Origin of the sequence: Rothia sp. HMSC08A08, assembly GCF_001808385.1 — a bacterium.
Lineage (GTDB): Bacteria > Actinomycetota > Actinomycetes > Actinomycetales > Micrococcaceae > Rothia > Rothia dentocariosa.
Map to the genome: position 1 here is coordinate 1 of NZ_KV793078.1, position 115,343 is coordinate 115,343.

Sequence of the window (115,343 nt, forward strand, 5' to 3'; positions counted from 1 at the left end):
GAAGCCCCGGCAGGTATACCTGCCGGGGCTTCTTACATGTCCTACTGTAGTAATTATGGAGATTGTCGGTGCATAAGATGACGGAGGAGTAAGTCATGACGAGTGTCTGATATAGAGACAAGTAGATAATATTTTCCCTAGGATGACGGAAAAGAGGCCAAAACTTTCGGGGTTCAGGCATAGTAGTGATAAGGCGAAAACCTAGCATATCCAACCACTGAAGGGATCGCCATGGCACAGACTCTAACCTATACATATCTAAAACCTTCTTTACTGCATGAACAAGACGGCAGTCTTGGACTTGCTTTAGCAACTAGCGGTGGTAGCACACCGGAAGGCGCGGCGGCACACCCTTACTTCTTCTCAGGATTCATGGAGCACCCTGATGTAATCGCGGCGTCGCTATTGGTGGTTGCGCGCGTGGCCCGCACCCGCTACTACACCCCACCCGGCATGGTCGCCGCCATTTTGCGGGCTGCCGACCCGGTAGTGACCAGCACCAGCGAGGGACTCCGGTTTGAATCCTTTAGCGCCTGCTGCGGTGTCTACGCCCGACTTGACGTAGACTCCTCCACCCTAGATGCCACCCACAGTGCTGTGGGCGTGACAAATGTGGACGTGAATCCGCCGCTTCGCACTGCTTTAGCTTCTCTCCGGGCTGGCGAGCCCCTCCACCTGGATGTGGGTGATGAAGGGCTGCTGACCACCACCCTAGACGGTGAAGTGATGGAAGATAAAGTACCCCTGCCAGTACGCTGGCTCAAAGGGTTCGCCGAAACACAGATGCTCTCATCCCTGATGAAGCCCACTCATTCTCTGGATGCGGCAGCAGCCCGCACGTTCATCCAGGGGTTGCCGCGCCGATCCGCCACGAAAAGCGTCATGTGGGCAACCCGCGCGGTGCGTTCACTGAGGCTGGCTACCCGAGCCACCGTTGGGTCGGTGTGTGTGGCTGGGCCAGAGCGGCTGCGGGTGCTTGAGCCGCTCATCCGATTCATGACCCGCCTAGAAGCATACAGCGAACCGGTCACCTCAGGTAACACCCCAGTGTCAAGCGTGTGGGTGGCCCACTTGCCAGGCGCGCGCCTGAGTATTGGGCTGAGCCCCGAAAAATCACGCGGATTCTCAGGAGAAGGTTCTGTGTTGCAGGCGCTCTCCGATCCGTCAGTTGCTGAAAATGCGGATATGCTCAGTGTGCTTCTCTCCTTTGAGCCGCGTATTGAGGTGCCCGTCATGTCTACACGCAGCGGGCTGAACGAGACTCAAGTACGCGACGCCCTCGCATTACTGGCATCCTCCGGACAGGTCGGTTTTGATGTGCAGGCAGGGGAGTACTTCCACCGGCCGCTGCCCGTGCAGGCGGATGCCCTGCAGGCTATGCATCCGCGGCTGGTGAGTGCCCAGAAACTTATTGACTCCGGTGCGGTGTGGGATGACGGAGACGGCACCTATCGAGTACAGTCGCGGGACACGTTCTACACGGTAACCCCCGCCGAGAAAATCGAAGAATACCGGTGTACCTGCCCGTGGTGGGTGAAATACCGGGGCACCCGAGGCCCCTGTAAACATGTACTGGCGGTAAGCATTAAACGTCGCGGCGGACTGAATTAGCCTGATACCGGGTTGCATCCGTAAAGAAGCATATTTTCCGTACACACCCAAATATACAAACAGGTAATGATGGACGAGAAGAACTATTCGCAGCACACGAGCCTTGGAGAGCGTCGAGCCCGCCTGCGGGAGCTCATGAAACGTGACGACGCAACCGTTGAGGATTATCACGCGGTGATTAGCGGGGCGGCAGAGGAAGAACGCGCGTCGTTGGCAAGGACGCTATCGCCCACGAAACTTGCGAAAGCCCGAGGGGAGAAAGCAGCTTTGGCCGCATATGCAGTAGGGGCTTTAACCTCTTCGGCTCCGCGTGCGGTAAGGATCATAAGTGAACTTTTTCATCCTCTTCGAGATAAGAATTTTAATATTATTCCTGAGCCGCCTATGCCTGCTACTGAGCAGCTCTGGGAATTCTTAACTCAAGGGGTAATAGAACGATCCGATGAGTGGGTTCTGCATTTTGTTGAAGAATGTTCAGACGATTGGTCCATACGTTCCTGGACACACCTCAATAAACTTATACGTGAACATTCGCTGACGAGCTTATCGCCAGGGTATCTTTGCATGATGATGAATGCCGTCCCACACGTGAGAGAAAAGTCTGCGGAAGAGTATCAGAATATAGAGCAGTTCTTCCGTCACGATCCTGTGCTGCTGGAACGAGAATTTTGGGATGCTTTCACAGCTGAAGGGGTACTCGCACAGTCTAGGTGGGATCCCACCTTGCAGCCGGAATATCGAAGTTCGTCGTCATTTTCGGCTCTTGCTCAGGTCATGTGCGAAACTTTTCCAGATATTCGTCCCAGGTTCTTGGATGAAACGCTCAAAGGGCTCCTGCGCGACTACTCGGCCCACCACGTGCGGCATTTTTATCGGTCCCACGCTGCTCTGCAGCCAACACCTCAAGAAATTAAGGAGCGTTTTGCGCTCTACCTTTCGGTGCTGGGGACGGCGTATAGCCCAGCTATTGCCATGGCGCAAGATCTGCTGGAGCAGGCAGTTTACGAGCTTTCCGACGCGCAAGCACGTGAGCTCATTGAGGTTTCAGCAACAGTGCTGACGCGCACCGAAAAGAAAATTCTGCATGCTCAGATACGGCTTCTTTCTCTACTGCTTAAAGTCCACCCCGAATGTACTGGACAAGTAAGCCAGACAGTACAGGATGCTTTCAAGTCTATGCCCCTGGATCTTCAAGACAAGGCCCAGAAGCTCATCAACGATTCGGTGCAGGAGCCACCCATACCTCAGAACGCAGCGGGGAGCATCACGGTACCGGATATCACCCCGAAGGATCGTGAACCGCAGGGGTGCTTGACGCCTCGACCGCCTATCACTACGGATCGGGAACTAATGGAATGCCTGGCAGCAACCTTCCAAGGAGGCGATGGCACCGATATTCCGCGCATCCTGGAGTACTTGGAACATGCCGAGAGTCTGGAAATAAACGATGCAGAGCAGAAGCTTCTCTGGGAAGCTCGTGAACTTCTCATAGAAGAATCATTCGGTATTTATACCCTCTCCAGTCCCAATATCCCGTACCTTGCCATTGCGGCACTCATCAAAAGTGGACAGATACAACATGCTGATATTGCTAGGATACCGATCATCCCAACCTGGTATAAAGAACGTCTCTACCTAAGCGATGAGCACGGAGACCCGGTGATAGTAGATGAACAGACGGCTAAGAAGTATCACCCTCGTCCCTTTAATGTAAAAGCTACAGGGACAGAACTTCATCTCAATGAGCGCGGACCTCACATGCTGCTGATGGAGCAGTTGTTCGCCCTGATTTTTGCGGATCAAGACGCAGAAACCAACATAGTGGCCGCGCCTTTTGCGCCCCAGCGAGTAGCCCTTGAACGCACTACGGGTACAGTCCTCACCCAGTATTGGGAATCGCTATATCTTGCTCGGGAGTACAGCTTCCCTCTGCAATTCCCGCTGTGGGTTGGAACAGATACACCCGATGCTGCCGCGCTCTCCGTTGAAGCTGCTGCGTTTAACACCAACAGCACGCAAATCGAGTACGTGCACCGTATGGTGGAATCAAAATACTATCCTGCGTACCGCACGGTCATGGGGTGGTACGGCTGGCTGATGCAGAACAACCCAGATATTTTCAGCGCACAGACCATGCCTATTCTTGTGGCAGCTATCCATGCCCATAATGCTTATGGCGCCGATATCATCATGCGCATCCTAGGTGATATGCACCGAGCACTGGGTGCCGCCTCCTACAGCGCACTCGGGCTTGGGGCCAGCGCTAAAACTACCGAAGTGCGCGCCAATGCTGCGGAGGCGCTCGCCTCCCTGGTGGATCGGGGCATGGTCGATACTACTTTATTCGCCAAAGAACTGTATTGGTTGTTGAACCAGCACCACGTGATGGCTCAACGAATTGAGCAGACATTTAGGGATGCTGCGTTGATTAGCCCCTTGGCGGGCTGGCGGATTATGCAGGTACTAGAAGGCATACTGCCTGCCGTGGGCGAGGTGAACAGAGGCGGTACGCTGGTGCAGCTTTTAGCGCAATTAGCGGGGGAGTACGGTGTCAGTATCGAGATTCCTGAGGTTTTGCGGCCCAAAATGAAAGGATCGACCGTGCTGGCGAAAAGTCTGCGTGCGCTTGAAAAGCTGCAGCCTCATCCGACCGAGCTTGCGGAGCAGGCCCGAGACCAAGCCCAAGAACTGCTGGACCAACACCGCTGCGCACAACCCTAAACGCAGAAACTGAGAGCCCGTTATGACACCAAAAATACCGCAACCTAGTCTTACGGAACGTCGCGCCCGCCTGCGGGAGTTGCTGAAACGTGACGATGCCACCTTCTGGCAATACCATGAAGTTCTCACCGGTGCCACCGAGGATGAGCGCAAGAGCCTTGCACGCACACTTTCCATTAAAAAGCTCATAGACCGCTACAGCCGTGAAGGAACGACCGAGCAGCGGCTTGTGTGCGTCTACACGGCGGCCGCACTGGGTGGAACCTTCAAACATGTGGGTGTTGAGCTCTTAAACCTCATCGGCCGGGGATTACCCGGTGAGGCGAACTGGAAGTTTTCAACCGCTGAATCGGAACAATACCTTAGCCAACGCACAGAAGCCATGATGCTTGGACTCAGCGAACGTGATAACACCTGGATAACCGGGTTCGTTAACGAGCGTGGCTATGGCAGGTTTGGTTACGACTTGCCCACGCTCTGGGTGCAGATACATCAGCTTCTTCACGAACGCGGACTTACCAATACCACGCGCTCCTACCTCTGGGGGTTCGTGACGGCCGTTCCTGACATGTACATTGGCTCATCCGAGAACCGGGAAGAGGTTATCTCTTTCTTCAAGAACAACCCTCAGACGCTAGAACACGAAATGTGGGCGTGTTTCACAGATGAAGGGCTTCTGCGGAAAGAGTGGTCAGGGCGTGAAAACGCGGACACGCTCGCTCTCTTCCACATGCTGCAGGAGAATTTTGACGGATTCCGTGACCGCCTGCTTACTGAATGTCTGAAGGCGATGCTCCGCGACTTTTCTGCCAAGAACACCAGTATCTTTCACCACATCTATCGGGGGATGAACCCCACCCCAGACGAGAACCTTGGTAACACCAATCTGCTCACCTCAGTGCTCACTACCGTTCCCTCAACCTCCGTGGGATTGGCTCAAGAAATGTTGATGTCATGCGTCGAAAAGCTGACCGAACCCCAGATTCATGACTTACTTAATGTCTCTCGCACCGTGATGCTTCGCACCGAGAAGAAAATACTCCGGGCGCAGATCGCACTCCTTGGCGCTATTGCTAGAACGCACCCCGAGTATACTCAAGATGTGGACGGCTTGATGAGGGAAACCGCAGATTCTCTCCCGCCTGACCTGCAGCCTGCAGCACAAACACTCCTGTCTCCTGCTGAAGCCGCGACGGATAAAACTAACGCACCGTCTCACTCAGAGCAAATAATGGGCGGTGTCATGATTCCTGAGAACCGGCCGCAGCTTCTAGAACAGCACGTTTCAACCCCACAGGTGCATATTTATACGAGTGATGCTGAGTTTATGGATGATCTTGTTCCCTGCCTCCAAGGCACAGGTGACGGTTCGCAGCTCCCGCAGCTCATTGACTATTTAGCGCATAATCCTCGCATTACTCTTGATGCAGCCCAGCAGGACTTTCTGGCCGAACGATGCGTGAATTCCGGTATTCGCTCGGGTACTCATGCGTTAGGCAACTATCTGATGTACCGGGCGATTGCCCCACACCGAAAACTTTTTAAAAAGCCGCCGCAAGGTTTTACCGGGTACCGGAATGAATTCCATACCAACCCCCAAACTGGCGAAACCATCCAGCCCTACCAGGTTGAACACACTGGATCTCTGGGACGTCAAAAACCCCGTATAGAGAAAACGACCACAAATTATCGTGGACCGGCGGGGCTCTGCCAAGAGCAGATTGGCTGTTTAGAACATCCAGAAAACCTTGTATTTGAGCCTATACCTCACGCAGAAGAGAGCACTTGGACACGCCACGTTGAGCCTCTCACGTACCGCCCGCGTCCTCACAATATGTACGACCAAGCCTATGCTGAGGCTCCCAACGGCAGCCTGATGATGTGGCTTATTGAAGACCACGAGCTGCCGACCGCACAGATGTCTTTCGCACAGGCGGCTCTGAACACGGCAGGCATTCCGGAAGAGTTTATGCACCGTGCTGTTCAGGCAATCGACGATTTTCACCGCACCCTCATGCAGTGGTACGCGTGGCTTCTGCGGAATAACCCCAATACATTGGCGGCGCAGAGCATGCCGTTCGTCACTACAACAGGGTTCCAGAAACACATCAAGGGGCTTGACGCCGTACTGGATACCATCACCCACACACATCAGGTTCTGCAAGAACCCGTCTATTCCGTGTTGGGCTGGTTAACTGGTGCAGCAGCTGAGCACAGGGCTCTCACCGCCGAATCTATTGCCGCTCTTGCGGGTCACGGAATGCTCGATGCTTCTTTACTTGCGGATGAACTGGCCTACCTGCTCCGAGAGGGATGGGTTAAACCGGCCCGGGCAGCCAGCTGTTTACAGGACGCTGCCTCTGTTAGCCCGTTGGCGGGGTGGCGTATTGTGCAGGTGCTAGAGAACATGTTGCCAGCTGTAAGCGATATTAATCGTGGTGGTTCCTTCGTGCAGCTCTTGGTGCAATTAGCGGGGGAGTACGGCGTGAGTGTCGAGGTTCCCGAGGTTTTGCGGCCAAAAATGAAAGGTTCAACCGTGCTAGCCAAAAGCCTGCGGGCGCTTGAAAAGCTGCGACCGCATCCGACCGAGCTCACTGAAAAGCTGCGACCGCATCCGACCGAGCTCGCTGAAAAGGCGCGGCAAGAATCAAGTAACCTCAATACTTTCAATAGGGTGAATGAGACTAGGGACGCGAAATAAAAGTGGGAGTTATAATTCTAAGATTGTAACCCCCACTAGAAAAATTTGTGGGTCCTAAGCTAGCGATTCTTCCGTCGCAAAAATCAGGGTCTGTTTCTGCCCACGAGCCCCGATTGCTGGAGTTTCTAGGAGCATATCGGCAGTAATGTCCTCAGCAGGAACTTGTGCACCCTTGAGAAGACGGGTTGTCGCATCCTGTTTATCACCGCCGGTAATCAAAAAGAAAATATGGCGCGAATTATTGATAACCGGTAGCGTGACAGATACACGTTCGCTAGGTGGCTTAGGGGAATCCTTGACCATTACCGTCACAGCTTTAGCGCCGTCCACAGGATCCTCTGGTAAACCCGTGCCCAGAAGGACTTGCTGCCGATTGGGAAACAGCGAAGCGATGTGACCATCAGGCCCCATCCCTAGGAGCGTAACATCAAAAATGGGGACAGGCCATATATCCGAGCCGCCGCCGCATCCACAACCACCGCATCCGCAGCTGCCTCCAGATTGCTGAGAAGCAGATTCCCCGTGCCCTCCCGCTAATGGAAGCTCGGATGCCCCCTCAGGCATCTCAACACGCACGGGTTCAGCAGAACCCGCAAAATTGCGCATTTCGTAGGCATAGTGCTCGGCAGCAGCTTCAACATCAATCATGACATCGGAAGGACCCATACGATGCGCGTTTTCAACCGGAAAACCAAGATCTACTAAATCTGTGAGAAGCGCCTCGATTGCTTGTCCATCGTTCCGATCCGGATCACGCTCGGGAACAAAGCGTTCATCCGAGAACCAGAAATGAACGCGCGACCAGTCAATATCCTTAACACGTGGAGACTGAGCCCATGCACGAAGAGTAGCAATGCCCATCGTGCCACCTGTAAGAGAGACATGAGCCACGGTACGTTCGGTGAGTACATGCTCAATAACATCTAAGATACGCGTAGTGGCATCAGAGGCAAGCGCCTCCCGAGAAGGATGCGCTATTAAAGTTGGAGTACTCTCACCAATATTGTTGGTCTTAGGCATCAAAAACCTCGGGAAATTCAGAAGTATTAAGGAAAGGTTCAGCATCGCACTGAGCAGGATGCATTTCCAGAGTAGGGAATGCCGACTTTAAAACTTCCCCATACATAGTGTCAGGGTCAAGTCGGCGTAACTCCTCAGAAATACAATCCGCTAGAGTACGAACTGGTAGTGGAATCTGCTGATCAGGTGTATACGGAGTCTCAATAATAGCGATGTTTTTGCCAGGACGGAACATTATCGTTTGTCCATCTTCACGCTCAATAGCTACACGGTAAAGACCCCGTTCTGCTGCGCCGATAGTTGCAAGATGAACCTCAGCCTCGAGTTTCCAGCCAAGCCAAGCGCCAAGGAGCACAACCGAAGGAGACTTCTCAGACCCCCAAACCACTACACGCTTAACAGGGGAGTCAGGCATCTGCTCCAAAAGAGCTGCCAGTTGGGTACGCCACAGCGTCAAACGTGTCCAGGCAAGATCGCTATCTCCAGCCTGATAAACCTTAGAAAGATGCGTAAGAACAGCCATCGGATCATATGCGCGTGCCGAATCTGTGATACGGCGCTGTGCAATCCTACCAATTGAATCCTCACCCGGATTCTCAGGGACGGAATGCGGCCACCACACAACAATAGGAGAATCCGGCAAAAGCAGGCCAGAAATCAACGATTCTGTCGGCGTTGATGCACTACCCCAGCCGCGCAGAATAATAAGCTCAGAAGCGCCGGCCTCTCCACCCACATGAATCTCGGCATCCAGTTGATCGGGCGCACCACTATTATGCGCAATATGCACAATGATCCGGCTCGGATGCTCGTGCGAAGCCCGGATAGCCGCATTAATAGCCTCGCGAGAATGTCCTTTTTCTGCTAGTACCACCAAGGTAAGTACACGGCTGCTGCTAAGACTGCCGTTTGAAGCCAGAAGATCAGAAAGTTCCTTTGAAATAGCAGAAACATTCGTGTGTTGCAGATGCGAAATCACGGGCGCCTCCAGGCACGGTTATCACGCTCAAGCATCTTCTGAGCCGAACGTGGACCCCATGAACCGGATTCATAGGGCTCGGGTTTAATCTTGTTCTCTTCCCAATATTTCTCAAATGGATCCAAGATCTTCCACGAAAGTTCAACCTCCTCGTGGCGAGGGAACAGCGGCGGTTCACCTAAGAGCACATCCAGAATCAAACGTTCATATGCCTCAGGAGATGCTTCGGTGAAGGCGTGTCCATACCCAAAATCCATATTGACGTCGCGGATCTCCATCTGAGTACCGGGAACTTTAGCTGCAAGACGGATCGTCATACCTTCATCAGGCTGCACACGGATCACGATAGCATTCTGTCCTGCAGGAACCTCACTCTCCTTACCAAAGAGACGGTCAGAAGATTTCTTGAAGAGAAGCGCAATCTCAGTTACTCGGCGACCCAGCCGTTTACCCGCACGCAGATAGAACGGAGTTCCTGCCCAGCGGCGGTTGTCAATATTGACTTTAAGAGCCGCAAAAGTTTCTGTGCGTGAGTCCGCAGGAATATCTTTCTCATCAAAGAAACCATTTACATGTTCACCGCCTTGATAACCGGGAGCATACTGGCCGAGCGCGAAAGAATTTTCCAGATCATCAATACGTACCGCTTCCAGTACCTTAGCCTTTTCAGCGCGAAGATGCTTAGAATCAAGGCTAAGGGGTTCCTCCATGGCGGTTAGAGCCAACAGCTGAAGCAGATGGTTTTGAATCACATCGCGTGCAGCGCCCACACCATCATAATAGCCAGCACGAGAACCAATGCCGATATCCTCAGCCATCGTAATCTGCACGTGGTCCACATAATTTGCGTTCCAAACCGGTTCAAACATCTGGTTTGAGAAACGCATCGCTAGAATATTCTGAACGGTCTCTTTACCCAGATAATGGTCAATACGGAACACTGAATCCGGGGGGAATACACGTTCCACAATTCCATTAAGTTCACGCGCTGACTCTAAGTTGTGACCAAACGGCTTCTCAATAACGACACGACGCCACCCGTTCCTGGGATTATTGTTCGCGTTATCGCGTGAGGCTAAACCGTGCTCGGCAAGCTTCGACAGCACCTGTTCGAAAGCCTTCGGCGGAATAGAGAGGTAGAACGCATGGTTCCCTTGGGCGCCAAGTTCATCGAGCTCAGCAAGAGTATTTTTGAGACGTTCAAATGCGGCATCATCATCAAAATTACCGCGAACAAACCGCATACCCTTCTGAAATTGGTTCCAGACATCTTCACGGAATGGGGTACGCGCATTTTCTTCCACAGACTTACGCACATAGTTACGAAAATCATCGTTATCCCACTCGCGGCGCCCATACCCAACAAGACCAAAACTTGGGGGCAACAAACCACGATTCATTAGGTCATAGACCGCAGGGAGCAGTTTCTTGCGGGCAAGATCGCCCGTGACGCCGAAGAACACAAGTGCGGAAGGACCCGCAATACGAGTGAGACGTCGATCGCGCGAATCTCGTAGCGGATTCGACTCATGACCGGTATGCAAGATAGATTCCTTTGATTGCTGATAATGTGCATATTCACCCTGCGATACTTTATGTACCTCTGGGGCACGTATCCCTGCATCTTACCGTTTCAATGGCAAACGAGAGATATCTGACAGCGAGCGCCGGAGCTAATTTTGTGCTATTTATAGCGACAGCGCTCGCCTTATGAACTTTAGAGAACGGGTATAACGAAAAGTTATTCACTAGTCACTAACGTGACTCACTAAGTGCTTTCCGTACGGTCTCCAGAAGCTCTTCCCACGAAACGTCAAACTTTGCAAGACCCTCGGTTTCGAGCTTATCCACAACCTCTACATATGAGATACCCAGACGCTCGATATCGTCCAGAATCTTGTTGGAGTTCGTATACTCACCAGTAACAGTATCTCCCGTAATTTCACCATGGTCAGCAACAGCATTCAGAGTTGCTTCAGGCATGGTATTGACAGTGTGTTTAGCGACCAGACCGCTAACGTAGAGAGTATCTGGAAGCGCCGGATCTTTGACTCCAGTAGATGCCCAGAGCGGGCGCTGAACGTTGGCACCATGAGACGCCAAACGTGCCCAGCGTTCAGAAGAAAACATCTCTTCAAAAACTTCATATGCCAGACGAGCATTTGCCAGACCGGCCTTACCCTTAAGCGCTAAGGCCTCTTCAGTACCGATTTCATTCAGACGGGTATCTACCTCGCTATCTACGCGGGATACGAAGAATGATGCGACCGAATGGATCTTAGAGAGATCCTTACCATTTTTGAGGGCTTCTTCAAGGCCGAGCATGTAAGCGTTAATGACTTCACGATAACGTGTTAGTGAGAAAATGAGAGTCACATTAACGCTGATTCCTGCTGCAAGAGTCATAGCAATAGGCTCCAGACCTTCGACGGTTGCGGGAATCTTGATCATGACATTCTCACGGCCTACACGCTCGTAGAGTTCTCGTGCCATTTTCTGGGTTCCCTCGGCATCGCGGGCAAGGCGGGGATCCACCTCAATAGAAACCCTGCCATCATAGCCCTTGGAAGCAGAATATATGGGCTCGAAGACGACACAAGCGGCGCGTACATCGTCAGTAGTCGTTGCGAAGACAGCTTCTTCAACGTCTGCACCGGATTCGGCAAGCTGACGCATCTGCTCAGCGTAAGCAGCACCTTTTGAAAGCGCACCGGCAAAGATAGTGGGGTTGGTAGTGACACCCACGACGTTCTTAGCGCTGATGAGCTCTGCAAGACTGCCACTGGTAAGACGGTCGCGGGAAAGATCATCAAGCCAAATGGAGACACCAGCGTCAGAGAGCTTTCGAGTTGAAACACTCATGAAATAAAACCTTCAATCTAAATTAGTTAATATGGACGGGTGAGCATTAATGAGCTATGCAAGATGCAACGCATCAGGACTCACCGAAAAACTTTAACTTGCCGACTGACTATTTGACCGCAGCGATAGATTCTTCAGCAGCAGTCACTACGGCTTCAGGGGTAATACCAAACTCACGGTACAAAGTCTTAGCATCAGCAGAAGCCCCAAAGTGCTCAATTGAGACAGCACGTCCTGCAGAACCGAGCAAATCATACCAGCTCACGCCCAAACCGGCTTCAACTGAGACGCGTGCTGCAACCGAGGAAGGCAGAACTGATTCTTGGTATTCGTTTGACTGCTCGTTGAACCATTCGCGGGAAGGCATTGAAACAACTCGAGCTGCAATGCCTTTTTCTGAGAGCTTGTGGCGAGCTTCGAGGGCAATTTCAACTTCGGACCCAGTTGCGATCAGGATGACATCTGGAGTTCCCTCGGTGTCAGCCATAACATAACCTCCGCAGGCAGTACCTTCTGCGGAAGCAAATTTTTCGACTTCAGTATCTGAATGAATATCCTCACGAGCCCAAACCGGTAGGTTCTGGCGAGAAAGTACTAGACCGGCAGGGCGGTCTTTCTTCTCAAGAATGGTGCGCCAAGCAACTGCAGTTTCGTTCGCATCCGCAGGGCGTACAACGTCGAATCCAGGAATTGCGCGCATTGAGCTGAGATGCTCGATCGGCTGGTGGGTAGGCCCGTCTTCGCCGACACCAATGGAGTCGTGAGTCCAGATATACAGCGCTGGTACACCCATGAGAGCTGAAAGTCGGACTGCAGGACGCTGGTAATCCGAGAATACGAAGAACGTCCCAGAGAAAGCACGGGTTGGCGAAGATAGCACGATACCGTTCACAATTGCTGCCGCCCCCTGCTCGCGAATACCGAAATGCAACACACGACCGTAGGGGCTACCTGTCCAATCCTCCGTACTGTGCGAAACCGGGTTGAATGATTCAGCGTTGTTGATAGTGGTGAGGTTAGAACCTGCTAGATCGGCAGATCCACCCCAAAGCTCAGGGAAAGTATCAGCAATAGCATTAATGACTTTGCCGGATGCTGCGCGGGTTGCTAGTGAAGTACCCGGCTCAAAGACAGGGAAAGCAGCCTTATAATCAACTGGCATTTCGCCTGACACCAGGCGGTTGTACAGCTTTGCCCGCTCGGGGTTAGCCTGAGCCCATGCCTCAAATTTTTCATTCCAGACCTTATGCGCAGCAGCCCCGCGTTCACGAAGTTCACGAGTATGCGCCAGAACCTCATCCTCAATGAAGAAGCTCTTTTCGGGGTCAAATCCTAGAACTTTCTTGGTTTCAACGATTTCTTCGGCCCCCAGCTTTGAGCCGTGAACGGACCCAGTATTTTGCTTGTTGGGTGCTGGGTAACCAATGATAGTACGCACCTCAATGAATGAAGGCTTATCCGTGACCGTTTTCGCGCGCTCAATAGCGTTGTAGAGTTCCTGCACATCTTCAACGTAGTTTCCGGTCTTGATCCAGTCCACGCGCTGAACATCCCAGCCGTAGGCCCGGTAACGAGCTGGCACGTCTTCGGTGAATGCAACGTCAGTGTCTTCTTCAATAGAAATATGGTTGCGATCCCAGAGTACGATGAGATTACCCAATTCTTGGTGCCCAGCAAGCGCACTGGCTTCTGCCGTTACGCCTTCCTGAACATCGCCTTCGGAGGCGATACAGTACACATAATGGTCAAAGGGAGAAGCACCAACCGGGGATTCGGGGTCGAAAAGACCACGCATATAACGTTGAGCATATGCAAAACCAACGGCAGAAGCGAGCCCCTGACCCAATGGACCAGTCGTAATTTCTACGCCCTTGGTGTGCTTATATTCGGGATGTCCAGGAGTGAGCGCATCCCATGTGCGAAGAGATTCTAGATCCTCCATCTCAAGACCATACCCACCCATAAATAATTGGGTGTAGAGAGTTAGCGATGTGTGACCGGGGGAGAGGATGAAACGATCGCGACCTTCCCAACGGTCATCGTTGGGGTCTTGGTTCATGACCTTTTGGAAGAGCAGATAGGCAACAGGAGCAAGGCTCATGGCGGTGCCGGGGTGACCTGACCCTACTTTCTCAACCGCATCGGCTGCCAATAAGCGAGCAGTATCAACCGCACGCTGGTCTACCTCAGTCCATTCGAACTTTTTGTTAGGGTTAGTCACGTATTGTCCCTTCGCTTGGTGGTACGTCATGCATGAAGTACACAAACAATAGTAGTCTGTGAACGCTGACTGCAGCAGATATAACTCAAAAGATAGGGTGCGTATTCCATGAGCACTCTCAACGAGTAATCATGTACATAGCATCTATAAATCTATCGTGAAATTCTACCTTCTTAAGGATAGTTCACCATCCTAGCGTTTATAGTATGTTCGCATGGTATTTAGACGACTTATGCCTCACGCTGAACTTACATACATAGGATGCTGTAGCCTAAGCTCCACGTAGATAAGTTTCAAAATAGACCACCCGTATCTTGAGATAGCTGCTTTACTCGCCTCAAGATACGGATGCTCTTAGAAAATAAAAGATTCTAATATAGGCTGCCCAACAAAAGGATCGATTGCCAATGCAATGAAAAGAATCGTTAGGTATGTGATGGACCCGAAAAATACCACCATAGCGGTACGGCTTGTCGCTACCTGCTGGAGAGCTAAATAATGGAGCTTGTGGCAGTGGTAGAGGAACCATGCACCAGCGATAGCCGCGCTAACGCCGTACACCCAGCCCGCGCCTCCAATAGGGATCAGTAGAAGCGAACAGATAACCATAGCCCAGCCGTAGAGTACGACCTGTACAGACACTGTTTGAGCGGGAGCGATAGCACCCAGCATAGGAACACCGGCTGCTTTATAATCCTCCGCGTATTTCATAGAGAGTGGCCAATAGTGCGGAGGAGTCCAGAGGAAAATTACTGTAAAGAGAATTAAAGCTGGCCATTCAATGGTATTGCGAACAGCTGCCCATGCAATTAGAACAGGCATACACCCGGCAATCCCACCCCACACAATATTCTGAGTAGTGCGCTTCTTTAAATACATGGAGTAGAAGACTACATAGAGCAAAATAGCGGCAAGCCCTAAAAGCCCAGAGAGGGGATTTACCATAGTCCACAGATATACGACGGAGATAACAGCAAGTGCCCATGCGAAGACGAGTGCTTCTCGGTCTGTTAGCTCTCCGGTAACTAGGGGGCGTTTTTCGGTTCGCTTCATTTTTCGGTCAATATCACGATCGATATAACAGTTGAAAGCGCAGGAAGCGCCAGCCGCCATGGCTCCGCCAAGAAGCGTATTTATGACTAACCAGAAACTGGGCATGCCGTGTGCCGCAAACATCATTGTAGGGGCGGTTGTTACTAGAAGAAGCTCAATAATTTGGGGCTTTGTCAGGTGAATATACGCTTTTATTTTGCGCCCCAAGGTCATGTCCCTTGTTGCCCGCGGAGTAGGTACAGTCACCTCTGACGCCGCATGCGTGGAGGACGGAACCTCCTGAATTGTGTAACCCTTCATGATGGGCTCCTTGACGTGTGTGCGTGTGCCTAATCTGCGCGTATCAATCTGTGGGGTAGGAGGTACTCACAGATAGGCATACCTTCGGCTCAAAGACGTGCAGGCGCAGGAATGCTCCTTAATAGTGTACGCCTAACCTTAAATAGCTACCAAGGCATGCCAGCAATAAACCCATATATGACATTGTGCGCTTACCGTGGGAATAACTCAGCTCTAAGAAATTGCTAGCCGCTGTTGAGCTAGGGCACGGGCCTTCTGAGAAGATAGGGTCAGCTGCCTTTCGATCAGCGATAGTGATGCCCAGGTAAACATACCCGACCCCAGCATATGCGCCTCAACGAGTAGAGGGGGAAGCCCGGTGTTGTATTGAATATAGCCAATCGCGCCCTGATAGACCATGATTGCTGCCAGTACAAGTAAAGATGATAAGAAAGCACGTGGCATGGCGTACTTCCGTACTAAAACAAACATGATAACCAGCAGAAAAAGAAACGCCCACACTGCCCATGCATGAGCACGGGATACTGCGATAGCGTCGAACTCGTGGCGATGCGTGCGTGGATCACCCGCATGCGGGCCTGTGCCGGTGACTACGGTACCCATAAAAAGTAAGAACGAAACTAACGCCAAATCTATCCAACCAAGTAGGCGGATAACACCACTTTTTTGTGGAGGAAATTCCTTAGTAATATCTTCGCGCTCAGAGATACCTGCCCTAAAATAGCGACGCACACGGTTTACCAAGATTGCTGCTAATCCAATCATGATGGCAGAGGCGAGGTAATGGGCTGTTACCATCCAGGGATTGAGCCGCTGCCATACAGTAACGCCGCCAATAACGGCCTGTAGCGGAATACCCCACAGGAGGAGTAAAGTCAGATTGAAAAGATCGCTATACTTTGATTCGTGTGCTCGTAATCCCGTAAAAAGCTTTGGAAAGATTGCTTTGACGTGGTGCACATCAGGCAGCGCAATTCGGAGAATCGCTAAGAACGCAAGGATAGTGATTACCATGAGCACAAAAGTGAGCATACGGTTACCGAATTCAACGAGCCCATGGATACCGTCGGCAGGGGTAGTTGTCCACTGTTCTGCAGTACACCGAGGCCAGGTATCGCATCCAAGGCCTGATCCCGTAAGGCGCACAACGGCGCCAGTTACGATGAGTAAGAGATTGCTCAGAGCCGTACCCACCGCTGTGTACAAAACCCAGGGGGTGTATTGGATGGGAGATAGTTTATTTTTGAGGGTAACTAGCATAAGAAAAGCCTTTTAAACCGTGTATGCGTTAGGAATGATCGTTGATGGTGCTGGTTGATTCCAGAACTCGTCCCGAAATCCTGAACTTAAGAGCGCTAATCGGACCATTTAAATTTACGTGAAGCAATAAAACCAATCACTAGTGTCCAGACAAGTAGCACAGCATGGGGAAGGGGTAAAAATATATCCTGTAGATAATCACCGCGAATCGCTTCACCTAAAGCGCCTGAAGGCAGGCACAGAATGATAATGCGGTACAGCTCAGGGAAATTATCTATTGGAATAAGGATCCCACCAGCGCTGGCCAGAACAACCCAGGCGATATTCACGATAGCTAAAGTTGCCTCAGCCCTCACCGTCCCAGCAACGAGTAAGCCTAGGGCTGTAAATGCGGCAGCCCCAAGCAATAAAGTACTAAAAGAGCGATACATCGCAAAAATATCCGGACGCCATCCAAGACCGAACCCAACGATAGTGACCATAATAAACTGTATGGCGATAACGGTGATAACTGCCAGCACCTTGCCGATAATAAGCCCGTTGCGTCCTAGAGGGGTGGTAGACAGAAAACGAAGAACACCGTACCGGCGGTCAAAACCAGTGGCAATCCCTTGACCAGAAAGTGCAGTTGAGACAACACAGAGAGCCAGTACCCCCGGCACTGCAACATTGACGCGGGTCGTATTCAACGCATCAGCGTAAGAATCCAGAAAGCTTGTATAGCGAAGTCCAAAAAGCGCCATCACGGGGAAGGCAATATTGAGCATCAGCTGTTCACCATTTTTAAGCATGGCAAGGGTCTCATATTTACCTTGAGCTAGAATACGCTGAAAACTAGAAGCAGCGCGCGGATACGGATACTCGTTACCTTCTGTCATCTGCTGACTATCGGGGGCAGTGGGCAGCTCTGCATTTGTGGGGTTCATCGAATATCACGTCCCGAAATATCCAAGAATACGTCTTCCAAAGTCTTCGGTTCCATCGTGAGAGAGTTAGGCATAAGGTAGTGATGTGCTAGGGCTGTCGTGAAAGCGGAAAGATGTTCGGGTGTAAGGGGACCACGGAGCTCATATTCGCCTAAGCCGCCTAGTGAGTATGGCGTATGCTCTATAAGCTCTACATCCGTACGAAGATGTACAGGCAATAAGTCGTCACGCGTAGGTGAAGGTGCTTCTAACGTGAAATGAAGCCGTACAACCCCGTCTCCTGTTACAAGTTCTGGGACTGTACCTTCACGCGCCGTTTGACCATTATCAATAATATAGACATAATCCGCGAGCTTTTGCGCATCATCAATGAGATGGGTTGTTAAGATAATGGCGACTCCAGCCTCACGCTGCTCACGAATAATGTCAAAGACGACATTGCGAGACTGCGGATCAAGTCCTGCTGATGGTTCGTCTAAAAAGAGTACCGAAGGACGCCCAAGAAGGGCTGCTGCTAATGAGACACGTTGTTTTTGTCCCCCAGAAAGACGCCGAATATTGGTGCCGTTAAAAGCATCTATTCCTAAACGATCTACAAGTTCACCGACAGGATAAGGATTGGCGTACATCTGAGCAACATGTTCAAGAAGTGGTACGGGACGTACGGCATTAGGAAGCCCCCCATCCTGAAGCATGATACCGACGGAGGCCCGCATCTCTGGGGATGCCAGAAGAGGGTCTTCTGAAAGAAGCTGAATAGTGCCGGACGTAGGTTCAGTAAGCCCCTGGGCACATGCAAGAGTTGTAGTCTTACCTGCACCGTTAGCACCCAAGAGTACAACAACCTCGCCGGGATAGACTTGAAGACTTATGTCAGCAACTGCGCGATGCATACCCTGAGCGGTAAGACGTTCAGGGTGTTTCTCGCGGAAAGAACGAGAGGGCTTAAACTCTTTGACGAGATGAGAAATCTTGAGTGCAGGATCGCTGCTAGTACCGCGAGCTGCTGAAATGTCTAATGCGGTAGCTGCTTGGTGTTGATAAGCTTCAGTTTCTGCCACCTCTCTATCTTAAGCCCTCAGAGAGTAATCTCTATGTTTCCCTCTAGCGATAGCATCTTTATGACGCGAGTTAGATCACGTCAAAGTGAGGATATGAACCGCTTAGCACTCTCATGGAAATGCCCGAAGAGCAAAAATACCTAGAGGCCTAAAGGCGGTATTATCTTTCACCGGTTCTTATGGCTTACCGCAGCTAAGCAAGAGACTAAACGGTGTGGTGTGTGCAAGTAGGAAGACCTTACTAGCCAAGATTGAAGTAATTAGGACATACTTTAGTTGTGTATTCCGTGAACAAGACATCTCATCGAGGGCTTCAACAGCAGCCTTCCTCGCATAAGAAGTCAAGCTCTGGCGCACGTAAAGCGGAAGTTGAAGAACGCACCCGTGACCGGGTTCTTCGTGGTGTCCTGAACCATGGTCCCGTGTCTGCGGCAAGCTTGGGAGAGCTTTTAAGCTTGACCCCCGCCGCTGTGCGTCGGCACCTTGATGCGCTTGAACAAGCAAACATGATTGAAGTTGCTTCTCTCAAACAATATGGGGCAGGTGCGGGGCGCCCAGCTCGACGGTACGTCATCGCACCTCAAGGTCACGAACGTCTAGGAAATGACTATTTGATGATTGCGCGCAACGCTCTTGAAATGTTGCGTGACACCGTTGGGGAGAGCGCACTTGAAACTTTCGCATCCACACGGGCTGCCGAAATGGAGGCACGATACCGCCCTGTTGTGGAAGCGGCAGGGGAGGATGTTGCGGCGCGAGCCCAGGCTCTCGCTGAAGCCATGAGTCGTGATGGGTTTGTGACAACAGCGCAGATTACAGAACCACCTGCCGGTCGGCTCGCGCCGGGGAAATTGCTAGCTAGCATACAGCTCTGCCAAGGGCATTGCCCAATACGCGATCTGGCTGAAGATTTTCAGGTTTTCTGCGAACAAGAGACTGGGATTATTTCTGATCTTCTGGGCGTTGACGTACGTAGGCTATCAACGATGGCTGGAGGGGCTCACGTATGCACAACTCACGTTCCGCTCAATCACTTAACAGAACGTGTGAATTCTGAAAAACCGGAAACATCAGAAAGCATGCGGGGTAATTCGGCACGGTAGAAATTACCCCAACCTAGAGTGTGTTATTCCAAAGACTACCGAGCCCGCATCTGCGGAGCCGGATAAATTTCAATCCATCTAAGAAAGGCCGTAATGACTGAGCAAGTTGAGCAGAGTGCCAACGACACTGTCATTTCAGAGATTCTGGAGTTGAACCCTGAACTCGAGGGCATTGGCAATTACGAGTATGGTTGGGCAGACTCTGACGAGGCGGGCCAGTCCGCTAAGCGTGGTCTGGACGAAGCCGTAGTGCGTGACATCTCTGCGAAGAAGAATGAACCCCAGTGGATGCTGGATATGCGTCTGAAGGCATTGAAGTTTTTCGAGCGTAAGCCGATGCCAACCTGGGGTGCAGATCTTTCTGACATCGATTTCGATAACATCAAATACTTCGTGCGTTCTACCGAAGGTCAGGCTGAGTCTTGGGAAGAGCTTCCTGAAGATATCCGCGTGACATATGAACGTTTGGGTATTCCGGAAGCGGAACGTAACTCATTGGTCGCTGGTGTTGCCGCTCAGTATGAGTCTGAGGTTGTGTACCACCAGATCCGTGAAGACTTGGAGTCTCAAGGCGTTATCTTTGTTGATACCGATACCGGTTTGCGCGATTATCCTGAAATATTTAAGGAATACTTCGCCTCTATTATCCCTATCGGCGATAACAAGTTCTCCGCTCTTAATACTGCGGTGTGGTCTGGCGGATCATTTGTGTATGTTCCGCCGGGGGTACATGTTGAGATCCCCCTGCAGGCATATTTCCGCATTAATACTGAGAACATGGGGCAGTTTGAGCGTACCTTGATCATCGCAGATGAAGGGTCATATGTTCACTATATTGAGGGCTGCACCGCGCCTGTATACCGCTCTGATTCGCTGCACTCAGCAGTTGTCGAGATCGTTCTTAAGAAGAACGCCCGTGTTCGCTACACTACCATTCAGAACTGGTCGAACAACGTGTACAACCTGGTGACTAAACGAGCAGTCGCGCATGAGGGTGCCACTATGGAATGGGTTGATGGTAACATCGGCTCTAAGGTTACTCAGAAGTATCCTGCAGTATATATGGTCGGTGAACACGCCAAGGGCGAGACTCTGTCAATCGCGTTTGCTGGTGAAGGGCAGCATCAGGATACTGGTTCCAAGATGGTGCATATTGCCCCGAATACTTCTTCAACGATTGTTTCGAAGTCCGTGGCTCGTAACGGCGGACGTAGCGCATACCGCGGTCTAGTGCAGGTACGTGAAGGTGCGAAGCACTCGAAATCATCCGTGGTGTGTGATGCTCTCTTGGTTGATACTGTATCGCGTTCAGATACCTACCCCTATGTCGACGTTCGTGAAGATGACGTTACGATGGGGCATGAAGCTACGGTTTCACGCGTTTCTGAAGAACAGCTCTTTTACCTCATGCAGCGTGGGCTGGCCGAGGATGAAGCAATGGCTATGATTGTGCGAGGCTTCGTTGAACCGATTGCTCGTGAGCTGCCCATGGAATACGCACTTGAACTTAACCGCCTCATCGAACTTCAGATGGAAGGATCTGTGGGCTAATGTCGACTAACGAAGAGACCCTGGGATATCACAGCCCAATTATTCCCGGTATGGATCAGGAAGGCGAGAAGCTCGCCTCTGAGCATGTCCATGATGATACTATTTTGCGCGCTACCGAGGAACACCATCAAGGCTCAAACCCTAATAACGTGCAGAAGGTTCTTGACGCTTCCCGCGCAGAACGGAAAACCTCATATAACGTTGAAGACTTTGAGCCACTTACTGGACGCGAGGAAGATTGGCGTTTTACCCCGCTGAAACGTTTGGGCGGTCTTCACCTTGACACTCTGCAGGCACAAGCCCCAGCTCCGAAGATCCAAGCACCTTCTGAAGTTATCCTTGAAGAAGTATCCCGTGAAGATGAGCGCATTGGTACAGCAGGTGTTCCTGAAGACCGTGTAGCTGCAAATGCATGGACTCATTTTAAGACAGCTACTGTGGTGACTATTCCCGCCGAAACCGAGCTTACTGAGCATATCGAAATAGATATTGACGGACAGCATTGTGATGCTGCTACTCAACATATACTGATTGAGGCTAAACCATTCTCAAAAGCGGTTGTTGTAATTCGGCATACCGGATCGGCTGTTCTGGCGCAGAACATAGAATTCCTGATACAAGATTCTGCACAGTTGAGCGTTATTACCCTTCAACAATGGAATGACGATGCGATTCATGCCTCAGCGCAGTATGCCAAGCTAGGACGCGATGCTCGTTTCAAACATGTGTGCGTTTCATTGGGCGGTGATATGGTGCGTGTTACCCCTTCAACGAAATTCACGGAACCGGGCGCTGAGACAGAGATGTACGGTCTTTATTTTGTGGATGCTGGCCAGCACATCGAGTCACGTTTGTTTGTGGATCATTCTGTGCCCAACTGCAAGTCGCGAGTGACTTATAAAGGCGCATTGCAGGGCAAAGCAGCGCACTCCGTATGGGTTGGTGACGTCCTCATTGGTAAAGATGCGGAAGGTACGGACACCTATGAGCTGAACCGTAATCTCCTCTTGGAGATTGGTCCGCGCGCTGATTCCGTACCGAACTTGGAGATCGAGACTGGACGTATTGAAGGTGCCGGTCACGCATCAACAACCGGTCAGCTAGATGATGAGCATCTATGGTACCTGCGGGCTCGTGGTATTCCGGAAGCTGAAGCACGTCGTCTAGTGGTCCGCGGATTCTTAAACGAGATTATCCAGCAGATTCGCGTACCAGAGCTTGAAACAGAACTTACTGATGCCCTTGAAGCAGAGCTTGCTCTCAGCAACAACTAAGCCTTATTAGGAGAAACAATGTCTACCCTTGAAATCAAGGATTTGCACGTCTCGGTCATTCTTGATGATGAAAAAACTAAGCCTATTCTCAAAGGCGTGAACTTAACCATTAACTCGGGCGAAATCCACGCTATTATGGGTCCAAATGGTTCCGGTAAATCTACTCTTGCCTCAACTATTGCCGGTCACCCCAAATACCAGATTGATTCCGGGCAGATACTGCTTGATGGTGACGATATTACCGAGATGAGTGTGGATGAGCGTGCTCGTGCTGGGCTGTTCCTTGCCATGCAGTACCCAGTCGAGATCCCCGGTGTCACGATGTCTAACTTCCTGCGTGCTGCTAAAACTGCTGTGGACGGTAAGGCACCTAACTTACGAACCTGGACCAAAGACGTTAAAGAAGCTATGAACCATCTGGACATTGATCCTGCGTTCGTTGCTCGTAACGTCAATGAAGGTTTCTCCGGCGGTGAGAAGAAACGTCATGAGATTCTGCAGCTGGAGCTTTTGAAGCCTAAGTTCGGTATTCTTGATGAAACTGACTCCGGCCTTGACGTTGATGCTCTTAAAGTCGTGTCTTCCGGCGTGAACCGTGCTCACGAGGAAAATAATATGGGTGTTATGCTGATTACGCACTATACCCGTATCCTGCGTTATATTAAGCCCGAGTTTGTGCATGTTTTTGTAGACGGCAAAATGGTCGATCAGGGCGGTCCTGAACTTGCAGATCGTCTAGAAGAAGAAGGTTATGTAGCATACACTGGGAAGAAATAATCTTATTCAGTACGAACTACTTGTAAGAGGTGCATCATGACTGAGACAGTGCAAGCTCGTCCCTCGCAAGAGGAAATTGAGGAAGTCCTCAAGGAAGTCATTGACCCTGAACTTGGGGTAAATATCGTTGATTTGGGTCTGCTTTATGGCATGCGCTGGGATGATAATGGAGTCCTGATCCTAGATCTAACGCTTACCACAGCTGCATGTCCGCTACAGGACGTTATTGAGGAACAGGTGGAAGCAAATCTCGATAGTGTCGTTACCGAATGGCGCGTGAACTGGGTATGGATGCCCCCGTGGGGGCCCGAACGCATTACTGAGGATGGTCGCGATATGATGCGCGCTCTCGGCTTCAACATTTAGCGTTGCCATACGTTTGTTTTGCTGTAAGGGGTGGGTACCTGGAACATTCCAGGTACCCACCCCTTGATTTATAATTCCACCTGATATTTGTAATACTACTCGTTCATATGTTTTCGGTTACACCTAAGAATCTGAGTGATTTACTGTATTTCTTCGCCAGACGTTTGCGAGTATCTTCGTCAAGGTGGGAAACACGTTCCGGGTCAGTGTTATCGGCAATGTCAGCACGTTTGACCCACAGTGCAATTTCATTAGCGCGAACTCTCGCCATAGATGACTCCAGAGGTTCATACGGACGTTTGGTGAGCGCATCAACGGCATCAATAATGCGGGCTGAAAAGTACCGAGCAAGGTAAGGGAGAGTGACTTCTGTATCCTCTACGGTATCGTGCAATAACGCCACGATCTGTGCTTCTGTGCGAAGCTCTTCAGGGGCAATTTCGCGCACTTTAAAAGCAACCCGTCGTGGATGAGATATATAAGGCCAACCGTTTTTATCGACCTGCCCAAGGTGAGCGTTGTCAGCGATACTATCTGCGAGACGAATCATTTCTTTGAAATATGAATTCATCGTTGTCTCCTTCATCAACGTGATACTTCTAATGTACTCTGTACGTCATTGTGCTGCGTTACTGCTTGTCATACATCAAGATTCTTTGCTTCTAGCTGGTGAGAGTTATCAAACCTCAAAAGACCGGTCTCCAACCCATATATAACTTCCTACTACTGTGCGCCCTACCCCTTGAGCATTGCGCAAGGACGGAACATTGTCGACATGGATTGTTCCCCATAGCATATCTTGAGGATTTACTTGAGGTAATTTGAGGAGGTTTTTAATACCGTGACGTAGAACTGCATTCCCTAGCCCTTGTCTGCGAAAAGGTACATCTAGACATAGCTCTTCGACGCTAAACCCTCTAAGTCCTTGTTCGCCTCTGCGATCTAGAGTCAAAAATCCTGCCGAGGAGTTATCCACTGTAATATGCCAGCCTGTTCCTTGACGTATAGCATCTTCAAATGATTCTTCTCCCTGAGGAGTGGCCCACTCAAAAAGATGGGGGTTCTTAACTGCAATAGATTCATATATGCGCTGCGTTTCGTAACTGGCAGCAGAAGCATCAGCAGGAGAAAGCGGGATGAGCTCTACTCGATCATAATTCTTCGGCCACAAGCGTTTGTCTAACTCACCTAGAGTCCCGGCGACAATGTGCATGTCAATAGTTGTTGCACGAGCACCAGGGACTGAACCAAGGCCACGTACAAGCTGATCTACCTTACCTGGCACAAAGAAACGTGTGCATATAGGACGGAAGCTTTCATAGTGGCGAAGCAAAGATTGGCTTAGAGCTGCGATATAGACTGTAGTACAAGGAATATTCGTAGCTATTACATCTATAAAAGGTCGATTCAGATCTTGCCCACGGTATCGAATTCCTGTAAGCGTTTGGTATGTGGCATGTGAATCTGTTATCGAAAAGAATCTATTGGCCCAGTCTTGTGTGTCTTGCGTAGGCATGTAGTTGAACTGGTTCTGTAGAAGAGGACTTATATGATCTCGATACCCCGCACCAAACTCTAGGGAGGTACGTTCCGTAAAATCTGCTGCGAAGTATTCTGCGCACTGCTGTGAAAGTTCCTCAGCCGAGTAGTACATATGGAAATTCTGAGGGACCCAAGAACGAGGGAGAAAGTCGTGGGCTTGTTCTGCGGGAAGATTTCCTAGTATAAACATAGAGATACCCTAACATATGTGATGTGAAGCATGCTTATATTCAATTTATGAAACTTATTCTGTTTTAAAAGAGATAAAAATCATAGTATATGAATGTCAAATAACAGGTAGTTTTGAAATACTTTGAGGGTATATCATGTGAATTGCTTAAGATGCTTTAGACTCGCCCCAAATCTAGCGTAGAAATCTGTTGTATAAGGCAGAAACTAACCGAAAACTCAGGTAAACTGATGGGAATCAAGCATCGGAGACACCATGGCGGAACTCTACAAGAAGTTCACCTCTTTATATCATTATCCGCACCTGCGGATAGCCCCTGGCGCTCCCAGCAGTTACATTCACCATTTGTATCTTAACCGTTTGGCGGATGGGCGGACCTATGGGTTCACCCCGGTTCTGGTCGTACTTGACGATCTTCTTCTGTCTACTATCCAGAACAATATATCGGCGCGCACGAAAAACCCGCCAGTGAATATTAGCGCTGAGTACGTTAAATCCTATGCTCAAGATATATTGACAGAACACCAAAAACGCCTTGATAAGGATTCATTAGAAATTCTTGTGCGTAAAATATTAGCTCGAGCTGACTCGACTTTATTCGAGAACTATTATGAAGGATTTTTAACGTCGCAGGTAACGGTTCCTCGCGGCATTGCACCTGCTCTACGTGCGCCTGCCCCTCTGACATTCGTATCAAGCCTGATGAATGAAGATGAGACTCTAGATAATTCAGCTGAAATTATCTTGCTTGAAATTCCTACAGCGTACCCATCAGACGTCTTTGCGTATCTGCCGTTTGGCGGGTGGGAAGACGTCCCAAGTGCGGAAGACATGTTAGCACTCGCGCAGTATTGGTATGAGCGGGATGGTGCTATTCCGGCTGTTATTGCAGCAACCTACCTTGAGTTTTATACTGCAGAGCCAATCACAACATTGCGCGACGCCGAGGTGCTTGCTTTAGAACAGGGGATAATAAGTCGAGCGCTAAAGCCCACAAGTTATGAGGACCTCTCATGTGTCGTGAAGGGGCTTTATAACAAACCTTCGTGGTTCGTATGGTGGGAATAGTTTTGCTTAGCCGGGAATGATGTTGCTGGTGCCGTAAAAGAAAATTCCTTTTAGAGTTCTACGCCTCGTGCGGTTAAAACGTCCCCGGTTATTTGAGCGTATCCTACTGCTTGTACCACAAGAGGTACAAGCAGTCGCCAAGTGGAACGTTTGGGCAAACCGCGTGCGTGAGCAGCTTGTTGTAAAGCTGCCCAATTATCCATAATGGCAGGAATAGATCTTATAACCAGAGCGAGCATCAGTCCTATACGTTTGGGAGATAAGCCTAGAAGTTTAAGTGGTGTGAGTAACCAGATGATTCCATCAAGTAAAAGAGGTAGCGGAGTAGTCGTGAGAAGAATCCGTGAGATTAGGACGGCGCCTAGCATGGTACACATGACGTCTACCGCAATTTGCCACGTGCCCCAAAAGACATAATAAAGCCCTAAAAGAATTATAAGCCATCGCAGCGTATAGACGATTTTTAAGAGCGTGCGGATACGCATCCCAGCTGACCAAGACAAGATAAAACAAAAGAACAGAACGTATAGTGCTACTTCCCAACCGGTTACCGCGAGCGCGAGCAGTAAACAAGCGCAGAGGAGGCTTTTGCCCCAAAGCGGTGTGCGATGCAACAGCGAATTCCCCGGAGCGTAGCTTCCAATAAGTAAGTTACCGAGGAAAGTCGCATGGTGCGACCTCTGCGCGGTTCGAATCACGTGGTTGAATCCTTCCGAGATTGCCTGGCTCGTATATTATGCAGCAGGTTTTCGTTGGGAAAGCCTTGTTCACAATATAAACGGTATTGTTGAACCGCTTCGTGCGCTTCGCCATGGTATATAAGCTCTCCATTATGGATAATGACTGCTTCATCGCATGTCTCCGCCAAGCCGAGGTCGTGGGTACTGATAATAAGCATCTGATCGAGACTATTCAGAAGGTTTATCAGCCGTGTTCGATTACGTAGATCAAGAAGAGTCGTAGGCTCATCAAGTAAGAGGATTCGTGGTTCTACCGCTAAAATCCCAGTGAGGGCTACAAGTTGTTTCTCTCCGCTGGAGAGAGAAAAAATGCTCTGATCAGCCTTGTCGTCGAGACCTTGTTGAGCAAGCAGCTTATGTGCTTGCTCTAGGCGTTGAGTTCGGTTGAGAGAGCTATGCCGACGGAGGCTAAGCTCTAGATCTTCGAGGACTGTAGGCATGATAAGCTGCGCATCTGGGTTAGCGAAGAGCATACCTATAGACCGACGAGTTATCTGTGGACATTCGGAGATATCTACTCCACATACCTTTATGACTCCCTGGGAGGGTCGAGTAATACCGTTAAAAAGCCCTAAAAAGGTTGACTTTCCCATGCCGTTAAGCCCAATAATCGCAGTTTTAGGTGCGGTTAAAGAGACTGATACATGGTCGATAATATTTCGAGTTTGTCCGTGAGCGTTTTCAGCTGACACGGTAACTGCATCAAGTTCAAGGGACGGGGGAGCGGACGGCATCGTTGGTGCTTCGCGCTCAATTTTGGCGCTACTTTTCTTGGAAAAAAACATCCTCAATTACCTGCGAGCTTTTGAGCGCACTAACCCAGGAAATGCCCGATGCACAGCAGACGCCACGATAGACGCAACGATAGACTTAAGAAGGTCTGGAAGAGCAAATGAAGCCGCGATGACAAACGCATGGGTAAATTCCATATGTCCGTTGGTCATAAGCCCTAAGATACCTCCTGCAGAAATTACCACGAAGCCTACCATAGCGCAGAAGATGCACAGGATAGCGGTAAGCCAGGGATTGAGCTTTCTACGGATTACTGTATAAGCTAGCGTCCCAGCCAATAACGCGCCCAGAGGATAGGCTAGAAGATAGCCACCGGTTGGCGTCGCAAGCGTACCAAACCCTGAAGCACCTTTAGCAAAGATTGGTAGCCCTAGGCACCCTAACAGTACGTAGAGGAGAGTTGCTATAAAAGCTCGAAAACCACCGAGTACTAGAGCGGTGGTGTAGATAGCGAAAGGGCCAAGAGCTAAAGGAATCGGGACACCTGGGATTGGTAGCGCCAAAGGACTAAGAACCGCGATAAATGCTGTGAAGACTGCTATAAGAGCTATATTGCGCCCTGGTGATTGATCTGGGGCATAAGGGTTAGGCACGAGAGTTGATCCTTAAAAATATGAAGTCGTGTGTGGCTGATTATGACGTTCGGTGTCAAGATCGAGGGTAGTACCGCCCTCGACGCCGCTGGGGTCTTATATATTCTTATATACCTTCCTACCATAGAAAACGCATTATGTAATATATGTGACGTTTTACGGAGACTATCGGGTGTCAGCGTCTTCTAGCGTAACTCACGTAGAATAGATGGGTTGTTAAACTCCTCATTCACTAACTGTTTTGTTGATTCTCGGAAGGGACATGTTGTGATTTCAGTACAGAATTTAGAGCTCCGCGCGGGTGCCCGTCTGTTAATGGAAGATGTAACCTTTCGGGTAGATAATGGGGACAAGATCGGTTTAGTGGGGCGTAATGGGGCCGGGAAAACCACTATGACAAAAGTCTTGGCGGGATTAGCTCTACCAGCAGAAGGTACAGTCACCCGGTCCGGCTCTATCGGATACCTCCCTCAAGACCCCAAAGTCGATGATATGACTCAACTGGCGCGTGACCGTATTCTTTCAGCCCGCGGACTTGACGGAGTAGCCAAGAAAATGCGCCAAGCTCAAGAAGATATGGCGAGTGAAGATGAGAGCATACGTACAAAGGGTATGCGGCGCTATGATCGTCTTGAGGCTGAGTTTATTGCTGGCGGCGGCTATGCCGCAGAATCTGAAGCCGCAGTTATAACCTCCAATTTGGATCTGCCTGAACGAGTACTCGCGCAACCTCTTGAGACTCTATCTGGTGGGCAGCGTCGTCGTGTGGAGTTAGCACGTATCTTGTTTTCAGCTGTCGATACGATGCTACTTGATGAACCAACAAACCATTTGGATGCGGACTCCATTTTATGGTTGCGTGAGTTCCTGAAAAATTTTTCGGGTGGTTTGCTGGTTATTAGCCACGATGTTGAGCTTATGGAGTTGGTAGTTAACCGTGTGTTTTATCTTGATGCAAATCGTTGCGTGATTGACCAGTACAACATGGGGTGGAAGAACTATCTGAGCCAGCGTGAGCAAGATGAACATCGTCGTAAGCGTGAGCGTGCTAATGCTCAGAAGAAAGCTCAAGCACTCATGGAACAGGCTAATAAAATGCGGGCAAAGGCAACTAAAGCCGTGGCGGCTCAACAGATGATAAAGCGTGCTGAACGTATGATGCGGGGGCTGGAAGACGAACGCCAAACAGATAAAGTTGCTGCTATCCGCTTTCCTGAACCTGCCCCGTGCGGTAAGACCCCGCTGTCTGCACAGAGTCTTTCAAAATCCTACGGCTCACTTGAAATTTTTACCGATGTTGATCTGGCTATTGACCGTGGTTCTCGTGTTGTCGTATTGGGGCTGAATGGTGCTGGTAAAACTACTTTGCTACGTATGTTAGCTGGCAACACTGCTCCCGACACCGGCGAAGTTGTCTATGGGCATGGAGCTAAGATCGGGTATTTCGCGCAGGAACATGAGATTCTCGATGGTGAGCGAACTGTTTTAGAAAATATGAAATCCGCCGCGCCGGATCTTGACGATACGCGGGTACGCACTATCCTCGGTTCATTCCTTTTTTCTGGTGACGATGTGGAGAAACCAGCAGGTGTACTTTCCGGAGGAGAGAAAACTCGTCTTTCATTAGCAACTTTGGTCGCTTCGAGCGCCAATATACTTCTCTTGGATGAACCGACTAACAACCTTGATCCTGCATCTCGTAAAGAGATTCTGAACGCGCTCAAAGCCTATAAAGGCGCTATCGTTATGGTATCCCACGACGAAGGAGCTGTGGAGGCTCTAAACCCCGAACGTGTTCTTTTGCTTCCGGACGCAGTTGAAGACCTCTGGTCGAAGGAGTATCAGGATCTTATCTCACTTGCCTAGACGCAATCTGCTCTTAGGACAAGGAAAAGGTGTTTACCTAGCATCTGTATGTGATGTAACGCGTGGGAATGCTCCTAACCTTTGTGGGTATAGGTGTGTATGTAAACTGGCGCATAAGTGAAAGTGCTATGAAACTTTGAATATATCCTTAGAGCTTTCGCATATTATGTTGGCTATGTGGGATTTTCTGGCTAGAAGACACCCTCTTTACTTGATTTAATGATATATTGTGTGGATTTTATAAAAATATAGTGTGTATCTGCCTACATTGTGGGTTTTTGGCTGGAAAACCAATACATGAGCGGGTTAGACTTGAGTTGTTCCCGCAAATGCGAGGATGCAAAAGCACAGATTTTCGACTCTGACGAGCCGGATTAGCGCAGGTAGAGAGATTCTATCTGCTCGTAAAAGGAGAACAGCCTATGCATAACACTGAGTACGAAAAGTACCCCACCTCCGGTGAAGAGAACGTCGAGGTTGACGTCTTCTGGCCCATCCAGGACGCTTAAGTCTTGGCAAGACTGAGGTAAAAAGGTTTTATCTCCCGCTCCTAACCATATGGTTAGGAGCGGGAGATTCTTTGTTTGATGCTCAAGAAATAATAAAGTTATGGAGTGGGTAAGGGCAGAAACCTAAAAGAGCTGCCGTGTACCAAACGATATAACAGGTTAGGCAGAGAATAAGGACCTTTTCCCGGATGCTTCCTGCATCACCTAAAAGTGGGAGTGCCATGTAGCCGCTTTTCTTCCAGAGGGAAGAGGCAACAAGTGGTTTAACCGTAATGGGATATAGCGGGAGAACACCTCGGGTGGTCAGTGCGTCACCTATAACATGTAAGGTTGCGCCCACTGAAATGGCCCAGGGAAGAAGCTCTAAAGAATGAGTGGTATACGCAGCATAGCCTAGGGCGCAAGCCCCAATCCAACCTCCTGGAGCTCCTAAAATCCGCAAAGCCAGACCTCCTGAGAATGCGGCGAGAGCAAGGGACAACCACGGAATACTTTGGTAAGTGAGTGTACTGCCAAAGTATGCGATAGCCCAGAACGCGATGATCCCTAAAATTGAGTGCGTTCCCTTTCGGTGCCCTCCACTGATAAGGCCTACAACCCGGGCAATCCAACCTGATACAGGAGGTATAGAACGAGCGATAGAACCATTATGGTGATCGATATCTGGTAATACTCCTGCGCCAGCACAGGCAAGGGTTGTAACAATGAGGGTAGGAGTATTAGGGGTTTGGATTACACCAAGTTCTGAGAGAACCAACCAGCCAGCGGCAGCGCTGACGGTATGAGAATAACCCATCATGTGTGACGAAACCCCTCGTATTATTTCGAAACTATATATGAGATCTTAGATCCAGTATACAGGGAAAATTCGAAAAAGGTTTCGATTTTTATGGTGGGTTACTTCCATATCCCTGCAGGAAAGCCTGGCGGTTACGGCCGTTCTAACCTGTCCAGGAAAGCGTCTTCTTCCTCTTCATCGGTCAGACGCGAGTGTTTCTTAGCAGGGCGGGGGCGTACAATAGATTTCATATGAGAAGGCATATCGTCGATCATATCCATCTTGCGAAGCACAACGGTTTCATCCTCATGCCCAATATAACTGCCATCCTCGGCATAGAACTGCCTATAATAGCGTTCTAGCTCCTGGGCTACCTGAGCATCTAATTCATCATTACGAACTTTTTGCCGTGCACTCCAGGCATAAACAGCATAAATAAGAACTGCAAAAGCATACCATTGCATAGAATAGGACAGATTAGGTCCATTATCGAGTTCAGGTTCGGATTTCTGTACAGGCCGTTGCACAGGCGTAGGTTCTTCAGAGTCCAGCAGACCGTAAGCCCCAGCGGCGACAGGTAAATGCGTACGTTCGCTGATTTCCTGAAGGTTGATAGACGCGACTTGGCCTTCGGGAGCATCCTTACCTGTAGCGCTCTCTCCTTGGTGGACTCGCGCCACAACAATAACATCATTTGCTGGTGGCGCAGGGACTTCGGTGCTGGGGCGTGAAGCATCTGAAGAACTCGCCGACATCCAACCCCTATTGATAATGACTATTTCACCAGTATCTGCACGAAAAGGGACCAATACTTCGAACCCATTTTGTCCCTGATAAGGACGGTTGCGTACCAGTAGCTGTTGATCGGTGATATACCGACCACGAAGGGATACAGGGTGCCACTGCGCCCCCGAATCAAAGTCTTGAAAAATTGTAGGATGGTCTTGGAAGCTATAGGGAGTTGCGTGATAATTCTGCACGATTAGTGAGTTGCGCCAATCTAAAGCCTCTTTTCGGCTCATCTGCCAACCAGCTAGATAAACACAGATTATCGAGAAAATAATGCACAGCACGAAAGAGCCTATCCACTTACCCGTGAAGAGAAAACGGTATGCACCCATAGCGAATTCCTCATGCCTTTCGAAGCTGATATGAGCCTATAAAAATAGATGTGTATATAGAGACGGTGGTGTACCTGTATTACTTATGGTAGGGGAGAACGCTCGGACAATACAGTGATATGGCGCTTACGTCCCTATCTCTAACTATGGCTGAAATAGAGTTTATGAAGCTAGGACTTTTGGGGAAACGGTAGGGTCTGTTTCCAAAGCTCCCTCTCCCGTAAATAATTCTCAAGCCAATGAACGTGCTCATGACAAGCCAACCAGATCTTGCGGCGCTCAGGAGTGTGGACCTTCGGGTTATTCCAGAGAATCTGGTATGTTGCCTCGTTGTGGCAGCCTTTACGTGAACAAATATCCAAGCTAGGGGAGGAGCTCCCCGCTAAAGAGCCCAGAAGATCCACTGACACCTCCATCTTTATATTGCGCGTAACGGTATTTATACCTGTTGAAACTATATTTCAGAAATATCTATGACATCAGTCCGATTATAAGGCGATGAAGAATCCGCATCTTGTGCGTAGCAATGAGAGTTCTCAGAGGCGTCGGACTCATTATCTGCAGTAGATGTATTCGACGCTGCTCCTGTTTCTAAAGCTCGCCGATGATGCTCAGGCAAATAGGCAGTAAATCCACTCGATTCCTGTTTTGACTCACCATTCGCAAGTACTACGGCCACCCAAGGCAACAGTACTGCACCTGCGACGCATATCCAGCGCAGGGTACCATCTGTAAATACAGCGCCTACAATACAAACTACACGAATCGCCATTTTGAGGATGTAGTCTCGAGCACGTTTATCTACACGCTCCGATAACGGAGCAGAAGCATTACTGATTTCGTATGTCACTAAAGAGTCTTCAAATCGTTCTGCGACATCAACTGTAGATAAGTAGTAACCATGGGCCGCGAGGTCTTCGGCTGTCCAGTGCTTTTCAGCAGTCATTGACACACCTCCCTCAGAATTACAGTAACGAACTCTCTATGATAGACGTTTTAGCTTCGATTCACATGGTGGTAATTACCTGTACTGATTAGTCTAAACCTTCTATTCCTTATGGTGTTAAGTGTTGCAAGAACAGATGCTCACCACATCATATAGATAACGGGCTAGAATAGGTATGACCAGTAACCCCAAATTTATAGGGAAAATAATGAGTGATAACACCCCCAAGACCGTTCTTGTTACCGGTGGTAATCGTGGTATCGGCTACAAGATCGCGCAGGAGTTTAAGGCATCAGGGCACAATGTTTGTGTGACCTACCGTAGCGGGGAAGCGCCCACAGAGTTCTTTGCTGTTAAAGCTGACGTCCGAGACGCAGACAGCATTAATGAAGCTTTTAAAACTATTGAAGCGGAATACGGTCCTGTAGAAATCCTTGTGGCGAATGCGGGTATTACTCGTGACATGTTGCTTATGCGCATGAAGGAAACGGATTTCATGGATGTTATCGATACCAACCTCACTGGTTCTTTTCGTGTAGTACAGCGTGCGATCAAAGGTATGATCAAACTCAAACGAGGCCGTATTATCCTCGTCTCCTCTGTTGTAGGGCTATATGGTTCTCCAGGACAGGTTAACTACTCATCGTCTAAAGCTGCTCTTGTTGGTATGGCTCGTTCCATCACCCGTGAGCTCGGAAGTCGAAATATTACGGCAAATGTTGTAGCACCGGGATTTATTAACACCGATATGACCGATAGCTTGCCTGAGGAAACTAAAGAGAGCTACCTGAAAACTATCCCGGCAGGACGTTTCGCCGACCCTGCTGAGGTAGCACGGGTTATTCGCTGGTTAGCTTCGCCAGAGGCAGATTACATCTCAGGCGCCGTTATCCCTGTAGACGGCGGTCTAGGTATGGGACACTAGGTTCTTCCTATCACATGCCATAAACGTCTTACTTTCAGAAAGCACAGAACCAACAAAGGAAAATGTATGTCACAGCTCGCCGGTAAAACCGTTATTATCACAGGGTCTTCACGAGGTGTAGGTGCAGATACTGCCCAAATCCTAGCGGCTCAAGGGGCAAACATCATAGTTAACTATCGCTCCAAAGCCCCTCGAGCCAATAAGGTCGTCAAAGCTATCGAAGAAGCTGGCGGACACGCGACCGCCGTACAAGCAGACGTAACTAAGTCTGAAGACCTCAAAAACCTTGTGAATGTTGCTATCGAAACCTACGGCTCCTTGGACTATCTCATCTTGAATGCATCGGGCGGTATGGAAACTGGTATGGGTGAAGACTACGCAATGCGTCTCAACCGAGATGCACAGCTTAACCTTGCACGACTTGCAGCCGAAAAAATGCCCAACGGAGGACGCATCGTCTTCGTCACCAGTCATCAGGCACACTTTATCCGCGAAGTTGAAACCCTGGCAGAATACCAGTCGGTTGCAGAGTCCAAACGAGCAGGGGAAGATGCGCTCATCACCGAAATACCTGCGCTCACTGAGAAAGGAATTTCACTTGTCGTCGTATCAGCTGACATGATTGAAGGAACTGTGACTGCAACTTTGCTTAACCGCCTGCATCCTGGGGCTCTCGAATATCGTCGAGAGACAGCAGGTAGGCTCTACACTGTCAACGAGTTTGCCCATGAGGTAGCTGCCATGGTTACCGCAGATGTTCAGACTGGACACGTTGAGCTGGTCGGTGGAGCCCGCGGGTTCATCGATTAGAAGTACGTATAGAGCGAAGAAGCAGGACCCCAAAGGGTTTGCTCCTTCCCACATAGGTAGAGATCATATCGTAGAAGAGAATAACCATGAGCACTGTACTTAATCTTCAAAACGTGAGCGTCATGCGCGGCGGTCGCAATATTCTCGATAACGTTTCCTGGATTGTCAATGAAGGCGAACGTTGGGTTGTCTTGGGTCCAAATGGTGCCGGAAAATCAACACTTTTATCGGTCGCAGCGGCGCGTTTGCACCCTACCGTCGGACAAGTAGAGATCTTAGACGAGACTCTCGGCTCCGTGGATGTTTTTGAGCTTCGCCCGCGTATCGGGCTGTCATCGGGAGCAACCGCCACACAGATCCCTGACCGAGAGAAAGTTTCTGATGCTGTCATGACGGCCGCGTATGCTGTTTCAGGACGTTGGAAAGAGGAGTACGATGCTCTTGACGATGACCGTGCCCAAGAACTTCTTCAAGACTGGGGCGTAGATGCTTTGGCAGAGCGTCAATTCGGTTCACTTTCTGATGGTGAGCGCAAACGCACTCTTATTGCACGTGCTCTCATGACCGACCCCGAGCTCTTATTACTTGATGAGCCTGGAGCTGGTATGGATATCGCCGGACGTGAGGACTTAGTAGAGAGGCTTACAACACTTGCAGTTGATCCTTACGCACCAGCTACAGTACTTATCACACACCACCTTGAAGAGATTCCTGCAGGATTCACACACGCGCTCATGCTCCGCGATGGTCGTGTGGTAGCGTCTGGACCTATTGCTCAGACCATCACAGAAAATAATCTCGCATTAACATATGCGATGGATCTAGCTTTAACAGCCACTCCTACAGGGCGCTACAGCGCTTTTAAACGCTAAGCTTTATCTTTCTCCCACCATATACGTACATGGTGGGAGAAAGTTTATGACCAGTAGTGTCTTTATGAAGAAGAAACAATTATCACCCCAAGAACTGCAAGCACGGGCAGAACGAGTGTACGCAGTATCGTCTGTGGTGCCATTAGCTCAAGCGCCTGAACAAACACTTCGTTACTATACCCACCTGACTGATGTGAAATTACGCTCTGCTCTCGAACCCGACTGGGGCATTTATATTGCAGAGTCATCAAAAGTGGTCCGGCGTGCTTTACATGCAGGACACCGCCCCCTCTCATTCCTTATGAGCGAGAAATGGGCAGATGATCTTTCTGACGTACTGACGAAGTATAATAACATTCCTGCCTTTGTGGGATCGGAAGAAGAACTTGAACGAATAACTGGCTTTCATCTGCATCGCGGAGCTTTAGCAGCAATGGCGCGCCCTGCTCCTCAAACCGTAGAAGATATTATTTACGGGGCTCACCGCGTCGCAATCTTAGAAGATATTGTGGACCACACGAATGTTGGGGCTATATTTCGTTCCGCAGCGGCGCTAGGCGTAGACGCTGTGCTAGTTACTCCACGATGCGCTGACCCGCTGTATAGGCGCTCTATCCGCGTTTCTATGGGAACTGTATTTCAAGTACCTTGGGCCAGAATTACCCGCTGGCCAAAAGACCTGGAAATTCTACACGAGCACGGATTTGAAAGTGCCGCACTTGCACTAGATGAGGACTCTCTTACCTTGGGGCAACTTTCAGCACGCCAGGATAAGAAGTTAGCTTTAATCCTAGGAACAGAAGGACACGGACTCTCACCGCATACATTGGCGCAGACAAAACACACGGTTATGATTCCCATGACCCACGGCGTCGATTCTTTGAACGTGGCAGCTGCGTCAGCTGTTGCGTTTTGGGAAACGAGGCTGCGTTCGTAACAACAAGCCCTCTAAGAACCTAGCGTTACCTCTTTAAAGGTGGTATCCTTGGTGGTTGGCTGTGCATTTTAAGCCGGTCTATGGTGCGCTCTGCGTGCATCGTAAAACCTACTCCATCTATTTAGGGTTACTGGCAAAATCCAGTGACAGAAGAAGGTAATTAAGCATGAAGGCAGATATCCACCCGGAGTACCGTCCGGTACTATTCCGTGACCTTGCATCCGGTAAAGTTTTCTTGACTCGTTCCACGATGACTTCGGATAAAACCGAGAAGTGGGAAGACGGTAACGAATACCCCATCGTTGAGGTCGAGATCTCCTCTGAGTCGCATCCGTTCTACACCGGTAAGCAGCGTATCATGGACTCCGCAGGTCGCGTCGAACGCTTCAACGCACGTTTTGCAAACTTTGGTAAGAAAGCGTAAAACGTAGAATGCAATAAAGAACACACCCCGTAATATAGATTAAAAATCTGATACGGGGTGTGTTTTTATTTTCTACCGTTACAATGTGAAGGTAACTCACTTTGTAGCGGTATTCTTATGCGGGTTATGCCGTTATCACATCACTCGAAGGAAACAAACCCATGAGCGAAGCGCTCGCTGAAAAACCCCGTCGAAAGACTCTTAAACGGGTGCTAATTATTCTTGCTATCCTTATTCTTACTCTTATCATCGGAGTGGGGATTTACCTGTGGAGCATTGGGCATACCTGGGACTCCAAGACTCAAAAATTTGATTCCATTACGAATTCACAAGGAGATTTAGACTCTTTAAGAAAAAACCTGGGAGACCCGAATAATGATCCAAATATTGTGGGTCCCGATGGTAAAACGGCAGATTCTCTTGCTAATGACCTTGACAAGAATGGTAACGGAATTCTTGACTCCTTAGAGGGTGGTAAGACGCGTCAGGTCGTAAAAGGCGAAGGAACTAATATTCTTCTTCTTGGTAGCGATCAACGTTCAGGGCAAGAAGCTGCAACAGTTAGTGGGGCTCGGGCAGATACTATTATGCTGATGCACATTCCTAAAAATGGGGAAGGCGTTTATTTAGTTTCTATCATGCGTGATTCGTGGGTAAGTATCCCCGGGTATGGAAACGCGAAGGTGAATGCAGCTCTCAACTATGGAGGCATTAGCTTACAAATTGAGACCATTGAACAACTAATTGGTGTCAAGATTGACCATGTAGCAGAAATAGACTTTGATGGGTTTAAAGGGCTTACTAACGCTCTAGGTGGCGTTGATGTTCAAGTTCCTTTTGCTTTCCAAACAGGCGTTTGGAACTTTACACCGGGTACCATGCATATGGATGGCAGCACTGCTTTAGCGTTTGTGCGTGAGCGGTATTCCTTTGCATCGGGTGATTATCAGCGTGTACGTAATCAACGTGCATATTTACGTGGACTCTATACGACCATCCAAAAACAGGGGTTTTTGGGTAACATCACTAATTTTAAGAATATGGTGGATGCCTTTAGCGGCTACGTCAAGGTTGATAGTGGTTTAGGCTCTGGTGAGATTCTTCGGATTGCGGCACCTGTCATTAATGGTGGTTCGGCTGCTTTACATATGACGACACTTCCTAACGCAGGCCCTGGCTGGTCTTATGATGGTCAATCAATCATTATTATTAATCAGCCTGCTGTTGATTCGTTGACGGAGGCTTTGAAAGCTGATCGTATGCAGGATTTTATGAATACTTATGGGTCTGACTAGGTATGTCTATATACGGGTCTATAGATCCTGCAGATAAAATTTGGGGTAGTCAGCACGTCAGATACTGTGCTGACTACCCCAAATTTATCCGTATAACGCTATTAATGTTGCACGTGTGTTCTAGCTGGTATAGGAGTTACGGTAACAGTCTGGGATGCATGTTCTTCAGCAGCCAGTCTGAGTAACCGACGACCAAAATACAGAGCAACCGAGTAGAGAGCTCCGCCCATAATTGCTATGAGGACTCCAAGAAGAACACGCCAAATTGCAATTGCCAAGCCAACTATAAGAAGGGTTATACCTATAATTTTGACGAGGGTAAGCAAGCGCGTGTGTTCTTCAGGAAGATCATCGAAAGATACGGGTTTAGCTGCTTTCTCTGGGATAACTTCGTGTGCCGTGATCGCCTCGCTGACTCCGTTTTTTCCTGCAACAGAGGTGATAAATCCGCGAATCTTCTGAGGAAGAATATGCTTCCCTTGAGTGTTTTCCGCTTCAGCTGGGACAAAAGCATCAGGAACCTCATACTTCTTGGCCTCAGGTAGGAGCTCAGGTACATCGTTGGGTAAATCTTTGTACCACTGTTCTGGGATATTCTCTGACCGCACCGCCTGAATAGTTAATGAAAGCTCGAGCCTGTTACCACGTATCGTGCCCCAGACATTGGTGAGTTTGTCATGTTTCGCAGCATGTTCAATGACAGGAATAAACTGTTCTGATATTTGGGAGCTTAAACGTCCTACATGGGTATCCTCATGGAAAACTTCTACCGAACTGACCATGTGCCCATCTGGGTTTTTAACCTGTTGTACTTCAAGTCTTAAAATTACCCGTCCTTCACCTGTCGGCGGCAAAATACTGTGAAGATATTCAGCGTGTCCACTCTCGTCAAGCACCTTGATTGAAGGACCTTGAGGAAGAATAGCTGCTCGCGCTGAGGCATGGTTGAGAGGAAACAGCAAGGTCGGTGACGACAGAAAGAGTTTTCCTACACTTTTAATGTGCGGTCCGCTATCAGCTCGTAGAGCAATAGCATTGAGTTGCAGCTGTGCTGTAGGAGAGAAACCGGAAGCAACAACGCGGGTAATCGCGTTCCAATAGTTTGCAGAATCGTCACGACTTAAACGTCCCACTTTATGATCCCCAACGTATACAGCAATGCTGTTTGCCTCGTAGGGGTTATCAGGTTCTGGAACAAGGCGAGCCTTGCCTTGCCAGGACTGTTCACGGTTGACATGGAGCTCTTGAAAGACTTGTAGAGTCTCAGCCTCATAGTAGTTGTCGGTGACAATTGTGAGGGTTCCACGGTCGCCGAGAGCATAATCGACCAAAGCAAACTCCTTAGGTGGTGATGAATATGTTCTAATTCTCTCACGTTTTTGGGAATAACTAGTACCCTACACGTAAAGTAACTTTTGGGTGACGTTTAAGGAATTGATGAATGTGGTCAAAATCTTGCTTCACGTTAATGAAACCTATAGATAGGCTACAGCCCAGTACAGCGGCGTGAAGAAGAGATACTGTACCAGGCTGTAATGCCTAGAAAGTGCTAGTCGGATAAAGAACTATTGAATTGCTGACCGATCATATTCCGATGCGCATTATCTTGTGCCTCCAAAATGAGCCGACGTAGTGCGGAGGGGGCTGATGGATTCTTGCGTAACCATTCTTGGGCTAGAGCAACTGAAGGATTATCGCTAACCCCGGTTCCTTCAGCGGATCCGTAATTGTAGAGCGAACGAGGGTATAAACCGCGAACTATACGAGTGGCCATACCAATGGAACGGGTGTCCCACATTGATAGGAGCGAATCGAAGAAAGGCTTATAGTAAGGAGTTCGCAGCCCAACATCCCCTCGCAAGAAACCATTTGCTGTTGAGGTCAAGGCGTCGTTGGATAATGAAGAATCTTCCATGATGCGTTTATAAGCGGCTGCTTTGTGGTCGGCATCAGGAATAGCCGCTATCGCATATGCGTAGCCATTCTTTGAGATTGATGACGGATTATACTGTGCAGCTCGGTCTAAATCAGCAACAGTAACAAGGTTACGCCCCGCCAGGGTACCCAAAGCACTCCACCCAAGATTCTGATCGTAGGGGATACCAGTCGCATCGGCAATATCTCCCACAGTATCTTCAAAAGCCCCTCGGGCGATATCGCGGCAGAGATCTTCACCTTGAGTTGAGTAGGAAGAAATAGAGATAAGCCCCCGAAGCAATATGAGCTGCGTATCGGAGCCAGGTTTGGCGGCAGCGAGCGCTTTCGAGAAAGACTCATAGAGAGCATCATACAAAGGCTGTCGAGACTTGGGGGCACCAAAATTAGTAATAGCGTTTTGGCTGTTCGACACCATACTTCCCAAAAGAGATGCACTGCTCTCACGGGATACGTTCCGTACTACCGCGTCTACGAAAGTGGCAACGGGAAGTCTGGAATCGCGCACGCTTTCCCAGAGAGACCCCCAGATAAGACCGCGAGAAAGAGATGATTCAAGAGTGGATACTCCTGCAATTGCCGCTTGAAGACCATCCTCATCGGTGAGCATGATTTTTGCGTAGGTGTGGTCTTCTGCATTGAGCATAAGTAAGTCAGCTTCACCTACAGTCTTCTTATGCTCTTGGGGCAAAGAGACACGATACTCTGCGATAGGATCGGCAGGGTATTCAAGGGAGAGAGTGCCTGTTGAGACAAGTTTTCCTTCTTGAAGGATAAAAGTTTCAAGCTTTACCACATGCGGGCGACCGATACCGGCTGGCTGAGTGTCGGGTAGCTGCTGAGTGAGGTACAAATCCTGGAGCTTACCATCTTCGCGGTAGACACGTCGAGTACCGAGGGTAGATAGACCAGAAGTCTGTAACCACGCTTGAGACCAGGTCTGCATATCGCGACCTGAAACCTCATTAAGTACATCAAGGAAGTCTTGAAGTGAGGTGTTCCCCCAAGCAAAACGTTTGAAATAGACGCGTGCCGCTTCGATAAAGGTATCAAAGCCTACATAGGAAACAAGCTGCTTCAAGGTGGAGGCACCCTTGGCGTAAGTTATGCCATCGAAATTTTGGGCTGCAGCTTCCAAATGAGGTATATCCGCGACAATGGGATGCGTCGTAGGAAGCTGATCTTGCAGATATGCCCAAGATTTACGGTGATTCGCGAATGTTACCCAAGCATCGTTAAAACCATTAGCTTCGATAGCACCTAGAGCACCCATGAAATCAGCAAATGACTCTTTAAGCCAGAGATCATCCCACCATTTCATAGTGACAAGATCTCCAAACCACATATGTGCCATCTCATGGCAGATAGTGTTTGCGCGACCTTCAAGATCATCTTCGGTAGCACCAGAGACAAAAATGAAATCCTCAGTGAATGTTACGAGACCGGGGTTCTCCATCGCGCCGATGTTATATTCGGGGACGAACGCCTGTTCGTACTTCGGGTAAGGGTAGGGATAGTCAAAGAGATCCTGGAAGAAATCTAAGCCGTTCTTAGTGACTCGGAAGATATTATCGTAGTCAAAATGGGGTTTTAGAGAATGGCGGCAGTACGCCACTAAAGGAATATCGCCGCTGTTAGTAATACTCTGGGGTTTATAGGTATCGGTGACTGTGAAGTATTCACCTGCTAACACTGCGGTAATGTAGGTAGAAATTCGCTCGGTAGGAGCAAAAACGCGCTTAACGATATTTGAGTCAGTCGGGTCGGACACCTCAGATTCTAGAACCCCGTTCGAGCTGACAACCCAGTCTCGTGGGGCTGTGATTCGGAAATTAAAAACAGCTTTCAGATCGGGTTGCTCAAAGTTGGGGAATACACGACGGCAATCGGCGGGCTCATATTGGGTGTAAAGATATACACGCCCATCCGAAGGATCAATATAGCGGTGCAGACCTTCTCCCGACCGTGAATAGTATGAACGCCCGTGAACAGTAAGTTCGTTTTCCTCGGCAAGCTCGGGCAGCATGATGCGTGAGCCATCAACAACCTTGTTGAGGTCAAGCTGCGCGCCATTAAGCCTAACAGAATCGATAGAGTGGTGAATATAATCAATGAAAGTCTGGGCACCAGGCTTATGGGATTTAAACTTAACGGTTGTAACTGTAGGGTATGTCTCGAAATTTTCATCCTTGGCATGGGTCAAATCAAGGTGAACATGATATGAGTCTACGGTAATGAGCGCTGACCGTTCTGCAGCTTCTTCGCGTGAGAGGTTCTCGTTATTCATAGTTTCTATTCTAAACTCTCACATGCAGTACTTCATGGACGTGACCCGAACACTGTACTGTATGTTACTAGAAAGGAACATGGGGAGTACTAAATGTTTAAAAGTGACGGATAACACGTTATATAGATTTGCCTGCTTGTACTTGCCAACCGTATAGTATTACTTGTTGCTTTGAGCAGGCAAAGCCCTCTCAAAGGTAACCTGCGCGGGTGGCGGAATAGGCAGACGCGCTAGCTTGAGGTGCTAGTCCTCGTATTAGAGGGTGGGGGTTCAAGTCCCCCCTCGCGCACATTATAAAGGGTCTCTGATAAACATCAGAGGCCCTTTTCTATTTCACTTTTCCGCAAATAATTGAGCGCCCTATACTCTGACAGACAGAATATAAGGCGCTCGCGACTTGCCTGTAAGGCTACAAGAAAGTTACCTAGGGCAAAAGCTGCGGATCGGTAGTGACGAGGATCTTTACGGCAGTCTCGTTGTGGTTAATCAACGTATCAAATCCCTTGTCAATGAGGTCTTCAAGAGGAATCCTGCCAGTAATGAACGGCTTGAGGTTAATCTTGCCTGACTCTACAAGCTTGATAGTTTCCGGGTGGCTGTTCACGTATGCAATGGTTCCTCGAATATCAAGCTCCTTAAGCACGACCTTCTGAACATCCAACGATGCTGGTTTACCCCAAATTGATACGATCACGGCTTTACCGGTAGGCTTGAGTGCATCCAGAATGAGGTCTAGTGCAGGCTGTACAGAGGTGCATTCAAAGGCTACGTCTACACCCTTATCATCGGTCAGCTTATGAATTTCTGCTAGGACGTCAACCTCAGCAGGGGAGAAGGCATAGTCTGCAACTCCAGAATCCAATGCTTTCTGACGGCGTAGCGAGGACAGCTCAGAGATAATGACCTTCGCCCCCTTAGCTTTAAGCACGGCGGAGGTAAGCAGGCCAATGGGACCAGCACCAGTCACTAGCGCAAAGTCACCGTCTTTGATTTCTCCGGCGCGCTCAACTGCATGATAACCGACGCTCAAAGGCTCAATCAGTGCAGCTTCATCTAACGGAAGGTCTTTAGAGATCTTGTGAACCCAACGGCGTTTTACAGATACCTTCTCTGATAGTCCGCCTCCACGGCCAGCAAGACCAATAAAGTTCATGTTCTTAGAAAGATGATAGGTCTTCGAATTTGGGCCGACATCTACAGAGTCTGCAATAATGTATGGCTCAACCACAACATGATCTCCGACTTCAAGATCGGAAATGCCTTCGCCTAAAGCTTCTACGATGCCTGAGAATTCGTGACCAAGGGTTACAGGAGAATCTTCTCCTGAGATTGGATGCGGATGCCCATGTTTAGGGCAGAAAATAGGTCCATCAAGATACTCGTGCAAATCAGTGCCACAGATACCACACCATGCTACTTTGACCAACACTTCACCGGGTTGTACTTCGGGGGTGGGTATGTCCTCAATGCGAATGTCATTACGGTCGTAAAAACGAGCTGCCTTCATGGGATAGACTCCTTTACCTTTGAGGCTCTATATGATGCGCCTAATGCTGAATACTCTGTTGTTATCACGCAAACCGACCTGTTACAGCACTAGGTTAGTTAAGCGCAGGCTCGATAGCCTACATCTATAACACTACTCTTCCATGCCAATGTTTACTAGGAAACATAGAAAAAATACTTTATATGACATAAACGCGTAGTTTCAGCCCAAATATCGTATAAACCCACCAAAATTACCAAACTTGTAGCCCACTACCAGACAATGTACGAAAACTACTCTTCGCAATAGTATTCTAGCTGTGAGTTCCTCTAGATATGTTTGGGCTTGGGAGGTTCCTTGCCCCCCCCCCAGAAATAAGGGTTAAATTATGTGATATTAACCAAAAAGTCGTAAAGCCCTTATATGGCTTCTTGGGAGAAAAATATGGTCTTCTAGTAAAAACTCACATAAAAAATCGTGAAAAGAGCAACTAAACCAACATAAACCCCAAAGAACAAGGCATAATAGATAATGGGAACTTCAGAAGACACTCCGTGCTTCTGCCCACATATCAGACAAATCAACAACCCCAAGACAGGGCGGCGACCCAATGAACAACGTAAAATCTACCACTAAACTCGGCATCATCGGCGCAGGCGGTGTCGGATCTGCAACCGCATACGCAGCAACCCTACGTGGCTCTGCAAATGAAATCGTCCTTTACGACATTGACGGCAAACGAGCACACGCTGAAGCCCTCGATATCGCCCACGGTTCTATGTTCGCCCATGAAGCGCAGCTCACCGGCGGAGACGACCTCGAAATCCTGCGTGACTGCGACATGATCATCATTACCGCAGGTGCCCGCCAAGAGCCCGGGCAGCCCCGCCTCGAACTCGCAGGAGCAAACGTACGCATCCTCGAAAAATTACTGCCAAACCTCATGGAAATGTCACCCAACGCAATTTACATGCTGGTTACCAACCCCTGCGACGTACTCACTGTTGTCGCCCAGAAGATCACCGGGCTACCCTCACACCGAGTACTATCCTCCGGTACCGTACTCGATTCTTCTCGACTGCGCTGGCTCGTCGCCAGCAAAGCCGGAGTCTCCATCAAGAGCGTTCACGCAAATATCATTGGCGAACACGGGGACTCGGAGTTCCCTGTCTGGTCGGCAGCTAACATCGGCATGGTACCCCTCATTGACTGGGAATACAACGGCACCAAAGTATTTACTGAAGAAGTACGTGCAGAACTAGCGCACGAAGCCATGCGTGCAGCATACAAAGTCATTGAAGGTAAAGGATCCACCAACTACGCCATCGGTGTTTCCTCGGCACGAATTGCAGAAGGCTTCCTCCGAGATCAGAACGCCGTACTGCCAATCTCCACCATTGCAGCAGGCGAACTCTACGGCTTCAAAGACGTAGCACTGTCCCTACCCTCCGTCGTAAACTACGAAGGCGTACAGCGAGTCCTCAGCGTTCCCATGAACGACGAAGAACACAATAAGCTACGCGCCTCCGCAGAAGCAATCCGCGCATCCCTGGAAACCCTAGGATTCTAAAGAACATTCCTAAAACACCCTTCTAAACGCGTGCCCAAACACACTGGGTACGCGTTTGTCATACCTTCACAATATGACACTCTCCAACCACAATAGCCATAAAAGATAGTAGACTAGACACATGAGCACTGACCCCCGCACCGAACTCACTCGTCTACTCGACGCCCTCGAAACACACCTTGACGCCGTCACCCACCGCACCCGCGAACACGACCCCGTAATCGACGAAGCCTATGTCGAAATTGCAAACGCTTTTGAAGCCTACGAAAATGCCCTCTTCGAAGTACATAACGAAGTAACACCTCTTAGCGTCTACGGAGATGACGACGAAAACTTCGACGAATTCCTCACCGACACCGACGACGAAGACGACGATATCGAATACGAAAAAAACTAACCACACAACCAAACCCTCAGGCCCCGCATCCTAGCCACCCGCCAGAATGCGGGGTTTCTCTTCACACACCACAAACATAAAACCATGAGCACCCCAAAACACCTCCGAGACCACGCCCTCGTCCTCCGCGCCCAAAACCTAGGCGAAGCAGACCGCATCATTATCATGCTCACCCAAAACAACGGAGTCATCCACGCCGTTGCCAAATCAATCCGCAAACCAAACTCAAAATTCGGTGCTCGGCTAGAACCCTACATGCACACCGACCTGTCCTTCACCCGAGGCAAAACAAACCTCCACACCATATCCCAAGCCGCAACCATACATGCCTATACAGCGACCCTCATGGGTAACTACAACGCCTACACTGCCGCAAACACCATCGCTGAGGTCGCAGAAACACTTAACACCAACAGTACCCCCCACGACACCAACCCACACTACCACCTCACTCACGGAGCAATCGCCACACTAGCTCATAACAAACACACACCACAGCGCATCCTCACAAGCTATATCTTACGTGCCATGAAACTCGCAGGCTGGCTCATCTTCACTGCCACCTGCACACACTGCAATCAACCCATCACCACTGGGTACCACCCAGCAGGCACACGTGGCATAACAGGAACCCTCTGCAAAACTTGCGCCCACCAAAATGACACCCCCACAACACCCATAACACCCACCGAATACAACTACATACAAGCTCTCTATAAAGGGAACTGGGACACTATAGATAAAGTCTCACCTCTCACTGCACGCAAAATACTCAACCTCACCCTACACACCACCCAAAACTACCTCGAAACCCCCCTCAAGACCCTCACCTACCTCGAACTAGAAACCTAAAAAACACCATCAAACACGGTAAAATACTGTATTAACACACCATCAACCCGGAAAGAATCCCATGCCACAAAAACCACCGGCACACCCCTCCGGAACAACTCCACCACCCATACCCAAAAAATTCATTCCTCAACACGTTGCTGTTGTCATGGACGGCAACGGACGCTGGGCCAATGAACGCGGACTCCCACGCAATGAAGGACACCGAGCAGGCGAAGCAGCCCTCCTCGATATCGTTGCAGGAGCCATAGAAATGGGCATACCCTATATCAGTGCCTATGCCTTCTCCACAGAAAACTGGAAACGCTCACCCAGCGAAGTATCCTTCATCATGCGGTTCTCCACCGAAGTCCTTAACCGACAACTCGAAACCCTCAAATCCTGGGGAGTACGCATCCGCTGGGCAGGGCGCCGCCCCAAACTCTGGAAAAACGTTATCTCACAACTCGAACAATGCGAACGCGAAACCATCAATAACACCACCTGCACCCTCACTATGTGCGTTAACTATGGAGGACGCGCAGAAATCGCAGACGCAGCCGCAACCATTGCACAAGACGTACAAGCAGGCATCCTCAAACCCTCATCTATCACAGAAAAAACCTTCCAAAAATACCTCGATGAACCAGACCTACCAGACGTCGACCTCTTCCTCCGATCATCAGGCGAACAACGAATATCCAACTTCCTCCTCTGGCAAAGCGCCTACGCCGAATTCGTCTTCATGAACGTACTCTGGCCAGATGTAGACCGCCTAACCCTCTACGAAGCCGTCGAAGAATACGCCAGCCGCGACCGCCGATACGGAGGCGCCACCGACAAAATTCCTAACCCCAAAAACTAACACCACACCACAAGGAGCAAATAATGCGACTATACCCAACCTTCTTCAAAATCTTCTTCGCAGGCATGGATCCCGAAAAAGCACACCACATTGGTTTCTGGGGAATACAAACCCTCAAAAACCTAGGTATTACTCGCATCCTCAAAAGCTACCTTCAACCCAATCCCGGCCTCCGCACCACAGCCATGGGACTCACCTTCCCTTCACCCTTCGGACTAGCCGCAGGCTTCGACAAAGGTGGGAAAGGTATCGCAGCCCTTGCAGGACTAGGATTCGGACACATCGAAATCGGCACCATCACCGGACAGGCACAACCTGGTAACCCACAACCACGTTTATTCCGCCTCATCGAAGATAAAGCAGTCATTAATCGTATGGGATTCAACAACGACGGTGCCGCAGCCGCAGGACCCCGAGTCGCATCAGCACGTGCCGATCTAGAAACCGAATACCGTCCCGAGAAACGCCCCATCATCGGCGTCAACATAGGAAAAACAAAGATTGTAGAACTAGAAAACGCCATAGAAGACTACCTAATATCAACACGTACCCTAGCCCCACAAGCAGACTACCTCGTCGTCAACGTAAGCTCCCCCAACACCCCAGGACTACGTACACTGCAATCCATCGCAACACTCCGCCCACTCCTACAAGCCGTACGAGAAGAAGCAAACCGAGTCTCACCCCACCGCCACGTGCCTCTCACCGTTAAAATCGCTCCAGACCTTGTAGACGAAGACATAACAGCTGTCGCTCGCCTAGCCCAAGAACTAAAGCTTGACGGGATCATCGCAACCAACACCACAATCGCACGCGAAGGCTTAGGACTTCACACCACCAAAGAAAAAATTAACGCTATAGGCGCAGGAGGACTCTCAGGAGAACCACTTAAAACCCGATCACTCGAAGTCCTACACCTCCTCAAGAAAGAAATAGGCAACAAACTAGCCCTCATCTCTGTTGGAGGAGTAACCAACGCCCAAGACGTACAAGAACGACTAGACGCAGGCGCAGACCTTGTCCAAGGATATACCGCCTTCCTCTACGAAGGCCCCTTATGGGCCGCCCACATCAACCGAGGACTCTACAAAATCCGTCGCTCGCACCAAAAATAAACCTCACAAAAAGGGTGAGAAACCAAACACGGTTTCCCACCCCAGAAATCATTAAAGACACAGTATTTACTTTGGATACTCCCCATACTTAACAAGAGGATAAGGTCGCCGCATCCGACGAATCATCATCACACGGTTGAACGCATACATACCACTACCACGCTGTACCTCGCCAAACTTAGCAATAACCATCTGTTTAAGCTTGCGCCACATTAACCAGTAATCAATAACCCACAACAGCATCAGAGCATACATGCCATACATAGTCCCGTAGTAGACAGGAGCAGCAGCTACGCCAAAACCGCTCACGACCCACGACGCAACAAGAAAAACAATGAGCAAAATAAGCATTATATCGCCCAAATTCCGGCGAGCATCAATATAGTCGCGAATGTACCGCCGCTGAGGCCCCTTATCCACTATCGGTAGATACTTCTCATCGCCAGTACGCATAGCCTCCCGCTGCCGTGCCCTAAGCTCAGCAGCAGCCTCACGATCAGCAGTCTTCGCCGCGCCACGATCAGCACCGACTATAGGCCTCCTTCGCGCCGCAACTTGCTCTTTACGAGACGGTGTAGGACGCCCTTTCTTCGGCGTGAACTTAGAGTTCTCAGGAACCTCATGCTGTTTCTCTTCTTCAGGCTCGACAGCAGCCTCCTGCGGAGCCTTACCTTTTTTACGACCAAACACCCTACTAGAATAACCAAAAATAATTTCCTACGCCGAATACCAAGACCAAAAAATAAAAAAGTATGCGCCACCCCTGTATAAAGCGTATTGTTAGACGCATGGCCAATTTTCCTCATAAATTCCCAGAACATGATGCGCTCACAGAGGCGCTTGAAGCCCATTTTGATGAATATCTTACTGAGCTGAAGGATCTAGTCTCTATCCCATCCATCGCGTGGGAAGCTTTTGATCTAGCCCAGGTCCAACGAAGCGCTGAAGCTGTGTACGAGCTTGCGAAACGGTCAGGTTTTCAAGAGGTAAAAATCCTTTCTGCGTCGTACCACGATGAAACGGGGGAGACACATCAAGGTATGCCAGCGGTAATTGCCACTAAACCAGCTGTTTCAGGGTATCCCACAATCCTGTTATACGCTCACCATGATGTACAGCCTCCTGGCGATAACACGCAGTGGGAAACTGACCCGTTTACCGCAGTTCAGAAAGGCGCTCGCCTCTATGGCCGCGGTGCTGCAGACGATAAAGCAGGGGTTATCACCCATATGGCTGCTTTCCGTTTAGTATCGGAAGTATTAGGCCATGATTTCAACGTTGGCGTAAAGATCTTTATCGAAGGGGAAGAAGAAGTAGGGTCACCCTCTTTCCGCGAATTCTTAGCTGCCTACCAGAGGGACCTAACCGCTGATTATATTGTGGTAGCAGATTCTGCCAACTGGCGAGCTGGAGTTCCGGCATTAACTACCTCATTACGTGGCGTAGCTAGCGGGGATATTGAAGTTCGAACTGGTAATCACGCAGTACACTCTGGTATCTTTGGAGGCCCTTTTCTAGACGCACATACGGTATTAGCCCGTCTGCTGGGTACTTTTCATGATGACGAAGGTGCAGTTGTTGTAGAAGGCCTGTACCGTGGTGAAGACCCTAAGGTCGAATATCCTGAACATGAATTCCGCGCAGATGCTGGAATCTTAGACCAGATGCCTCTAGCAGGATATGGATCAATTACATCTCGGCTCTGGCAGCAACCTGCACTTTCCGTTATAGGTATGGATATTCCGTCAATTGCCCATTCTTCAAATACCCTTGCTGTTACTTCGCGAGCTCGTATTAGTGTCCGGCTGGCTCCTGGTGATTCTCCCGAAAATGCGCACAAAGTTCTGGCAGACCATATAAAGAAGCATGCACCTTATAACGCGCAAGTTAGCTATACTCCTGTCGACTCAGGGTTACCCTTTGCCACAGATGTTGAGCAGGATGGAGCTCAAATCACCTTGTCAGCAATGGCTCAAGCTTGGGGTATATCTCCTGTGCAGACAGGCATAGGAGGCTCAATACCTTTTATAGCGGATTTGAAGGAGAACTTCCCCGACGCCCAGATTCTAGTAACTGGTGTTGAAGACCCAGACACCCGGGCACATAGCGCCAACGAATCGCTGTATGTACCTGATTTTAAACGAGGAATTTTAGCGGAGGCACTGATATTGAGTGCTCTCAGCAGGAGTAAGTAGATTAGGAAAGGAAAGCAACTCAAGGAATATACCTCACACACTAAGTACAGAATTCTACAAAGTTGGTATTCTGGACGTAAGAGACCTTGATGCCCTTAGTGAACTTGTGAGTCCGCTGTTGTCGTGAAGAAGTAGGACAGCGTAATCTGACTTTACGAAGGGGGATATTGTCAGGAAAGGATAAACATGACTGAGACTGTAACTGAGCTACCAACACACGGGGTTAACCTTACTGAAGTTGCTCAGAATAAGGTACGTACTTTGCTCGAACAAGAAGGACGTACCGATTTGCGCCTCCGGATTGCTGTACAGCCCGGTGGCTGTTCCGGGCTAATCTATCAGCTCTACTTCGATGAGCGAGTACTTGATGGTGACGCAGTGCGTGATTATGACGGTGTGCAGGTTATCGTAGATAAAATGAGTGCCCCTTATCTAGATGGCTCAACGATTGATTTTGAAGACACGATTGAGAAACAAGGATTCTCAATTGATAATCCGAACGCGGCAGGATCATGTGCCTGTGGCGACTCTTTCCATTAGGAGCATTGATATAACAGAACCCCTAAAAAACCAACTTTAGGGGTTCTGTTACGTTAAAATTCAGTAATTTTCCAGGAAACTTACAATTTCAGTGACAGAGTGTCACCGTAAGAGCAGAATTCGCGGTAAGCTCTAAGGGATAAGTTTTTTATAATTGCCTCAGGTTTACCTGTAGACCTGAGCACTAGCACACACTGCAAGAACAGGAAGGGCCGTCTGTGAGTTCGCAATATCGAACCGGCAGTCGTCGTAAGCGTGCAAGTCTTGTTGGCCTCGGGACTACAGCGACGCTGCTGATGACTGGTTGTTCAATGGATAAGGCAGCTGTAGGCTGGTTACCTACAAAAGCTGGGCATCCGGCTACTGATAATGCCGAGAACCTCATGCATCTCTGGGTAGGCACTTGGAGTGCAGCTCTTGTTGTCGGTCTTATTACTTGGGGCTTGATGCTATGGTGCATCATTGCCTACCGTAGGCGTAAGAACGAAAGTGGCTATCCTCGTCAGCTCAGCTATCACCTGCCTCTGGAAATTTTTTATACTTTCGTTCCAGTCGTCTTGATCGTCAGTATGTTTACGTTTTCAGACCGAGTCGAGCGTCAAGTAACTGGTCCTAAAACTGGTGCCGATCGACAGGTCACTGTTGAAGTGTATGGCAAACAATGGGCCTGGGATTTCAACTACACAGATGAAAACGTGCATGTAACTGGTGTACAAGCTCACCTTGATGGTTCACCAGGTAAAGAAGCAGAACTTCCAACGCTTTATCTGCCCGTTAACTCAAATGTTGACGTAGTCCTCAAATCGCGTGATGTGATCCATTCGTTCTGGGTTCCGGCTTTCCTAGAGAAACGGGATACGATCCCTGGTATGACGAACCATATTCATATCACTACCAAAGAAATTGGTGATTATAAGGGTAAATGCGCTGAACTTTGCGGTGAGTACCACTCTGAGATGTTGTTTAATGTCAAGGTGGTCTCACAGGAAGACTACGACAACTACATCAATTCCCTTAAGCAAAATCCCGAGAATCAGGGTATCGCTGGGGACGAATACAACCGTAATCCCAACCAGAACGCGACTCCGCGTCCCGCTAACCAATAAAGGGGTGAAATAGACGTGACTACCCTCGAATATTCAACTGAGAGTGCAACGGCTGTTGCGCCGCGCGTGGTTCCTAAGTCCAAGGGACGCATCTTTGTCAATTGGATTACTTCCACGGACCACAAGACCATTGGGTACATGTACCTGATCTCTGCCTTCATCTTCTTCTGCATGGGCGGAACTATGGCTCTGCTGATGCGTATTGAGCTTTTTGAGCCCGGTATGCAGATCCTACAGACGAAGGAGCAATTTAACCAGCTCTTTACGATGCACGGTACCCTTATGCTTCTCATGTTCGGCACCCCTTTGTTCACCGGTTTGGCGAACGTGCTTATCCCGCTCCAAATTGGTGCTCCCGATGTGGCATTCCCTCGCTTAAACGCATTGGCTTTTTGGTTCTTCCTTTTTGGGTCGCTAGTAGCGATTGCAGGTTTTATTACCCCACAAGGTGCAGCCTCTTTCGGCTGGTTTGCATACGTCCCACTAAATAGCACTACTTACAGCCCGTCTGTCGGTGGTGATTTATGGGTCTTTGGTCTTGCGTTGCAGGGGTTCGGCACAATTATGGGTGCGGTTAACTTCATTACTACAATTGTGGCAATGCGCGCCCCTGGCATGACTATGTGGCGTATGTCTGTGTTTACGTGGACAACTCTGATTACTTCAATCTTGATTATTATGATCTTCCCGCCTCTGGCATCCGCTTTGTTTGCTCTAGGTATGGATCGCCGATTCGGAGGACATATTTTTGATCCAGAAAATGGGGGAGCGGTGCTCTGGCAGCACTTGTTCTGGTTCTTCGGGCACCCTGAGGTGTATGTGCTTGCGCTACCTTTCTTTGGTGTGACTTCGGAGATTATCCCTGTATTCTCACGTAAACCCATTTTTGGTTACAAAGGTCTTGTTACAGCGACCATTGCTATTGCGGGCCTGTCTGTAACTGTGTGGGCGCACCATATGTACGTAACTGGAGCGATTATGCTTCCGTTCTTCTCGTTCATGACCATGATGATTGGTGTTCCAACCGGCGTGAAGTTTTTCAACTGGATTGGGACTATGTGGCAGGGGTCCATTACGTTTGAAACTCCATTATTGTGGATCTATGGATTCTTAGTAACCTTCCTCTTTGGAGGTCTGACGGGTATTATCCTGGCTACTCCGCCTCTAGACTTCCATATCTCGGATACTTACTTCGTGGTTGCACACTTCCACTACGTGATTTTTGGAACCATTGTTTTTGGTATGTTTGGTGCATTCTACTTCTGGTGGCCAAAATTCACTGGCAAGATGCTCAACGAACGGATCGGTAAGATTCACTTCTGGCTGGTATTCTTCGGGTTCCACGCGACCTTCTTGATTCAGCACTGGGTTGGCGTTGATGGTATGCCTCGTCGATACGCTGACTATCTGCCCGAAGACGGTTTCACCTGGATGAACCAGTTCTCAACTGTTGGATCCATGATTCTTGCCGTTTCAATGATTCCCTGGTTCTGGAATGTTTACATTACTGCTCGGTATGCTCCGAAAGTCGAGGTAGACGATCCCTGGGGATTCGGCGGATCTCTCGAATGGGCGACTTCTTGTCCTCCGCCCCGCCACAACTTTACTGCATTGCCTCGTATCCGTTCCGAACGCCCGGCTCTAGACCTACATCATCCCGAGCTTTCAACGAATCATGATGTTGCCGCTGCAGCTCTTGCAGCACAGAAGGGAGAGTAAACCGTGAAAGTTCTCGGGAAGGTCTTCCTGTACCTTGGTATATTCTTTACTCCTGTTGGAATTATTTATGGGTTTATGACCAATTTTGATGAGTGGGCCGGGTTTCCCGCGCTCCTCGTGACGGCGCTCATGTGCTTCTTCTTGGCTTTCTTCCTCATGTTTACTGAAAAGAAGCTAGGAAGCCAACCCATGGATAACTACACGGGTGAAATCGCTGAGAGTGCTGGTGAGTATGGGTTCTACTCACCATGGTCTTGGTGGCCGTTCATGATCGGTTTAACGTGCATGATTGTTGTTCTTGGGGCAGCGATTGCTTGGTGGGTACTAATTCTTGCGTTGCCTATCGTAGCAGTCGCCGTTATCGGGTGGGTATATGAATACAACCGCGGTGATCACGCACACTAATCATATACAGTAAAAGGTGGGGTTACATCATCTATACGGATGATGTAACCCCACCTTTTCTATATTCCAGAGATTCTCGAATAAAGTTCTATCTGCCCCAGATATGTACTAAAAAGGGAGGTAAGAAAAAGCTAGTTGGATTAATTGTCTGTATTGGCAGTTTATCTGAGGATCATCGAAGCAGCGAGGTGCCTATCGCACGATAATAGTTTTTGCAGAGGCAGTTTCGCTCGCTTATCAGTACGCTCGGCTCGAAAGAAAAGACGGCAATTTTATGCTCGCAGAAGTGCTCTCTCTGCAAGAATTCTAGAGTCTCAACCTCAAACCTAGGTTATTGCTACTTTTATCTGTTAATCCGCTAGGCTCCTTCCTGCCTCTAAGACCAGCGGCATGATAGTTTGTGTAAATTTCAGGGACGGGGTGCGCTTAGCACATATGAAGTTATTCCATTATGGCATCAGGTATATAGCGATCGCTGATAAGTAAGCAAAGATTCTTAGTTTCAGGAATAGGGCATGCTGCTTATGAGAATTTTTCATGAGAAAGTCTGGACTCCTGGCCTTAGAAGATGGATATGATATTGGGTCAACAGCAACATTGCTGGAAGAGATACATGCGGTACAAACGTTGAGGGTTGGTCCCACAGTTTTGTGGCACCAACCCTCAAGTAAACTTATGAAGTTGTAACTTTAGCCCTTAATCTCGGGGCTATCAAAGGAAGCTCCCTCAACCCTTTGAGCTTCATTATGTTCATGATGAGCTTCTTCTAGCTCAGTAGGAGTTACAGGAAGAACACGATCAGTAAAGAACAACTTCGATAAGGTGCCTCGTGCTTTCTCAAGCATTGTAACCTTCCCCTTAGCATTGGGGCGTGCAGGTATTACATCTGGTGAATCGAAACTAACTAGCTTGTACCGACGATACTCGTCAAGAGGCCTGTGCACCTCAATAAACTCACCATGGGGGAGTTGCACCACTTGACCAGTTTCGATGCCATGAAGCACTAGCTCACGATCTTTACGCTGCAAGGAGAGGCAAATCCTTCGGGTAATCTCGAAACCAAGGATGGGTCCAAGGAAGAAGAGCGCACGCAATACATAAGCTACATCATTTAGCGAGACGTGGAAATGTGTTGCGATCAAATCAGAAGATGCCGCGATCATCAAAACTGAGTAGTAGATGATACCGGCAACACCGGCGCCTGTACGGAATGGAGCGTTACGCGGGCGATCAAGAATATTATGAACCCGATTATCTTTGGTGACCCAACGTTCGATCCAAGGCCACGTGAATAAGAATCCCATCAAGACGCCTGCGAGTGCAAAAGGCAGTAGGACATTCAGAACCCATGTTCCACCGATTTGCCATTCCCATGACCATGGCCAAACACCAGGCCATAGACGTAATGCACCGTCACCAAAGCCTACGTACCAGTCAGGCTGAGTACCTGCTTGAACTGGAGATGGATCGTAGGGACCATAGTTCCATATTGCGTTAATAGTGAAGGTGGAAGCTAAGAAAGCGATGATACCGAAAACTATGAAGAAGAAACCGCCTGCTTTTGCAGCATAAACCGGACCTACAGGAAAACCAACAACGTTATTGTTGGTACGACCTGGCCCTGGATATTGGGTGTGTTTATGCAGGACAACCATGAACATATGTAGTCCAACGCACAACAACAGAACTGCCGGAATGATCATAATATGCAGGCTGTATAGGCGGCTAATAATGTGTTCACCTGGGAACTCGCCTCCGAAGAAGAAAAGCGAGAGGTATGTACCTACAAGCGGAACTGCGACCATAATGCCATCGACAATTCGCAAACCGTTACCAGAGAGCACATCATCGGGGAGGGAATACCCAGTAAAGCCCGCCATAATACCCGTGACAAAGAGGACGCAACCTACAACCCAATTCAGCTCACGTGGACGACGGAAAGCCCCTGTAAAGAAGACACGAAGCATGTGGATACAGATGGCCAACATAAACATGAGAGCCGCCCAGTGGTGAATCTGACGGATCAACAGGCCTCCGCGAATATCAAAAGAGATATCTAAAGTAGACGCAAACGCAACAGACATTTCTGTACCCTTCATGGGTACATATGAACCGTCATAGGTAACTGCAGCGGTTGATGGGTTAAACCAGAATGTTAAAAAAGTTCCTGAAATAAGGAGCACTACAAAGCTGTATAGAGCCACCTCACCGAACATAAAGGACCAGTGATCTGGAAAGATTTTTCGGCCAAATTCTTTAACAACCCCAGACATGCCAACACGCGTATCAACAAAATTCGCGATACGCCCAGCGTTGCTTTTAGGTTTGTACTCGTAGCCAGTTGTTGTAGACATTACTTATTTCGCCTCCTTCTCACGCTCTGCACGCATTTCTTCGACGTGCTGACCGCGTTCCCAATACGCGGGACCAACTGGCTCATGGAAGTCACTCTGAGCCACAAGATAACCATTATCATCGACTGTAATCGGCAACTGTGGGAGTGCGTGACCTGCAGGGCCGAATACAACCTTGCATTCATCTGCCGCATCAAAAGTAGACTGATGGCACGGGCACAGCAGATGGTGCGTTCGCTGCTCGTACAGCGCGATGGGACATCCAACGTGTGTACAGACCTTCGAATAAGCGACTATACCGTCAACGTGCCAGTTTTTGCGTTCTTCCGAAATCTTCATCTCATTGGGGTCAAGACGCATCAACAAGACAACTGCTTTAGCTTTTTCCTCTAGATAGCCATTTTCATGGCTGAGGGACGTGATGGTCTCCGGCAGAACGTGATAAGCGGATCCGATCGTAACGTCAGAAGCTTTAATCGGAGTCCCAGAAGGGTCGCGTACAAGACGGACACCCTGATCCCACATTGTGTGTTTAAGAACGGCAGGATCATTCGGCCCCAGATCGCGCAGGAACGTAATAAAAGTTAACGGAGCCAGAATAACTGAGCCAATGAGAGTATTGCGCAGGAGAGGACGGCGTTTAATACCTGACTCATCAATAATAGTTTCGATGATTTCTTCTGCCTCGGCGCGATCCTCTTCAGGACGCAAATCGTGCCGCTCCTCAACGAGTTCATGGTCAGGCATAAGCGTACGTGCCCAATGAACAACTCCAATACCAATGCCGAACATAGCGAATGCTATACCTAAACCAAGCAAGAGGTTCTGCAGCTGCAGTTTACTGGTAGGCTCCGTATTGTTTACATCAAAGAAGTTACCTTCAACTGATATACCGAAATACGCGACCCAGAATAACAAAGAGCCGAGCATTGATAGTACAAAGAGTAGAATAACTTGGCGCTCAGCACCTTTAGCACGCTTCGAATCCACATCTGTCAGACGTGGACGATGTGGGGGCAGCCCAGGATTCTGAAACTGCTCCTTTGAATCCTCTGAAGAGGTAACTACGGTAACGCTCTGAGCGTCTTGACCGTCACGATGGTTTCCCATGTGTTGCCTCAAATCTTTTCCGATACGAATAGTATGTGCGTATTTATGCTGAGCGAGAGGTCAGCCAAATAACAAAGATAAGCACGATCCCTAGACCGACGCTCCAAATCAACAGACCTTCAGCGACAGGACCTAGAGAGCCTAGCTTAAGACCACCAGGGGAAACATTTTTTTCCTGTGCTTTCAAATAGGTGATAACATCACGCTTCTCTTGCGGGGTAAGGTTTGCGTCGTTGAAAACAGGCATATTTTGAGGTCCAGTTTCCATGGCTTCATAGATATGTTGTTCGCTAACACCCATGAGAGAAGGAGCAAACTTCCCTCGGGTAAGAGCACCACCCGCACCAGCCGCGTTATGACACATTGCGCAGTTGGCTAGGAAGACACGGGCGCCATTTGCGGCATCGCCTTTGGTGGTATCTAGATTCTCTGCTTCAGGTATTGCAGGACCGGCGCCCAACGAAGCAACATATGCAGAGAGCTGCTTCGTCTGTTCCTCGTTGAACTGACCAGGTTTGACTTGAGCCTGTGTACCTTGCATCTGCATAGGCATGCGGCCGGTACCAACCTGAAAATCAACTGCGGCTGCACCAACACCGATGAGCGAAGGACCATCAGCGGTGCCTTCAGCGTTCATTCCATGGCAGGTTGCACAGTTGGCTTGGAAGAGTTTTTGACCAGCGTTTACATCATCTTGAGTGTATGCATGGCTTGACTCGGCCTTGGCCTGATTGGTGGCAGTGGCAACTGTGTAGAGACCACCAGTAAGGATGAGAGCCAACGCAAGCAACACAATAGCTGCAAGCGGGTGACGCCGCTTCTGTGAAAGTGCCTTCACGTCTTTTGTTCCTTGTGTGTGCTAGTAAAAATGGATACGGACGGGGCGAGAGTGTTGGACTGTTATTTGACGAAGTACACTACGGCAAATAGAGCGAGCCACACGACATCTACAAAGTGCCAGTAGTACGAGACAACGATTGCACTAGTTGCTTCGTAATGACCAAATCGCTTAGCGACAAATGCGCGACCAATGATCAGGAGGAAAGCTACTAGACCAGCTGTCACGTGTAACGCATGGAACCCTGTTGTGATGTAGAAAGCGGATCCGTAAGCGCTAGATGCAATGGTTACGCCTTCTGAAACCAAGGTTGCGTACTCATAAGCCTGACCGCAGACGAAGATTGCGCCCATGATGAAAGTCAACACAAACCATTCAGCCATGCCCCATGCCTTAATATTCAGCAAAGAACCGGAGCGGCGTGGTTTGAGCTGTTCTGCGGCAAATACGCCCATCTGGCATGTCACAGAACTCAGCACAAGAACGATTGTGTTGATAAAAGCGAAGGGAACGTTAAGGATATGTACATTATCAGCCCAAATGTCAGGACGTGATGCCTTAAGGGTGAAGTACATAGCAAAAAGCCCGGCAAAGAACATCAGCTCTGATGCCAACCACACGACGGTACCAATGGCGACCGTGTTGGGTCGGTTAAGAGCCGGATGTGCCGGCCTGCTGGGGTTATTGGTTACAGTTGTCACATAGACATTATGTCGCTAAAACTTGCGAAGAGCGAATACATAACCTCTTAAATCTTGCGGTGTGTTGGGAAAATCCTTAGAGTTCCCTGTAAACTAGCGGTTTTCACGAGATTTGTGCGACACGCTCTATGTGTAATGTTTTGGTAAGTTCGTGGGGGAGAGAAGCCTCAAAGCTGTGGCACCCTATGCGCTGGCAGCAGATGAATCCTGCAGGAAGGTTAAAATCGGGAGTATGGATATAACTGCACATGAGTCATTAACCTGGAAATACATTTTGAATCAGCTCATCTCTGGGCAGGATCTCGGTTCTCGTCATGTGGACTGGGCTATGGATGAAATTATGACTGGTTCAACGCCTGAACCTATACTTGCTTCCTTCCTGACATCGCTCCACATGAAGGGGGAGACCTCTGAAGAGTTAGGCGCCCTTGCGCGAGGAATGCTTGCAAAAGCTGAAACTATTGATCTTGACGTACACGCGGTTGATATTGTAGGCACTGGCGGAGATCAGCAGAATACCGTCAATATATCCACCATGGCAGCCTTGGTTATTGCTGGTACAGGTGCGACAGTTGTTAAACATGGTAACCGGGCGTCAACCTCTAAATCAGGGTCGGCAGATGTCTTGGAGGCGCTAGGTATTCAGCTAGATATGCCGATTAAGTCTGTTGCCGCGTGCGCTCGGCAAGTAGGAATCACCTTTCTATTTGCAATGACTTTTCATCCCTCTATGCGGTTCGTAGGGCCAACTCGAAAAATATTAGGTATACCAACGGCTTTTAACTACCTAGGACCCATGACAAACCCTGCGCGAGTGTCATCATCTGCAATTGGGGTAGCTAATCCGCAGATGGTAGAAAAGATGGCTTGGGTTTTCGCGAATCGAGGCGACCATGCCCTTGTATTCCGGGGGGATGATGGGCTTGATGAATTGACAATTGCTACAACTTCCCAGATCTGGGAAGCAAGTGGGGGTACTCTTCAGAAATATGTCTTTAATCCCGAAGGCTATGGGATTGAGCGTTCTTCATTAGATAACCTGCGAGGGGGAGATGCTGAGTATAACGCCAGTGTGTTTCGCGCAGTATTAGCTGGGGAGGGCGAGTCGGCAAAAGACTCGTTGCATGCAATTCGTAATGCAGTTCTTATTAATGCGGCGGCCGGTCTGATAGCTTACCGAAAAAACGACGGCAGGAGCTTTGAGGAACGGTACACAGAAGCTTTGGCGGATGCGCGCCAATCTATTGATACTGGGGCAGCAGCTCAAGTTTTGAACGCTTGGGTAGAGTTTAGCCACCTGGTGGTAGAAACCCCGAGTCCGTAAAGCGCCTATTCATGTAAATAGAAGATTTTGGTGTATCTGTAGCTTTACTGGACATTGAGGAGAAAGAAGCTGCTGGGGTGAAACCGTCTTTACGAGGGCGCACTGGCAGCTAATCCGGTTCAATTGCACGGAAGGTTGAGTGGCTGGGGTGTGGTTTTCTGACTCTACTTTACATAATGTATATTATCGGCTATTTGTAGTGTTGTGAGTTTGTGTGAGTAAACTCTTTGATTGGTGATGCACCTCATGGAATAATGTTTGTATAGCTTGGGCGCTCTATACGTTGGATCATTGTGCCTACGATGAGGAGGAAAATATGGATTGGCTCTTTAACAGCCCATGGACATTTTGGCTGATACTAGCTTTGCTCTTTGCGATAATTGAGATGCTGTCTCTAGATCTCTTTTTCTTGATGCTTTCCCTATCTGCCCTCATCACATCGGCTATTTCACCATTGATCGAACATTTTTTCGCTCGAGGAATAGTTTTCGCGGTTTTGTGTATCCTTTTTGTGCTTATTCTACGTCCGCCTCTTCTGAAACGCCTCAACCGCTCTGCCGGAAATACTGTTACAAATGCCAAAGCTCTTCGGGGTAAAACTGTTCTTGTGACAGAGGATGTCACTGCTGAGTCTGGTTTAGTGCGTCTTGAAGGCGAAATTTGGACAGCACGCACTTCAGGAGCTCCTATCCCTTCCGGCTCCTACGCCCAGGTCGAAACTATTAACGGTGCTACAGCGTTTGTGTACCCGCATGTATCAACTTTGCCAGAAGGATCAGCTGTTACCCCTGAAGCTGAATAAAATGTTCCATCTACGCCCCTAAATTTTGTTATTAATCACCGAAAAGAAAGTAGGTAATGAAGATATGGTCCCAGTTATTCTTCTTGTGATTCTCTTCATTTTTGTTCTTATCTTGTTGGCTAAAACCATCCGGGTGATTCCTCAAGGTCGAGCAGGAATCGTTGAGCGTCTTGGTAAGTTCCGAACCGTGCTAGAACCCGGTTTGCATATGGTGGTACCGATTATTGACCGCGTGCTGCCTCTAATTGATGTCCGTGAGCAGGTTGTCTCGTTCCCTTCGCAGTCCGTGATTACCGAAGATAACCTTGTGGTTGGGATCGATACCGTTGTTTACTTTCAGGTAACAAGCCCCAAGGACGCAACCTATGAAATTACGAACTATATTCGTGCTGTTGACGAGCTCACCAGTGCGACCCTCCGTAACGTAGTCGGTGGTCTAAACCTTGAGCAGACCTTGACCTCTCGCGATCAAATCAACGCGGAATTGCGTGGAGTTCTTGATGCTACAACCGGCCGTTGGGGACTACGAGTATCTCGTGTCGATATTAAAGAAATTCAGCCTCCACACTCTATCCAGGACTCAATGGAGAAGCAGATGCGTGCAGAGCGTGATCGTCGTGCTGCCATTCTGACGGCCGAAGGTCAGAAGCAGTCAGATATTCTGACGGCTGAAGGTGAATCTAGGGCTGCTATCCTTCGCGCGGAAGCTGAAAAACAGGCTCAGATTCTTCGAGCTGAAGGTGACGCTCAATCTGCAATCCTTCGAGCTGACGGTGAAGCTGAAGCTGTTCATAAGGTATTCGAAGCCATCCATCAATCTAACCCGAGCCAACAGCTACTCACCTATCAGTATCTGCAAACCTTGCCCAAACTTGCTGACGGCCAAGCTAATAAACTCTGGTTTATCCCCACAGAACTTGGCGATGCTCTACGAGGTCTTGGTAACGCATTCGGCAATTTGCCGGTATCGGACATAAACGATGGATCGACAAAAGCAGCGTATACAAAGCCTGATACTTTTGAGAACCCATCTCAAGGATATGGCTTCAATAGTTAAGATAGTTTAGCTTGACTTCGCGAATAGCTGTCTCTAATAGTTGGGCGGCGGAGAATATTCTCGATATAATGGATGTTTTAGACGTTCGAGGGAATAGCTCTCCCCCGCCCAACGTTATGCAGCCGCTGAGTATCTGCGGAAACCCTTTCTGGAGTCTGGAGGAATTGTGAGCGATCGTAGCCTGCGTGGTATGCGTCTTGGAACTCAATCTATGGAAACCGAGTCCAATGTACAGCCTGCACCCCGTCAACGTGTAGAGTACCGAACCACTGATGGTGACCGCGTATTTGTGACCTTTGCTGCTGAAGCTGAAATTCCACAGGTCTGGGTTGCTAAAACTGGCAAAGAAGCATATCTTGTCAACGGCGAGAGTGACGCCCAGAATGACGATGATAAGCCAGCTCGTACACACTGGGACATGCTAATGGAACGACGTAGCGTTGAAGAGTTAGAGAAGACTCTAGAAGATCGGTTGGAATACTACCGTTCTCATTATGCACTGTAGGATACATTCATAATGCATAAGGGAGAGGAACCCTTTTAGAGGCTCCTCTCCCTTTCTTGTGCACATGAGAAATAACTAGTCAATCATATGCTCTACCTCCATCGGGACCTCGCCTTTGAAGAAGGCAGGACGGAGGCAACGTTGATACACCATAACGCAAATTCCTAAGAGAAGAATCGCGACACTTAAGCAGAAAACTAGCCCGACTCCCCCAATTTCAGACCCCGAGCCATGATGGGGATCCATGGAATCATAGGTCGTCTGGATGAAGAAAACAAGAAGCATAATGCCTCCCAAAAGGGGAAACAAAAACTTGTTCACAAATGATTTAAAGCCTGATGAGAAGACCACCTTCCGAAAATACCATACACAGGCAAATGCCGTCACGCCGTAGTATAAACAGACCATCAAACTCAAAGCGGAGATAGTATCCCAAAGCACAGAGGTTGAAATAAAACGCATAAGAACGTAGAACAAGGTAGCAATCAGACAGGAAGCGATGGTCGCATAACTAGGTGATTGGTACTTTGGGCTAATACTCGCAAACTTAGGCCCGAGTGCCTTGTAATATCCCATGGCTAGCAATGTTCGAGCTGGTGAAACTGCCGTGGATTGTAAAGAAGCTAAGGCCGAAATAAGAACTGCGAAAGACATAATAATTCCGAGAGAACCTAGTACAGGCCCCGAAAGAACAGCAAAAATATTCTCCTGGTTATCAGAGTTTCCTAGACCCAGACCTTCTGAGGACGTACCCGCAAATGCCAAAGTGCCCACAGAGATTAACAGGTACAGTAGAACTACTGTGAGGATAGTGCCAACAGCTGCATGACCGCTAGTTGTATGCTCGCCTTCTGTTTCTTCATTCATGGTGAGGACAGCGTCCCAACCCCAATATATGAAGAAGACAAGAGATATGCCGGAAGAGAAAGCTGAGAATGACTCGATTCCGAAGGGGTTAAACCATTCAAGAGTCGGAGCAAGGTTAGCAAACCCAGTATTTGTGACCGCTTTATAGAGGGCGACACCCGCAAAAATAGCGAGTACGACAAGCTGGAAAATAATGAAAACAGTTTGGATTTTCTGAGTCGCATCCAGCCCGCGGTATGTGATGTAACACCCGAAACCCATCAAGGTTAAGAATGTGCCGATATTGATAAAGGTATTACTTGAAAGAGTCGCTAGATCTGGGTTAGAAAAAACCTGAGACAAAGCCAGGTAAAAGAAATCTACAGCTATACCTGCGAGGTTTGAGAGAACCAAGATGGTAGCTGCTAATAATGCCCAGCCTCCGAGCCAACCAACCCACGGACCAAATGCTTTGGTTGTCCAGGTGAATGTTGTTCCCGCATCCGGCATAGCAGCGTTAAGCTCTCGGTAGCCAATAGCTACCAATAGCATAGGGATAAACCCAACGAGAAAGATCGCGGGCATGTGCTCCCCCGCTACAGCTCCTACAGGACCCAGGGCCCCCGATAATGAGTATGCGGGTGCTACCACAGAGATACCAATAATAATGGAGCCAAAAAGAGATACAGATCCGGAAGATAATCCCTTTTTGTTAGCGGCGCTTGTATCAATAGCACCGTGGGGGTTATTTGATGCAGAATCTTTGGCTAGACTCTGACCTTTATGTAACTTGTGGGGTTGATTATTCTGAGACAAGGTGCTCTCCCTCTATCGGAGTGTCGTCGCCAGACGGTGTGTGCTTATAGCGACCTGCTCAATATGCGATTTAGTCTAATTGATCCAGAACAGTAGTAAAATCACCTGAATTTTTGTCTACAAGGTGTGCGCATAATAGCTATAGGTAAATAACTGGCGCATGTGTGGAGTAGGATTAGCTGTGACAAGAGCCCCGATCGTTATATGAGATATGACCGGGGCCCTGTAAGCCTCCAAAAAATTATGAAACGCTTCGAATACCTTCGATAAGAATATTCATTGACTGTTTTAGGAGCTCGTCACTGATAGTAAGCGGAGGAAGCAGACGAATAATGTTGCCGTAAGTACCACAAGTAAGAATAAGTACTCCTCGTTGCTGACAGTAAGCAGCAATATCCTTGGCCGCCGTGGGATGCGGGGCTTTAGAAATAGAGTCTGCTACGAACTCCAGTGCGAGCATAGCACCACGTCCGCGGAAATCCCCTACAATGTCTAGCTCATCAACAAGCGGGGCTAACGCTGCTGTCACCAGTTTCTCAATATGCAGAGCTCGTGCGTTCAAATCAAGATCCTGCATAGTTTCAATAGCCGCAAGAGCAGCCGCACAAGATACAGGATTACCACCGTATGTTCCGCCTAATCCTCCTGGCTGAACTTTATCAAAAAGCTCTGCCCGACCAGTGACGGCTGAAAGCGGCATACCACCAGCAATGCCCTTAGCAGTGGTGACCAAATCGGGTTCAATGCCCTCGTACTCACTCGCAAACCATTTGCCAGTGCGGCAGAAACCAGTTTGTACTTCATCAGCGATAAAGACGATACCTTTTTCGCGTGCCCATGCAACCAGCGTTGGTAAGAAACCATCGGCGGGAACAATGAACCCTCCTTCACCCTGGATAGGCTCGATGAGAATTGCGGCTACGTATTCTGAACCAATTTGCTTCTCGATCATGTTGATGGTGCGTTGAGCTGCCTCTTTACCATCCATGCTCTGATCGTCCCGGTAAGGGTAGCTCATAGGAGCACGATAGATTTCAGGAGCAAAAGGACCAAAGCCTTTCTTATATGGTGCTACTTTTGCAGTCAACGCCATTGTTAAATTGGTCCGCCCATGGTAGGCATGATCAAAAACAACTACGGCATTGCGACCGGTAGCTGCACGAGCAATTTTTACAGCATTTTCGACTGCCTCCGCACCAGAGTTGAAAAGTACTGAGCGTTTCTCAAAGCGTCCGGGTATTAGCTCGTTTAGTTTTTCAGAAACTGCGATATACCCCTCATAAGGAGTAACCATAAAACAGGTGTGGGTGAAGTGTGTGACCGATTCTTGAACTGCTTGTACCACCTTGGGAGCTGATGCACCAACAGTTGTGACTGCGATACCCGCTCCCAAATCAGCCAACGAGTTACCATCAACATCAATAATGACGCCACCGTCTGCATCAGCCGCGTAAACTGGGAGCCCCGAAGCGACAGATGCAGGAACAGCTTGTGAGCGACGATGTGCAAGAGCACGTGATGAGGGGCCGGGAAACTCTCCAGTAAGTTTTATCTCTTGAGGAAGACGATACATCTCTACCATGAGACTACCTTTCAAAGGAAAACGTAGCATAAGCTACATGGATAATATGTGAATTGTGAAGAGACGGTACAGCACCTAGACAACAGAGCTGTACCGCTCCACAAGCTCTTCTCTAACGTGTGATGACGCAGGAGCTCTTTTTGCCGAATTGAGCTTGGAGAAGCTGTTCTTTATGCGCTCAAATCACTCATGACGTGTTTAACACGTGTGTATTCTTCAACGGAATACAGGGAAAGATCCTTACCGTAACCCGAGTATTTGAATCCGCCATGAGGCATTTCAGCAGTCAGAAGTACGTGTGTATTAATCCAAACTGCTCCGAAATCAAGATCGCGAGAAACTCGCATAGCAGTACCATGATTTGACGTCCAAACTGATGACGCCAACGCATAATTTACATCGTTAGCAAGCTCAACGGCTTCTGCCTCTGTAGTAAATTTTTGGAGCGTAAGAACTGGTCCGAAGGTCTCTTCCTGGACAACGGCATCGTCTTGATTGACTCCGCTCAGCACCGTAGGTTCCACAAAAAAGCCACGGGTGCCGCACTGTTTGCCACCGGTTTCAACTGTGACATGTTCAGGGAGGCTGTTGAGCTTATTCATGACGGTCTTAAAGTGGTTGATGTTGTTCAACGGACCGTAGAAGTTCTTTGAATCGTCTTCGTGCCCAGTAGCTGTGTCTTTTGCGGCAGCTACCAGCAGATCTCGGAACTTGTCGTAAACGCTGTCTTGAACGAGTACGCGAGTGACTGCTGTACAATCCTGACCAGCATTGAAATAACCGAAATCTGCGAGCATGCGCGCGGTACGAGGCAAATCCGCATCTGCAAAAACAACTGCTGGTGCTTTACCGCCAAGTTCCAAATGAGAACGTTTCAGACCAGCTGCAGCGCCGGTGGCAACCGCCTGACCTGCGCGTACTGATCCGGTAATAGAAACCATGGCAGGAGCCGGGTGCCCTACCATAGCTTCACCAGTTTTACCGGTTCCCAGCACAACGTTGACAACACCTGCGGGGTATATTTCCCCTATAAGCCTTGCCAACTCGAGGGTGGATTCTGGTGTGGTGTCAGATGGCTTGAGAACTACAGTATTCCCGGCAGCGAGCGCGGGCCCCAGCTTCCATAATGCCATCATGAGGGGATAGTTCCAGGGGGTTACTTGGGCGACGACGCCGATGGGTTCGCGCCGTACGTATGAGGTATGTCCTTCCATGTATTCGGTTGCTGCTTTTCCTTCTAGGGTGCGTGCTGCCCCTGCGAAGAAGCGTAGCTGGTTGGCGCCGACGAGGACTTCTTCGTCACGGATGAGTTCTCGGGGCTGACCGGTGTTGCGGTGTTGGGATTCAACGAGTACGTCGACGTTTTCTTCGAGCGCGTCTGCGAGTTTGAGGAGAAGTAGCTGGCGATCTGAAGGGGTCGTATGCTTCCACGTTTTGAATGCGTCTTGAGCCGCATGCATGGCGGTGTTGACGTCGTCGTCAGTGGATATTGGTGCTTGTGCTATGACTTCGCCGGTTACGGGGTATACGATGTCGAGTACCTCATCAGAGGTGGAATCGACGAACTTGCCGTTGATGAAATTCTTCAAGCGCTTCATAACGTTCTCCTTTGGGGTTGGACTTATGTAGGTTTGTAAGTTTGTGTGTGCTCGTTTTTCCTTGTGGGAAGGTAAAACGAACCCTTCGAGAAATTGTTGTGTTGTGCGTATCTTGGATGGTTTTTGGGTGGTTTAGCTGGCGTATGGGTCTTTGATGCCGATGTATTGTGTGTAGGTGTATTCGGCGATGCCTTCGGCGGCTCCTTCCCGTCCTAGTCCGGAGTGTTTAACGCCTCCGAATGGGGCTGCAGCGTTTGACATGATGCCGATGTTGAGGCCTGTCATGCCGACTTCTAGGCGGTCTAGTGTTCGCAGGGCACGGGATGTATCTGTTGTGTAGACGTAGGATGCTAGCCCGTATTCTGTGTTGTTGGCAAGTTGGATTGCTTCTTCTTCGGTAGAAAAGGTGATGATGGGTGCTACAGGGCCAAAGATTTCTTCTTGGATGACGCGTGCATCGTGAGGAACGTTGATGAGGACTGTGGGTTGGTAGAAGTATCCGGGACCGTTTTGGGGATAACCGCCGACCAGAGCTTGGGCACCTCGGTCGAGAGCATCTTGTACAAGTTCGTGGATGGAATCTACTGCTTTCTGTTCTATGAGGGGGCCACAGGTGGTGTCTGGGTTTAGACCGTTGCCGGTTTTGAGATTTGCGATTTTTGTCGCTAGTTTGGTGGAAAATTCTTCGGCACGAGATTCGTGGACTAGGAATCGGTTTGCGGCGGTACATGCTTCGCCCATGTTGCGCATTTTTGCTCCCATGGCGCCTTCAACGGCTTCGTCGATATTTGCGTCTTCGAAGACGATGAAGGGGGCGTTTCCACCAAGCTCCATGGAGGTGCGTAGAACATTTTGCGCGGCTGATTTTAGAAGGGCTTTGCCAACGGGGGTGGAGCCGGTGAATGAGAGTTTGCGCAGGCGTGAGTCTGCAAGGAGAGGATCTGAGACGGCTGATGCAGTTGCTGATGCAACTACGTTGAGTACTCCTGCTGGTAGCCCTGCATCGAGCATGGTTTGTGCGAAGTATTGCGCGGTTAGGGGTGTGAGCCGTGCAGGTTTGAGGATCATTGTACATCCTGCTGCTATTGCAGCTCCGGCTTTGCGTGTTGCCATGGCTAGTGGGAAGTTCCATGGGGTGATGAGTAGGCATGGTCCTACAGGCTTATGCTTTACCAGTATTTGGTTTTTACCTTCGGGCGTGGGCTGGTAGCGTCCGTAGTCGCGTACTGTTTCTTCGGAGAACCATCGTAAAAATTCGGCTCCGTAGACTACTTCTCCTCGTGATTCTGCGAGGGGTTTTCCCATTTCGAGGGTCATGAGGGTGGCGAATTCTTCGGAGCGATCGGTGATGAGGTCGTATGCCTGTCGTAGTATTTCTGCACGTTCACGCGGCGGCGTGTGTGCCCATTGGTCTTGAACCTGGCATGCTGCGTCTAGGGCCGCTATTGCGTCTTCAGGTGTTGCTGATGCTAAGGTCGTGAGCTTTTCTTCGGTCGCTGGGTTTAGGACATCGAATGTCTCCCCTGCGAATCCTTCACGCCATGTGTCTCCGATGAGTAGCCCAGTGGGTATTTTGTTGATAAGTTCTTGAAGATGTTGTTCCATTGTTTTCCTTTTCTTGGGATGATCGTACGGCGGTGTATATCACGTGAGGAGCCGGGCTATTGTTTGATGATGGGGATTGAGCCTGTCCATGGCTGCTGCTGGGAGCCTTTGCGTCCAGGGTGGTAGTCGCGTGGTACTACGACGAGGGGAATAGGAAGTTTGGTCATGATTTTTGCGGTTGTTGAGCTTAGGAAGAGTTCCCCGCGTTGGGCTAGTTTGGAGGATCCGGCCATTAGCACGGAGTCTTCGTTCCAGTGCACAGAATCGACCGCTTCTACTATGGTAGTTCCTGCGCCTACGGCGATGCTTAGCTGTTGCGGGTTTATTGGTTTGACTGCGGATTGGTCTACGAGGTCTTGGATGATGCTGCGATAGGTTGTATCGTCTAGGTCTTTTCCTTCTTCGTAGAGTGAGACTAGACGTACTGGTATGCCTGTTCGGTTTTGGGTTGCTATGGCTTCTTCGACAAGGTTTATGGAGTCGATGTCTGGGGATACGGCGCAGTCGAACTGTTTGATCGTGTGTGAAGCGCTGTATTTACGTGGTGCTAGAGCGACGGGAATGCGTGAACGGTGTAGAAGAGCGTTCCCAACTGCGCCTAGTGAGTGCCAAAGCCAATTTCCGGTGTTACCGCCGCCCACTATGATGAGTCCGGCGTCTATGGCGTCAGCTAGTTCTAGTAGGCCACTGACTGCTGATTCGGCGCGGCGTAGGTGGAAGCGGGCGATTACTTGGGCGGGCACGTAATGTTGTGCTTCTTCAAGCCATTGAACGGCTTGCTTTTGGAGTAAGTCTTCAAAGTTGGATCGTGGCGCTGCGAGGCGAGGGTTTTGCGGTTTAATGACATATACTACATCTAGCTCTGCGCCCAGGGAGCGAGCTAGTACGACTCCCAGTTGGAGAGCTGAACGGCCCCGTGCATCGGGCGAATATCCTACGACGTATTTCATGTTTCCCATCCGTATTTTGGGGAGCTTTACTGGGTGTGTCATTCTTTGGTTCACCCAGTAAAGCTGCCCGTATGTGCGTTACGATGCGAATGAACTTATTTGAGTTTTGCAGCTAGCAGTTTTGCTGTTTTTTCTCCCATGCGTATAGCACCATCGACATGCTGGTAGCCTTCGGCAGCAATGTCTGAGCAAGACCAGTAGATTGGTCCTACTGGGGTTTCTTGGTCTGCGCCGTAGCGATGCAGTCCCCCAAGATCATAGCTGGCTGCGTATGCACCACGAGTCCATTCTTCGGCACCCCAATCTGATTCGTAGTACACCACGGGATTTTTTGTTTCTTCTCCGAGCATTTGCGCCATGGAGTCTAGGATGCGTTCTTTGCGTTCCTCGGCGCTGATGGTGAACATTTCATCCGCTGCTTCATCGGAGACGAACCCTACTAGAGTGCCGCGAGCTTCTTCTTCCCCAGTTGCTGGGTCGTAGTTAGTGTTGTCGTAAATCTCTTGTACCAGGTTGTTCGCGGCAAAACAGGTTCCTGAGAGACCCTTGTCCCGCCAGAACGGCGTGGGGTAAACAGCATGCACCTTGATAACCAAACCAAGGGACTGGTGCTGATGCATTTGATGCTGTCGGCGATCTAGCGGCGGCACAAAATGGATACGTGAATATAGGTTCGGAGGAACCGCAACAACAGCGTACTTTGCTCGAACAATGATGTTTTTTTCAGGTGAGGCCTCTCCATCTTCGGAGAAGGCTTCAGCTTCAGCAAGTACGGGATACTCTCCGTCTTCTTGCCAACGTAGAACGCGGACTGGGTGTTCAAGAATTATATTCTCTTGTCCCACTTTTTCTGCGAGGGCTAAGGAGACGGACTGCATGCCACCCAGAACACGTTTGTCGAGAATAAAATCTTCATCGACAAGGTTAGAGAACGATCCTGCAGATGCAGCCATAAGTACTGCCTGTAAAGCTGAAAATGCGTGAGCCGGTTTAGTGAGCATACCACCAGCAATGAAGAGCCCAATATTGTTGCATGCTTCTTCGTCGTTGGATTGTTCGCGGAGCCAATGGTGAAAGCTAATTGTATCGAGTTCGCGTGCCTTGGTGTGCGCCCAAGGTTTCTCGGCCCCGATCTCTGCTGCAAGCTCATCTAAAATTCCGATGAGCCGTTCCATTTCTCGTTGAGTGTGCTCGTTGGCAGGAAACATGTCTCCGTTGTACCGGTGCATGGTACCGTCAGGATCACGATAGAGATTCTCACCTTCACGGTAACGAGAGAAGGTCTTAAGTCCGAGCTCTTCAACGAGTTCGGTGAGAACAGTCTGATCGGGGGAAATCCATTGTCCACCGATTTCAAGGAATGCGCCGTCAATATGGTTGTTCCACGTGCGCCCGCCTACACGTTCACGTGCTTCAAGGACTGCAACGGTATGTCCTGCTTGCTGCAGTCGGTATGCTGCAGTGAGTCCGGAAGGACCTGCGCCGATAATTACGACGTCGCGGGTCATTTCATTCGTAGTTTCGTTCTTGGTCGTCATGGTTAAAACCTTTCGCTCAAAGAATCACAAAACGAATTGTGTTCGTTTTAGTGTATCCCAGAACACAGAAATTACAAATCTAGGGGCATTTATGAAGCGTAAAATTTCTGGTGGCATGTTTTATAACTGCTCACAGACGGGACGGCAGTACACGCCGAAGGCAAAGAAATAGTAAAGGATTTATCGTGATCTCTTCCCCCATGCGACGCGCTGGACGTCCCTCTTCGACAGTGTTAAGCGCATCCAAAATTGTGCGGTCAGCACGTAGACTTTTGGCCGATCAAGGAAATTTCACTATGAGCGCACTTGCTCAGAAGCTAGGCGTCGCCCCCTCTTCCTTATACAATCACTTTCAGTCTCGTGACGAAGTGCTGGGAGCTATAAGCGATGCGGTCATCAATGACATTACGCTTGAGCCCCTGACACGAGCGACTAAAATTCTTAACGAGCAGCACCTATCCCCCACTGAAAAGCTAGAACTCTGGACTGAATCTTTGAGTCTGTGGGGGAAGTCTTATCGAGACGCGTTCAGTGAGAGCACCGATTTGGTAACAGCGCTCGCATTGACCCCGATCGATCGGGCCCCTCAAACGTTACATATGTATGACGTCCTCATTCAGACGTTAAGAGCTTTTGGGTGTCCAGAATATAAAACTTTAAATGTTATTGAATCTTTAGAGGCATTCCTGCTGGGATCCGCAGTAGACGCCCACGCGCCCGAATCTATCTTTAACCCTGCGGCTTCAGCAGATGAGTATCCGTATTTACAAGACGCATATATAGCGATGCAGCGTAGCTCGCAGACTCCAGCAGAGAACGCATTTAGCTTAGGACTCGAAGCGATTCTTCATGGTCTGGCGCGTACAGCTATACAGGAATACAACACGAATACAGAGTGACATTATACAAAAGTGCCCGAACTATCAAAGGGTAGTTCGGGCACTTATTCTTGTGAAGTTTAGTTATTTGCCTAGCTTCTGTTTGAGCTTATTGATGCGGTTGGAAACGCCCCAAGTCGTCACTTTACGCATAGAATCAAAAATTATATTTCCGGTCATCTTTGATGCTCCGACCTCACGCTCAACAAAGGTAATAGGAACCTCAACAATTTTGAGCCCTGCTTGCTCAGAACGCCAAGCGAGGTCTACCTGAAAGACATAGCCCTTAGATTCAATGCCTTCAAGATTCAAACGTTGTAGTGCTTCACGCCTATATGCGCGGAAACCTGCTGTGATGTCTTTGATCGCAGTCCCTAGAACAACCCGCGTATAAATATTTGCTCCGCGAGAAAGAATTTGGCGTTGAATGGGCCAGTTTTCTGTTTTTCCGCCGGGTACATAACGGGAGCCAATAGCTAAATCTGCCCCAGCTTCAACAGCATGTACTAGCGATGGCAACTGCTCGGGCTGGTGAGAACAATCAGCGTCCATCTCAATAAGGACTTCATATCCCTCATTTAGACCCCAATCAAACCCAGCAAGATAAGCTCCACCAAGACCGTCCTTCACAGTACGGTGAAGAACGTGAATCTGTGAATCTTGCTCAGCCATAGTATCCGCAATCTGACCTGTACCGTCAGGGCTATTGTCGTCAACAACTAGAATATCGACGTCGGGTGCTGCCTTACGAAGACGTTCAACAACAACGGGTAAGTTTTCCTTCTCGTTATACGTCGGAATAACGGTCAGTACACGCATAATAATTCCCTTGTTTTCCTTTGTTAGAGTGAAGGTAGGGTCTAGGTTTACTAGTATAACCGGCGAAATACGGCGTAAGGGCGTATTCTGCAGATGCACGGTATATTTTCAGGTAACTTTTACGAGCTAGGAAACGTATTATTCCCCTCCCCTAGTGTACATGCGATCTAATACGGGCAATGGCACATCTGAAGCAAGAACCGGTAAAAGTGGAATACGAGCACGGGGATCAGTACTCCACGAGGCTATGCGAGAATCCGGGGCTTGGACCATAAGCTCAGTGACGTTCCAGAGCGCTATATTCGCTGGTGTATCAGGGAGTATTTGGCCCGCAAAGGGGTTCTCGTCGTGGGCTAGCCGGTAGACTCCTCGCGTAAGTGCTGCGAAACCACTGCGTGCTGAAATACCATCTGCCGGTTTTATAAGGGCTGAGATGAGCTCCCATCCAAGAGGCGCTTCAACAAGAGATGAGTCTGACCCTAGCGCGAACGCGGTACCAGCTGCATTCGCCCGGTGGGCTAACTTTGCAGTCTCAGTATCAAAGGTTGCTTGGATACCTAAGTTGATCCGTGCATCTGCGAGATCCTGAAGACGTTGATCATCAATGACTCCATGAACCATATCAAGCCGGATGTTAAGCCAAGGATGCTGTTCTCTAACGGCTAGCGCATAGCTAAAGGCATTAGTGAAACTATCTTGGGTGTTGATAGAGAGCACAAGACCGCGTTCTGCTGCTTCGGAGGCCAAAGTAGGTAGGTGGTCTAGATTTGTGGCGTGAAATCCAGTGAGTGCTATAGATGATTTATTGAGCAGGTCTTGGGCTGTGGTGACGAGCTCAGCGTACGATGCGGAGGTCGCTTGTGGCTCTGGGATTATGAAGAATCGTACGTCTGGGGCTGTTGCGTGTGTTGTATAAAACGTGTCGAGTGATGCGCGTAGGGTCGGGATGTCTCGTATTGTTCCTGCGAGTGTGTGGGTATGGTATCCCTGGGTATGTGTTCTGAGGAAGTACTCGTAGAGTGTTTTTTCGCTGTGGTTGTTTATGGGGGCGAAGGCACGTGCGAAGGTGGGCGTGATGAGTTTGCCGTTTAGATCGATAGCTCGCATGCGTTCGTCCGTGATGGAGCGAGCTCCCGCATCTGAGCCTATCCAGGTTACGGTACCGTTTTCGGTGAGGAGCGCTGTGGCGTAGGGGTCGGCGGGGCTGTAGATGCTCCCGTTGGTATAGATATAGATGCTCATGTTCTTTCCAGCGGTTTTAGGAGTCTAGTGCGATGACTCCGCGGCGGATGAGGGCTATGGCTTTTTCGCAGCTTGCTCGTAGGTTTGGGCTTATGGTGGGTATATGGGTGATCTGGTCGAGGGCATCGATGACTTGTTTTGCCCAGCGTACGAAGTCGCCGGCGGCGAGGTCGGTATCTTCGAGTACTTTTGCGAGGTGCATACCGCGAGCCCAGCGGTAGATAGGGGTGACGAGGCCTAGGTCGCAGGGTGGGGTTTGATCTAGTTCGTGACGTTCTTCGTGAACGTTGAGACGGTCTAGTTCGCGGTTGATGGTCGCGATAGACACTTGTAATGAAGGGTGCGGGTAGCGTGGGAGAATTTCGATGGTTTCCTTTTTGCCCTGGTATGTGAGCGCGGCTATGGTTGCTGCTATAGCCGCAGGATCCAGATCAGTGAGGAAGCCTTTTTCGAGACAAATAGAGGTGAGGAGGTCTTTTTCTCCGTAGAGTTTGCGCAGGGCTTCCCCCTTCGTCGTTAGCTTGAGCCCGTTATGGGAGTCAGCAGTAACGTAGCCGTATTCAGTGAGGAGCTTTGCGATGCGGTTGAATACCTGAGCAATAGTGTTGGTGCGTCGGGTAATTTGGCGGCGTAGTCCTTCTGTTTCTGCGTTGAGTTTGCGCCATCGTTCTGCCCAGCGTGCATGGGTTTCCCGGTCAGAGCACCCGTGGCAGGGGTGGTTACGTAGTTGGGTGCGTAGTGTGTCGAGTTTTTCTTGGGCATCGTTATGACGTGTGGCGATGGGGGTATTACCGAGTTTGCGGGGTGGTCGTTCATCGATGAGCGCTTGACGCATCCGTGAGGTGGTGTCGCGGCGTTCTTTGGGTGTTTTAAGGGTTATTTTCTTGGGGATCTTAATGTAGGAGACGGGTTCAATGAGCCCCGTGAAATCACGTGCGCTTGCGGTGCGCTGCTGATTGTCTTCGGTAAGGATACCAATGCGTGGGTCTGCATTGGATTCGGCACGGGTGATGACGATAGCGTAGCCGCGGGAGCGTCCGTAAGGTATGTGAATGATGTCTCCGGACATAAGTTCTTGGATGCTTTGGTGAGCTTGGGCGCGTGCATGTTGTTGGTTGGCTTTGCGGGTTTTTTTCTCTAGATCTTTGATGTTTTGCCGCAGGCGCATGTATTCTGTGAAGTCTCCAAGGTGGCACTGCATGGAGTCTCGGTATCCTTCGAGCGCGTTTTCGTTTTTACGTACTCGTGCAGCTGTTCCTACAACTGATTTATCTGCTTGGAATTGGGCAAAGGATGATTCGAGGATTTTGCGGGTTCGTTCGGCGCCATAGGCTGCGATGAGGTTCGCAGCCATGTTGTAGGTGGGGCGGAATGATGAGTTAAGGGGGTATGTGCGAGTGGATGCGAGGGTGGCAACCTGTTCTGGTACAAGACCTGGACGCCAGAGGACTACGGCGTGTCCTTCAAGATCGATTCCGCGGCGCCCTGCCCGCCCGGTAAGTTGGGTGTATTCTCCGGGGGTGATATCGACGTGGGTTTCACCGTTGAACTTGGTGAGTTTTTCGAGGATGACGGTGCGGGCTGGCATGTTGATGCCGAGCGCGAGGGTTTCGGTGGCAAAGACTAGTTTGATGAGCCCCTGTGCAAAAAGTGTCTCAACAACTTCTTTGAAGAGCGGTAGCAGACCTGCATGGTGGGCTGCCACCCCGCGGATGAGTCCGTCTCGCCATTCGTAATATCCAAGGGCATGAAGGTCTCGGTTATCAAGGTGTGCAGTGGTTTCTGCAATATAGGCACGGATGGTTTGCTGCTGTTCCTCGGTGGTGAGGACGATATTCGCGTTGACGCATTGGGTAACGGCGTCATCACATGCTGCCCGTGAAAAGATGAAGCATATGGCAGGCAATAGCCCTTGCTTGTCTAGGATACGGGCCATTTCAGGGCGAGATATGCGGTGCGGACGCAGAACGTCGGTGTCTTGGGTGAAGGTTTTATGACGGGATCGTTCGAGTGCATGTGTGTGTTTGTCATGCCGGTTGCTGCCGCGTCGGAAGCGCTCGCGTTTGGGTGCATTGTGCCGAGGGGTGTGCCGGCGAAAGCCTGGCCGCAGTTGTTTGAGGAGCGGGTTAATGCGTAGCCCCGCGGGAGCGTTTTGGGGTGATTTTGTGTGGTTTTTACGACGTTTTGTAGGTGAAGCCTCTTTCTGAGAAGTTTCATCGGGTACGAAGAGGTCGATGACACGGTTTCCTACCATGAGGTGCTGCCAGAGCGGGACGGGGCGGTGCTCAGAGAGGATAACATCAGTATCACCCCGTACGGTATCTAGCCATGCTCCGAATTCTTCGACGTTGGATACAGTCGCAGAGAGTGAGATGACAGTGACATGTTCGGGAAGGTGAATAATAGCTTCTTCCCAGACTGCTCCACGGAACCGGTCGGCGAGATAGTGTACTTCGTCCATGATGACGTATCCCAGACCGATGAGGGTCGTAGATTCGGCGTAGAGCATGTTGCGAAGGACTTCGGTAGTCATGACGACGATGGGGGCTTCGGTATTGATGCTGGTGTCACCAGTGAGCAGACCCACGCTTTCTTCACCATATTCACGCACAAAGTCATGGTATTTCTGGTTGCTGAGTGCTTTGATAGGGGTTGTGTAGAACGCTTTTGTTCCAGTTTGGAGGGCAAGGTAGATGCCGAATTCTCCGACAACTGTTTTACCAGAACCAGTAGGCGCAGCGACAAGGACTGAATGTTCAGCTTCGACGGATTGGCATGCCTGACGTTGGAAACTGTCAAGAGGAAACCCGAGATTCTTTTCGAACTTACTAAGCGCTGTTTTTGCGTGAGCGTTACGTTCTTGCGCGGCCTGATACTGCGCAAAGTAGCTCGGGCGGTCGTTCGAGCCGTGAGTGGTTTCTTGGGGGTTTTCAGCCATAATTCTAGTGTACCTGCGCCTAAAAATCCTCCGTCTTGAGTAGACGGAGGATTCTGGAGTTTTACTTTTGGGAGGGTTCCTCTTCAAGCTGTCCTAGCTTTTCAAGGTCTTCAGCGCTGGTGGCCGTATTGAGCTCGGTCTCTGTAAGACCCTTTGCTAGTTTAGCTTCGCAGCGGTCGCGCCGTTTATCGTTGAGCAAGCATATTGCTATGGCGAGGAAGAAGAAAGTTAGGAGCGGAATCATCAGGTAGAACATCATCATAATATCCGTCCCGGGAGCTGTCATGGCTGCGATGAGCGCTACTAGAACCACGATCCACCGCCAAGATTTGAGGATAGTTTTACCCCGGATAACCCCCAGCATGTTCAACCCCACGAGGATGACGGGGATAATAAATGCTAGCGAGAAGAAGAAAATAAACTTAACGATGAAGGAAATATAGGTTGGAGCGTCAATGACGTTCGAGCCGCCGGGCGGGGTGAACATTGTGAGTGCACGAACAACGCCGGGCAGACTATACCAAGAGATGAAGACACCGCAGGCAAAAGCAAAGATTGAGCCGCTGAGGAAACCAAAGAGGTATTTTTTCTCTTTGGTATGCAGCGCCGGAAGTAAGAAGCGCAGTCCTTGATAGAGCCAAACGGGTGCAGCAAGTCCAAGACCGATGTACGTACCCACGCGAATGAGCTGGTCAAAGGGTGAAGAAATTGAGCCGTAGTTTAAGGTTGCAAAGCGGTTATCTGCTGCGTTGATTTGCTTGAGAGGCTCAGAGATTGCATCAATAAAGGGCTGGTACAAGAAAATAACGGAAAGTACGGCGGCGATAGCAGTTGCAATAGCCGCTTTAATGAAGCGGTCACGAAACTCACGCAGATGTTCCTTCAGCTCCATACGGGCTTCAGGATTTAGTTTGCGGTTGCGTACATCCTGATCCGGTTTTGCCATCGTTTTCCTCGTTTTATTCTAAGCTCCGCCTCATACCTGTTATTCAAAAATTATCGATATGGGTAGATAAACTACTGGACAACCCGTGCCACCAGAGAGGCGGTTGCACGGGTTGTGTTGTTGTACTGAAAATTAGTTTTCAGACTTTTCGGACTTAGCTTTGTTGTCGACAACCTCAGCGGTGACAACATCGTCCTTATCGTCTTCCTTCTTACTATCGCTCTTCATACCCTCGACTTCGGACTTGAAGATACGCATCGACTGACCAAGACTACGTGCCATACCTGGGAGCTTGGGAGCACCAAAGAGCAGAACGATGAGGAGGATGACTACGATAATAGTTGCCGGGTGACTGAACAACTGACCCATAAGGTATGAACCTTTCTGTGCTTAGAGCAGGTCTCCGATATTTTGAGGTTGGCCGAGTCGATCTCGTCGGGAGACCCGTCGCTTGATTCGCTCAGACCTGCGTGTCTGTTTTCCATGTTCGTATTCATTGTACGCCGTGGTTACTGGGGTAAAAATCCCTAGGCTTTGCTCGGCAGGCAATTTTCGGCGGGTATTCGCTTGCGCTTCATCGAAACGAGTTTCGATGGATTCCATCCATGTTGCTACAAGATCGAGTAACATGAAGCCCCGTGTGAGTGCACGATATACGGACCACGCTAAAAACGCTAGAGAACCTATCGTTAAGGTGCCCCATAGTAATACCCAAAACCACCACGGCATAGGAATTATTATACAAGGTTGTTATTCTACTTATAGATGTCTGGGCGTGTCTTTCGCAGATATCTATGCTAGAAGCGACATCAGACGATCTTTAAGTAGAGACCGTACAGGTTCTGGCTCAAGAATCTCTAGAGCACCTCCATACGCTACAACGAAATGCAATATTTGCTCAAGACCTGCCTCGCTTTCACCAGGATAGTAGTGCAGCTCATGGTAAATCAAGGGCGTTTCAGGTTTAGAAGGCTGGGATCGTGAAACGTGAGTACTCCGCCGTTTCAAAGCACGGATAGTACTCTCTCGCCGCTCTGTTCTGAGACTTTCAACGTGGATTTTGACTCGAACATAAGGGTGTTCTGTATTTGTCTGTTGCTGCCGAGACCAAAGATGCGGGGTGTTGGGAATCTTAGCGGCGACGGCCTGATGGCTTTTACCGCCAAGCCGCGCATTTCTAATGCGGTCAAAAGCAAAATTTCGCCAGGCATTAGAATCGGCAGCTTCACGCCACAGCCCATGCAGATAAAAACGATTATTTTCAAAGATCAGTGAGCAAGTATCAACGGTGCGCTGCACCCCTGCATAGTCAAAAATAAGGGTTCGTTTCTGAGAGACTGCCCGATGTATTAAAGGAATAAGATGGTGTTCAGGAGCGAAAATTAGGCTTCCGCGCAAGCGCTCAGCATCCTTTGGGTAGCTCACCAACAGCAGCTCACGAATTTTGGAAACGCGTGCATCGTCTGGGTAGAGAACCTCAGCAGCTGACATCGAAAAGAAGAGCATGGCACGCTCTAAAGCTGACAGAGGAACGCCCTGATAAATCAGATCGTCACATGAATAGGTTAGCTCGGCGTATAGTTCACGACCCTGACGAGGCGGAAAGACTATAGGGACTGCAAGATCCAACTCTGCAGCTCCATAGTCCTCGCATACGTCGGTAAAATCACTGACAAGGTTGCTTTTAGACTTGCCGTTATCCACTTGTAGAAGTGAAGTCGCTGGTTTAAAAGGAACGCCCCCTTCGAACCAAGCCGCATCGTCTTGGCTTAGACGATGTAGTACCAAGAGCATGTCAATAAAACGGTCTGTATCATCATCGCGTTCACGGCGAGAATTTTTACGCCATGCTTCGGGCAAAACAGCCTTGTGATGATGGGTAGAAAGCAAACGTTCCACCAGGTTGTGCTGAGCTCGGTATGCATCCCGGGCCCGTTGAAGGTCTTTGCCCGAAAAATCTGCGGACGATTTTGGGACCAGTATTTTCAATCCGCGTGCGGTGGCTTTCACCGCAGTTTCTCGAACACCATATGAGTCAAGAAGCAGCTGCTCATGTGAATCTAAAGACAAGGCGGGCACGGTACGGGCATAGCCCTGAAGGTTTTCAGAAAGCATAGTTTGAAAATCAAATGTTTCACCAGGCCGAACAAAACTTTCTTGCTGCTGTTGACTACCGTTGATGCGCATACTCTGAATGCGCTCAAAACGGTGAATATACGCACGATTCGGTTCTTCCTCCGGAGCCTCAGAACCCTCGCGAGAGGGATAGTGCGCCGCAAAATACCAATTGCCGTAACGATACCCTATCCCCCACACGGACAGATTCTCGCTATGGCGAGTATTGAAGTCCCCATAGTCCATATCAATGGTTTTATGCTCGCTAAAGGCACTAAAAATCTCTTCTAGATGGGAATCATCACTTAGACGTATACGCTGGAGCGGTTCCTCTAGTTCCTCTAAACGTATAGAAGCTGAGAGCGTGGGAACGCTAAGAACGATCTTACGCATCATACGATGTGCAGAGCTCTCAAGCTCGGTACCTTCCCAGGCACGGCACAGGCTCATGAGAAATTGTGCGTCCTCTAACGTAAGTTCCCAATCAAGAAGCGGATTAGGGGCCGGAGTATACACATAGTAGCTTTTGCCGTCACGTTCAACATGCTTAAACGTGATACCAGCATCACGCAAACAGTCCTTTGCACGCTCAAACTTTTTAGCGATGGTCTCAGCTTTTCGTTTATTCCCCGAGCCAAAGATGGTGTATTCGTCTAAACCGTATACTTCTAAAAACTCTGCGCGAGAAATACCGCGCCGCGAGCTATTGCATAGCCGATGATAAATCCTAATCAACGATGAACTAGACGAAACATCTCGCGCTTTTGTTGCCATACATCCATCATACGGGGATATATAAAACCTTAAACAACTCAGGGGCTGCTGTATTCATACCCGTAAATTACGACAGCAGCCCCAAAGTTTAAGATTTTCTAGCTAACGTCTACCAAATCCACTACAAAGATCAGGGATTCACCAGGTTTAATGACCGATCCTGCGCCGCGGTCACCGTAGGCCATGCTTGCAGGAATTTCGAGGCGACGCCGACCGCCAACCTTCATGCCTAACAGTCCTTCATCCCAACCGCGGATAACCTGCCCCACGCCAACCTGGAACGGAAGCGGCTCGCCGCGGTTCCAGGAAGCATCGAATTCCTCACCAGTGGAAAAAGCAACACCTACATAGTGCGCCAAGACACGAGAACCGGGAACAGCCTCAGCCCCCTTACCTTCGATAAGATCTTGGATAACAAGTTCGGTCGGGGCATCGCCCTCGGGAAAATCAATTTCCGGCTTTTCTCGATCAAGCTTACGCTGGCCAAAAGACATAATATGTTTCCTTTTCTCTCAAGTGCCCTACCGAAGACGGGTACAGCGCTTATCGGCAGAGCTCGAATAGAATTTACTGTTTGGTGGGATCAGCCGTAGGCGCCAAGCTAGAGGGGATAGCTGTGGGGGAAGCTGAAGAAGACTCCTTGGTCTGCTGAGAAGGCTGCGCTGAAGCGTGGGCTGGGCTCATGGGAACAGTCGCTAAGATATCGACAACAAATACTAGGGTTCCCTTGGGTCCACCATTCTGTCCCTCTTCCCCATAAGCAAGTTCAGCAGGAACAACAAGCTCAACTCGAGAACCTACTTTCTTACCCTTTAAGCCCTGTTTCCAACCCTTAATAACTCCGTTAAGCTGGAAATTTGCGACCTGTTTATCGTAGTTCCCATCAAAGACCTTACCATCAGACCACTGAGCGCCAATATAACGCACATACACTGCATCGTTCTCATTGACTTCGGCACCGGTACCAGTAATCAAATCTTGAGCAACAAGCTCATGCGGAGCCTCTCCCCTATCATCTGCGAACTTCAGCTCTGCCTTACCCGTAGTCTCATTCAGAGAGAAGGCAGGAAGCTTCGGATTGGGAGTTTGCTCAGTACCCTGAGCATATTTAGGAAGATCCTTTTCTGTGGGAAGCTTCCGAGCTACGGTATAAACCTCAAGATTGGTTGGTGCACCAGCTTCGACAGTTGGTCGTACTGAGGAAGCAGACTGCTGTTGCTGCTGCTCGTGGGACACGTTCGTACTATATACAAAAGAACCACCAACCTTCATCTTCTTCATAACTTCGTAAATAGTGGGTTGTATCGTTTTTAATCGACCAACTTGAATGGGTATAGATTGCTCATTTTCGTTATAAGAACTGCCTACCAACGAACCATTTTCACCATTAAAAATTGAAGCATTGACGAGAACAGTATCGCTATCCTGAAGGGAGTCACCTGTACCTTCATCCAGTACCCTGGCAACTTCCCGATCTGTAGAAAAAGGTGTAGAAAAAGATACAGCGGGAACCTGAGTTCCGCCCTTAAGATCTACCTGTACTTTGTCAAGTGCTTCTGAGCTACTCACAGTGTTTTCACTAGTAGAAGCGGACGGCGAAGATTCGTTTTGACCCGAGTCACCAGCGCCGCAAGCGCTTAGCAACATCGAAAGAGTGAGTACTGAAGCAGCCAAGGCTTTTTTCGACACAAAGGTTCCTTCCCTAGGTTTTCTTTATTTCGGAGTTGAACGTTTAAGATACGCCGAAATTATGTGATGCTCTATAACTCAATATTAAACGGGCGAAAACCCGACAAATACAACGGTGTAGAGCAAATCAATAAGAACATAAAACATACGTAAAGTATCAAACCCTAGAATAAAAAGCTAGTTGTAGAACCATATTGTGGAACATTACACCAAAGGCGGAACGGACTGAGGCGGGTTCTTATGGCGAAGCATCTCAAGAACCTTTGTGAGTTCGGAGCTCTCCGTCTGAAAAGGATCTTTAAATACTAGGGTGTGCTGTGGGTATGCGTTGAGTTTAAGGTGTACCCAATCTACGGTAGACTGTTCCCCCGCATCTTTAGCCGCCTCTACAAACTGTGAACGTAGTCGTGCGCGGGTTGCCGGAGGCTCCTGCATCGCGCGCTGTGCGGCATCAGGCGGGAGGATAGTTGTGATGGCTCCACGCCGGACTAGAGCATGGTAAACCCCGCGGTGGGGGTCAATATCATGGTAAGCAAGATCAAGCTGTTGGATGCGAGCGCTTGCATAGTCTGTCGGAGTTCCAGCCGCGTTGCTACGGGCGATGTATGCGTCTAGGAGTTTCTTTTTGATAGCCCAGTCGATTTCGGTGTCAATACTGCTGTAGTCACCAGTTTCGATGGCGTCGAGGGTGCGCTGCCAGAGGTCTAGTGCGTAATCGACGCGATGGTGGTGGGCCCCGTATTGCGTGATGTATTGGCGGGCGGCGTCGAGGTAGTGCTTTTGAACGCTTAGAGCTGTGTAGCGTTGTCCGTCTGTGGTTTCAAAAGCTGCGGTTCCGGTGAGGTCGTGGCTGATGGTGCGTAGAGCTTGCGGAACCGATGCGAGTTCTAAGCTGGTAACAGGAAATCGGTCTTCGAGCATGCGTAGCACAAGGTCGGTGCTGATTATTTTGAGCAGTACCGTGGGTTCCGCCATATTGGAGTCGCCGTTGATGACATGCATACGGCGGTATCGTGAGGCATCGGCGTGGGGTTCATCGCGGGTGTTAATGAGGGGTCGGGTGCGGGAGGTTGAGGTGCTTGCTGCTTCCCAGATATGGTCTGCTCGCTGTGAGAACGAGTATGAAGGTATGCCTGTAGTGGCTTGTGGATCTGTTGAACCTTGTAGGGGCCCTCCGTTGGGGTGGGTTTTCCCTGCGCCTACAAGGATTTGGCGGGTGACGAGGAATGGTACGAGTTGTTTAACGAGGGTAGGAAATTCGAGTTTGCGGCTAATGAGGTAGTTTTCGTGGCTGCCGTATGAATTGCCGGCGGAGTCTACATTGTTTTTGAAAAGGTAGATCGTGCCGTTGAGAGGACGATCGTGGTGTGTGCTCAATTGCTCTTGGGCTTGTTGCGCTAGTTGAGCGAAGAGGAGCTCGCCCGCGCGTTCTTGGGCGAGGAGTTCGTCGATGGTGGCGCATTCGGCGGTGGCATATTCAGGGTGTGAACCTACATCGAGGTAGAGCCGTCCACCGTTGGGCAGGAAAACGTTAGTAGAGCGCCATTCATCAAGGACGGGCTTGAAGAGCGCTGCAGCTGTTTCTTCGACGCTGAGCCGTCCTAGCCCCTGGGGTACGTAGCTAAGTCCGAATTCGCTTTCTATGCCAAATATGCGTTGTTCCATGGTGTGTTTCTAGTAAGGGGACGAAAGTGCTTTGAGCAAGTCTTTGAGTTACTGACCGCCCTTTTGGACGAATCCGGTGACGAATTCTTCGGCGTTTTCGGCGAGCAGCCCGTCGATTTCGTCGAGGATATCGTCGACTTCGCTTATGTCATGTACAACGGTCGTGTCTTGTTGGGTGAGGGATTCCTCCTGTTCAGTGAGTTCTTCGTGGTACTGGAGCTCTGAAGCGTGGATGCGTTCACGTGACATGTTTTCTCCTAAAGGTCTTTATGGGGTGTCGTGTTCTGTTGGAGGAGTTGAAGCAGTTCGTCGGAGTGGGTAACTCGTGGTAAGAGCGGGTCTACTTCAGATTGAGTGTAGCGTGTGGGCTCAGGCATGACGAGTCGGGTAAGTTCGTGGGAGTAACGCCCTCGGCAAGATACGGTATCCCAGTTGATACCAATGATTTCATCGGGCCATCGGCTCATCAGGGTTCCTCGGAGATAAGCACGGGTGTCTGATGGTGGGGTGTGGGCGGCGTCTTCAATGTCTTGAGGTGTGAAGAGGGTGCACATCCGACCACGCGCTACGAGGCGGTGGTAAAGACCCCGTGTAGGATCTATATCTGCATAGTGTATGTCAAGGGCTTTGAGCTTTGCATCGGTATAGGGAACACCTTTGGCCACATAGCTGCTGACGAGCGCATATTTAGCGACCCAGTCGAGACGATCTGCAAGTGCGAGAGGATTTGTTTCTAGAGCATCGAGTGTTTCTTCCCAGAGGGCGAGTATTTGTTGGGTGTCGTTATCGACTCCGGTGGGGTTCTCTTGTTCGTGGCTTTTACAGGCGTTGAGGTATGCGCGTTGAATTTCTAGAGCTGTGGCGAATTTGGTGGTGCTGTCAGAATCTTCTGTGAGCGGGAGCTGAGCACTGAGTGATAGGTCGTGGCTGGTGGTGTGTAACGCTGTTACTGGGTCGGCGAGGTGTAGGTTTGGGGCGCGTCCGGATTCTATGAGGTTTAGTACTAGAGTGGCTGTGCCGAATTTAAGGAGGTTTGAATAGTGGGAAAGGTTGGCGTCTGCAGGGATGACGTGCAGACGACGGTAGCGCTCGGAGTTGGCGTGGGGTTCATCGCGGGTGTTAACGATGGGCCGTCGAATAGTTGTTTCGAGCCCGACAGGGCGTTCAAAGAAGTCGGCTCGTGAGCTGATTTGGAATCCTGGAATTTCGCCGTTAACACCTATGCCTACGCGGCCTGCCCCGGTATAGATGATGCGTGTTGCAAAGAAGGTTAGGAGTGTGCTGGCAACGTCTTCGAAAGGGATATCGCGGCTGATGAGGTAGTTTTCGTGTGCACCGTAGGATTGTCCCTTGGAATCGGTGTTGTTTTTGTAGAGTTTGATGGTTGGTAGGTTATCATCGGTGTGGTGCGCTACTTCGGTGATGGAATCGTAGGCTATTTTGTCGCCCGCAGCATCGTAAAGTACTGCTTGGAGCGGGGTGAGTACTTCGGGGGATGAGTATTCGGGATGGGCGTGGTCGACGTAGAGTCGGGCGCCGTTGGCGAGCATGGCGTTCATGGTGACTCGGTCCCAGTCGAGGCGTTCCGGGTAGCCTCCTCGTCCGTGGATGAGCTCTTGGGATCCGTCAATTCCTGCTTCTCGTAGGGCTTCAAGCGCTATATCTTCGCTTGTGAGTTCTCGACGGGTGTGTGTGAGTTGTGAGGAGTGTGCCTCTTGTTCTTTGACGGTGTGTCCGAAGGCGTCAGTGAGCGGGGACTCGGATTCTGTAGACCAGTACGTGCGCTGTGCTTTTTGCGCGTTATCCTCAATGGTCCGGCGTAGAGATTCTGTGCGCTTCGCTTCCAGTTTTTCGTACGTATTGACCACGATAGCGGAGAGTATCGTGGGGTTTGTGTCAGGGGCATCCGGGGATATGACACCGTATTCGGTTTCTGCTCCCATGATGCGGTGAATACCGTAGACGGGCTGGAACATGAGGTTACTTTCTTGGAACGATTAAGGTGTAGTGGCGGTATGTGGCGGCGTGATGGAAAGAATCCTGCCTCGTATTCCGCGTACGGTGAGTGCATCTTCAACATCAGGTAGGGGCGGCAGCTCAACTTGATCTTCAAATTCTGCGCGTACCGCTTCGAGAAGGTGTCTTGTGGTAATACCTTCTGGTTGGGGTTCATGGGCAATACCGGTGGGAGGTGAGCTTGTGTAGCTGAGGTGTTCCTTGATGGCATACTTTTTAGCGCGATCCACAATGTTGCGGATAACGGCGCCAGAGACAAAGTCACCGCGATATAGGGTCTCTTCGTGCAGGCGGGGATTATCTGCTGTGTTAATACCCTGGTCCAAAGTTGCTGCTACATAGGCGTTAGCGGAAGTACGAGCATAAAGCTGCGCGACGGCAGCAGAGATCATGGCTGCTAGCGTCGCCTCTGCCGAACCGTGCTTGGCGACTTCGTGGGGATCTAGAGGCAGATCGTCCGTGAGATATAGCCCGAAAATCTCGGTAGCTCCAGAGGCATCTGGACGGTTAATACGGATTTTCAGGTCGAGGCGCCCTGGGCGCATAACTGCAGCGTCAATGAGGTCTTCACGGTTTGTGGCGCCGATGACGATAACGTTCTGTAAGGATTCAACGCCGTCGATTTCAGCAAGAAGCTGTGGAACGATGGTGGTTTCTATATCTGAAGAACGCCCCGTGCCACGGGTACGGAATAGTGACTCCATTTCGTCGAAGAACACAACGACTGGGTGACCAGCTTGGGCTTTTTCCCGCGCCGCCACGAAAATATCACGGATCTGCCGTTCGGTCTCTCCCACGAATTTATCGAGGAGCTCTGGGCCTTTGATATTAAGGAAATAACCGCGAGTATTTGTACCTGGGTTTAACGCGGCAGCACGCGCCGCCAGTGAGTTTGCCACAGCTTTGGCGATCATGGTCTTACCGTTTCCGGGCGGTCCGTAGAGCAATATACCTTTGGGCGGTGCCAAATGGTAACGCTCGAAAATCTCTGGGTGCAGATAAGGCAGCTCAACGGCATCGCGGATCTGCTCAATTTGCGCTCCGAGGCCACCAATATCTTCGTAAGAAATATCCGGAATCTCTTCGAGAACGAGTTCTTGAGAGCGGCTTGCCGGAACTATCCCGGTAACCATCCGGATGCGGCTATCTAGGGTAACTGCATCGCCTGTGCGCAGAGTGCCGGCATCAAGCTCCCCTGAGACACGGGCAACTTGCTGAGCACCAGAAGCAGTATCGATGAGCACTTTCTGGGGATTCAGAACCTCACGAATCGTCACAACGTCCCCATAGGATTCATATCCAAGGGATAGAACAGCTTCAGACTGTTCATTGAGGAGCACCGTCATACCCGGTGCCAAGTTTTTACGGTCCAAAAGTGGGGAGAGAGGAACGCGCATAAGACGTCCCCCAACCTGAACGTCAAGGTAATCTTCAACTTCAGCGGGGGTTTTATCGTCAACAGCCTGCGCATAGGTCATACGCTGTCCCGTACTGACCGCAAGAATAATTCCTGAATTCAACGGGGGCATGATCTCTTGCGCTAGTGAAGCCCGTAGCCGCTCAATCTCATATTTGAAGTGAGTAAGTGCCTCAACCAATTTACGATTTTTCTCAGAAGCGGCTCGTAACTGCCGGTTCATATTAGTGCGAGTCGACTCAGCAGCACTTACACGCCTCAGTAAAGCCTCATACTCTTGGGGGCTTACAGCGCGAGAAGAAGGAATCGGATTCTGGCTCTGAGCTGCAGAATAATGCGGCGCGGGGCTTGGCTGACGAGCCGACGACTTGGGATCTGAAGACGATTCCCGAGACGGATTTATATGTTCAGGCGTCAAATCCTTTTCCTCTCATCAGCAAACTTGTCATGGACGGTGTTTTTGCCCACCGCTGCGGGCCAGAAATATTGGTCAAGCCTACTCGGGTTTATCTAAACCATTGGGTATAGAAGTTTCTTCCTGAGATTCAGCTACAGCCACCCGATGGGCATGCACTGCATGCTCCGCAAGATTTTTAGCGTCCCGTAGGGCACGGCGCACCTTCTTATCAGTAACCTCTCGCTCCCCCACATTCATCGGAATCCAGGCATTCATATCATCATCGGTGAAGTCGTTTTTAGAAGCCCGACGCTTCGGAGAAAGACGAACTGCACCATCTGCAAGGCGCCGGGCTACGATCAGAAAAGCTGTATGCGCAACCATCCGGTGATCTGGACGAACCGCTAACCCCTCAACATGCCAGCCGCGTACCATAGTTTCATCGCACTCAGGCTCTGTAAAACGACCATCCGCACGCAGCCCTTCCACCAGCCGAGACATTTGGGTTACCGTTGCCACATAACAAATTAACACCCCACCCGGTGCAAGAGCCTGCGCAACAGCATCCAAACATTCCCAAGGCGCAAGCATATCAAGTACCACACGATCGACACTGCCGGGCTGCTCAACTTCGGGAAGTCTCTCTTGGAGATCGCCAATGCTCAGCTTCCACGCTGGATGCGTTCCCCCGAACATAGTCTCAATATTTGCACGCGCGACCTCAGCGAATTCTTCGCGACGTTCAAAAGAATGCACACAGCCATCATCGCCTACAGCTCGCAATAAAGCGATAGAAAGAGCACCGGAACCAACACCGGCTTCGACAACACGAGCCCCCGGAAAAATATCGGCCTTCACAATAATCTGAGCGGCATCTTTGGGGTACACCACGGCAGCACCACGCGGCATAGACAACACAAAATCTTTGTACAGAGGGCGCAGCGCCTGATAAAGAAAACCGTGAGTGTTCTCAATAACAGTTCCTTCAGGCGCACCGATGAGTTCATCGTGTTTGAGGAACCCTCGATGTGAATGGTACTCCCCACCTTGCTGCAGAGTGATGGTGGTGATGCGACCACGCTCGTCGGTTAATTGCACGCGCTCGCCGGGGCGGAATGAACCACGGCGGTTAATGGCACCGGTGGGAGTGGTCATATGCTGTGTGTCTCCTTGTCACGTAGTTTATTTCTATTCTACCGGTTCTATGGATAAACAAAGGTTCCCATATCAAGACTCAAAGCTTAGTACGGGAACCAGTCGTTCATAGTAGAACCTGTTTTAGAGCACAACTCCTAGGCGTGCTGAGAGCGTGTCTCGAATAAGTTCTCCGCCGCCACAAGGCTCAGCGTTACCATCGCGCACCTGCTCAAGAGCCGAAATAGCCCAAGCGTCAAGTGCCATGAGCGCACCTGATGTTTTCAGATCATTCGCCAGATACTCCCGTACCTTCTCTAGCGCCTGTTCAGCCGCAGATGAATCAGTACCGTTAGCGCTTTCAACCGCCTGACGGTAAAGATCTAGGCGAGCCTGAGCCTTCTTAAGATCCTCATCAGTCCAGAACCAATCTTCACGGTAGTGGTGATCCATAATAGTGAGTCGGATCGTATTGGGGTCAACACCCGCTGCACGAAGTTTAGAAACCAGCACGAGGTTACCGCGGGATTTACTCATCTTATGACCATCAAGTCCCACCATCCCAGTGTGCGCATAGTGCAAAGCATGTGGGCGGTTCGAGACGGCCCATGAATGTCCGGCGCCCAAATCATGGTGCGGGAATTTTAGATCGGAACCACCTGCTTGAACCGTCAGCGGACCATCTATAAATTTACGAGCAATCATCGTGCATTCAATATGCCAGCCGGGACGGCCCTCCCCTAGAGAGCCTGCATCCCACGAAGGCTCACCTTCACGCTTAATACGCCACAAAAGCGGGTCTAAAGGGTCACGCTTGCCCGAACGCTCAGGGTCTCCCCCACGTTCAGAGAAAATATCGAGCATCTCATCGCGGCTCATGTGGCTGACTTCGCCAGGAGTCCAGGAATATCCGTCCTCATTCTGTGGAAGTGCCTGTACCGCCTTTAGATCAAGATAGATATCACCGCCGGGGTGCTGCACACCCTTTTCATCGACATACCCCGCCACACGATACGCCAGGGAACGTTCAACAAGATCCTCAATCACCGGGAAAAGCCATTGAATGGATTCAACGACGCCCACATAATGATCAGGCGGAAGCACATGAAGCGCCTCCATATCGGTCCTGAAAAGTTCAGTCTGCTCTTCGGCAAGTTCTTGCCAATCAACGCCAGTAGCAGTGGCACGCTCTAATAGTGGGTCGTCCACATCAGTCACATTTTGTACATAAGTGACAGTTACCCCGGCATCACGCCAGGCACGATTGAGCACATCAAAAGCAACATAGGTTGAAGCATGGCCCATATGCGTTGCATCGTACGGGGTTATCCCGCAGACATACAACCCTGCGTGTTGGGGCTCTTGAAGCTGAACCACAGTGCCCGTCGAAGTATCAAAGATCTGCGGTAGTGGTGCCGACCCCGGCAGAGACGGAACTGTGGGCGTATCCCAAGCTCGCATAGGGCTTCCTTTCAACGACCAAAAATCTACCTACAAGCATACCCGCCCAGCTCAACCTAGCGGACGGGTATAACATGGTGAACGCTCAAAGCGTACTACGACGTAATAAAGCCTGTACCCAGGCCTACGAAAATTAGCGTGCCCAGAATAATGCGGTACCACACGAAAATACTGTATGACCGAGTCGATACGTACTTGAGGAACCAACCGATGATCAAATAACCAACGACAAAAGCAATCACAGTTGCGATGAGCGTGGAGAGCAAACCGTAATACTCTAGGTGTTCTTGACCGATAACCACTTTACTGGCCTTATAAAGCCCAGACATATACACAGCAGGCATCGCCAGCAGGAATGAGTAGCGGGCTGCAGCCTCACGAGTGTATCCCATGAACAAGCCAGCCATAATGGTGCCGCCCGAGCGAGAAACACCTGGGATAAGAGCTAAGGATTGTGCCAAACCATAGACTAGACCATGATTCATATTGAGGTCTTTAAGCTCTCGTTGTTCCTTACCGAAACGATCGGCCACCGCAAGGAAGACAGCAAAAACGATCAGAAGCGCCCCGACAATCCACAAAGACCTGAACGAGGTGTCGATGTAGTCTTCCAAGAGGAAACCCAGAACACCAATGGGGATTGAACCAATAATAATGAGCCATCCCATACGTGCATCAGGGTCATCTCGCTTGACTTTACCGGTGAGCGAACCGAACCAGGCACGAATAATACGCACAATATCACGCCAGAAAAAGACTAGAACCGCCGTCTCAGTCCCCAACTGGGTAATAGCGGTAAAAGCGGCACCAGGATCAACATTTTCGGGCAACAGTTGACCGACAATGCGCAAATGGGCAGACGACGAGATCGGAAGGAACTCGGTAAGGCCCTGTACGAAACCTAGAATAATTGCTTGAATATACTCCACGATAATCAAGAATACCGTACCTGATAACGCATGTCTGGGTTTGTGAACCGTCGTCCTCACGCGTTCCCTAACAAACAGCAGGGTTCTAGCAGCACATGTACCACTAGAACCCCGTGTTTACAGGCAGGATTTACCTTTAGATGGATGATGAATGCGCTTCATCACGCAACGCACGGTTCACAGCTGAAACCATAGCCTTCAGCGCTGCACGAGTGGTCGAGTCATCCACCCCGATGCCCCAAAGCACACGCGCATCAATAGCAACCTCAATATAGCAGGCAGCGTTTGCGGTTGAACTGGAGGACATGGTGTGTTCAGAATAATCGAGCACACGCAGATCTACGCCTTCGTCACGAAGAATACTCTGAAGCGCATCCACGGGACCAGTTCCCGTACCGGTACGGGTAAAGAGATGACCATCAATATTCAGCCCTACGCGAAGGGATGTCGAGCCCGTGTCAGCAGACTCAATATTGATCGACTCAATACGATACTTACCCCAACGAGGCTGATCATCAGGAGCAGGCAAGTATTCATCCGTGAAAATATTCCACAGATTTTGCGAGGTCATCTCGCCGCCGTCGGCATCAGTACGAGCCTGCACAATCTGTGAGAACTCAACCTGGGCACGCTTGGGCAAATCCAGGCCGTAATCCTTCTTCAGCAGATATGCAACACCGCCCTTACCAGACTGCGAATTCACGCGGATAATGGCTTCATAGGTGCGTCCCAAATCTCGTGGATCGATAGGAAGGGACGGAACTTCCCAGAAAACCTCGTCCACAGTCTTACCCTGCTCGGCCGCACTAGTTTCAAGAGCTTCAAAACCCTTCTTGATAGCGTCTTGATGCGAGCCAGAGAAAGCGGTAAACACCAGATCGCCGCCATAGGGGGAACGCTCATGAACCGGCATCTGGTTACAATATTCAACGGTTTTGCGGATTTCATCAATATTAGAGAAATCAATCTGAGGATCGATCCCCTGGGTATAGAGATTCAAGCCCAGAGTAACCAGATCGACATTACCGGTGCGCTCCCCATTGCCGAAAAGACACCCCTCAATGCGGTCAGCACCCGCCAAATATCCTAATTCGGCGGCGGCAACACCCGTACCACGGTCGTTATGGGGGTGTAGGGACAAAACGATGTGGTCACGGTTATTGAGATGACGGTTCATCCATTCCACAGAGTCTGCGTAAACATTAGGCGTTGCCATCTCAACGGTAGCAGGCAGGTTTACGATGAGCTCGCGACCATTGACGCCGACCTCAAGCTCATCTGCGACGGCATTACATACGCGCGCCGCATACTCAAGTTCGGTCCCCGTAAAAGATTCCGGCGAGTACTCATACAGAACCTTGGTATCCGTAATCATTTGCTCTTCGTATTTCTTACACAGGCGTGCACCCTGCAGAGCAATATCCAAGATACCGTCTTCATCTTGACGGAATACTACGCGGCGCTGCAGCACAGAAGTTGAATTATAAAAATGAACAATGGCTCGAGGAGCGCCTTCGATGGCTTCAAAGGTACGAGCAATCAGATGCTCTCGTGCCTGTACCAAAACCTGAATGGTGACATCTTCCGGAATATGTCCGTCTTCTACCAGAGTGCGCACAAAATCAAAATCAGTTTGTGAAGCTGAGGGAAAACCAACCTCAATTTCTTTGTACCCCATACGAACGAGTAAATCGAACATCGCCAGTTTGCGTTTTGTGTCCATGGGATCGACCAATGCTTGGTTGCCGTCACGCAAATCAACTGCACACCAACGTGGCGCTTGAGTAGCTACATGTGAAGGCCAAGTACGATCCGGCAGATCGACTTTAATCTGCTCGTGAAAAGGACGATACTTATGTACTGGCATGGACGAAGGCTGCTGGAAGTTTTGCATACTAAATTCCTTGAGAATCGTGCCTTGAAATTAGGCTCATAAACGGGTGTGATAAATCGCGAAAATGCGCCGCACAAAATACCCGGAACGGGTGCGGAAATAACTAAGCCCCGTTCCGGCGAATAAGGAGAAGCAGATGCGAAACTGCACAGTCGCCGAGAGTCTTCATACCTCAACGCTACCACGAGACAGAAGAGGAGCTATTTCCCAACACTCCTATCGTCCATCATATGGAATAGAAATTTTCCAAGACGTACCTGCCTGAAACAGAAGCGGGAGGTGCAGCCTAAGGTTTTAAACCTTAGGCTGCACCTCCCGTAAGGTAGGCGTCAAAGCCTTACTACATTAGTAAGCAAATGCATGCTGGCAGGTGGCCTGATCAGCAGTCTGACCGGCAGCTCCACCCGCGATCTGCGAATCTTGTTTCTCCATCGCATCGCCACTGGGGAAATCGGTGCCGATGGTAAGCGTTACGCCGATAACCTGAGCGTTCGGCTCTACCCGCGTGATATTCATCTTTGCAGCAATTTCGCGCGCCTCAGCTTCGTAACCCTCGCCATAAGAAATTGTGGTGGTAGAAACAGATTCGGCAGTACTTGCCGGGGTTACACTTGTGTATCCAAGATTACCGATGATACGAGCAAGGGCTGCAGCACGACCGTCAATGCCCGTAGCGTTATACACGGTGATAGGTATCGACTTATCAAGCTGTGCAGGTGCACTATCGCCTTGCTTCGCTTCTTCAACCTTCAACGACTTATCATCACGAAGGCGCTGGAACACCGACTGTGCCTCAGAGGTAAGCTGCAGGCGGTTGGGATCTTGGTTCCACGGCTCGGTTGGGATAGTTGCAAAAACCACCTCGGACAGGTCGATGCCGCCAATAGTCGCACCAATACCGGCAATCTCGTTGGGATTGCCCAGATCATCATCAACCGTGACGTTCTGGGTGATAGCCTCCGCAATATTCAAAAGTTTATTTGGATTATCGAGTGTTCCCTCGGCCTTGACCTTACGAAGCAGAGCTGACAAGAATCCCTGTTGAGCTTGAATACGACCAATATCAGAGCCATCACCAAAGCCGTGGCGTGAACGCAGGAACGCAAGCGCCTGCTCTCCCTCGACCTTCGAGTTGCCAGCGGGTAGATTCAATCCGCTGTACTCGTCATTGACGGGGTTATCTACACAAACTTCAACGCCGCCTACTACGCGAGAGAGTTCTTTAACAGCATTGAAATCTACCAGCATGAAGTGGTCAATGTGTACGCCCGTGAGTTTGCTGATAGTAGCTGCCGTACATCCCGGACCGCCGCGTGCCAATGATTCATTGATTTGTATATCATCCTCAGCTTCATAGGCTTTATTAGTCTTGGGGTCGGTGCATTTTGGGATCGAAACCACCAAGTCACGAGGAAAGGACAGCACATTTACGTTCTTACGATCTGCGCTGATCTGCAGGAGCATCATCACATCGGAACGAGCTTCTGAGTTGCGGTCATCATCGTTCCCGTAGGCGCCATTATTACCTTTACGGGTATCCGATCCGATAATCAGAATGTCGAGTGCACCATTCTCAACTGCACCCGTAAAGTCACTAATATTTAGCGGCTCAGTATGCAAGTTTGCGCGCAGACGTAGCAGAATAGCTCCGCCGAAGCCCATGAGGACAACCAACATGCAGACGCTCAAGAGCGCAATCCACTTGTTACGCGCCGACTTCATGATGCCGTGGCGCATATGGCGACCACTACTCTTCATAGAAGGTGCCTGAGGCATACCAACTCTCTTTCTATGTATCAGGACCGCTTAAAAACCTAAACGATTCAGCGCTCGGGGATCAGATTGCCACTCTTTAGCTACCTTGACATGAATATTGAGGTATGCACGAGTGCCTAGCATAGCCTCAATCTGCTCACGCGCTTGTGTACCAATCTTCCGAAGATGAGAACCACCCTTGCCGATAATAATGTACTTTTGCGATTCGCGTTCCACAAACAGGTTAACATGTACATCCAGCAAGGGGTTATCTTTTGAACGGCCTTCTCGAAAGTTCATTTCCTCAACAGTGACGGCAATAGAATGAGGCAGTTCTTCACGCGCGCCTTCTAAAGCGGCCTCACGCACAAATTCTGCGATCATGGTAGCTTCAGGTTCGTCTGTAAGTTCACCCTCAGGATAGAGCGGAGGTGAAACCGGCATGTAACTTGCCAAAACGTCAGCAACGGCATCGACTTGAAAGTGCTGTACCGCTGAAACCGGGATAATATCAGCCCAACCACCCTGACCATCATGGACTGTGGGCTCATAATTTTTGCCAGTTCGTCGTTGAGCTGCGGGACCTGAACCTTTGGCAAAAGGTATATTTTTATTGTCTTTTTTGCTACGCGATACACGATTCTCACGATGCACAGCTCGGCGGGCTCGATCAGCGCGTTCTGCGCTCATTACCTCTTCACCAAGAGCCTGCACCTTTATAAGCTGTTCGGAGAGCTGGTCGCTACCGACAGTATCAGACTTTGTGACTATTGCCACGACAGGTTTATTACTTGAAGCCACCAACTGAGAAGCAATATAACGGTCACCGGGACCAATTTTCTCGTTTGCTGGGATGCAAAACCCCAGGACATCCACTTGAGAAAGAGTGCCCGCAACAAGATCATTAAGTCGCTCCCCCAAAAGGGTACGAGGGCGGTGAATACCTGGAGTATCAACAAGGATCAGCTGATAATCGTCTCGATGCACAATACCGCGAATCGTGTGGCGTGTTGTTTGGGGGCGACTTGATGTAATCGCCACCTTCTGCCCTACCAAAGCATTCGTAAGGGTCGATTTTCCAGCGTTGGGACGCCCTACTAAAGATACAAACCCTGCACGATAATGCTCAGGGAAAGCATGCTGAGCAGAGCCGCCACGTTCGATATCCATGATTCCTCGTTTCTGATGAAATGCTAAGCGTATAAAAATTAGTTAAATGTTTGCTAAGAAGAAGATGAATCTAGCGGCGTATTGAAACCTGCGCCTTGCGGTGAGTTTGATTCTTCGCCTAAGTGAGGCTGCGGTTCTTGACGGTACACTCGCAACATATCGACTTGATGGCGCCGCCCGCTGCTACCAATGGCACGAATGGTAATACCCTCAACCGTGACTTCAGACCCCACGATAGGTACTTTTCCTAGGTGCTTCGCTAACAAACCGCCTACGGTATCTACATCTTCATCGTCAAGGTCAATCCCAAAAATTTCTCCAAGATCTTCAACGCTTAGACGCGCCGACACTTTGAAGCTTCCATCTTCCTGAAGGGAATACTCAGGTTTCTCGTTGTCATATTCGTCCGAAATATCGCCAACGAGCTCTTCGATAAGATCCTCAAGCGTGACCATACCGGCGGTACCGCCATACTCATCAACCACGACGGCAACGTGCGTTGATTCCCGTTGCATTTGTCGCAAAAGATCCATAACTTTCTTCGATTCAGGCTCAAAACGTGCCTCACGCATAAGAGAGATAATGCTAGGATCTGGCGCATCACCGCGGCTATGGGCAAGATGAGCCTGCATGCAGTCCTTGAGATATAGGATGCCAAGCACATCGTCGTTTGATTCCCCAATCACCGGCATACGCGAATATCCCGAACGCAGAAAAAGGCTAAGCGCGTTCTCGATACTCTCATTAGCCTCAACAGTCAACATATCTGTGCGCGGCACCATAATAGAGCGGATGCGCGTATCATCAAGCTCGAAAACCGACTGAACAATCTGTGCCTCATCATCTTCAATAGTCTCAGCATCAGAGGCACGATCCAGGAACTCGCGAAGCTCATCTTCGGCAAAAACACCGGCGGGACCATCTAAAACACGCTGTGGTGCTGCCTTATGTACAAGTGCATCAAGAAAAGACGATAACCACCCGAGAGTAATCGCGGTGAAATGTACAGGAGCAGCAAGACCTTTTAACATCACGACCGCGCGGTTACGGCCTAAAGCCCGGGCCAACACCGTAAGCAGCGGATATCCCACTAACGCGACACATGCCAGAGTAATAAGCCCAGCCAGCCAGTGATGCTCGACTATGTTAAGGATAGCGACCATAAAGGCAAGAGTAGCCACCCCGGTCGTAAGAACCCGCGCCAACCGCAAGGGATGCGTATACCGCTCGTCATTTCCGGTACTTGCTTCGGTCAAAACCCGTGCAAAAACACTATGTGGGTGTTCTTGTGCGACTTCCTCTGCCTCAGTGCGTGGTAAATAGACAAAGGCGGTTTCCGCAACAGTGATTGTAAACGCTAAAACCGTTGCGATTAGAGCAAGGATAAAGAGTAATAGCCCAGCCATAAATACCCCTAATGTCGGGTCTCGACGGGGGCAGCGCGTCCCAAGAAGCCTTCAAGTAAAGAGCGTTGAAGCCTAAACATTTCAGCTTCTTCCTGTGCAGTCCCATGATCATACCCCAAACAATGGAGAATCCCATGCGTTGTCAGCAGACATAGCTCATCAAGCGTGGAATGCCCGGCGTCAGCACCCTGACGAGCCGCAACCGGCGGGCAGAGCACAATATCGCCCAGCATACCCTGGGTAAGCTCATCTTCAGTGCCGGGAACAAGCTCATCCATTGGAAAGCTCATGACATCGGTTGCCCCAGGTAAGTCCATCCATTCCAGATGAATCTTCTCCATCTGCTTCTCCCCAACAACGGCGATAGAGAGATAAGTATCTTTGCTTATGAAAAGCTTCGCGAAGATGTAATCCACCAGCTTGCTGAGAAATTCGGTATCTACTGACGCAAAAGCATCATGAACAAGCTGAGTCGTGACGTTACCAGGCTTCTCATTAATAATGTCCTCAACATGAAAATCAAGTACAGCCACTAGCGTTGTCCACCCTTCTGCTGTGACTGGTTCTCCCCAGACTCACCACCGTTAATTCCGGCTCGATCCAAAAGTTTCTCAGCCGCAGCTTCAATCGTGGCGCGCTTAACTTTACGATTACGTTTACGTTCCATAGCCTTTTGATCTTCGCCCCACTGATCGTACGCGGAGACAATGTTAGACACTAGACTATGGCGCACAACATCAGATGAATCCAGGGTGCTAAAAACAATGTCATCAACCCCGGTCAAAATATTACGCACCTGTTTAAGCCCCGAAGCTTGACCACCCGGCAAATCAACCTGTGTAATATCGCCGGTGATTACCATCTTGGAGCCAAAACCTAAACGAGTCAGGAACATCTTCATCTGTTCAGCCGTCGTGTTCTGTGCTTCATCAAGGATGACGAAAGCGTCATTCAATGTACGCCCGCGCATATATGCGAGGGGTGCAACCTCAATTGTTCCTGCCTCCATAAGCTTAGGGATAGCCGCCGGTTCAAGCATGTCGTGTAGAGCATCATAGAGAGGACGCAAATAAGGGTCAATCTTATCGTTGAGAGTTCCCGGTAAAAAGCCTAGACGCTCGCCTGCTTCTACTGCGGGGCGAGTTAAGACAATTCGGTTAACCTCGCGGCTTTGTAGGGCTTGCACTGCTTTTGCCATAGCCAAATATGTTTTACCGGTACCAGCGGGACCAATGCCGAAGACAACAGTATTTGCGTCAATAGCATCCACATATTTTTTCTGGTTTACCGTCTTCGGGCGAATCGTCGTACCGCGTGTTGAAAGAATACTCGCTGAGAGCGTATGCGCTGGATTTGAAAGTTCATCACCGAGCATACCCATCAGACGATGGATAACTTGTACTGTAATCTGTGTACCGTGACTAGCGAGTACACGGAGTTCATTGAGAAGCTTCGCAACCGTGGTAACAGATACGGACGGACCGGAAATAAGAAGATCAAGATCCTTGGGACGAATTGAAATATTGTCGAAATAGTCCTCAACAATAGTGAGATGCGCGTCTTGAGGGCCAAGAACCGCTATCATCTCTGCGGCGCTTTTGAAAGATACGGTACGTGCCGTTGAGAGGGGTCGTGAGGTAGTCGTCAAAAGTAAGCTCCTTGGCTTGTTGGTTCTTAAATAAGTGTAACGTTACTTACCAGCGTCCCAACACTACGTTGATAGTGCACAGTGCTGCGGCACCAGCAGTGGAGGCTCGCAGAATTTCAGTTCCTAACAGTGCCTTGTACGCACCCGCCCGCGTGAAAAGTTCGATTTCCCGTTCGGTGATGCCTCCTTCAGGTCCTACAAGAATATAAATTCTGGTGGGATTATCAGGGCTGTACCCAATCTTTCGCAGATATTCGCTTAAGGGTTCAGTGGCCTGTTCATGCAGAATATAGACATACGCTCCCTGATCCGTGAGCTCGCGTATGTGTTCTGCGAGTTCCTGCGAAGAATACAGCTCTTCCACGGTAGGAATGAGCGCTCGACGCGATTGCTTAGCGGCGGCAGAGACAGTATTTTGCCACTTTTGGTGAGCTTTAGTAGCGCGTTCCCCTTTCCACCGCACGATAGAGCGATCGGCACTCCACGGGATAACGCTCCGAATTCCAAGTTCGGTGCCGGTCTCAATTGCCAATATGTCTCGGTTATCTTTGGCGAGTGCCTGCACAAGGGAAACTGAGAGGCTGTTATCATCCTTATCTAGGTTTTGGACTGTAACTTCAAGTCCTTCAGAGGAAATCGCTGAAACAATACCGTGGATACGATGCCCTTGGCCGTCTGCAAGGTCAAGGTTCTCCCCTATAGCTAAGCGTTTCACCTTGGCGTGATGCGCTTCCGGACCAGTTAGAGTAAATGTACTCCCTGCCGTGCAGCTGGCTAGCTCTTTGGCGGTAATGTAGAAAATGGGGGCGCTCATAAGATCCTTGATAAAGCTGTATCCGAAGTGTTTCATCTTACCGTACTAGGATTTTCAGAACACTTCGGATACAAAGAATGTTGTCTATTTAAATTGGTCTTTGAGTCGCGAAAAAAGACCATGTTTTTGTTTGACGTGGGTGCCTTCGTGCAAGTCTTCTCCACGAAGTTCAGCGAATTTTTGGAGCAACTCACGTTGTTCGGAGTTTACATTGGTCGGTGTTGTGACCTGAATACGTACCTGTAGGTCTCCGCGTTTATCGGAGTGAAGGCGGGTAACACCTAAGCCGTTCAAAGTTACGATGTCGCCGCTTTGTGCGCCTTCAGGGATGGTGATCTCTTGAACCCCATCGAAGGTTTCTAAGGGTACGGTGGTTCCTAAAACGGCTGCGACCATAGGAATATTCACCGTTGTGGTGAGATTATCACCATCGCGAACAAAGTATTTATCGCGCTTAACGTTGAGATCAATATAAAGATCGCCATTGGGACCACCATTGAGTCCAGCTTCGCCTTTACCTCGCAGACGTATGCGGGCTCCGTCATTAACACCGGCGGGAACGGTGAAGGTCAGCGGGAGTTTTTCGCCCACACGGCCCTGTCCGTGGCATTCTGGGCAGCGGTGTTTGATGACGGTGCCATATCCCTGACAGCTGGGGCACTCTACCTGCTGCATGACGGTTCCTAGGATGGATTGAACACGGCGCTGCATGAATCCCTGGCCATGACAGGTCTCACAGGTTTCGGGGTGGGTTCCGGGAGCGGTTCCTTCACCTTCACAGGATTTACAAGTGACGGCCGTGTTAAGCTCTACAGTCTTTTCGACGCCAAAAACTGCGTCTTTAAGGGATATCGAGACGTTGATAAGTGCGTCTTGTCCCTGGCGTACGCGGGATGCGGGACCGCTTTGTCCACCGCCTCCGGTAAACATATCGAAAAGGTCTTGGAACCCGAAACTTCCTGAGCCAAAGCCGCCGAACCCTCCTGCGCCTCCAGGGAATCCTGCACGACCCTGTTCATCGCCGGTAGCGTCGTAATTACGGCGTTTCTCGTTATCTGAGAGTACTTCGTAGGCGAGGGTTACACGTTTGAATTCCTCAGCTGCCTCTTCGGATGGGTTAACGTCGGGGTGCAGTTGACGCGCCTTTTTACGGTACGCTTTTTTGATCTCTTCGGGGCTTGCATCCTTCGAGACTCCAAGAGTTGAGTAGTGATCGCTCACGTGTTTCTTCTATCCTTTTCGTACCGGAGTGCTCCGGATATGGTGTCAATATAAAATCGGTAAGTTTACGGGGTTCTGAGGAATTACTCGCACGATGTCATGATGCTCGTGTGCCTAAGACATGACCTAGATAGCGAGCTACCGCGTTCACCGCCGCAATGTTACCACGGTAATCCATGCGGACTGGACCCACCACGCCAAGTTTTGCCGTATGCTTCCCCAAGGCGCCTTCATTATCTGGTAAATGTTGTTTGCCGTATGAAACTACAACGGGTGAATCGTATTCACCAGTGACAATAGAAGCTCCTTGAAGCGCTTGCTCCGTATTCTCGTGACCGATCCTTACACTGTACCCGGCTTCTTGAACCGATGCGTGAGACAGCACGCGAAGCAGCGTAACTTGTTCTTCGAGCGCATCCAAAATGGGAGCTATGCTCGCCGAGAAGTCGTCGTGACTTCGTGCTAGGTTTGAGGTGCCAGAGATCGCGAAGCGAATATCTCGTTCAAAATAAGGTTGTGCTCGCAGATGATCCACGATAGCTTCGGTAAGCTCCGGAGAACGACCTCGCAACGCTGGATGATGCGCTTCTGGCAGCAATGCACTTATGTTTTCGAAGGGTAAACCCTGAAGCATTTTAAGCAGGTTTTCTTTAATCGCTGCAAGAGCTGACACAGTTTCATCATGCGATAAGGCTGTAGTCTCCGGCAATATCACGGTAACCCGGTGGATTGTGCCAAGATCACTGATAAGCAATGCTAAAAGCGTGCGTGAATCTAGGGGTACGAACTCAAGATGCAAGAGAGTTCCAGCGTTACGTGTTGGGTACTGGATAAGTGCTACCTGATGCGTGAGATGCGCAAGTGTTCGGGTGGCGGCTTCAATCATGTCTTCTACGCTGTGTGCGCTTTCAAGAATTTGCCGTAACGCCGAAACTTGGGTTGCAGAGAGAGCACGCGGCGCGGTTAGAGCATCGACGAAGAACCTGTATCCCTGTTCTGTAGGAATACGCCCAGCGCTGGCGTGCGGTGCGCTCAAAAGTCCCTGTTCTTCTAAAGCTGCCATATCATTGCGTATCGTGGCACTGGATACTTGAAGATGGTGGCGCTGTGCCAGCGTCTTTGAACCTATGGGTTCGCCTGTGCGCACGTAGTCTTCAACGATTGCCTGCAGTATGCGCATGCGGCGTTCGTGTGACATGGTACTCCTTGCGACCCTATCGGTGGTTAACAATCTGGAAAAGCATAATCTGGCACTCTTGTTGAGAGAGTGCTAAAAACTACTTTTATCATAGCCGGGTAACCCCTAACGGTACTAGTCTTTCGCCAGAAGCGAGTTATCAATACTTTAGAATTGGATGGGTTCTGCCAGAAGCTAACCTGCGGAAACCAGGCAATATCCGTGGTGCCGTTGTACGAAGGATGCAAGATATGAGTGAACGATACGCTTGGGGTGCACAAGATCTATCACGTGCCTCAATAAATAACAGGCCTGCTTCTCCTCGTCGGGTCGAGCTAAAACGCGGGATGGTCCTTGAGGATCTTAACGGGTGGGTTGGCGAAGTAGTGCGTGCCGAACGTATCGGTGGAGAAATATTTTTCGGGCTTGAAGACGCTCACGGACGGGTCAAAAATTTTCCTTTAGGAATCGGGTACTTTCTTGAGGGCGAACCGGTTGAGATTGTTGCCCCAACACCACGAAAGACCTCAGGGCGCAAAATTTCTCGTTCTGGTTCGGTAGCAGTTGAAAACGCTCCAGCACGGGTGGCGCGCGCATCCAGAATCTGGGTTGAGGGGCTTCATGATGCGGAACTCGTCGAGAAAGTGTGGGGCCATGATCTGCGGGTTGAAGGTATTGTGGTCGAGCCCCTTCATGGTGTTGATGATTTAGCAACTGCCGTTGAAGAGTTCTCCCCCGGTCCAGAGCGACGACTTGGAATTCTTGTGGATCATCTTCTGAAAGGCACCAAGGAAGAACGTGTTGTGGCGGAGGCTTTAGCTGTTCCCGGCGCTGCTGGAAATATTAAGATTGTGGGGCACCCTTTCATTGATATTTGGCAGGCCGTCAAGCCGCAGGTTCTCGGAATTCCGGCATGGCCGCAGGTGCCTCGAGGTGAGGACTGGAAGAAAGGAATTCTACGTCGGTTGGGACAGCCACATCAAAACCAGGAAGACGTGGCAAACGCCTGGAAACGTATTCTTTCCCGAGTTGACTCTTATTCTGATCTTGATCCTACGCTGCTAGGACCTGTTGAGTCGCTCATTGATTTTCTGACTGAATAAGGTAATGTGAGTAGCTCAGGTTGTCTATGCCGCGCCTCTGGCAAGGCGTTCGGTAAAACACGTTACAATAAATAAGGATTTTAGGTTGTACAGGTGCACCAACTGAGGCATGTGTACGGCAGAGCAAAATAGACGAGTAATAATCAGGATTTCTGTGGTTCAAGATACTCGCCCGGAGGGGCATAAACGAAACATTACACCTTTGCCTGTGTCGCAGGACCGGAGCATGGCGACTTTTGCTCACTTTAGCGGCATCATCGGGTTTTTGCCTGCCGCTGCTATCTACTATTTGTATCGTGACCGCGCCCCCTTCACTGAGCAAGAGTCACGTGAAGCCATGAACTTTACGCTTCTGCCTTCAATCATGATTCTTGTTCTTCTCATTTTGAGCTTCGTGCCCGGCATGGCAAGCCTCATGATGTTCTTTACTGCTATTCTGTGGCTTTATATGGCGATCAGTTCCGTAATTGCGGGCATCTACGCCGCTCAAGGAGAACCTCATAGGTACAAGCTCAACCTGCGTATCCTTGACCTTTTCCTCAAGCCTGCTGAAGACTTCAAAGAAAAGAAGAAGCAGCACCGAGAAGAAATGGAAGGGCAACAGCAACAACAGGCAGCCGAGCGCCGCGTATAAACAGACTTATACATCGTATAAGGCAAGGCATCCAGGGTCACTATTTCGATATGGAATATGTGGCCCTTTATTTTTACGCGCATATTACATACCACATAAAACACCTGTTAACGATTGAAGGCCCCTGATACACAAGGGACCTTCAACCGTATTCACTCAACTTCAGCAAAGACGACAACACGCTGTAACATATACCGTCCTGCCAATATAAACTCTACCTTAGTTTCAACCTAATGTCTAGTAATTCAATTATTTTATCCTGAAAGTTAAGGCAATTATATTTTTGGGGTAAGTATTCTCGCATATTTTACGAGACATTTATTTTATATCTGGAAGTAATTCTCGAGTAACAGCATCACCTAAAAGTCGCCCCTGCAGTGTGAGTTTTACCGAAGCATCAGGGTTGGGCGCACCAGTATTTGTAAAAATGTCGGGTTCAATGAGACCTTGCGAGAGCAACCACCGTAAAGAAGACCCCAGGTCAGCGGCAGGATGCACGGCTAGAAGCTCGTGCATAGGCAGCCCCTCACGTACTCGAATCAACAGCATAATCGTCTCAAAAGAACGAGAATCTGAGTCTAAAATCTCTCGCGCTGCGGCCGGCGACTGCCCAGCTCGAACGCGATGCGCATAGGGAACGGGATGTTTAATATTCCACCACCGGGTACCGTTTATATGTGAATGTGCTCCCGGTCCTATTCCCCACCAGTCTTGATTACGCCAATACGCCATATTATGGTCACTTCGAGTATGCTCAGACCGAGAATAATTCGAGACCTCATACCACCGATATCCGGCTTGCATGAGAAGATCTTCTGCACGCAAATACATATCTGCCATGAGGTCATCATCAGGCATTGTATATTCACCGCGCCGAATTTGTGCGGCAAGTTTAGTACCGTCTTCAACAATCAAAGAATATGCAGAAATGTGGTCTGGCTGATAAGAAATCGCCGCTTGCACACTTTGCTCCCACTGCTCCAGCGTTTCTGACGGAGAGCCATAAATTAAATCTATCGATACTTGAAGACCAATATCTCGCGCCCACGCCACAACTTTAGGAACATTTTCGGGCGTATGGGTACGGTCAAGAACTTTCAAAACCTCGGGCACAACAGATTGCATACCAAAAGAAACACGCGTAAATCCGCCGTCTTTTAACGTCTGCAGATCCTCATAGGTGACAGAGTCAGGATTAGCCTCGGTGGTGACCTCAGCACCATCTTCGATACCGAAAATATCAATTGCAGTTCTCAGGATGCGCACCAAATCATACGCAGGGAGTTTCGTGGGCGTACCCCCGCCGAAGAATACCGTATGCAACGGCCGCTTTACCACCCCGGATGCTTCAAGAGCGCGAGCGGCAAAGAAAATCTCAGCTGTAGCATCGTCCGCATACGTACCCAGCCCTATCCCGTCACCAAAATCTTCGGTGGCATAAGTGTTGAAATCACAATACCCACATCGCACTGAGCAGAACGGAATATGTACATAGAGGCTAAAATCACGGTTTTGGCACCCGTGCGCACACGAGGCTGGGATGCGTCCATCACGCGGCGCGGGCGCGCCAACCGGTTGCGCGGGTGCCATACGATGCCTCCTTCATGAGAATCTAGCCGAGTGCATGTGCGTAAAAATGATGGGTAGAGACGCTCTTTTCTTGGAGTCAGGTCTCTACCCGCAAGAAAGACGGTAAAGATTTACTTCTTTTTGTCTTTCTTCTCTTTCTCTTCGCCCGAAGATAGGGCGGCGATGAATGCCTCTTGCGGTACCTCGACGCGGCCGACCATCTTCATGCGCTTCTTGCCTTCCTTCTGCTTTTCCAGCAGCTTGCGCTTACGCGAAATATCGCCACCGTAGCATTTTGACAGCACGTCCTTGCGCATAGCGCGGATATTCTCGCGGGCAATGATGCGAGAACCAATAGCAGCCTGAATAGGAACCTCAAATTGCTGACGAGGTATTAGCTCACGGAGTTTACTCGTCATCATCAAACCGTACGAATAGGCCTTGTCGCGATGGGTAATAGCCGAGAAAGCATCCACTTTCTCACCCTGAAGCAGGATATCGACCTTCACCAGGTCAGCCTCTTCCTCACCATCGAACTTCCAGTCCAAGGATGCATACCCACGAGTACGGGACTTGAGCTGATCGAAGAAATCAAAGACAATCTCGGCCAGCGGCAGGCGGTACCGCATCTCAACGCGATCCTCAGATAGGTAGTCCATGCCGCCCATTTGCCCGCGGCGCGACTGGCACAACTCCATGATCGCCCCAATATAGTCGCTGGGGGCAATAATCGTACATGCCACCATCGGTTCACGAATGGTTGCGACCTTACCCTCGGGGAACTCGCTTGGATTAGTCACGCGCTTTGCATTACCCGATTCGTCCACAACATCGTAGATAACGTTGGGGGCGGTCGAAATAAGGTCGAGATTGAACTCGCGTTCCAAGCGTTCGCGCACGATTTCAAGGTGCAGCAGGCCTAAGAAGCCACACCGGAAACCAAACCCGAGTGCTGCAGAAGTTTCGGGTTCGTAGACAAGCGCAGCATCGTTGAGCTTGAGCTTGTCTAGGGCATCTCGCAACGCCGGATAATCTGAACCATCAATAGGAAATAGCCCAGAGAACACCATAGGTTTCGGGTCTTCATAGCCGCCTAGGGATTCTGCAGCAGGTTTGACGGCAGAGGTTACGGTATCGCCCACGCGGGACTGCCGAACGTCCTTCACGCCAGTGATCAAATAGCCCACTTCACCTACGCTCAGCCCTTTGGAGGGAATGGGGTCGGGTGAAATTACCCCAATCTCAAGCAGATCGTGTTCTGCTCCGGTAGACATCATCTTGATTTTCTGGCGCGGTTCAAGTTTTCCATCTACGACACGCACATAGGTGACCACTCCGCGGTAGGAATCGTACACCGAGTCAAAAATCATGGCGCGGGCAGGCGCATTCGCTTGGCCAACGGGCGCGGGTATACCTTCGACAATACGATCCAGTAGAGCTTCTACACCCTCACCGGTTTTACCCGAAACCCGCAGAACCTCCTCAGGTTCGCAACCAATAAGGTTTGCCAGCTCCTCAGCATATTTATCGGGCATAGCGGCGGGCAAGTCGATCTTATTCAGGACGGGAATAATCGTAAGATCGTTCTCCATCGCTAAGTAAAGGTTGGCGAGAGTTTGGGCTTCAATCCCCTGTGCTGCATCAACAAGAAGCAGAGCGCCTTCGCATGCGGCAAGTGAGCGAGAGACTTCATAGGTGAAGTCAACGTGTCCCGGAGTATCAATCATATTGAGTGCATAGGAAGTACCGTCGATCTCCCATGGCATACGTACTGCCTGGGATTTAATGGTGATGCCTCGTTCACGCTCAATATCCATGCGGTCAAGGTATTGTGCCTTCATATCGCGCGGCGCGACAACGCCAGTTGCCTGAAGCATACGGTCAGCGAGCGTGGATTTTCCGTGATCGATATGTGCAATAATGCAGAAGTTGCGAATAATCGCGGGGTCGGTAGCCGCCGGTATTGGCGGATTTTTCGACAGAGGAGCCACTCGCATATTCCTTTCATGGAGGTTCATCAGGCAGCTGGCACAATTATCTTTTATTTTCCCATAATGCACGCTGGAAGCGCGAACCGGCACGGCTGGCGGGCACAAAGAATTCCCCGCCGGGAGAGAACCGACGGGGAAACCTTATCACTTCGCAATGCGCCTCATACAGAGGCTGACATTAGGAAAGTTTGTTAACCAGATGCGCTAGACCGGACTTCTTGTTAGCAGCGTTCTTCTTGTGCAGAACACCCTTAGAAACAGCCTTATCCAGCTTGCGGCTCACAAAACGCAGTGCCTCTTCGGCAGCTTCCTTGTTCTGTGCCTCAACAGCTTCCTTAACCCGGCGGGTTGCGGTCTTCAGCTCAGATTTAATAGCGTTGTTACGCAGACGAGCCTTCTCGTTGGTGAGGATGCGCTTTTTCTGGGACTTGATATTAGCCACGATTAAACTTTCTGTTTGTCTTATTGGTCGGTGAGGGCTATGCTGACCGATCATCGACTGAGCGGCGTGGGGATGCCTATGGCAACCGGCCAGCAGTGCCTGATGACCACCAGACACTCAACCACAAATCATAGCAGATAAGTGCCTGTAAGAATACCTTTTATTTCAAGGATGATATATGATTTTCGCGCTTTTGAGATAGGTACAATCTCGGACTAACGGCGGTTGTAGGCTTGTTCGATAAGGCGGAAAGTCTCGTGAGGCATAATTGCCCCTTCACGGCGCATGTTCTCAGGACGCACCCGTAGGACGCGATTGAGTTTGACCTCGGAAGCCCGACCCTGGGAATCCCAAGAGCCTGAACCAATATCTAGATAATTAGAATCTGCATGATCGCGGTTGTTGTGGTCTTTGCTGGTCATCATGAAGGCAAGCAGGTATTCCCCGTCACGCCCTACAAGGATGACCGGGCGGTCTTTCCCCTGAGTATGGTCTTCTTCGTAAGGAACCCAAGTCCACACGATCTCACCAGGATCTGGATCGCCGTCCAATGAGGGAGAATACTCAAAGTCAATAGACCCGCGATAGTCTCCTGGATAGTCTGAGCCCTGTCCCTGCGAACTCTGCTGTTGAGAGGGCGCAGACTTAGAAGCACCGGGGCCTGGTTTCGGCGCATTTGATGTCTGAGGTTGTTCAGAATCGTGGTTGGTCTGTGCTTGCGACTGTTGTGCATTATCGCGCAGAGCATCTTCTGCTGCTTTCCGAAGCGAAGGCAAAACGGCGAAGAATGCTTTTTTCAGTGTTTGTAGCATGGAGTCCATTATGCCTTATGACGCAAATCTTTCCCTAGCTCATATATGAGCAAAATAAAAATGCATTTATGAGCGGTTATGAGGCAACGCAATGGCAAGTACCGCGCGTTCAACCGCATATACTGGGTCTAGTCCCTCCCCCTTGAGCTGTGCGTCGGCATCAGCAAGTAGCTGCACGATACGGGCGATCTGTTCCCCGGTGAAACGCCTTCCGTCGCGTTGTGCCTGTTCAACCTGCCACGGAGCCATACCTACCTCACGGGCAAGTTCCTGGGCACTGGCACGCACATGATGCACGCGGGCAATATTGCGAATACGCATGGCAAGTGCCCCCAACAGAGGGATAGGTTCTGTTCCCGTTGCTAAAGCATGTCGTAAAAGCCTAAGCGCTTCTGCTGCGTTTCCCGTAACGGCGGCGTCTCCCACCCGAAAAGCAGTAACTTCGGTTCGCCCGCCATAGTAACGGTTCACGATCTCTTCGGTAATATTTCCCGCAATATCTGCTTGAAGTTGAGCACAGGCAGAGGCAAGTTCGGCGGTGTCGTTGGTAGCGGCTACGAGTAGGCGGAGGGCCCCGGGATCGATAGTGCGTTTAGCCTCTCGGAATTCACTGGTGACAAATTCCGTTTTTTCGCGCTCGGCTTTGAGCGGTTTACAGGGAATAAGAACGTGGTTTTTACGTATGGCATCAATGAGTTTTTTGCCGCGATTGCCGCCAGAATGCTGCATAATGAGCATAATGTCGGATTCTGGGGCAGCAATGTAGCTGAGAACATCGTTAAGGAAGTCTTCACTCATGGTGGCGACGTTGTCAGCATCTATTATTTTGGCAGTCCCGAAGAGCGACGGGCTCGCGAGGAGAGTGAGTTCCCCCGCAGTGTAGGTGGAAGCGTTGATGGTGACTAGGTCTGCATTTGGATAGGTGCTATAAAAAGCGGTGCGCAGACGTTCACGTGCTCGTGAAGCGAAATACTCTTCGGAACCGTGGAGCATGATGACCGGTGCGGGATCTACGGTGCGCCATGCGTTATCAAGCGTTTTATTAGCGCGTTGGCCGCGGTAGTTGCCGCGTGATGAGCTTCCCCTGGGAGTCACGGTACCTCATTGCTCGTTCGGTGTGTTGCTGTTTCTATCATACCGAAGTGTCTTTGACCGATTTGGTGCGTTGGTGATTGACGGCGCGTGCTGGTTGCATGCTGAGTACCGGGTATACGTACATAATCGAGGTGAAGCTCGCGCTTGTAAATACGGTAATCCCAGAGCCATATCAGCAGGCTACCCGCAAAGACAGTAACTCCAGCAAAAGCTACAGATGCCAGAGTAACATCTACATCGAGTGGATTTGCGGGTGCGTGTGCAAAATATTTCGCTATGTATTCGATGCCCTGTACCGGTATTCTACCGAGAATAAGAGCAATATCCGTGATGGCCGTGAAGTTGATGCTGTAGCTCAGGAACGCGGCAAGACCAGCAAACATGGTGATCGCGGTTAGTGGAGCGGCGAGCATATTTGCGGGAATGGTATAGAGCGGTATTTTGCCGCTGATACCTAAAATAACAGGGGTACACCAGAGCGAGGCGCTGGCGGAAGCTGCTATAAGTTCGGCGAGGGTGTGCGGTAGGACGCGCATCAAGAGACGCGTGAGTGAGGGTCCGAGCGCTATCAGCGATGCCGTAGCCACGGTGGAGAGCATAAAGCCGAGGTCACCGGCGAGTTTCGGCGCAGCGATGAGGCAGAACACGATAGTGGTGGCGAGCGCGCTAAGAGTATTTCTCCCGGTGCCGCGGAGCATCGCCAAAGCTCCTAGTGACCCCATGAGAATAGAGCGGATTACGGATCCCTCAAAAGTGAGAATCGTGGAGTAGAGAACGACGGCGGTAATACCCATTCCGATCATAAGGCGGCGTGGAACGCGCACGAGAATTCCAAAACGGTAGCCAGCCATGAAAATGATGGCGATATTTGCTCCAGAGACTGCGGTAAGGTGACTGAGCCCGCTAAGCTTATAGTTTTCCTTACTGGTGTTGGGCATTGCGGAGTCATCGCCATAGGCGGTACCTAGAAGTAACGCCGTGGTTTCGGCATCGAGGTGTCGGCGGGCATAATCGCGCATCCTAGTGTTTAGGGCGCGTGTGTGCTCAAGATTTTGGTTCGGTTGAGGGAATATGCTTGCACCTTTGAGGAATGCGGTGGTGCCTTTATTTTCAAGGGTTCCGAGCGCGTTAACCCGGGTTCCGGGGTTAAGCTGCTGTTTTTGTGTGTTGCTGTAAATACGAATATCTTCATGAATTGGTGCTCGAAGACTACGGTATTGAGCCGTGTCGGTGCTGAGAATGATCATATTCGTATGCGAGTCAAGAGGGCGTATTTCCCTGATGACTCCGGTTATACGTAACGAGGTTCCTTCAGCATCTCTTAGGGTCGTGCGGCTGGAATCCGTTCCGGTCAGCATGAGCAGGACAGCTTGCAGAGTCACCAAGAGCATAATGAACATGAACTGCCCGAGGATAGGACAAAGAATATGGGCGATTTTGCGTCCATAGAAGGTATTAAGCGTTATGGTGATTATTCCAAGCAGGCTAATAGCCACTAAAACGCAGTATTTATAGGGCTGAAAAGTACCGTGATACATGGCGGCCAGCGTGAAAATCCAGAGTACGACCGCCGAGACTATAAGCCGTATATCAAGGTGAATAATGGCACTAACAGCGCGAAACCATTCGTGGTTATGGTCGCGGCGATAGCGCATCCACTCGGTACGGGCGAAATTTCGGGTGAGATATGGTTTGAGCTTAGGCGGAATGTGCAGAAAACTCATGATGCGGCTCATTACCTATATTGTTTGACGCTAACGGATTTAGACTGTGACGAGCGGGCGCAACGAACTCATGAGAGAGGGACCGATGCCAGGTACTGCATCCAGCTCATCAACACTTTTGAAGCCTCCGTGAGCATCACGCCAAGAAATAATGCGGGCGGCTAGAGAAGGACCAATGCGCGGCAAAGTCTGCAGCTGCTCAGCAGTCGCAGTATTCAGGTTGATAGGAGAACCCGGTGCGCCCTGCTGCCCAGTGCCCGCAGAAGATTTCGGTGCCGCAGGATTTTGCGCGGCTCCCGGAGAACCGTTGGGTGAAGCACTGTTTCCTCCGGCTGGTGCGGCAAGTACCGGTGCAGCGGTCTCCCCTGTCTTAGGGATATAAAGCTGTGTGCCGTCGCTAAGGCTGCCCGCGAGGTTTACCCGGTTGAGGTCGGCATCCGGGGTTGCGCCTCCTGCGGCTTCAAGGGCATCAATGGCGCGGGCATCAGCAGGGAGCGTTTGCACGCCAGGAGTTTTGACTGCTCCAGCTATATGCACTCGAATAGTGCCATTCTTATTCGGAATTTTATTCTGCGCAGATGAATCCGAAGGGGTGGCACTCGGAATTACGGATGAGCTAGCCCCTGGCGCCGCCACCTGGGCGCTACTGGTAGACTCTTCGTTTGCTTGCGGAGTGGGTGTAAATCCTAGCAACCCCCAGAGAATAATTCCTAGAACGCCCAAGGCTAAAACGAAGACGGCATAGGGCGGAACCTTCCACCGAAAAGCACGGGTTTTCGCTGGTGTTTCCCATTCGTCCCATTCATCCTGAATGAGCTCTTCGGGCATATTCTCACGCTGTGCAATAACGTGAGTAGTGCGCTCGCCGCGCTGTTCATTGGCAGGGTTGTGCGCAGGTTTTACCGCGGAGATCTGCTGCTGTGTGCCCTCGTAGTAGCTTTCCGCCAAATCGTCTGGTTCGGTGCTATGAGTGGCGCGTTGTCTAGCTCGTCTTAAAAGCTGTTCAGATGCCGACTCATGCTGCTCATACACGGTTTGTTCGTAAGAATCTGAGTAGAGTCTTCGAGGGCTCTTCCCCACCGAGGCAGAAGAAGCAGACCCTTCCGCAAAATCATCATGCGGCATAAGGCGTTCTGTGGGCTCGTCATCCCAGATCCCATAGGGGCTTTGCTTCTCTGTCTGAGCTTCCTGTGCTGG

General features: G+C 49.9%; 96 protein-coding genes and 1 tRNA gene (1 of these 97 running past the window's edge). 34 read left to right on the forward strand and 63 right to left on the reverse strand.

All coding sequences use genetic code 11. The features are described 5' to 3' along the window. Positions 1-231 precede the first annotated feature (231 nt). The 3 genes from HMPREF3164_RS07650 to HMPREF3164_RS07660 all read left to right on the forward strand — a co-directional run bounded on the left by HMPREF3164_RS07650 (position 232) and on the right by HMPREF3164_RS07660 (position 7,033). Positions 232-1,611 (forward strand): SWIM zinc finger family protein, encoded by a 1,380-nt coding sequence (locus HMPREF3164_RS07650; RefSeq protein WP_070450170.1) that lies wholly within the window; start codon positions 232-234, stop codon positions 1,609-1,611. Between the two features lie 66 nt (positions 1,612-1,677). Next, positions 1,678-4,332 (forward strand): DUF6493 family protein, encoded by a 2,655-nt coding sequence (locus HMPREF3164_RS07655; protein WP_070450175.1) that lies wholly within the window; start codon positions 1,678-1,680, stop codon positions 4,330-4,332. 22 nt (positions 4,333-4,354) lie between these two features. Further along, a complete protein-coding gene (locus tag HMPREF3164_RS07660; protein ID WP_246822647.1) occupies positions 4,355-7,033 on the forward strand; it encodes a DUF6493 family protein in 2,679 nt (892 codons plus the stop codon). A gap of 54 nt (positions 7,034-7,087) precedes the next feature. Here the strand turns inward: HMPREF3164_RS07660 and HMPREF3164_RS07665 are convergent, their stop codons facing one another. The 9 genes from HMPREF3164_RS07665 to HMPREF3164_RS07705 all read right to left on the reverse strand — a co-directional run bounded on the left by HMPREF3164_RS07665 (position 7,088) and on the right by HMPREF3164_RS07705 (position 18,715). After that, positions 7,088-8,053, reverse strand: a complete 966-nt coding sequence (locus HMPREF3164_RS07665; protein WP_070450178.1) for a 6-phosphogluconolactonase — start codon at positions 8,051-8,053, stop codon at positions 7,088-7,090. Further along, a complete protein-coding gene (locus HMPREF3164_RS07670) occupies positions 8,046-9,032 on the reverse strand; it encodes a glucose-6-phosphate dehydrogenase assembly protein OpcA (protein ID WP_070450181.1) in 987 nt (328 codons plus the stop codon). Before HMPREF3164_RS07670 ends, HMPREF3164_RS07665 begins: the two co-directional genes overlap by 8 nt. Further along, complete coding sequence (zwf, locus tag HMPREF3164_RS07675; RefSeq protein WP_048752215.1) at positions 9,029-10,576, reverse strand: glucose-6-phosphate dehydrogenase; 1,548 nt, start codon at positions 10,574-10,576, stop codon at positions 9,029-9,031. Before zwf ends, HMPREF3164_RS07670 begins: the two co-directional genes overlap by 4 nt. Positions 10,577-10,787: 211 nt before the next feature. Beyond that, complete coding sequence (gene tal, locus HMPREF3164_RS07680) at positions 10,788-11,894, reverse strand: transaldolase (protein ID WP_070450184.1); 1,107 nt, start codon at positions 11,892-11,894, stop codon at positions 10,788-10,790. A 109-nt stretch (positions 11,895-12,003) separates the two neighbouring features. Further along, positions 12,004-14,145 (reverse strand): transketolase, encoded by a 2,142-nt coding sequence (gene tkt / locus HMPREF3164_RS07685; protein ID WP_083297370.1) that lies wholly within the window; start codon positions 14,143-14,145, stop codon positions 12,004-12,006. A gap of 324 nt (positions 14,146-14,469) precedes the next feature. Next, on the reverse strand, positions 14,470-15,381 hold the full coding sequence (locus HMPREF3164_RS07690; RefSeq protein ID WP_048752300.1) for a heme o synthase: 912 nt from the start codon (positions 15,379-15,381) through the stop codon (positions 14,470-14,472). A 300-nt stretch (positions 15,382-15,681) separates the two neighbouring features. Continuing rightward, positions 15,682-16,728, reverse strand: a complete 1,047-nt coding sequence (locus HMPREF3164_RS07695; protein WP_048752210.1) for a COX15/CtaA family protein — start codon at positions 16,726-16,728, stop codon at positions 15,682-15,684. 95 nt (positions 16,729-16,823) lie between these two features. Continuing rightward, positions 16,824-17,606 carry an ABC transporter permease gene (locus HMPREF3164_RS07700; protein ID WP_048752298.1) on the reverse strand — a complete coding sequence of 261 codons (783 nt, stop codon included), beginning with the start codon at positions 17,604-17,606 and terminating at the stop codon, positions 16,824-16,826. Positions 17,607-17,650: 44 nt separating this feature from the next. Further along, complete coding sequence (locus HMPREF3164_RS07705) at positions 17,651-18,715, reverse strand: ABC transporter ATP-binding protein (protein WP_070450189.1); 1,065 nt, start codon at positions 18,713-18,715, stop codon at positions 17,651-17,653. A gap of 278 nt (positions 18,716-18,993) precedes the next feature. Between HMPREF3164_RS07705 and HMPREF3164_RS07710 the strand changes: the two genes are divergently transcribed. The 5 genes from HMPREF3164_RS07710 (at position 18,994) to HMPREF3164_RS07730 (ending at position 23,786) form a co-directional block, all read left to right on the forward strand. Further along, the gene (locus HMPREF3164_RS07710) at positions 18,994-19,818 is read left to right on the forward strand and encodes a helix-turn-helix transcriptional regulator (RefSeq protein ID WP_048752207.1); all 825 of its coding nucleotides are present in this window, start codon (positions 18,994-18,996) and stop codon (positions 19,816-19,818) included. Between the two features lie 93 nt (positions 19,819-19,911). Then, entirely contained in the window at positions 19,912-21,369 is a 1,458-nt protein-coding gene (gene sufB, locus HMPREF3164_RS07715) for a Fe-S cluster assembly protein SufB (protein ID WP_048752205.1), read from the forward strand. Then, positions 21,369-22,643: a Fe-S cluster assembly protein SufD gene (gene sufD / locus HMPREF3164_RS07720; protein ID WP_048752203.1), complete on the forward strand. Its 1,275-nt coding sequence runs from the start codon at positions 21,369-21,371 to the stop codon at positions 22,641-22,643. The genes sufB and sufD overlap by 1 nt, the downstream gene beginning before the upstream one ends. Before the next feature lie 18 nt (positions 22,644-22,661). After that, positions 22,662-23,420, forward strand: coding sequence for a Fe-S cluster assembly ATPase SufC (gene sufC / locus HMPREF3164_RS07725; RefSeq protein ID WP_004004627.1), 759 nt, complete (start codon positions 22,662-22,664; stop codon positions 23,418-23,420). A 36-nt stretch (positions 23,421-23,456) separates the two neighbouring features. After that, the gene (locus tag HMPREF3164_RS07730; protein WP_048752201.1) at positions 23,457-23,786 is read left to right on the forward strand and encodes a metal-sulfur cluster assembly factor; all 330 of its coding nucleotides are present in this window, start codon (positions 23,457-23,459) and stop codon (positions 23,784-23,786) included. A gap of 103 nt (positions 23,787-23,889) precedes the next feature. Here HMPREF3164_RS07730 and HMPREF3164_RS07735 read toward each other — a convergent pair whose 3' ends face one another. Beyond that, entirely contained in the window at positions 23,890-24,357 is a 468-nt protein-coding gene (locus tag HMPREF3164_RS07735) for an HD domain-containing protein (protein ID WP_115333565.1), read from the reverse strand. A gap of 108 nt (positions 24,358-24,465) precedes the next feature. Then, entirely contained in the window at positions 24,466-25,440 is a 975-nt protein-coding gene (locus HMPREF3164_RS07740) for a GNAT family N-acetyltransferase (protein ID WP_239661847.1), read from the reverse strand. A gap of 333 nt (positions 25,441-25,773) precedes the next feature. Here HMPREF3164_RS07740 and HMPREF3164_RS07745 point away from each other — a divergent pair, with 333 nt between their 5' ends. After that, positions 25,774-26,586: a DUF4253 domain-containing protein gene (locus HMPREF3164_RS07745; RefSeq protein ID WP_048752198.1), complete on the forward strand. Its 813-nt coding sequence runs from the start codon at positions 25,774-25,776 to the stop codon at positions 26,584-26,586. 50 nt (positions 26,587-26,636) lie between these two features. Here the strand turns inward: HMPREF3164_RS07745 and HMPREF3164_RS07750 are convergent, their stop codons facing one another. The 3 genes from HMPREF3164_RS07750 to HMPREF3164_RS07760 are packed head-to-tail and all read right to left on the reverse strand — an operon-like array spanning position 26,637 to position 28,711. After that, positions 26,637-27,284 carry a CbiQ family ECF transporter T component gene (locus HMPREF3164_RS07750; RefSeq protein ID WP_048754058.1) on the reverse strand — a complete coding sequence of 216 codons (648 nt, stop codon included), beginning with the start codon at positions 27,282-27,284 and terminating at the stop codon, positions 26,637-26,639. After that, positions 27,281-28,111, reverse strand: coding sequence for an energy-coupling factor ABC transporter ATP-binding protein (locus HMPREF3164_RS07755; protein WP_048752195.1), 831 nt, complete (start codon positions 28,109-28,111; stop codon positions 27,281-27,283). Before HMPREF3164_RS07755 ends, HMPREF3164_RS07750 begins: the two co-directional genes overlap by 4 nt. Positions 28,112-28,117: 6 nt before the next feature. After that, positions 28,118-28,711 (reverse strand): biotin transporter BioY, encoded by a 594-nt coding sequence (locus HMPREF3164_RS07760; RefSeq protein ID WP_048752193.1) that lies wholly within the window; start codon positions 28,709-28,711, stop codon positions 28,118-28,120. Between the two features lie 267 nt (positions 28,712-28,978). On the opposite strand from HMPREF3164_RS07760, the gene abc-f reads away from it, so the two are divergent. After that, positions 28,979-30,577, forward strand: coding sequence for a ribosomal protection-like ABC-F family protein (gene abc-f / locus HMPREF3164_RS07765; RefSeq protein WP_048752192.1), 1,599 nt, complete (start codon positions 28,979-28,981; stop codon positions 30,575-30,577). Positions 30,578-31,168: 591 nt separating this feature from the next. Here abc-f and HMPREF3164_RS10935 read toward each other — a convergent pair. From HMPREF3164_RS10935 to HMPREF3164_RS07775, 4 genes are all read right to left on the reverse strand, one after another. Continuing rightward, positions 31,169-31,885, reverse strand: coding sequence for a metal-dependent hydrolase (locus HMPREF3164_RS10935; protein WP_083296686.1), 717 nt, complete (start codon positions 31,883-31,885; stop codon positions 31,169-31,171). Between the two features lie 131 nt (positions 31,886-32,016). Further along, on the reverse strand, positions 32,017-32,985 hold the full coding sequence (locus HMPREF3164_RS07770) for an SURF1 family cytochrome oxidase biogenesis protein (protein WP_070450192.1): 969 nt from the start codon (positions 32,983-32,985) through the stop codon (positions 32,017-32,019). A 170-nt stretch (positions 32,986-33,155) separates the two neighbouring features. Further along, positions 33,156-33,389 carry an acetone carboxylase gene (locus tag HMPREF3164_RS11420; RefSeq protein ID WP_080972538.1) on the reverse strand — a complete coding sequence of 78 codons (234 nt, stop codon included), beginning with the start codon at positions 33,387-33,389 and terminating at the stop codon, positions 33,156-33,158. 50 nt (positions 33,390-33,439) lie between these two features. After that, the gene (locus HMPREF3164_RS07775; RefSeq protein ID WP_050749203.1) at positions 33,440-33,931 is read right to left on the reverse strand and encodes a DUF3099 domain-containing protein; all 492 of its coding nucleotides are present in this window, start codon (positions 33,929-33,931) and stop codon (positions 33,440-33,442) included. A 208-nt stretch (positions 33,932-34,139) separates the two neighbouring features. On the opposite strand from HMPREF3164_RS07775, the gene HMPREF3164_RS07780 reads away from it, so the two are divergent. From HMPREF3164_RS07780 to HMPREF3164_RS07805, 6 genes are all read left to right on the forward strand, one after another. Beyond that, positions 34,140-34,856: a beta-ketoacyl-ACP reductase gene (locus tag HMPREF3164_RS07780; RefSeq protein WP_070450195.1), complete on the forward strand. Its 717-nt coding sequence runs from the start codon at positions 34,140-34,142 to the stop codon at positions 34,854-34,856. A gap of 66 nt (positions 34,857-34,922) precedes the next feature. Continuing rightward, positions 34,923-35,666 carry an SDR family oxidoreductase gene (locus HMPREF3164_RS07785; protein ID WP_070450198.1) on the forward strand — a complete coding sequence of 248 codons (744 nt, stop codon included), beginning with the start codon at positions 34,923-34,925 and terminating at the stop codon, positions 35,664-35,666. Between the two features lie 86 nt (positions 35,667-35,752). Next, positions 35,753-36,538: an ABC transporter ATP-binding protein gene (locus HMPREF3164_RS07790; protein WP_070450200.1), complete on the forward strand. Its 786-nt coding sequence runs from the start codon at positions 35,753-35,755 to the stop codon at positions 36,536-36,538. Positions 36,539-36,602: 64 nt separating this feature from the next. Continuing rightward, positions 36,603-37,475, forward strand: a complete 873-nt coding sequence (locus HMPREF3164_RS07795) for a TrmH family RNA methyltransferase (RefSeq protein ID WP_083297374.1) — start codon at positions 36,603-36,605, stop codon at positions 37,473-37,475. Between the two features lie 166 nt (positions 37,476-37,641). Then, a complete protein-coding gene (locus HMPREF3164_RS07800; RefSeq protein ID WP_004004643.1) occupies positions 37,642-37,899 on the forward strand; it encodes a type B 50S ribosomal protein L31 in 258 nt (85 codons plus the stop codon). 161 nt (positions 37,900-38,060) lie between these two features. Then, positions 38,061-39,194, forward strand: coding sequence for an LCP family protein (locus HMPREF3164_RS07805; RefSeq protein WP_004004644.1), 1,134 nt, complete (start codon positions 38,061-38,063; stop codon positions 39,192-39,194). Between the two features lie 101 nt (positions 39,195-39,295). On the opposite strand, the gene HMPREF3164_RS07810 is transcribed toward HMPREF3164_RS07805, so the two are convergent. Both HMPREF3164_RS07810 and pepN read right to left on the reverse strand, forming a co-directional pair. After that, positions 39,296-40,525 (reverse strand): HIRAN domain-containing protein, encoded by a 1,230-nt coding sequence (locus tag HMPREF3164_RS07810; RefSeq protein WP_070450205.1) that lies wholly within the window; start codon positions 40,523-40,525, stop codon positions 39,296-39,298. Between the two features lie 218 nt (positions 40,526-40,743). Then, positions 40,744-43,416: an aminopeptidase N gene (pepN, locus tag HMPREF3164_RS07815; RefSeq protein WP_070450208.1), complete on the reverse strand. Its 2,673-nt coding sequence runs from the start codon at positions 43,414-43,416 to the stop codon at positions 40,744-40,746. 203 nt (positions 43,417-43,619) lie between these two features. On the opposite strand from pepN, the gene HMPREF3164_RS07820 reads away from it, so the two are divergent. Next, positions 43,620-43,705 (forward strand) — tRNA-Leu (locus HMPREF3164_RS07820). Between the two features lie 135 nt (positions 43,706-43,840). Here the strand turns inward: HMPREF3164_RS07820 and HMPREF3164_RS07825 are convergent. Next, the gene (locus HMPREF3164_RS07825; protein WP_070450211.1) at positions 43,841-44,923 is read right to left on the reverse strand and encodes a 2,3-butanediol dehydrogenase; all 1,083 of its coding nucleotides are present in this window, start codon (positions 44,921-44,923) and stop codon (positions 43,841-43,843) included. A gap of 589 nt (positions 44,924-45,512) precedes the next feature. Between HMPREF3164_RS07825 and HMPREF3164_RS07830 the strand changes: the two genes are divergently transcribed. The 5 genes from HMPREF3164_RS07830 (at position 45,513) to HMPREF3164_RS07850 (ending at position 49,680) form a co-directional block, all read left to right on the forward strand. Next, positions 45,513-46,472, forward strand: coding sequence for an L-lactate dehydrogenase (locus HMPREF3164_RS07830; protein WP_070450213.1), 960 nt, complete (start codon positions 45,513-45,515; stop codon positions 46,470-46,472). Between the two features lie 121 nt (positions 46,473-46,593). Continuing rightward, the gene (locus HMPREF3164_RS07835) at positions 46,594-46,869 is read left to right on the forward strand and encodes a hypothetical protein (RefSeq protein WP_070450216.1); all 276 of its coding nucleotides are present in this window, start codon (positions 46,594-46,596) and stop codon (positions 46,867-46,869) included. Positions 46,870-46,953: 84 nt separating this feature from the next. Then, positions 46,954-47,721, forward strand: a complete 768-nt coding sequence (gene recO, locus HMPREF3164_RS07840) for a DNA repair protein RecO (protein ID WP_070450219.1) — start codon at positions 46,954-46,956, stop codon at positions 47,719-47,721. A gap of 61 nt (positions 47,722-47,782) precedes the next feature. Continuing rightward, on the forward strand, positions 47,783-48,565 hold the full coding sequence (locus HMPREF3164_RS07845; protein WP_048752181.1) for an isoprenyl transferase: 783 nt from the start codon (positions 47,783-47,785) through the stop codon (positions 48,563-48,565). Between the two features lie 23 nt (positions 48,566-48,588). Continuing rightward, positions 48,589-49,680 (forward strand): quinone-dependent dihydroorotate dehydrogenase, encoded by a 1,092-nt coding sequence (locus HMPREF3164_RS07850; RefSeq protein ID WP_070450221.1) that lies wholly within the window; start codon positions 48,589-48,591, stop codon positions 49,678-49,680. 66 nt (positions 49,681-49,746) lie between these two features. Here the strand turns inward: HMPREF3164_RS07850 and HMPREF3164_RS07855 are convergent, their stop codons facing one another. Continuing rightward, entirely contained in the window at positions 49,747-50,370 is a 624-nt protein-coding gene (locus tag HMPREF3164_RS07855; protein ID WP_004004653.1) for a DUF3043 domain-containing protein, read from the reverse strand. Between the two features lie 98 nt (positions 50,371-50,468). Here HMPREF3164_RS07855 and HMPREF3164_RS07860 point away from each other — a divergent pair, with 98 nt between their 5' ends. The 5 genes from HMPREF3164_RS07860 (at position 50,469) to HMPREF3164_RS07880 (ending at position 55,645) form a co-directional block, all read left to right on the forward strand. Then, positions 50,469-51,875, forward strand: coding sequence for a M20/M25/M40 family metallo-hydrolase (locus tag HMPREF3164_RS07860; protein ID WP_048752177.1), 1,407 nt, complete (start codon positions 50,469-50,471; stop codon positions 51,873-51,875). A 186-nt stretch (positions 51,876-52,061) separates the two neighbouring features. Continuing rightward, positions 52,062-52,415 (forward strand): HesB/IscA family protein, encoded by a 354-nt coding sequence (locus HMPREF3164_RS07865; RefSeq protein WP_004004655.1) that lies wholly within the window; start codon positions 52,062-52,064, stop codon positions 52,413-52,415. A gap of 218 nt (positions 52,416-52,633) precedes the next feature. After that, complete coding sequence (gene coxB, locus HMPREF3164_RS07870; protein ID WP_004004656.1) at positions 52,634-53,521, forward strand: aa3-type cytochrome oxidase subunit II; 888 nt, start codon at positions 52,634-52,636, stop codon at positions 53,519-53,521. Between the two features lie 15 nt (positions 53,522-53,536). After that, a complete protein-coding gene (ctaD, locus tag HMPREF3164_RS07875) occupies positions 53,537-55,240 on the forward strand; it encodes an aa3-type cytochrome oxidase subunit I (protein WP_048752175.1) in 1,704 nt (567 codons plus the stop codon). A 3-nt stretch (positions 55,241-55,243) separates the two neighbouring features. Beyond that, entirely contained in the window at positions 55,244-55,645 is a 402-nt protein-coding gene (locus HMPREF3164_RS07880) for a cytochrome c oxidase subunit 4 (RefSeq protein WP_048752174.1), read from the forward strand. Between the two features lie 689 nt (positions 55,646-56,334). On the opposite strand, the gene HMPREF3164_RS07885 is transcribed toward HMPREF3164_RS07880, so the two are convergent. The 4 genes from HMPREF3164_RS07885 to HMPREF3164_RS07900 form a co-directional block, all read right to left on the reverse strand. Continuing rightward, a complete protein-coding gene (locus HMPREF3164_RS07885) occupies positions 56,335-57,999 on the reverse strand; it encodes a cytochrome bc1 complex cytochrome b subunit (RefSeq protein ID WP_070450224.1) in 1,665 nt (554 codons plus the stop codon). Between the two features lie 3 nt (positions 58,000-58,002). Next, positions 58,003-59,109, reverse strand: coding sequence for a cytochrome bc1 complex Rieske iron-sulfur subunit (locus HMPREF3164_RS07890; protein WP_004004660.1), 1,107 nt, complete (start codon positions 59,107-59,109; stop codon positions 58,003-58,005). A gap of 43 nt (positions 59,110-59,152) precedes the next feature. Continuing rightward, positions 59,153-59,947 (reverse strand): cytochrome bc1 complex diheme cytochrome c subunit, encoded by a 795-nt coding sequence (locus tag HMPREF3164_RS07895; RefSeq protein WP_070450227.1) that lies wholly within the window; start codon positions 59,945-59,947, stop codon positions 59,153-59,155. 62 nt (positions 59,948-60,009) lie between these two features. Then, positions 60,010-60,648, reverse strand: coding sequence for an aa3-type cytochrome oxidase subunit III (locus HMPREF3164_RS07900; protein ID WP_004004662.1), 639 nt, complete (start codon positions 60,646-60,648; stop codon positions 60,010-60,012). A 232-nt stretch (positions 60,649-60,880) separates the two neighbouring features. Between HMPREF3164_RS07900 and trpD the strand changes: the two genes are divergently transcribed. From trpD to HMPREF3164_RS07920, 4 genes are all read left to right on the forward strand, one after another. Further along, complete coding sequence (gene trpD / locus HMPREF3164_RS07905; protein WP_192831430.1) at positions 60,881-61,972, forward strand: anthranilate phosphoribosyltransferase; 1,092 nt, start codon at positions 60,881-60,883, stop codon at positions 61,970-61,972. A gap of 316 nt (positions 61,973-62,288) precedes the next feature. After that, positions 62,289-62,774, forward strand: a complete 486-nt coding sequence (locus HMPREF3164_RS07910; RefSeq protein WP_070450231.1) for an NfeD family protein — start codon at positions 62,289-62,291, stop codon at positions 62,772-62,774. A 64-nt stretch (positions 62,775-62,838) separates the two neighbouring features. Next, positions 62,839-63,831, forward strand: coding sequence for an SPFH domain-containing protein (locus tag HMPREF3164_RS07915; protein WP_013399065.1), 993 nt, complete (start codon positions 62,839-62,841; stop codon positions 63,829-63,831). A gap of 166 nt (positions 63,832-63,997) precedes the next feature. Next, the gene (locus HMPREF3164_RS07920; protein ID WP_004004666.1) at positions 63,998-64,336 is read left to right on the forward strand and encodes an RNA polymerase-binding protein RbpA; all 339 of its coding nucleotides are present in this window, start codon (positions 63,998-64,000) and stop codon (positions 64,334-64,336) included. Positions 64,337-64,411: 75 nt separating this feature from the next. On the opposite strand, the gene HMPREF3164_RS07925 is transcribed toward HMPREF3164_RS07920, so the two are convergent. The 6 genes from HMPREF3164_RS07925 to HMPREF3164_RS07950 form a co-directional block, all read right to left on the reverse strand. Then, positions 64,412-65,998, reverse strand: a complete 1,587-nt coding sequence (locus HMPREF3164_RS07925; RefSeq protein ID WP_070450234.1) for an APC family permease — start codon at positions 65,996-65,998, stop codon at positions 64,412-64,414. Positions 65,999-66,239: 241 nt separating this feature from the next. Next, complete coding sequence (gabT, locus tag HMPREF3164_RS07930; protein WP_013399068.1) at positions 66,240-67,610, reverse strand: 4-aminobutyrate--2-oxoglutarate transaminase; 1,371 nt, start codon at positions 67,608-67,610, stop codon at positions 66,240-66,242. 140 nt (positions 67,611-67,750) lie between these two features. Beyond that, entirely contained in the window at positions 67,751-69,178 is a 1,428-nt protein-coding gene (locus HMPREF3164_RS07935) for a gamma-aminobutyraldehyde dehydrogenase (protein ID WP_070450238.1), read from the reverse strand. A gap of 132 nt (positions 69,179-69,310) precedes the next feature. Then, positions 69,311-70,783 (reverse strand): NAD-dependent succinate-semialdehyde dehydrogenase, encoded by a 1,473-nt coding sequence (locus HMPREF3164_RS07940; RefSeq protein WP_048752165.1) that lies wholly within the window; start codon positions 70,781-70,783, stop codon positions 69,311-69,313. 56 nt (positions 70,784-70,839) lie between these two features. Further along, positions 70,840-71,733: a universal stress protein gene (locus HMPREF3164_RS07945; RefSeq protein WP_239661850.1), complete on the reverse strand. Its 894-nt coding sequence runs from the start codon at positions 71,731-71,733 to the stop codon at positions 70,840-70,842. A gap of 95 nt (positions 71,734-71,828) precedes the next feature. Beyond that, on the reverse strand, positions 71,829-73,271 hold the full coding sequence (locus tag HMPREF3164_RS07950) for a flavin monoamine oxidase family protein (RefSeq protein WP_070450242.1): 1,443 nt from the start codon (positions 73,269-73,271) through the stop codon (positions 71,829-71,831). Positions 73,272-73,471: 200 nt separating this feature from the next. Here HMPREF3164_RS07950 and HMPREF3164_RS07955 point away from each other — a divergent pair, with 200 nt between their 5' ends. Then, a complete protein-coding gene (locus HMPREF3164_RS07955; protein ID WP_371440321.1) occupies positions 73,472-74,170 on the forward strand; it encodes a TetR/AcrR family transcriptional regulator in 699 nt (232 codons plus the stop codon). Positions 74,171-74,233: 63 nt separating this feature from the next. Here the strand turns inward: HMPREF3164_RS07955 and HMPREF3164_RS07960 are convergent, their stop codons facing one another. The 24 genes from HMPREF3164_RS07960 to hrcA all read right to left on the reverse strand — a co-directional run bounded on the left by HMPREF3164_RS07960 (position 74,234) and on the right by hrcA (position 104,797). Beyond that, positions 74,234-74,968 carry a polyprenol monophosphomannose synthase gene (locus tag HMPREF3164_RS07960; protein ID WP_048752288.1) on the reverse strand — a complete coding sequence of 245 codons (735 nt, stop codon included), beginning with the start codon at positions 74,966-74,968 and terminating at the stop codon, positions 74,234-74,236. Between the two features lie 138 nt (positions 74,969-75,106). After that, positions 75,107-76,210 carry a hypothetical protein gene (locus HMPREF3164_RS07965; protein ID WP_048754046.1) on the reverse strand — a complete coding sequence of 368 codons (1,104 nt, stop codon included), beginning with the start codon at positions 76,208-76,210 and terminating at the stop codon, positions 75,107-75,109. A gap of 16 nt (positions 76,211-76,226) precedes the next feature. Continuing rightward, positions 76,227-79,148, reverse strand: a complete 2,922-nt coding sequence (locus HMPREF3164_RS07970; protein WP_070450247.1) for a DEAD/DEAH box helicase — start codon at positions 79,146-79,148, stop codon at positions 76,227-76,229. 61 nt (positions 79,149-79,209) lie between these two features. Further along, on the reverse strand, positions 79,210-80,094 hold the full coding sequence (locus HMPREF3164_RS07975) for a twin-arginine translocase subunit TatC (RefSeq protein ID WP_070450251.1): 885 nt from the start codon (positions 80,092-80,094) through the stop codon (positions 79,210-79,212). A 132-nt stretch (positions 80,095-80,226) separates the two neighbouring features. Then, positions 80,227-80,463 (reverse strand): Sec-independent protein translocase subunit TatA, encoded by a 237-nt coding sequence (tatA, locus tag HMPREF3164_RS07980; protein WP_004004679.1) that lies wholly within the window; start codon positions 80,461-80,463, stop codon positions 80,227-80,229. A 423-nt stretch (positions 80,464-80,886) separates the two neighbouring features. Further along, entirely contained in the window at positions 80,887-82,983 is a 2,097-nt protein-coding gene (locus HMPREF3164_RS07985; RefSeq protein ID WP_070450255.1) for a WYL domain-containing transcriptional regulator, read from the reverse strand. A 98-nt stretch (positions 82,984-83,081) separates the two neighbouring features. Further along, positions 83,082-83,477 (reverse strand): FKBP-type peptidyl-prolyl cis-trans isomerase, encoded by a 396-nt coding sequence (locus tag HMPREF3164_RS07990; protein ID WP_070450258.1) that lies wholly within the window; start codon positions 83,475-83,477, stop codon positions 83,082-83,084. A gap of 73 nt (positions 83,478-83,550) precedes the next feature. Further along, entirely contained in the window at positions 83,551-84,672 is a 1,122-nt protein-coding gene (locus tag HMPREF3164_RS07995) for an FKBP-type peptidyl-prolyl cis-trans isomerase (protein WP_048754044.1), read from the reverse strand. Positions 84,673-84,876: 204 nt separating this feature from the next. Further along, complete coding sequence (gene pafA / locus HMPREF3164_RS08000; protein WP_070450261.1) at positions 84,877-86,337, reverse strand: Pup--protein ligase; 1,461 nt, start codon at positions 86,335-86,337, stop codon at positions 84,877-84,879. Positions 86,338-86,385: 48 nt separating this feature from the next. After that, entirely contained in the window at positions 86,386-86,586 is a 201-nt protein-coding gene (locus HMPREF3164_RS08005) for a ubiquitin-like protein Pup (protein ID WP_004004684.1), read from the reverse strand. Between the two features lie 8 nt (positions 86,587-86,594). Beyond that, positions 86,595-88,313, reverse strand: coding sequence for a depupylase/deamidase Dop (dop, locus tag HMPREF3164_RS08010; RefSeq protein ID WP_070450264.1), 1,719 nt, complete (start codon positions 88,311-88,313; stop codon positions 86,595-86,597). Positions 88,314-88,334: 21 nt separating this feature from the next. Further along, positions 88,335-89,993 carry a proteasome ATPase gene (gene arc / locus HMPREF3164_RS08015; protein WP_141744123.1) on the reverse strand — a complete coding sequence of 553 codons (1,659 nt, stop codon included), beginning with the start codon at positions 89,991-89,993 and terminating at the stop codon, positions 88,335-88,337. A 273-nt stretch (positions 89,994-90,266) separates the two neighbouring features. Beyond that, entirely contained in the window at positions 90,267-91,322 is a 1,056-nt protein-coding gene (locus HMPREF3164_RS08020; RefSeq protein ID WP_070450267.1) for a tRNA (adenine-N1)-methyltransferase, read from the reverse strand. Positions 91,323-91,445: 123 nt separating this feature from the next. After that, entirely contained in the window at positions 91,446-92,762 is a 1,317-nt protein-coding gene (gene mshC / locus HMPREF3164_RS08025; protein ID WP_070450270.1) for a cysteine--1-D-myo-inosityl 2-amino-2-deoxy-alpha-D-glucopyranoside ligase, read from the reverse strand. 95 nt (positions 92,763-92,857) lie between these two features. After that, positions 92,858-93,691, reverse strand: coding sequence for an undecaprenyl-diphosphate phosphatase (locus HMPREF3164_RS08030; protein ID WP_172884759.1), 834 nt, complete (start codon positions 93,689-93,691; stop codon positions 92,858-92,860). 136 nt (positions 93,692-93,827) lie between these two features. Beyond that, entirely contained in the window at positions 93,828-95,585 is a 1,758-nt protein-coding gene (gene leuA, locus HMPREF3164_RS08035; protein ID WP_070450273.1) for a 2-isopropylmalate synthase, read from the reverse strand. A gap of 345 nt (positions 95,586-95,930) precedes the next feature. After that, positions 95,931-97,361: an LCP family protein gene (locus HMPREF3164_RS08040; RefSeq protein WP_070450276.1), complete on the reverse strand. Its 1,431-nt coding sequence runs from the start codon at positions 97,359-97,361 to the stop codon at positions 95,931-95,933. A 30-nt stretch (positions 97,362-97,391) separates the two neighbouring features. After that, on the reverse strand, positions 97,392-98,510 hold the full coding sequence (locus HMPREF3164_RS08045) for a GTPase Era (protein ID WP_070450279.1): 1,119 nt from the start codon (positions 98,508-98,510) through the stop codon (positions 97,392-97,394). A 53-nt stretch (positions 98,511-98,563) separates the two neighbouring features. After that, positions 98,564-99,916 (reverse strand): hemolysin family protein, encoded by a 1,353-nt coding sequence (locus tag HMPREF3164_RS08050; RefSeq protein ID WP_048754040.1) that lies wholly within the window; start codon positions 99,914-99,916, stop codon positions 98,564-98,566. Positions 99,917-99,924: 8 nt separating this feature from the next. After that, positions 99,925-100,416 carry an rRNA maturation RNase YbeY gene (ybeY, locus tag HMPREF3164_RS08055; protein WP_256387509.1) on the reverse strand — a complete coding sequence of 164 codons (492 nt, stop codon included), beginning with the start codon at positions 100,414-100,416 and terminating at the stop codon, positions 99,925-99,927. A 32-nt stretch (positions 100,417-100,448) separates the two neighbouring features. Beyond that, positions 100,449-101,564 carry a PhoH family protein gene (locus HMPREF3164_RS08060; protein WP_070450285.1) on the reverse strand — a complete coding sequence of 372 codons (1,116 nt, stop codon included), beginning with the start codon at positions 101,562-101,564 and terminating at the stop codon, positions 100,449-100,451. 46 nt (positions 101,565-101,610) lie between these two features. After that, a complete protein-coding gene (locus HMPREF3164_RS08065; protein ID WP_070450288.1) occupies positions 101,611-102,378 on the reverse strand; it encodes a 16S rRNA (uracil(1498)-N(3))-methyltransferase in 768 nt (255 codons plus the stop codon). Between the two features lie 84 nt (positions 102,379-102,462). After that, a complete protein-coding gene (gene dnaJ, locus HMPREF3164_RS08070) occupies positions 102,463-103,599 on the reverse strand; it encodes a molecular chaperone DnaJ (protein WP_004004697.1) in 1,137 nt (378 codons plus the stop codon). A 97-nt stretch (positions 103,600-103,696) separates the two neighbouring features. After that, positions 103,697-104,797 (reverse strand): heat-inducible transcriptional repressor HrcA, encoded by a 1,101-nt coding sequence (gene hrcA / locus HMPREF3164_RS08075; RefSeq protein ID WP_070450291.1) that lies wholly within the window; start codon positions 104,795-104,797, stop codon positions 103,697-103,699. A gap of 230 nt (positions 104,798-105,027) precedes the next feature. Here hrcA and HMPREF3164_RS08080 point away from each other — a divergent pair, with 230 nt between their 5' ends. Continuing rightward, positions 105,028-105,879: a DUF3097 family protein gene (locus HMPREF3164_RS08080; RefSeq protein WP_246822648.1), complete on the forward strand. Its 852-nt coding sequence runs from the start codon at positions 105,028-105,030 to the stop codon at positions 105,877-105,879. 226 nt (positions 105,880-106,105) lie between these two features. Next, positions 106,106-106,513 (forward strand): DUF4870 domain-containing protein, encoded by a 408-nt coding sequence (locus tag HMPREF3164_RS08085; RefSeq protein WP_004004700.1) that lies wholly within the window; start codon positions 106,106-106,108, stop codon positions 106,511-106,513. A gap of 318 nt (positions 106,514-106,831) precedes the next feature. On the opposite strand, the gene hemW is transcribed toward HMPREF3164_RS08085, so the two are convergent. The 7 genes from hemW to HMPREF3164_RS08120 all read right to left on the reverse strand — a co-directional run. Further along, positions 106,832-108,103 carry a radical SAM family heme chaperone HemW gene (gene hemW / locus HMPREF3164_RS08090; protein ID WP_048752135.1) on the reverse strand — a complete coding sequence of 424 codons (1,272 nt, stop codon included), beginning with the start codon at positions 108,101-108,103 and terminating at the stop codon, positions 106,832-106,834. 110 nt (positions 108,104-108,213) lie between these two features. Next, positions 108,214-110,073 (reverse strand): translation elongation factor 4, encoded by a 1,860-nt coding sequence (gene lepA, locus HMPREF3164_RS08095; protein WP_070450296.1) that lies wholly within the window; start codon positions 110,071-110,073, stop codon positions 108,214-108,216. A gap of 178 nt (positions 110,074-110,251) precedes the next feature. After that, positions 110,252-110,515 (reverse strand): 30S ribosomal protein S20, encoded by a 264-nt coding sequence (gene rpsT / locus HMPREF3164_RS08100; RefSeq protein ID WP_004004703.1) that lies wholly within the window; start codon positions 110,513-110,515, stop codon positions 110,252-110,254. A 215-nt stretch (positions 110,516-110,730) separates the two neighbouring features. Then, on the reverse strand, positions 110,731-111,327 hold the full coding sequence (locus tag HMPREF3164_RS08105) for a type II toxin-antitoxin system PemK/MazF family toxin (RefSeq protein WP_048752282.1): 597 nt from the start codon (positions 111,325-111,327) through the stop codon (positions 110,731-110,733). Between the two features lie 66 nt (positions 111,328-111,393). After that, the gene (gene holA / locus HMPREF3164_RS08110; protein WP_070450299.1) at positions 111,394-112,422 is read right to left on the reverse strand and encodes a DNA polymerase III subunit delta; all 1,029 of its coding nucleotides are present in this window, start codon (positions 112,420-112,422) and stop codon (positions 111,394-111,396) included. Next, positions 112,419-114,146, reverse strand: coding sequence for a ComEC/Rec2 family competence protein (locus HMPREF3164_RS08115; RefSeq protein WP_246822649.1), 1,728 nt, complete (start codon positions 114,144-114,146; stop codon positions 112,419-112,421). The genes holA and HMPREF3164_RS08115 overlap by 4 nt, the downstream gene beginning before the upstream one ends. 39 nt (positions 114,147-114,185) lie before the next feature. After that, positions 114,186-115,343, reverse strand: the 3' portion of a protein-coding gene (locus HMPREF3164_RS08120) for a ComEA family DNA-binding protein (RefSeq protein ID WP_070450301.1). The gene runs 84 nt beyond the window's last position; only the last 1,158 of its 1,242 coding nucleotides appear in the window; the start codon falls outside the window, past its right edge; the stop codon is at positions 114,186-114,188.

Bases quoted from the DNA above. Each gene is read 5' to 3' on its own strand.
- HMPREF3164_RS07865 (WP_004004655.1), top strand. From the start codon at position 52,062: ATGACTGAGACTGTAACTGAGCTACCAACACACGGGGTTAACCTTACT.
- dop (WP_070450264.1), bottom strand. From the start codon at position 88,313: ATGTTCCAGCCCGTCTACGGTATTCACCGCATCATGGGAGCAGAAACC.
- HMPREF3164_RS07970 (WP_070450247.1), bottom strand. From the start codon at position 79,148: ATGGCTGAAAACCCCCAAGAAACCACTCACGGCTCGAACGACCGCCCG.
- HMPREF3164_RS08080 (WP_246822648.1), top strand. From the start codon at position 105,028: ATGAGTGAACGATACGCTTGGGGTGCACAAGATCTATCACGTGCCTCA.
- sufB (WP_048752205.1), top strand. From the start codon at position 19,912: ATGACTGAGCAAGTTGAGCAGAGTGCCAACGACACTGTCATTTCAGAG.
- tatA (WP_004004679.1), bottom strand. From the start codon at position 80,463: ATGGGTCAGTTGTTCAGTCACCCGGCAACTATTATCGTAGTCATCCTC.
- trpD (WP_192831430.1), top strand. From the start codon at position 60,881: ATGGATATAACTGCACATGAGTCATTAACCTGGAAATACATTTTGAAT.
- HMPREF3164_RS07825 (WP_070450211.1), bottom strand. From the start codon at position 44,923: ATGAAGGCAGCTCGTTTTTACGACCGTAATGACATTCGCATTGAGGAC.
- HMPREF3164_RS07655 (WP_070450175.1), top strand. From the start codon at position 1,678: ATGATGGACGAGAAGAACTATTCGCAGCACACGAGCCTTGGAGAGCGT.
- HMPREF3164_RS07935 (WP_070450238.1), bottom strand. From the start codon at position 69,178: ATGAAGCGCTTGAAGAATTTCATCAACGGCAAGTTCGTCGATTCCACC.
- HMPREF3164_RS07665 (WP_070450178.1), bottom strand. From the start codon at position 8,053: ATGCCTAAGACCAACAATATTGGTGAGAGTACTCCAACTTTAATAGCG.
- HMPREF3164_RS08105 (WP_048752282.1), bottom strand. From the start codon at position 111,327: ATGCTACAAACACTGAAAAAAGCATTCTTCGCCGTTTTGCCTTCGCTT.
- HMPREF3164_RS07945 (WP_239661850.1), bottom strand. From the start codon at position 71,733: ATGAAATACGTCGTAGGATATTCGCCCGATGCACGGGGCCGTTCAGCT.
- HMPREF3164_RS07890 (WP_004004660.1), bottom strand. From the start codon at position 59,109: ATGGGAAACCATCGTGACGGTCAAGACGCTCAGAGCGTTACCGTAGTT.
- HMPREF3164_RS07775 (WP_050749203.1), bottom strand. From the start codon at position 33,931: ATGACTGCTGAAAAGCACTGGACAGCCGAAGACCTCGCGGCCCATGGT.
- HMPREF3164_RS07990 (WP_070450258.1), bottom strand. From the start codon at position 83,477: ATGTCTTTTGGCCAGCGTAAGCTTGATCGAGAAAAGCCGGAAATTGAT.
- HMPREF3164_RS07885 (WP_070450224.1), bottom strand. From the start codon at position 57,999: ATGTCTACAACAACTGGCTACGAGTACAAACCTAAAAGCAACGCTGGG.
- HMPREF3164_RS07940 (WP_048752165.1), bottom strand. From the start codon at position 70,783: ATGGAACAACATCTTCAAGAACTTATCAACAAAATACCCACTGGGCTA.
- HMPREF3164_RS08050 (WP_048754040.1), bottom strand. From the start codon at position 99,916: ATGGCTGGGCTATTACTCTTTATCCTTGCTCTAATCGCAACGGTTTTA.
- HMPREF3164_RS07740 (WP_239661847.1), bottom strand. From the start codon at position 25,440: ATGTACTACTCGGCTGAGGAACTTTCACAGCAGTGCGCAGAATACTTC.
- HMPREF3164_RS08020 (WP_070450267.1), bottom strand. From the start codon at position 91,322: ATGACCACTCCCACCGGTGCCATTAACCGCCGTGGTTCATTCCGCCCC.
- HMPREF3164_RS07910 (WP_070450231.1), top strand. From the start codon at position 62,289: ATGGATTGGCTCTTTAACAGCCCATGGACATTTTGGCTGATACTAGCT.
- sufD (WP_048752203.1), top strand. From the start codon at position 21,369: ATGTCGACTAACGAAGAGACCCTGGGATATCACAGCCCAATTATTCCC.
- HMPREF3164_RS10935 (WP_083296686.1), bottom strand. From the start codon at position 31,885: ATGATGGGTTATTCTCATACCGTCAGCGCTGCCGCTGGCTGGTTGGTT.
- HMPREF3164_RS07950 (WP_070450242.1), bottom strand. From the start codon at position 73,271: ATGACGACCAAGAACGAAACTACGAATGAAATGACCCGCGACGTCGTA.
- mshC (WP_070450270.1), bottom strand. From the start codon at position 92,762: ATGCGAGCTTGGGATACGCCCACAGTTCCGTCTCTGCCGGGGTCGGCA.
- HMPREF3164_RS07800 (WP_004004643.1), top strand. From the start codon at position 37,642: ATGAAGGCAGATATCCACCCGGAGTACCGTCCGGTACTATTCCGTGAC.
- gabT (WP_013399068.1), bottom strand. From the start codon at position 67,610: ATGCTACGTTTTCCTTTGAAAGGTAGTCTCATGGTAGAGATGTATCGT.
- HMPREF3164_RS07660 (WP_246822647.1), top strand. From the start codon at position 4,355: ATGACACCAAAAATACCGCAACCTAGTCTTACGGAACGTCGCGCCCGC.
- HMPREF3164_RS07975 (WP_070450251.1), bottom strand. From the start codon at position 80,094: ATGGCAAAACCGGATCAGGATGTACGCAACCGCAAACTAAATCCTGAA.
- HMPREF3164_RS07960 (WP_048752288.1), bottom strand. From the start codon at position 74,968: ATGCGTGTACTGACCGTTATTCCGACGTATAACGAGAAGGAAAACTTA.
- HMPREF3164_RS07790 (WP_070450200.1), top strand. From the start codon at position 35,753: ATGAGCACTGTACTTAATCTTCAAAACGTGAGCGTCATGCGCGGCGGT.
- HMPREF3164_RS07850 (WP_070450221.1), top strand. From the start codon at position 48,589: ATGCGACTATACCCAACCTTCTTCAAAATCTTCTTCGCAGGCATGGAT.
- HMPREF3164_RS07805 (WP_004004644.1), top strand. From the start codon at position 38,061: ATGAGCGAAGCGCTCGCTGAAAAACCCCGTCGAAAGACTCTTAAACGG.
- HMPREF3164_RS07730 (WP_048752201.1), top strand. From the start codon at position 23,457: ATGACTGAGACAGTGCAAGCTCGTCCCTCGCAAGAGGAAATTGAGGAA.
- HMPREF3164_RS07835 (WP_070450216.1), top strand. From the start codon at position 46,594: ATGAGCACTGACCCCCGCACCGAACTCACTCGTCTACTCGACGCCCTC.
- HMPREF3164_RS07690 (WP_048752300.1), bottom strand. From the start codon at position 15,381: ATGACCTTGGGGCGCAAAATAAAAGCGTATATTCACCTGACAAAGCCC.
- HMPREF3164_RS07915 (WP_013399065.1), top strand. From the start codon at position 62,839: ATGGTCCCAGTTATTCTTCTTGTGATTCTCTTCATTTTTGTTCTTATC.
- HMPREF3164_RS07795 (WP_083297374.1), top strand. From the start codon at position 36,603: ATGAAGAAGAAACAATTATCACCCCAAGAACTGCAAGCACGGGCAGAA.
- HMPREF3164_RS07845 (WP_048752181.1), top strand. From the start codon at position 47,783: ATGCCACAAAAACCACCGGCACACCCCTCCGGAACAACTCCACCACCC.
- tkt (WP_083297370.1), bottom strand. From the start codon at position 14,145: ATGACGTACCACCAAGCGAAGGGACAATACGTGACTAACCCTAACAAA.
- HMPREF3164_RS07780 (WP_070450195.1), top strand. From the start codon at position 34,140: ATGAGTGATAACACCCCCAAGACCGTTCTTGTTACCGGTGGTAATCGT.
- sufC (WP_004004627.1), top strand. From the start codon at position 22,662: ATGTCTACCCTTGAAATCAAGGATTTGCACGTCTCGGTCATTCTTGAT.
- HMPREF3164_RS07745 (WP_048752198.1), top strand. From the start codon at position 25,774: ATGGCGGAACTCTACAAGAAGTTCACCTCTTTATATCATTATCCGCAC.
- HMPREF3164_RS07785 (WP_070450198.1), top strand. From the start codon at position 34,923: ATGTCACAGCTCGCCGGTAAAACCGTTATTATCACAGGGTCTTCACGA.
- HMPREF3164_RS08005 (WP_004004684.1), bottom strand. From the start codon at position 86,586: ATGTCACGTGAACGCATCCACGCTTCAGAGCTCCAGTACCACGAAGAA.
- recO (WP_070450219.1), top strand. From the start codon at position 46,954: ATGAGCACCCCAAAACACCTCCGAGACCACGCCCTCGTCCTCCGCGCC.
- hrcA (WP_070450291.1), bottom strand. From the start codon at position 104,797: ATGTCACACGAACGCCGCATGCGCATACTGCAGGCAATCGTTGAAGAC.
- tal (WP_070450184.1), bottom strand. From the start codon at position 11,894: ATGAGTGTTTCAACTCGAAAGCTCTCTGACGCTGGTGTCTCCATTTGG.
- HMPREF3164_RS07700 (WP_048752298.1), bottom strand. From the start codon at position 17,606: ATGACAGAAGGTAACGAGTATCCGTATCCGCGCGCTGCTTCTAGTTTT.
- HMPREF3164_RS08085 (WP_004004700.1), top strand. From the start codon at position 106,106: ATGGCGACTTTTGCTCACTTTAGCGGCATCATCGGGTTTTTGCCTGCC.
- hemW (WP_048752135.1), bottom strand. From the start codon at position 108,103: ATGGCACCCGCGCAACCGGTTGGCGCGCCCGCGCCGCGTGATGGACGC.
- HMPREF3164_RS07650 (WP_070450170.1), top strand. From the start codon at position 232: ATGGCACAGACTCTAACCTATACATATCTAAAACCTTCTTTACTGCAT.
- HMPREF3164_RS07755 (WP_048752195.1), bottom strand. From the start codon at position 28,111: ATGTTTTTTTCCAAGAAAAGTAGCGCCAAAATTGAGCGCGAAGCACCA.
- HMPREF3164_RS08065 (WP_070450288.1), bottom strand. From the start codon at position 102,378: ATGAGCGCCCCCATTTTCTACATTACCGCCAAAGAGCTAGCCAGCTGC.
- HMPREF3164_RS08115 (WP_246822649.1), bottom strand. From the start codon at position 114,146: ATGAGTTTTCTGCACATTCCGCCTAAGCTCAAACCATATCTCACCCGA.
- pafA (WP_070450261.1), bottom strand. From the start codon at position 86,337: ATGGAACAACGCATATTTGGCATAGAAAGCGAATTCGGACTTAGCTAC.
- HMPREF3164_RS07830 (WP_070450213.1), top strand. From the start codon at position 45,513: ATGAACAACGTAAAATCTACCACTAAACTCGGCATCATCGGCGCAGGC.
- HMPREF3164_RS07965 (WP_048754046.1), bottom strand. From the start codon at position 76,210: ATGAGCATCTATATCTATACCAACGGGAGCATCTACAGCCCCGCCGAC.
- HMPREF3164_RS07860 (WP_048752177.1), top strand. From the start codon at position 50,469: ATGGCCAATTTTCCTCATAAATTCCCAGAACATGATGCGCTCACAGAG.
- HMPREF3164_RS07695 (WP_048752210.1), bottom strand. From the start codon at position 16,728: ATGCTAGTTACCCTCAAAAATAAACTATCTCCCATCCAATACACCCCC.
- HMPREF3164_RS08045 (WP_070450279.1), bottom strand. From the start codon at position 98,510: ATGGATATCGAACGTGGCGGCTCTGCTCAGCATGCTTTCCCTGAGCAT.
- pepN (WP_070450208.1), bottom strand. From the start codon at position 43,416: ATGAATAACGAGAACCTCTCACGCGAAGAAGCTGCAGAACGGTCAGCG.
- HMPREF3164_RS07985 (WP_070450255.1), bottom strand. From the start codon at position 82,983: ATGGCAACAAAAGCGCGAGATGTTTCGTCTAGTTCATCGTTGATTAGG.
- leuA (WP_070450273.1), bottom strand. From the start codon at position 95,585: ATGCAAAACTTCCAGCAGCCTTCGTCCATGCCAGTACATAAGTATCGT.
- HMPREF3164_RS08040 (WP_070450276.1), bottom strand. From the start codon at position 97,361: ATGCCTCAGGCACCTTCTATGAAGAGTAGTGGTCGCCATATGCGCCAC.
- HMPREF3164_RS07735 (WP_115333565.1), bottom strand. From the start codon at position 24,357: ATGAATTCATATTTCAAAGAAATGATTCGTCTCGCAGATAGTATCGCT.
- HMPREF3164_RS07955 (WP_371440321.1), top strand. From the start codon at position 73,472: ATGCGACGCGCTGGACGTCCCTCTTCGACAGTGTTAAGCGCATCCAAA.
- arc (WP_141744123.1), bottom strand. From the start codon at position 89,993: ATGAACCGGCAGTTACGAGCCGCTTCTGAGAAAAATCGTAAATTGGTT.
- HMPREF3164_RS07770 (WP_070450192.1), bottom strand. From the start codon at position 32,985: ATGGGTGCATACCGTTTTCTCTTCACGGGTAAGTGGATAGGCTCTTTC.